Source organism: Pantoea pleuroti (genome assembly GCF_014156615.1).
Lineage (GTDB): Bacteria > Pseudomonadota > Gammaproteobacteria > Enterobacterales > Enterobacteriaceae > Pantoea > Pantoea agglomerans.
Genome location: NZ_SBFD01000002.1, coordinates 4403 through 119745, shown reverse-complemented (window position 1 = coordinate 119745; position 115343 = coordinate 4403). Strand labels below are relative to the sequence as shown.

The window sequence follows — 115343 nt, the reverse complement described above, 5'->3', positions numbered from 1 at the left end:
GTTCAAAAATGCTTTTGCCAACCTTCAAAAGGTCGGTAAATCGCTGATGCTGCCGGTATCGGTTCTGCCGATTGCCGGTATTTTGTTAGGAGTCGGTTCAGCCAATTTCAGCTGGTTACCTGCAGTGGTTTCGCATGTGATGGCAGAAGCGGGTGGATCGGTGTTCGCCAACATGCCGCTGATTTTCGCTATTGGTGTGGCGCTGGGCTTTACCAATAATGACGGCGTTTCGGCGCTGGCAGCGGTTGTTGCCTATGGCATCATGGTGAAAACCATGGCGGTAGTTGCCCCGCTGGTGCTGCATCTGCCTGCGGCAGAGATTGAGGCTAAACACCTCGCCGATACCGGGGTACTGGGCGGTATTATCGCCGGTTCCATCGCCGCATACATGTTTAATCGCTTCTACCGCATCAAGCTGCCAGAATATCTGGGCTTCTTTGCCGGTAAGCGTTTTGTGCCGATTATTTCCGGTCTGGCAGCTATCATTCTCGGCGTGCTGCTCTCCTTTATCTGGCCACCGATAGGTTCCGCGATTCAGGAGTTCTCACAGTGGGCAGCGTATCAAAACCCGGTTGTCGCCTTTGGTATTTATGGCGTAATTGAACGCGCGTTGGTGCCATTTGGTCTGCATCACATCTGGAATGTTCCTTTCCAGATGCAGATCGGTGAATACACCAATGCGGCAGGTCAGGTGTTCCACGGTGATATCCCGCGCTATATGGCGGGTGACCCGACCGCAGGTAAACTCTCTGGCGGTTTCCTGTTCAAAATGTACGGTCTGCCAGCGGCAGCGATTGCTATCTGGCATTCAGCGAAGCCTGAAAATCGCGCCAAAGTGGGCGGTATCATGATCTCCGCCGCGCTGACCGCATTCCTGACCGGTATCACCGAACCGATTGAATTCTCATTCATGTTCGTGGCACCGATCCTGTATGTGATCCATGCGCTGCTGGCGGGTCTGGCATTCCCAATCTGTATCCTGCTTGGGATGCGTGATGGCACCAGCTTCTCACACGGTCTGATCGACTTTATCGTACTGAGCGGTAACAGCAGTAAAATCTGGCTGTTCCCGATTGTTGGTATCATCTATGGTCTGGTTTACTACACCATATTCCGTGTACTGATCGCGAAGCTGGATCTGAAAACGCCAGGCCGTGAAGAGAGCAGCAGCAGCGAGCAATCTACCGCGACCGGTACCGAGATGGCGGGAAAACTGGTGGCAGCGTTTGGTGGTAAAGAGAACATCACCAACCTGGATGCCTGTATCACCCGTTTACGTGTCAGCGTCGCCGATGTGGCGAAAGTGGATCAGACTGAACTGAAAAACCTCGGCGCCCGTGGCGTGGTGGTTGCCGGTTCCGGTGTGCAGGCGATTTTCGGGACTAAATCCGATAACCTGAAAACCGATATGGATGATTACATCCGCAGCATGTAATGATATATAGCGATGAAAAAGCCCCGCTTAGCGGGGCTTTTTTTTGGCCGGGATTCAGAGGTAAACGCGCAGATACTCTGTCAGGCAGAGCAGGGCCATCGCCTGGCCGTAGGGCATAGAGGTCAGGGGAACCGTGCGGTAGTAATCCAGATCCTTGCCCATTGCGGTTCCAAAGGAGACCTGTTTTAACTCGCCATCATCATCAATATTGGCAATCACGCCGCGCAATGCTTTTTCTGCCACCTCACGATACTCCACGGGCAGATAACGCTTACGAACCCCTTTCAGAATGCCATAGGCAAACCCGGCGGTGGCAGAGGCTTCCGGGTAGCTGTGCGGATCATCAAGCAGGGTGTGCCACAATCCGCTGCTGTGCTGACACTCCCTGAGCGCTTTAACCTGGGTCTCCAGCACCTGCTGCAGGAAACGGCGGGTAGCGTGATGCTCAGGCCAGTTCATCATCTCCAGGAAGTCGGGAATGACAATCGTCACCCAGCTGTTACCACGCGCCCAGCGTGCATCAGCAAAGTTATGGCGGCCGTCAAAGTTCCAGCCGTGGAACCATAAGCCGGTTTTGCGATCCATCAGATACTGGGTGTGCAGCAGGAACTGATAACTCGCTTCTTCAATCCACTCATCGCGCTTCAGCAACTGGCCAATTTTAGCCAGCGCCATCACGCTCATCATCAGCGTATCGTCCCAGAGCTGCTGTGGGTTTTCATTGTTATAGACAATGTGCTGCAGGCCGCCCTGTTCGGTACGCGGCATCTCATACATGACCCATTCTGCCCAGCGCTCCAGCACCGGCACCCAGGCCGGGTTCCCGGTCTCTTCGTAACGGTAGGCCAGCGTCAGAAAAGGACAAACGGTATTCACATTTTTGGTCGGCGTGCCTTCCGCCAGACGCTGCGTAAACCACTCATCAATGATCGCCAGCGTCTGCTGGTCACCGGTCTGCTGATAGTAGTGCAGCATGCCATACAGACCGATGCCGTGTGTCCATTCCCAACCCGCCCAGCCTTTGGTATCAATCACCCGGCCATCGTCCAGCCGTAATAAAAATTCGCCTGTCTCATCGGTGATGTTAACCAGATTCTGTGTCAGCTTTTGAATCAGCTGTACCAGTTCGCTGCGTGGCAACAGATGCTCGGGCTGGCACAATAATTTGCTGTGTTTAACGGGAAATACAGTCATGGTTTATTCCTGTCGTTTTAAGGTCGGGTTTAAAGAAGGGTTTAAAGTGGGATGTGCGGACAATTTTTCCGGCGCTGGCTTATTACGATTAAGGAAGCCAATGTTGTTGTTGCCCCAGAGGTTTTCGTAAGGCATGCCAGCCAGCGTTTCTACAATTGCGCGTGCTTCCGGCGTGATGCTTTCCGGCACGATGCGGCCCGCGTCGCGCATCTTCAGCGTCTCCTGACGCAGCACAGTGTGGGTCTGGAGATTAAGTTTAAAGCGCAGTGACACGATAAAGCCGCAGGCCAGAACGGCCACGGTACCGATGCTGAGAATCGCCAGGATAGTGTGGCTGACGCCGGGTACCTGGGTTGCCTGGCCAGAGACAAAGCCGGAGAGCTGCAGCACGATACCGACCAGCATGACTGCGCCAGCCTGCGACGCTTTACGCGTCAGGGTCATGATGCCGGCAAAAATCCCTTCACGGCGCTGTCCGGTGATCACCTCATCCACATCGGCAATATAGGTATAGGTGTTCCACGGCACATAGTTAATACCGCCACGTCCCAGGCCTGCCAGGGCGGAGATCACCAACAGCAGTGACATGTTGTCGTTCATTCCGGCATACCACAATCCAGCGTAGGAGAGCGCCGCAAGGCCAAACAGCACAGCCACCAGGCGGTAGGCGGGCGCGGGTCCCATACGGATGCAGAGCGGAATCATCGCCATCACGGCAATAAACTGCAGCACCGCCATGGTGCCCATCAGGCTGGAGGCGACCTGAGCGCTCTGCATCAGCACAAATACCACATACCAGGTAAAGACGGCGTTAAACACATCCTGGGCGATATAGCCGCCGAGGTACATGCCAAGGTGCTGGCGGAAGATGCGGATGCGTAAGGTTGAAGCCAGTTCGACATAGAGCCGTTTGAGATTCTGCATCAGCGTCAGCTGCTGCTTTTCCTGCTCTGCACGGCGTGACTCGGCGGAAAAGTCATCGGGGTGACGCTCCCAGGTAAAGCACCACACCAGCGTCAGTACCAGTGCACAGATTACCGAGAACACCAGGCTGGCGTAGAAGAAGGAGAGAGGATTATCTTTGCCCAGCATACCCAGTAAAATACCGGGTAAAAAGGCGGCCAGAATGGCCGACAGCTGTGCCAGGCCGATGCGGGCACCGGAGAAGCGGGTTTTCTGTTTGAAATCGTCGGTCATTTCCGGCACCAGCGTTTCATAGGGCACCAGGATCATGGTGTAGACGATATCAAACAGCAGATACGTGCAGAGATACCACCAGAAACTCATGTCGCTGACCCACATCAGGCTATAACTGAATACACAGGGTATGCCGAGCAGGATAAAGAATTTGCGGCGGCCAAAGCGTTTGCCCAGCCAGGTCGAACCGAAGTTATCGGTCAGAAAGCCCATCAGCGGACTGACTATCGCATCCAGCACGCGGGCAGCGGCAAAGATCAGCGTGGCCTGAATCGGGGTTAACCCACAAAAGGTGGTGTAAAAATAGAGCAACCAGGCGGCGGTCAGCGCCGTGGTGCCTGCTCCAAGAAAATCTCCGGAACCGTAGGCCAGATAGTGGCCAAGACCAATTTTACGTGAGCGCATGTCTGAATGCTCCTTGATGTTTATGGCGGTTTATCCCTGGTGACGCCGGTCATCTCACCCGGACTGGTTAGCAAAGTAGAACTGACGGGGCGGCTAAACCTTCGCAATTTGGCAAGTGCTGGCGCTGAAGTGGCAGTCATACAAAGAAAAGGGTGGCGAAATTCTAATTTATAAAACAGCGTTTCATTTTCTGGTGTAGCAGGGGCATTGCCAGCATTCTGAACAGGGTGCGGTTCACGGAGAGAGGGTGCTGCTGCAAAGGCAGGCGAACAATGCAAGAAAAGTGGTCCTGAGGTTGAAAGAAAACAAATTTCTCCCGCATACTGATTGATTAAGACTCAGGCTAAAGGAATTGCACCATGGCAGAAGAAACCATTTTTAGTAAAATTATCCGCCGCGAAATCCCCGCTGATGTGGTTTATCAGGATGAGCTGGTCACTGCCTTCCGCGACATTTCGCCCAAAGCGCCGACCCATATTTTAATCGTGCCGAATGTGCTGATCCCAACGGTCAACGAGGCGGAAGCGGCGCATGAGCACGCGCTGGGACGTATGTTTACTACCGCGGCGAAAATCGCCCGTCAGGAAGGTATCGATCAAAATGGTTATCGTCTGATTGTGAACTGCAATCAACATGGTGGTCAGGAGGTTTATCACATTCATATGCATCTGCTGGGCGGTGAACCGCTGGGACCGATGCTCTCTAACTGACCTGATAACGGAAGCGTGCTATGCGATCCTGGCTGACTGGCCTGCCGATCCTGCTCTGCCTGACGGCCTGCAGCAGTGATAAACCGATGATTAATACGTCACAGTCGCTGGTGATGGAGTCCTCTGTGCTGTCGGCAGGGATCATTACCGATGAACCGACGCTGGATGAGAACGATGGACTGAAGCGTGCCACCAGCGTGCTCTATAATCAGCGCGAAACACCGGTTGTTGTGCACTATCGTTACTACTGGTATGACGACAAAGGGCTGGAAATCACCCCGCAGGAACCGGCGCAGACCGTTACCGTTCCGGCGCAGGGCAGCATTATCGCCACTTCGCAACTGGGTAACCTGACGGCCAGCAAGGTTCGTCTTTATCTCTATCTTTAAGGATTTTCTACGTGATACGCAGTGTTAATCGTACCGGAGCGCTCCTGATGGCGCTCATTCTGACCGGCTGTGTGGTGAAACAGCAGCAGCCTGCACCGGTTGAACCGACTCAGCCTGTGGAGCCGGTGCAGCCCGTTCCACAACCTGAACCGGTGCCGCAACCGCAGCCTGTGCCGCAGCCACCGAAACTGGTCACTATCAACTGGGATGCCAGCGTTCAGCCGCTGGTGGCGCAGATGTTACAGGCTGCCAGCGCCGAGCCGGGCAGCGTGTTGCTGGTGGATCGCGTTAAAAACAGCACCAACGGTGCGCTGCAAAGCGAGAAAGCGACGGCAGCTATCCAGAATGCGCTGAATAACAACGGCAAATTCACCCTGGTTTCTGCTGACCAACTGGCGCAGGCCAAGCAGACGCTGGGATTATCGCCGGATGACAGCCTGAACTCGCGCAGTAAAGCGATTGGCCTGGCGCGTAACGTTAACGCTCAGTATGTGCTTTACAGCAACGCGCGTGGCGATGTCAAAGCGCCGACGCTGCAAATGCAACTAATGCTGGTCCAGACAGGCGAGATCATCTGGTCCGGCAACGGCATTGCACAGAATTAATCCCGCTTTCCAGCGGATGATTCAGCAGGTCACCGGCGAACCAGAAAAGATATCCTTTACCTCGCTTGCCGGTCTGACCGGACACAGCCAGAAGATTGTCAGCCCGCGCGGAACCTTTATCGCGCGGGCGGCACCACAACCGGCTATTCCGTTTGTGGATCGGCAGCGCGAATTCCGTCTGTTACGCAAATTGCAAGCCAGCGGAGTGGCGCCGCAGCCCGTGGCGGGCCATCGTCAGGGGATTATCCTGACCTGGTGCGCAGGCGATGCGCTGGATGAACACCGCTTCAGCCAGCAGCGTCCACAGATCGTGGCTCTGCTACAGCAGCTGCATCAGCAGCCGCTGACCGGCTATCGTCTGCAGTTGTTGCCGCTGTTATGGCGCTACTGGCAGCTTACTCCACAGCGGCATCACCGCTGGTTGCGGGCGCTCAGGCGTCTGACGCAGCAGGGTGAACCCCAGCCGCTGAGGCTGGCTCCGCTGCACATGGATCTGCATGCCGGAAATGTCATACAAGGTCCCGAAGGTCTGCGTCTGATCGACTGGGAGTATGCCGCCGATGGCGACGTGGCGCTGGAGCTGGCGGCTCTCTGTGCCAGCGATCCGCAGCACCAGGCCGAGTGGCTGGCTGAGTATGCCGCGGCGATGCAGCTGCCGCTTACCGCGCTGGTGCATCAGGTCAGACGCTGGCAGCCCTGGCTGCAGTTGCTGATGGCCAGCTGGTATCAGCTCCGTGCTGGTCAGCGTGACGACGACACATTACAACAGCTGGCTCGACAGAGCTGGGAACAGATTTAATCGCGTTACGCAGGTGCGTTTCGCTACAGGATTCATGATATGAGATCAGATTTACCCGGCCCCCTGATGCTTGACGTCGAGGGTTATGAACTGGATGGCGAAGAGCGCGACATCCTGCAGCATCCGCTGGTGGGCGGTTTAATTTTATTTGCCCGAAATTATCATGATCCCGCACAGCTGGCAGAGCTGGTGCGGCAGATCCGCGCCGCCTCTCACACGCGGCTGGTGGTGGCGGTGGATCAGGAGGGTGGTCGCGTGCAGCGTTTCCGTGACGGCTTCACCCAACTGCCTGCCATGCAATCTTTTGCTGCGCTGAATGACCTGGATACCGCCGGTGAACTGGCACAACAGGCGGGATGGCAAATGGCGGCCGAGATGATCGCCATGGATATCGATATCAGCTTTGCGCCGGTACTCGATATTGGTCATATCAGCGCCGCGATTGGCGACCGTTCTTTCCATGCCGATCCGGCCATCGCCCTTGACGTCGCCCGCCGCTTTATTGCGGGGATGCACGAGGCCGGCATGAAGACCACCGGCAAACATTTTCCGGGTCACGGTGCGGTGAGTGCGGATTCGCATAAAGAGACTCCACGCGATCCGCGGGATGAAAAGACGCTGCGTGAACATGACATGGCAATCTTCAGCAAGCTGATTACCGAACAGGCACTGGACGCCATCATGCCGGCACACGTCATCTACTCCGAAGTTGATCCGCTGCCCGCCAGTGGTTCGCCATACTGGCTTAAAACCGTGCTGCGTGAGCAACTGGGCTTTGACGGTATTATTTTCTCCGACGATCTGTCGATGGAGGGCGCAGCGGTGATGGGCAGCTATCCTGAGCGGGCGCAGCAGTCCCTTTCCGCGGGCTGTGACATGATTCTGGTCTGCAATCAGCGTCAGGGTGCCATCAGTGTACTGGATAACCTGATCCCGGTCGGGTCAGAGCGGGTTACACAGCTGTATCATCAGGGCAGGTTTACCCGCGATGAACTGCGGGGAACGCATCGCTGGAAAAATAATGCTCAGCAACTGAGTGCGCTTCAGGAACGCTGGCTGGCTCATAAGGCGTCGTGGTAAGCAGTGACTGCCCGGCGCTATCACTACCTAGAGGATTATCATGATCATCTATCTGCACGGTTTTGATTCCAACAGTCCGGGCAATCACGAAAAAGTGCTGCAACTGCAATTTATCGATCCTGATGTCAGGTTGATCAGTTACAGCACCCGCCATCCCAAACATGACATGCAGTTTCTGCTAAAAGAGACCGATAAGATGCTGACGCTTTCTGACGACGACCGGCCGCTGATTTGCGGCGTCGGACTGGGCGGCTTCTGGTCAGAGCGCATTGGATTTCTGTGCGGCATCCGGCAGGTGATTTTTAATCCCAACCTCTCGCCGCAGGCAAATATGGAAGGGAAGATCGACCGGCCGGAGGAGTATCAGGATATCGCAACAAAGTGCGTCAGCGATTTTCGCGAGCGTAATCGTGACCGCTGTCTGGCCATTCTCTCCCGTCACGATGAGGCGCTCGACAGCCAGCACATTGCTGACCAGCTGCATCCGTTTTATGAAATTGTCTGGGATGAGACGGAAGGGCACAAATTCAAAAATATATCCCCACATCTTAAGCGGATAAAAGCTTTTAAAACATTAGGTTAAGCAGCAAAGGCACCGCAAGGTACCTGTTTTTATTACATAATTATCTGAGTTTTATTTTCCCGCTTTGATGTATATCAATATTCTTATGTTCTCCTCTTCCCGCCATGCTATTCTCCCAGCAGATTGCGATTTTAACTTCGCCAACCCTATGTTTCTTAAGGTTTAATTTAACCTTTGGTTAACTTTTGGTTCACAATTTGAGGGGGTCTTTGTTGACTACGTCTGTTAAGAAAATTGTTATTGTCGGAGGGGGAGCGGGCGGTCTGGAAATGGCCACGCAGCTGGGCCATAAACTGGGTCGTAAAAAGAAGGCCGAGATTATCCTGGTTGATCGTAACCACAGTCATTTGTGGAAGCCGCTGCTGCACGAAGTGGCGACCGGTTCAATGGACGAAGGCATTGATGCATTGAGCTATCTGGCTCATGCCCGCAATCACGGTTTTGAGTTCCAGCTGGGCTCGCTCACCGATATCGATCGCACCCGAAAAGTGATCCGCCTGGCGGAAGTGCTGAATGCGCAGGGCGAAGTGCTGGTGCCACAACGTGAAGTGGCCTACGACCAGCTGGTGATGGCGCTGGGCAGCACCTCGAATGATTTCGGTACGCCGGGCGTCAAAGATCACTGCATCTTCCTGGATAATCCGCATCAGGCGCGTCGTTTCCATAACGAAATGCTCAACCTGTTCCTGAAATTCTCCGCCAGCGAAGGCAGGGTTGAGAAAGTTAACATCGCCATCGTGGGCGGCGGGGCAACAGGCGTTGAGCTGTCAGCTGAATTGCACAACGCGGTGAAACAGCTGCACAGCTACGGCTTCAAAGGCCTGGGACGCGAAGCGCTGAATGTGACGCTGGTGGAAGCGGGTGAGCGTATTCTGCCTGCACTGCCACCACGCATTTCTGCTGCGGCACATCAGGAGCTGACCAAGCTGGGCGTTCGCGTGCTGACGCAGACCATGGTCACCAGTGCCGAGCGTAATGGCCTGAATACCAAAGGCGGTGAGTTTATCGAAGCCGATCTGATGGTCTGGGCGGCTGGGATTAAAGCGCCTGACTTCCTGAAAGAGATTGGCGGACTGGAAACCAACCGCATCAATCAGCTGGTGGTCAAAGAGACACTGCAAACCACGCTGGACGATGACATCTACGCGATTGGCGACTGCGCCTCCTGCGCCTTGCCGGGCGGCGGTTTTGTACCACCGCGCGCCCAGTCAGCGCATCAGATGGCCTCACGCGCCATGGACAACATTCTGGCGCAGCGTCACGGTAAACCGCTAAAAGCCTATGTCTATAAAGATCATGGCTCGCTGGTATCGCTCTCCCGCTTCAGTACGGTCGGCAGCCTGATGGGCAACCTGATGCGCGGCTCAATGATGGTGGAAGGGCGCATCGCGCGCTTTGTCTACATCTCGCTCTATCGTATGCACCAGATTGCGCTGCACGGCTACTTCAAAACCGGTCTGATGATGCTGGTCGGCAGTATTAACCGGGTTATCCGTCCCCGGCTGAAGCTGCACTAAGCAACAGCAATAACGCTGGCTAAATAATGTTAAGCCTCCTCGATTCTGAGGGGGCTTTTTTATGTCCTGGAGAAGCCCCTGAAACAGACGCTGGCGCAGGAGAGTGTGGTATCGACTAAAGCAAAATGCATTCATAACTTTGACTAAAGTAAAATTTTATGAGCATGGCAGGGTAGTATGTTGGTGATGCCTGAAATGCGTGCCATTCATAACAAGAGAGTAACCGTAAGGATATTTGCTATAGCCATAAAAATTTTCAGGTAACGAGTTCGGCTACTTCAGCTCTGTCGTTAGCCCGGCTACTGATCTGGTCTCTGACGCGCTAAACGAATGGCTAATTCCTTGTTATTCATTGGCTAAAAATATCCGTCTCTGCGCCTTAAGCTAATCCCGGCGATTCGCCGGACTCAACAATACCTGAGTTACGGGTAATTACTGGTACTTTTTTAAATGGCCTGCCCCACTAACTTTTGTAAGCTTAGTGTAAGTTTTTCTGTAATTTTTCTTGTGGTTTTTGATTCCAGCGCCATAATGTGCGCAGGAAAACAGTCATATACATTTTGTTACACCTTAACCACATGGATCGGTTATGCAGCCCCAAAAAAATGGAGTTTTAACAACGCTGGCACCTCTGCTTTGCGCTTTGCTGATTACCACCCTGCCAGTTTGCACTGTGCAGGCGGCACCGGGTGATGAGCAATTACAGCATCAGCAGGAGCAACAAAAAGCGCGTCAGCAGCGGCTGATGCCACAGGTGCCTGATGTGCGTCTCTCAGAAACGGTTCCGGCACCTTCCCACCTGACGTTCCCGCAGGAAACACCCTGTTTTGTTATTCAGCAGGTCAGTCTGTCCGGGCAGGAGGCGCTGCCGCACTGGGTGCCTCTGCAGCGTCTGGCCAGTCAGGCCAATGGTCATTGTCTCGGCGTAAAAGGCATCAGCCAGTTAATGAGCACACTGCAAAACCGGCTGATCAATCATGGCTGGGTCACTACGCGCGTGCTGGCTCCGCAGCAGGATCTGCGCCAGGGCGTGCTGCAACTTCTGATCGTGCCTGGCAAAATCCGCAGTGTGGAACTGTCACCCTCATCATCCCGCTATGTCAGCCTGTGGCCGACATTACCCGCCCATGCAGGCAATCTGCTGGATTTACGGGATATTGAACAGGGACTGGAAAACCTGCAGCGTCTGCCGACGGTGGAAGCGCATATGGCGCTCCGTCCTGGCCTCAATCCGGGTGAAAGTGACATCGTGATTGAACGCACGCAGCGCCGTTTCTGGCGACTCGGCGCATGGCTGGATGATTCCGGCACCGAAAGTACCGGGCGCTATCAGAGCGGGATTATGCTGGCGCTGGATAACCCGACCTCCCTCAGCGATCTCTTCTACCTGACCGCCAGTCGCGACCTGGGATTTGCTGGCAGAAAAAGCAGCAAAAGCCTGTCGGGACATTACTCGGTGCCTGTCGGCTACTGGCTGTTTGGCCTTACCGCCAGCGACTACGACTATCATCAGACAGTCGCCGGTTACAGCCGCGATTTTCTCTATGCCGGAAAGAGTCGCTCGCTGGATGTGCAGGCCAGCCGGGTGATCTACCGCAATGCCGCCGCCAAAACTACCGTCAGCGCCGATGTGCTGGTTAAAGAGTCGCGCAACTTCATCAACGACACCGAAATCAGCAGCCAGCAGCGCCGTACCAGCGCATGGCGACTCGGCCTGTCGCACCGGCACTACATCGGTCCGGCGACACTGGACGCCGGTGTCAGCTATCAGCGTGGTACGCGCTGGTTCGGTGCGCTGCCCGCCTGGGAGGAGTCATATCAGGACTCTACTTATGCCACCGCGCTCTCTAAAATCCTGACCTGGCAGGCGGGACTCACCACGCCGTTCGCGCTGGGTAATCAGCATTTAAGTTACAACATCCAATATCGTCGCCAGATGAGCAACACCCCGCTGACACCGCAGGATGAGTTCGCGATTGGCAACCGCTGGACGGTGCGCGGTTTTGATGGTGAACGCACCCTCAGTGCCAGTCGCGGCTGGACCGTTCAGAACACGCTGGCCTGGCAGACGCCGCTGCCCACTCAGGAGCTTTACCTGGGTGCCGACTATGGCGAGGTGGGCGGCAACAGCGCCTCCCAGGGTGGACCTCTGGGACGACATCTGGCGGGCGGCGTCATAGGATTGCGAGGCGCGATCACGCCCGCCAGCCTGAGCTACGACTTTTTTGCCGGGATTCCTCTGTCGAAACCGGACGGCTTCAAAACCGATCCTGTCACCTATGGTTTCAGCGTGAACTGGAACTACTAAACCTTTTATCGATATTGCTGACAATGGACTGTGCGCATTATGAATAAACTCTGCTATCGCCTTATCTTCAACCGGGTTCGCGGCATGTTAATGGTGGTGTCTGACATCACCCGTAGCGGCTATTCACGTGTTGCCCGAAGCCCGAAGCGCACCTCATATGCAGAGGCGAGGGTGCGGATCTCACCGCTCAGCTTTGCACTCTGGCTGGCAGCGGGTGTGGTCAGTCTGCCGGTGCAGGCCAACATTGTGGCAGACAGCAACGCGCCAGGCAGCCAGCAGCCTACCGTCATGGCCACCGCAAATGGTCTGCCGCAAATCAACATTCAGACGCCCAATAGCCAGGGTGTTTCCCGCAACCAGTACAGCCAGCTCGACGTTGACGCGCGCGGCGCAATCCTGAACAACAGCCATCAGAACACGGCTACTCAACTGGGTGGCATGGTGGCGGCTAACCCCTGGCTGTCAAAGCAGGAAGCGACGGTCATCCTCAACGAAGTCAACAGCCGTAATCCCAGCCAGCTTAACGGGTTTATCGAAGTAGCCGGTAAGCGGGCTGCGGTAGTCATTGCTAACCCGTCAGGCATTACCTGTAACGGTTGCGGATTTATCAACGCCAGCCGCAATACGCTGACCACCGGACAGGCGCTGATTGAAAACGGCCAGCTCAAAGGCTTTGATGTTAATGGCGGCCGAATCAATATCGAAGGTCAGGGCCTGAATGACAGCGATGCAGACTACACCCAGATCATTGCGCAGTCGGTAGCGGTTAACGCAAAAGTTCATGCCCGCGAACTCAATGTGGTCACGGGCAGGAACCAGGTTGCGACCGAAGGTACCGTCACTACGGTGAAAGCGGATAATGGGACGACACGGCCTGAGTTTGCGCTCGACGTCGCGGCAATTGGCGGCATGTATGCCCATAAAATCACCCTGACCGGCACTGAAAAGGGCGTTGGCGTGCGTAATGCCGGTGAACTGGGTGCCAGCGCCGGTGAACTGCACCTGACCGTGGATGGCAGACTGGAGAACAGCGGCACGCTGCAAAGTCAGGCCGCGCTGCAGATAGCCAGCACTGGCGATCAGGAGAACCGCGGCAACATCGTGTCACAGCAGGATGTCTCGCTGGCCTCCAGCGGCACGCTGCGCAACAGCGGGCTGGTGAGCGCAGGCCGTAACGCGACACTCTCCGGCAGCACCATTGAGAGCACCGCTGAAAGTACGCTGGCGGCAGGCGTTGGCGGCAATGAGACGCTGAGCCAGCCCGGTAATTTGTTGCTGACCAGCCAGGGTGAGCTTAAGGCGCGGGGTAAAAACCTGGCGCACGACCAGATTCAGGCGCGGGGCAGCCGGGTCGATCTTGCCGGGAGCCAGACCTCAGCAGATGCTATCGCGCTGACCTCTACGCAGGCGGATATCAGCACCCAGGGCGCCACGGTGGTGGGTCGTACACTCGGGATTCAGGCTGCGACAGCACTTAACAATGATGACGGCAAACTGGCGGCCGGCAGCCTCGCTGTCGCAGCACAAAACGTCAGTAACAATCGCGGCCTGCTGCGCCAGCAAAACCGCGAAACCCTGACGATCTCCACGGGGTCGTTGCTCAACAATCAGGGCACGCTGAGCAATGAAGGTGATACCCGGCTGCAGGCGCAGCATATTGAAAACCGCAGCGGGCTCATCGCAGGTAACGGTGACTCACTGCAGCTGGATACGCCATGGCTGGATAATCAGGGCGGCACCGTGCAACTGGCGGGCAATAATGGCGCGCTGAACCTTAATGCGACCCGGCTGGAGGGCAATCAGGGCAATCTGCTGTCAGCGGGTGCGTTAACGCTCAGCGGCGACAGGCTCGATCTCTCACAGGCACACACCCAGGCAGAGTCGCTGACGCTGACGGCGGGCACGCTGGATCACCGTCAGGGTCTGCTGTCGCAGCGTGGCGCTGGCGAGATGGCGATCGCGGTTTCGGGTGACACAGACAACCGCGGTGGACGGATTGAGAGCGGCGGTAATCTGCATTTTGCATCAGGCAGCCTGGATAACAGCGGTGGCACGCTGCTGGCTGCGGGCAGCGGCGATCTGCAACTGGATGTTCAGGAGACCCTGACGAACGCGCAGGGTGCGCTGCAGGCCAGTCGCAATCTGCAACTCACCAGCGCAAGCCTGAATAATCAGCAGGGCCTGATTGCTTCAACTGGCGGTGACGCTACGCTGAAGACCCGTGAGGCTATTGATAACACCCAGGGTCGCATCGAAGCGGGCCAGCAGGTCACTTTGCGCAGTCAGGCGCTGGATAATCAGCGTGGAACCCTGCTCGGCCGCGGCGTGACCATCGACACGCAGCAGGGTGAACTGAACAATACTGGCGGCAACCTGGTCGCCCGTACCGATCTCAGCATTTCCAGCGGGACAACGGACAATCACAGCGGTCTGATCCAGTCAGGCGGCGATTTGACACTTGATACCCACGGACAGGCGCTGATTAACCGTGACAGCGATAAAGCAGGGATAATCAGCGGTGGCGCACTTGCCCTTAACAGTGGCGACCTGGATAACCAGAACGGCGTTATCGCCGCTGCCTCGGCGGCCAACATCAGCAGCGGCCTGCTGACCAACATTGACGGCACACTGATGTCTGATGGGGCGCTGACGCTGAAGACCGGCGCGCTCGACAATCAGCGAGGCTTATTACAATCGGGTCAGGCGCTCTCACTGGATACTCACGGCGCGCAGCTGAACAACAACGCCAGCGGCGATCGCGGCGGCATTGTGGCGCGCGGCGATCTGCAACTCTTAACCGGAAAGTTAGCCGGTGATCACGGCATCATTCAGGGACAAAACCTGGTGATCGATACGCAGGGCCAGGCCGCTGATTTCAGGTCTGCTCTGCTCAGCGCCAGGGGCGAACTATTGCTGAGCAGTGGCGCGCTGGATAACAGCGGCGGGCGACTGCAGTCCGGCGGTGATATGCAGCTTAATACGCACGGAGAGGTGCTGAATAACACGGCATCAGGCGGCGTTATTGCTGGGGCTAATCTGCATATCAGCAGTGGTGATCTTGATAACAGCACGGGCTCGCTGGTCTCGGCGGGCGCTATGCGGCTCACCAGCGGTGGACTGAACAACGTCGATGGGATTATTAATGCCGATCATGGATTAACGCTGGAAAGCAGCAGCGTGGATAACCAGCGCGGCCTGCTTCAGTCGGGTGAGGCGCTGTCCGTCAACACCCAGGGCGGCGAACTGAATAACCGCGACAGCGGCGAACGCGGTGGCATTGTTGCAGGCGGCGATCTGCTGCTCTCCAGCGGCCAGGTTGATGGCCGTAGCGGGGTGATGCTGGGACAGAATATTCGCATCGATACTCATCAGCAGACCTTCGACCATCAGCAGGGTCAACTGGGCGCTAAAGGCACCCTGCAACTGGATAGCGGACTCCTCAACAACCGGGCAGGCAGGATTGAGTCGGGTGGCGATCTGCAACTGGACACCCACGGCAACAGCCTGATCAACCGTGAGAGCGGAGCCGCAGGCGGCCTGTTCAGTGCGGGCATGCTGAAGCTCTACAGCGGCGCATTGGATAATCTGCGCGGCTTCATCACCGGTCATAGCGGCGCGCAGGTTGTGACGGGCGATATCAACAACCAGTCCGGCACGCTGACGGGCGGCAAAGGGCGGCTCGATCTCACCAGCGGGGAGTTGCAAAACCAGGGTGGCCTGTTACAGGCTGGCAGCGACATGACGCTGGACACTCAGGGTCACGCCCTGATCAATCGCGACAGTGGTGACCAGCGCGGTATCGTTGCCCTCAACAGTCTGGATCTGCGCAGCGGGGCAATTGATAACCAGACGGGTTTCATTGCCGCCGGACAGCAGGCATCACTCAGCGCCAGTGAACTGAACAACAGCCAGGGACAGGTTGCAGGCAATGGAGGGCTGACTTTCAACGGTCAGGCGCTGAACAACAGTGACGGTAAACTGCAGTCGGCGGGGGATATCACCCTCACCACGGCAGGTCAGACGCTGACTAACCAGCGCGGACTTATTGCCGGTGCCGGTAACCTCAATATTGAAAGTGGCGCGCTGGATAACCAGCAGGGACAGATCCAGGGTGGGTCGGATCTGACGCTCAATGCGGGACAAAATGCGCTGCTTAATCAGGCGGGCAAACTCCTTTCGGCAGGCACGTTGTCGCTGACGGCGGGTCAGTTGAACAACAGTGACGGGGTAGTGCAAAGCGTCGGCAACGGCACCCTGTCACTGAGCCAGCAGATGGATAACCGTAGCGGGATGATTCAGGGCGGCCAGCAGATGACGATCACTACGCCATCGCTGATCAACCGCGATACACGACAGAGCGGCAAAGGCATTGAAGCGGGCAGTTTAACTATCGAAACTGGCACGCTGGAAAACAGCCAGGGCGCTCTGCGCGCAAAACAGAGGCTGGCGCTTACAGTGCAACAGGCACTGGATAACGTCAGCGGGCTGATCTCGTCAGCGGATACGCTGACTATTAAGGACTCAGCCCAGGGGCAGGCGCTCGCCATCAGCAATCAGCAGGGCACGCTGATTGCTGATAAAGAGGCGCAGATCAACGCAGCTTCCCTGAGTGGCGACGGACAGGTGTTGTCGCAGGGGAATCTCGGCATCACGCTGGCAGGTGATTTCCATAACCTCTCAGAGGTCAAAGCCAACGGTACGCTGCGGCTGACGGCGGGCGGAAACGTGACCAACGACGGCACCCTTGCTGCTCAGCAGGCGCTATTCCTTACCGCGCAAAATATCAGTAATCAGGCAAATGGCGAGATAAGCGGCGGGCAGACCGAAATTACGGCAGCCGACACCCTGAACAATCGCGGCTTGATTGACGGCGGACTGACACACCTGGTGGCGGGCGTCCTGAATAACAGCGGCACCGGCCGTATCTATGGCGATCACATTGCCATTGCGGCTACGCTGCTCAACAACCTCAGCGAAGCGGGCAAAGCGGCGGTGATTGCGGCGCGGCAGCGACTGGATATTGCGGCTGGCACGCTGAACAACCGCGACCATGCGCTGATCTACAGTGATGGCGATCTGCACATTGGTGGCCAGCTGGATGCGAATAATCAGGCCACCGGACAGGGGCAGCAGCTCAACAATGACGGGGCAACAATTGAGGCCGGGCAGGATGCCACGATCAGCATGGCGGAAATCAACAATACCAACCGCCACCTGACCACGCAGGTCGTTACGACCGAAGATAGCCAGCATCACGACGCGGTGCTAAAAGGCCACACCGATCGTTTTGACTGGGCCGACGTGGATACCAGCAAAAAAAACAAATATGGCGTGCACACGGCAAAAATGCCGGATGGCACCAGCGGCAGCGAGTTTTATGAGTATGACTACCGGCGGATAGTGAAAGAAACCCAGATCAAAGAGAGCGATCCGGGCAAGATTCTGTCGGGCGGTAACATGACCTTTAGCGCCGGCCGTCTTAACAACCACGACAGCCAGATTGTCGCGGGTGCTGTGCTCGGCGGTCAGATAGGCGAGCTGAATAATCAGGCGACAAAAGGAACGCGCGTTACCACGGACGACGGGAAATCGGTTCGCTGGTATGCGAAGAAGAAGAAAAAGAAACTGGGTGGAACCAAAACGTCGCAGGGCAAAGATAAGAAAAACTACCGCCCGGCGCCCGTGACGGAAACCATCGATCTGCAGACGCTGAGCTGGCAGGCGAATGCCGCGCCGCAGGGAAATGGCTATCAGACCGGCAACCGCCAGCAGCAGGGCGTCACCGCGCAGGCTGACCGCATCGACACACCTGCTCTCCAGCAGACGGTTGCGGCAGTGGCACTGAGTGCCACGGATAGCGGCAGTGCGTTACTGCCAGCCGGATTACGCTATGACAGTGCGCTGACACTGGACAAGCTCGGCAGCCTTAAAGACCGGCCGCTGCTGTTACCTGCCGGGCAACAATTCTCGCTGACACTGCCAGCAACGGTCGTCGACGGACAGACGATTACGCCTGTGATCCGCGCCGTCTCACCGGATATCCGGCTGCCGGACAACAGCCTGTACCAGCTGCAACCTGGCAGTGACAGCCATTACCTGGTCGAGACCGATCCGCGCTTTGTGAATCAGAAGCAGTGGCTCAGCAGCGACTATATGCAGAACGCTCTGACCACCGACAGCAGCCGGATCCTGAAGCGGCTGGGCGATGGTTATTACGAGCAGCGACTGGTGCGCGATCAGATTATTCAGCTGACCGGCAACCGCTATATCAGCGGGTATGGCAGTGATGAAGATCAGTATCGCGGACTGATGAATAATGGGGTAGCCTTCGGCAAAGCCTACGAACTGGAACTCGGTGTGGCGCTGACCCCGGCGCAGATGGCGCTGCTCACCAGCGATATCGTCTGGCTGGTGAATCAGACCGTGACGCTGCCGGATGGCACACAGCAGACCGTGCTGGTACCGCAGGTTTATGCGAAAGTGAAGCAGGGTGACTTAACCGGCGACGGCGCGTTGATCGGGGGCGGTAGCGTGGCGCTGAATGCCCGCAACGACATCACTAATAGCGGGACCATTAAGGGTCGCGACGTGACGCAGCTGACGGCGCAGTCGCTGACCAACAGCGGCTACATCAGCGGCAACACGGTCAGTCTCACCGCCCGTCAGGATATCACTAACCTGGGCGGCGTCATCGGCGGTGATAAGCAGGTGTCGCTGCTGGCCGGACGGGATATTACCAGCCAGTCAACGCTGCGCGGCGACGGCACCGACCGCTGGATAGATCGTCCGGCCGGTATCTACGTGCAGGACACCGACGGTGCGCTGACGCTGAGCGCGCTGAACAACATCACCCTGGCCGCCAGCGATATCGGCAACGCCGGAGAGAAGAGCACCACGAAGATTCAGGCGGGCAATGACCTGACGCTCGGCACCCTCAGCACGCAGCACACTGAAAATGACAGCTGGAACAGCAGCAACTACCGTCGCCTGTCACAGCAGAGCGATGCCGGGTCACGCATCACCGCCGGCGGCGCGCTGCAGCTGAGTGCCGGACAGGATATCCGCGCTACGGCAGCGGACGTCACGGCGGGCGGGACACTGACCGCCAGCGCCGGACGCGACATCGTGCTCAGCGCGGGCAACAGCCGTACCGATCTCACCGAACACAGCAGGCAGTCGAGCAAAGGCCTGCTGTCGGGCAGCAGTCTGGAAACCCACGACGAACTGCACAGCAGCGAGGCGCTCAGTACCACGCTTAGCGGCGACAGCGTCCGGCTTCAGGCGGGCCGCGACATTGCAGTAACAGGCAGCAACGTCGCCGGTACGCAGGATGTTGCGCTGACCGCTGGCCGCGATCTCAGCATCACGACCGCCACAGAAACGCGTGATGAAGTGCATCAGCGCGAGGAGAAAAAATCTGGCCTGATGGGCACTGGCGGCATCGGTTTCACCGTGGGTCAGGCGATGCAGAAGAGCAGCACCGATGCCAGCGGCGCACTCAGCCGCGGCAGCACGGTGGGGAGCAGCGACGGAAGCGTCACCCTCAGCGCCGGTAACCAGCTTAACGTGCACGGCAGCGACGTAATCGCCGGTAAAGATCTCTCCCTGAGCGGCAGCGACGTGACCCTCAGTGCGGCCGAAAACAGCCACACCGCACTGACGAAAACCGAGCAGAAGCAGAGCGGGCTGACGCTGGCGCTGTCCGGCACCGTGGGCGCGGCGCTGAACACGGCAGTGCAGACCGCCCGTACCGCCGATGAGAGCGGCGATGACCGGCTGAAGGCGTTGCAGGGCACCAAAGCGGCGCTGACGGCGGCCCAGGCCGCGCAGGCTTACCAGATGGACGGCGCGCAGACCGACGCGGCGAACGCCAGAAACACCGCCGCAGGCCTGAAGCCGGGCGACAAAGGTTATGAAGAAGGCTCCACCAACTCGATCGGCATCAGTCTTTCTTACGGCAGCCAGACGTCGAAAAGCGAGACCCGCACCGAAAGCCGTGAAGCGCAGGGCAGTACGCTGGGCGCGGGCGGTAACCTGGCCATCACCGCCACCGGCGCACAGCCGGGCAGCGCGGGCGACATCCTCGTGCAGGGCAGCCAGCTTCAGGCGGGCGGCGACCTCGGGCTGACGGCGAAAAACGACATCAGCCTGCTTTCAGCGCAGAACAGCGAGCGCACCGACAGCACTAACAGCAGCAAGGGCGGCAGCCTGGGTATCGGCCTGACCGCCGGGTCGGGCGGCTACGGCATCAGCGTTTCAGCCAGCGTCAACGCGGGCAAAGGCCGGGAGAACGGCAACGGGCTGACCCATACCGAGACTACGCTCACGGCGGGCAACGGGCTGAGCCTGAACGCCGGGCGCGACACCACGCTGACCGGCGCACAGGTGCGCGGGGACAGCGTGAAGGTGGATACCGGCCGCAACCTGACGCTGACCTCAGAACAGGACAGCGACCGCTACGATAGTAAGCAGCAGAACGCCAGCGCGGGCGGCAGCTTCACCTTCGGCTCGATGACCGGCTCCGCGAGCGTCAACCTCAGCCAGGATAAGATGCACAGCAACTGGCAGAGCGTGGCCGAGCAGACCGGCATCTTTGCCGGGAAGGGCGGCTTTGACGTTACGGCGGGTGAGCACACCCAGCTGAACGGCGCGGTCATCAGTTCCACCGCCACCGCCGATAAGAACCGTCTCGACACCGGCACGCTGGGCTTCAGCAACATAGAGAACCACGCGGACTATAAAACCGAGCATCAGAGCGTGGGCATGAGCACCGGCGGCAGCATCGGCAGCCAGTTCGAAGGCAACATGGCGAACGGTCTGCTGGCGGGGCTGAACGGCAGCGGCAGCGCCTCGTCGGTGACGAAGGCGGCGGTGAGCGACGGCACTATCGTCATCCGCGACACATCGAAGCAGACGCAGGACGTGTCGGCGCTGAGCCGCGACGCGGCGGGTGCGAATCCGGGGCTGGATAAAATCTTCGATAAGGAGAAAGAGCAGCGGCGGATGGAGACGGTGCAGCTGCTGGCGGAAATCGGCAGCCAGGCGGGCGACATCGCGCGGACGCAGGGCGAGATTGCGGCGACCAGAGCGGCCACGGAAAAGATGGAGAACATCTCGCCGGACCAGAAGAGGGACGCCGAAGCGCAGTGGCGCAAAGCGAACCCGGGTCAGGAGCCGACCGCGGCCGACATCACCGGACAGGTCTATCAGACGCTGTACAACCGGGAGATGCTGGCCGGCGGCCTGGGAACCGGCGGCTCGGTGCAGCAGGGCATCAGCGCGGCGACGGCGGCGATTCAGGGGCTGGCGGGGGGCGATTTGAAAGCCGGTCTGGCTGGCGGTTCGGCCCCTTACCTTGCAGAACTGATTAAGCAGAAAGCGCCGGATGAGGCCAGTCGTATAATGGCACATGCTGCGGTGGCCGGAGTTATAGCTGCCGCACAGGGTAATTCAGCGGCAGCAGGTGCGGCGGGCGCGGCTACCACCGCCGCGATGGGTGAAGCCATCAAAAATGTTCTGTACGGTGACGTGCCGGTCAGTCAGCTTAGCGAACAGCAGAAGCAGACGCTGGTTGCGCTGGGAACGGTTGCGGCGGGTCTTGCAGGTGGTCTGGCTGGAGAGACTACGGCGGACACGGTAGCCGGAGCGCAGGCGGGCCAGAACGAAATCAGCAATAACATGGTCAGCATGGGCATGTTGCAGATGATGCAGGCTAAATCGTTGCTGGATGCGGCGGCAGTGGCCGAAGCGGGCCAGGGCGGCGCAAATGAACAGGCGGCACTGGCGCTGACCAAAAAGGTAAAAGCAGGGCTGGACGCGACCTGCCTGGCGAATACCAGCTGTGTGATAATGGCTGTGGTTACGGCACAGCAGCACACGAACGGAGCAGGCAGCAAAACCGAAACCGTACCGGTTAATGATGATTTGACGGGTGGTAAGCTGGTCAATCCGGCGCAGGATGAGAATAAGGGAACTCCGCTGATCACGCCGGATCAGTCTGGTGAGCAGGGATCCAGCAATACCGGAAATACGGATGGTATGCCGGATACGGGAGGCAATACCACGGTTACGCCGATCCCTGAGCAGAATAAGGATGATCTGGCTTATCTGGCTAAGGATTTTGAGCCAAATAAAAATTCTGTAGGTAATATGGGTGAATTTCTAAAACAACCTGGGTTTGGTAATATAGTTAAGGATAATACTCAAAAAACTAATCAGCAGTATCAGGGGCAAAGCATCTATAAGGCTACGGACAAAATTGGTGATTATATTAAAAAAGGCGATCAATTCTATCTGGATGGTTTACACAAGGATCATATCGAAGTTTTTGATAAACGAGGAAACTTCAGGGCTGTTCTGAATTTGGATGGTTCTGTAAATGAAAGAAAAACTCAACAAGCTGAAGCTGAAGGTCGAAAAATAAAATGATGTCATCTTTGAATAAACTCAAATACAGCCTGCTCAATGTCGTAGTTGATCAAAAAATAGAATCCAACATCAATATTGAATCAGAGGTTGTTGAAAACTATGAAGACTATGTTGCCGATTTTCTTAATGCAACGGAATTGCTTGAAAAAACAATAAAAGCTAAAGATAAAATAGCTATTAGATGCGCATTGACGCGAGTGAGAATGGCATCGTTAAACATGTCAAATCTTTATCAAGATATTGTAGATGACGTGATAATGATAAATCAGCAGGACACTTGGCCTGAAATACCTGAAGGATACAAACTCCCAGAACATTACAATAAACCTCAATGAATTAAGTAAAAAAACTAGCCCTCCGACCGGGGTTTTTACTTTATAACTAGTCAGTTACCTGATAATCGCAGCAATTCGATTAACCTTATCATCACCGCCACCCCACCGGCGCGGAGCCGGGCAGCGTGGACGACATCCTCGTGCAGGGCAGCCAGCTACAGGCGGGGAGGGGGGGCACGGCCTCGACCTGACGGCGAAAAACGACATCAGCCAGCTTTCAGCGCAGAACAGCGAGCGCACCGACACCACCAACAGCAGCAGGGGCCGCGCCGTACCTGGCGGAGCAGATACACACGCTGACGACCACAAAAGGCCCGGATGGCAAAGAGGTGGTGAATGTTCAGGCAAACCTGATTGCGCACGCGGTAGTGGGCGCGGTGACGTCATACGCGTCGGGTAATCCTGCACTTGCGGGTGCTTCTGGCGCGGCGATGGGCGAATATATTGCGCAGCAGATGTATCCGGGAGTTAAGCGCGAAGACCTCAGTGAGGAGCAGCGGCAGACCATCAGCGCGCTGGGGACGCTGGCGGCGGGCCTTGCGGGCGGCGTGGCCGGAGACAGCACGGGCGGTGCGGTGGCGGGCGCGCAGGCGGGTAAAAATGCGGTTGAGAATAACTGGCTGCACGTTAACGAAAAGACAGAGCTTGAGATAGCGAAGCAAAAACTCAAGAGCAACGACCCGGCAGAGCGTGAGCAGGCACAGCAGAAGATAAACGACCTGCGTGAGAAAAACATCAGCCGTGACAAGAAAGTGACGGATGCCTGTGGTAATGGCCGGGCTGCCACCCCCGCATGTGCTTCGGCAAGGTTAGAAGCTTATTCGGTCAAAGGTGAGTATGAGACCGGAAACTACAATAATAAAGTCAGCGACATGTACCCGGATGCCTACGGGCAGATAGTGAACCTGCTGAATATCACCAGTGTTGATGCGCAGAATCAGCAGCAGGTTAAGGATGCGATGGTTAACTATGCCATGTCGCACTTTGAGGTTGATAAAGCGACAGCTGAGCAGTATGTGTCAACATATGAAGGGATGCAGATAGTTGCTGCTTCCATGACGCCTGTAATTGGGTCAGCAGCAGCGGGTAAAATAGAAGCACTGGCAGGTAAACAACGCCTGAACAGTAGTTTTGAAATACAGTCCTTGCCGGATGCTAACGGAAAAAATCATGTTACAGCAGTGAAAGGGGATGCGAAAATACCAGTCGATAAGATTGAGCTCTACATGCGTGGAAAAGCTTCTGGCGACCTGGAGTCTTTACAGGGAGAATACAATTCTTTAAAAGATGCAAAAATTAGCAGTCAAAAAGAGTTTGCAAAAGATCCAAGTAATGCGAAAAGAATGGAAGTGTTAGAAAAACAAATCCATTATATTGAACGTTCTCAAGATATGTCTCGGGTATTAGATGAGGCAGGCATAGGAAATACTGATAGCAATAACAGCATGATAATGGATAAGTTATTGGATTCAGCACAGGTTGCTACGCTAGAAAATAGAAAAACATCTGCTGTTGTATCAGGGCCTAACGGTAGAGTAAGAGTTTATGCTACATGGACAATGCTTCCTGATGGCACGAAAAGACTTTCAACTGTTAATACGGGGGCCTTCAAATGATGAAAGTGAGTAGAATAGAAAAAAATATTGAAGGTTTAAAAAGTTACTTGACTAATGGCTATGTAGATTCGGAGTCATACAATTATCCTGAGGATGATGCGTTAGAATGCCTTAGTGATTTATTAGTTAAAGATCAAGATCAGTGCATGTTATTTTGTAAAAAAATACTCAACTCAAACAATGTCGATGGTATTTTTATTAAAGGTTCAGCACTAAGCTTTTTATTTTTGTCAGAGCAATGGTCTTATGCGTTCGAATATTTAAATAATAATTCTGAGAATATATCCATAGCGGAGCTTGAAAAAGCATTATTTTATTTTTACTGTGCAAAGAATGAGGCAGTTCCTTATCCTGCACCTGAGGGATTATTCAAAAAGCTAATGAAAAGATATGAAGAATTGAAAGATGATCCCGATGCAAAATTTTACCATCTTCATGAAACGTATAATGATTTTGTAAAAGCTTACTCATTAAGTCACTGAAGAAATCCCGGCCGCACAGCGCCGGGAATTTTTATCTGCCGATCACTCCCCAGCCAGCCGGATGATCAACTGCCCCGGCCCGGTGATCACCTCGATCTTCTGCCCGGTAGTAAAACCCAGAGCTTCCAGCCAGCGGCCTTTGATGGTGAGCTGCGGCAGCGGGTTCGGCTGGCCCCTATTAGGGCGGTATCCCACTCTGTAATAATGCGCAGCGGTTGTGGCCGTGCGGGTTCCTGGCTTATGATGCGTGTCAGCCATAATCAACTCCTTATCAGTTGGTGGTGGTCAGCGGGCTGTTGGTGTTCCACCACCTTCAGTCCGCGCTAAAAAAATCTCTCGTTATGTGCTTCCTGTTCTGTTTTTACCTGTTTAAATATACACCACCTGCCAGGTAAACTCGCTAAAAGCTAAGTAATAAATTGCGAGTTGTCTCTGAAAACCAGATAGTTTTTCTCCGGTCTGGCTTTCATTCACTTCTTCTTCCTGTAGCCTTCTGTATTAACTGTTACGGGTTGGCTTTCATGCTGTGAATCCGCGTTAACCAGCTTTTATTCTGTCTTCCGGGTTACGTCCATATATCCACCAAAACCGGTAATAAGGGTTGCGACATGGCACCGTTTTGATATGACAGCAGGTGAGCACACCAGGTAGAAGGGTGCGGTGATAGACTCCACCGCCACCGCCGATAAAGACCATTTCGACATCAATACACTGGGCTTCAGCAACATTGAGAACCACGCGTACTATAAAACCGAGCACCAGAGCTTAGGCATGAGCACCGGCGGCAGCATTGGCAGTCAGCTTGAGGGTGACGCTTTTTGGGAAAATACAGGTGTTATCTTTCCGAATATTTTCATTGTATTCAGGAGGGGTTAAATAAAACTGTAACTTAGTCTTTTAAAGGGTTGGGAACATTTCAGGCAAGTTAGTAATCTGCGTTAATGGATTGTATAACGCAGTATGGTTTTCTGGATCTATGTGCAGTAATGGTTTTCAGGGGTTTTTGCTTTTTTATGGCAACTCGGCCTTGATACCTCTAATTCTTTTTGGTCTAATAATGCCATTAAGAATTGATTGATAACTAACCGTCAGGATGAATCCTGTGGTTAAATTCTTTACTTAACCTAAATTAAGTGGCCGAAGTGCCATTTAATAAGGCTGGCGTTTAAGTTTCACATTGACTCAGGCCAGCCTGTTTTAAAAAATCCGGGTATGAATAGATGCTCTCCGACCGATCTGAACATCAGGCGCGGAGCGCTACATGAAATTCCTGTCCGATAAAGACGGATTGATAAAAACTCTATCCTGTCCGTCGGGTATTGGTGATTCAGGGAATGAAGTCCTGCGTTAAGCGCAGGAAAATAATGTTAAATTATGAAAAGGAATTAATTACATGACCTCTAAAATGACGATGCTGGCATTACTGTGTGGCGGTCTTCTCGTGGGCAGCAATGCGCTGGCTGATAATCACACCGTCTCGGTTGGATATGCACAAAGCAAAGTTGAAGACTTTAAAAACATCCGTGGCGTCAACGTTCAGTATCGCTATGAATGGGAGTCTCCTCTCAGTGTGATTGGCTCATTCAGCTACATGAAAGGCGATGAAAGTTTTTCTGAGCGAGAAGATTTTTATGGCGATGTCAGCGGATATGATGGAAAAACCAAAGTGAAATATTACTCACTGATGGCAGGTCCGGCATATCGCATCAATGAATACATCAGCTTCTATGGATTAATTGGTGTTGCCCATACCAAAGTGGATGAGAACGTGACTTATCCCGGAGTCTTTTCCGAAGAATATAGCGAAAATAAAACCTCTTTCGCCTATGGCGCTGGCGTTGTCGTGAATCCTGTCAGCAACCTCTCTGTAAGTGTTGGCTATGAAGGTACTCGCGTAAAATATAACGAAGATGTTGCCATCAATGGTTTTAACATCGCTGTAGGTTATCGGTTTTAAGCCGTTGAGATGATCAAGCATTCCGGTTAACTGACCGGAATGCTTAGCCTGCCAATCCCGACATCAAAAAATCACGAACTCCCCGTACTCCCCCGCTTAAAGTAACAACCGCATACGTGGCGCATGCTCCCCGATGCCGTAAATGTGGTAAGCAAACGGGGCAGCCCCGATCATAACCCTGGCGCACCTCAGTTGCTAAAATGCATTGTAGCGGCAACTATCTGACTGTTTTTTAAGTTGTTATCTTCTTTGTGGCCGGGTTATCGCTGCTGCTTTTCCAGCCTCAGAACTCTCCTAAAAACTGGTCCTGATAGCAAAGTGACCAATTTCCTCCATTTATCTGATGTTGCATTTTCGGTCCATCTGTAAAACTTCATCTCAACAAACACGGCGCGTCGCGCACGCCGGTTATACCTCAGTTAACGAGGATGCTTTAGCAGCAGGATTGCGCGGTAACACTTTTCAGGAGGAACTTCCTGTGAATAAATCAATGTTAGCGGGTATCGGTATTGGTGTGGCAGCAGCTCTGGGTGTTGCAGCCGTAGCAGGCATGAACGTGTTTGATCGCGGTCCTCAATATGCTCAGGTACTGTCTGCAACGCCAATCAAAGAGAGCATTAAACAGCCTCGTCAGGAGTGCCGTAATGTCACTCTGACTCACCGTCGGGCCGTGCAGGATGAAAACCGTCTTGCCGGGTCTGTATTAGGTGCAGTGGCAGGTGGAGTGCTGGGTCACCAGTTTGGTGGCGGTCGCGGCAGAGATGTGGCGACAGTAGCAGGTGCGGTAGCGGGGGGTTATGCCGGTAATCAGGTCCAGGGCGGACTGCAGGATCGGGATACCTACACCACAACCGAACAGCGCTGCAAAACCGTTTACGACAAACAAGAGAAAAAACTGGGATATGACGTGACCTATAAAATAGGCGATCAGCAGGGTAAAATCCGTATGGAAAATGACCCCGGCACGCGTATTCCACTGGATCGCAATGGTCAGCTGGTTCTCAACGGCGATCAGGCGTAATTGGGCAAAGCTTTGCCGCTCACGCGGCCACACAGCACAACGTAATACAGCAGTAATGAAAAAGGCGCATCTCAGGATGCGCCTTTTTTTGCGGCAAACTAACCGGCGCTTTACCGGTTAGCTCAGCAACGCACGGGCAGGGTGTTACGCCTGCCGTTGAGCCAGTTGCGAAACGAATCCCTGCACCCACTCAAGCCGCACTTTTCTTTCCGATAGCTCACGGGTAAACCGCAGTCGCGTCGGCCCATCCAGCTTCCACTGCTGAGGCTCTTTCTGCAGCAGGCCTATCAGCCATGCCGGATCCACGTTGTTCTTCGGCGCAAAATCGAAATAACCGCCTTTGTCGCTGGCTTCGATCTTACGCAGACCGACAGCGCGGGCTTTCAGCCGGATAATCGCCACATCCAGCAGGTTACGCGCCGGATCGGGCAGCAGGCCAAAGCGGTCGATCATCTCAACCTTCAGCTCCTGCAGCTCCTCTTCAGCCTCCGCGCTGGCGATGCGTTTATAGAGTGAAAGACGGGTACTGACATCCGGGATAAAGGTCTCGGGCAGCAGGGCGGGCATCCGCAGCTCCACCTCGGTCTGGTTGCTGGTGAGATCTTCCAGTGACGGCTCGCGACCCGCTTTCAGCGCCTCGACCGCATTCTCCAGCAGCTCCATATAAAGCGTGAAGCCCAGCGTCTCCATCTGTCCGCTCTGCTCATCACCCAGCAGTTCGCCAGCACCGCGAATCTCCAGGTCATGCGTTGCCAGGGCAAAACCGGCTCCCAGATCTTCCAGCGAAGCGATCGCCTCCAGCCGCTTATGCGCATCGGCGGTCATCGACTTCGGATGCGGTGTTAACAGCCAGGCATAAGCCTGATGATGCGAGCGCCCGACGCGACCACGCAGCTGATGCAACTGCGCCAGGCCAAAGTGATCGGCCCGCTCGATGATGATGGTATTGGCGGTCGGAATGTCGATACCGGTTTCGATAATGGTGGTACAGACCAGCACGTTGAAACGCTGATGGTGGAAATCGTTCATCACCCGTTCCAGATCACGCTCACGCATCTGACCATGACCAATAGCGACACGCGCTTCCGGCACCAGTTCGCTGAGACGCTGCGCCGCTTTCTCGATATTTTCTACGTCGTTGTAGAGGTAGTAGACCTGTCCGCCACGCAGAACCTCACGCAGGATCGCTTCCCGGATCACCAGATCGTCAAATTCACGGACAAAGGTTTTCACCGCTAAACGGCGGGCAGGTGGCGTGGCGATGATCGAGAGATCGCGCATGCCGCTCATGGCCATATTCAGGGTGCGAGGGATTGGTGTTGCGGTCAGCGTCAGAATGTCCACATCGGCGCGCATCGCCTTGATGCGCTCTTTGTGACGCACGCCGAAACGGTGCTCTTCATCGACAATCAGCAGACCGAGATCGTGCCATTTGAGATCGCTCATCAGCAGCTTATGGGTGCCGATTAAGATGTCGATCTTGCCATCGCTGGCCTGTTCCAGCACCTGCGCCTGCTCTTTGGCAGTACGGAAACGGGAAAGCATCTCAATGCGAACCGGCCAGTTGGCGAAGCGATCGCGGAAGTTATCGTAATGCTGCTGTGCCAGCAGGGTGGTCGGCACCAGCACGGCCACCTGTTTATGGTTCTCAATCGCCAGAAACGCCGCGCGCATGGCCACTTCGGTTTTACCGAAACCAACGTCGCCGCACACCAGACGATCCATCGCCAGCGGCTCGCACATATCACTCAGCACCGCGTTGATCGCCTGCGCCTGGTCCGGGGTGGTTTCAAACGGGAAGCTTTCGCAGAACAGCTGATACTGCTCGCGATTATGCTTAAAGGCAAAGCCGGTTTTGGCGGCGCGCTGAGCATAGATATCCAGCAGTTCAGCCGCCACATCACGCACTTTCTCAGCCGCTTTCTGCCGTGCGCGCGACCAGGCATCGCTGCCCAGTTTGTGCAGTGGTGCATTATCGTCAGCACCGCCCGCGTAGCGGCTGATCAGGTGCAGCGATGAAACCGGCACATAAAGTTTGGCGTCATTGGCGTAGGAGAGCATCAGATATTCCGCCTCAATGCCGCCGGCTTCCAGTGTGGTGAGGCCGATATAACGACCCACACCGTGTTCCAGATGCACCACCGGCTGGCCAGGATGCAGCTCCGCCAGGTTACGGATCAGAATGTCCGGATTGATAGTGCGACGGGTATCCTGACGGCGACGGCTGACGCGTTCGCCCAGCAAATCGCTTTCGCAAATCAGCGCCCGGTTGCCCTGGGTATCGATAAAACCGCGCTCGCTGGCGCCGATCATCAGTCGGAAACGCTCTTCGCAGGTTTCATCGAAGCGGTGCACAGGCTGAGGACGCAGTTTAATCCGTGCCAGCAGATCCTGCAGGCTCTCACGGCGGCCTTCACTTTCCACCGAGAAGACCACGGTGCCGCTGAAGGTCTCAATAAACTGACGCAGATGATCCAGCGGCGCTTTCGCCTGCGCCTGAACGGTCAGATCAGGCAGTGGGGTATAGCCGAGGTTGGTATTCGCGGCTTTGGCGGGCAGCACCTCATTGGTCATCTGGATGCGCGGCCAGGCTTTCAGCTCTCCCATTAATGCATCCGGACGCAGCCACAGGGTGACCGGCTCCAGCAGTGGACGCATCGGATCAACGCGGCGATTTTCATAACGCGCCTCGGCATCCTGCCAGAAGCGGCTGGCGCTGCCTTCAAGATCGCCGCAGTTCACAATCAGGGTATTGTCGGGCAGATAGCTGAACAGGCTGGGTAACGGCTGCTCAAAAAACAGCGGCTGCCAGTATTCGATGCCCGCTGGCAGCGTGCCTTTGCTGACCTGCTGATAGACATGCTCCGACTCACGGCGCACATCAAACGTTTCACGCCAGCGGCTGCGGAACAGCTCAATGGCGGCTTTGTCGCTGGGAAACTCATGCGCAGGCAACAGGTTAATTTCGGGGACCGCTTCCAGCGTGCGCTGACTGTCGACGTCGAACAGGCGCAGGCTGTCGATCTCATCATCGAAAAAGTCGATGCGGTAGGGCTGATCGCTGCCCATCGGGAACAGATCGAGCAGGGCGCCGCGCGTGGCGTATTCACCGTGCTCCATCACCTGATCGACATGGCGATAACCGGCCTGCTCAAGCTGGTCGCGCAGCCGGTCGCGAGACAGTTTTTGTCCCTGCTTCATCACCAGCGCATGGCCGTGCAGGAAACTGTGCGGGCAGACGCGCTGCATCAGGGTGTTGACCGGCATGATCAGCATACCGCGCTGCATCACCGGCAGCTGGTAGAGGGTCGACAGGCGGGCGGAGATAATATCCTGATGCGGCGAAAAGCTGTCGTAGGGCAGCGTTTCCCAGTCGGCAAGGTGCGCCACCGGCAGATCGGTAAACTGGCGGATTTCATCCAGCAGACGCAGAGCGGTTTGGGTATCGGGTGTAATCATTAACACCGGACCAGCATGTCGTTCGGTAATGCTGGCACACTCCACCGCGTGCGCCGCGCCTATGAGCTGGCCGAGCTGACGGTGATCGCCGGATTTAACGGGCAGGGTATAACGAGTCTGTTCGGGCATGGGATCTCGGGGTTGCTCCATTTTTCCAGGACGTAATCATTCCATATTATGTCAGGGGGATCACCTCTGCGGCACAATTTTCCTGCCGCGCCGCGCTGAACCAGGGGAGCGGTCAGCCATTACCGGGCGTCAGCGGTAATCGTGCGGATAAAGAGAGGATAGACGGAGTCTGGCAAGGGATCAGAAAAAACCGCCGTCGCCATGCAGCGACGGGGTTAAGCGGGCATTTTATTTTATGGATTGCTGTGTGTAATGCATGCGTGGGCGGTCGATATTCGCCCAGGATAACTCCTGCTCAGGATGATAGCTGAGGTTACCGTCGTCCCACTTTACGTAGTAGCCGGCTGGTGCGTTTCCCTGCTCAAAGACGTTGATGATTTCGCCTCTGATCTCCCCGGATTTATGTTTAACGATGCTGCCTTTGGGAAATTTCAACATGGTCGCTACCTCATACTGCCCGGCGATAAATCACCCGTGATCGTGGTACTGATTGTAGTCTACCCCCCTGGGCGCTGAATAATCAGCCAATAAGCGGCGGCTTTATCGGCTATTCCGCTGCTTTGGCGCGGAATGTGACGCATCCGGATGCAACTTTGCTGCCGACTCAGAGGGTTAGAGGTTTCATAAAGCCAGCCGCTCCTTTATCATCCCACTACCTATTTTCAGGCAACGGCTTACTGGATTCCATGTATCAACCTGTCGCGCTATTTATCGGTCTGCGTTATATGCGTGGACGAGCATCGGATCGCTTCGGTCGCTTTGTCTCCTGGCTCTCAACGATTGGCATTACGCTCGGCGTGCTGGCGATGGTCACCGTGTTATCGGTGATGAACGGTTTTGAGCGTGAACTCGAAGGCAATATTCTTGGCCTGATGCCTCAGGCGCTGATCACCAGCGACAAAGGCAGTCTCAATCCACAACAGCAACCCGCCACTTCGCTGAATCTGCAGGGTGTCAGCCGTATCGCGCCGCTGACCACCGCCAATGTGGTGCTGCAAAGCCCGCACAGCGTCTCCGTTGGCGTGATGCTGGGCATTGAGCCGGCTGAAAAAGATCCGCTTACCCCTTTCCTGGTCAATACCCGGCAGAGCGTGCTGCAGGCCGGGCAGTATAATGTCATCCTCGGCGAACAGCTGGCATCCCAGCTTGGCGTAAAACGTGGCGATCAGCTGCGTCTGATGGTGCCGTCGGTCAGCCAGTTCACCCCGATGGGACGCGTGCCAAGTCAGCGTCTGTTTACCGTAGCGGGCACCTATGCCGCTAACAGCGAAGTCGATGGTTATCAGATTCTGGTCAATCTTCAGGATGCGTCGCGCGTGATGCGCTATCCGGCCGGTAATATTACCGGCTGGCGACTGTGGCTGGATAAACCGCTGTCGGTCGACAGTCTGAGTCAGCAGACACTGCCTGCGGGCCTGGTCTGGAAAGACTGGCGTGAGCGTAAAGGCGATCTCTTCCAGGCAGTGCGTATGGAAAAGAACATGATGGGCCTGCTGCTGAGCCTGATCATCGCGGTGGCTGCCTTTAACATCATCACCTCGTTAGGCCTGCTGATCATGGAGAAGCAGGGCGAAGTGGCGATCCTGCAAACCCAGGGCCTGACGCGCCGGCAAATAGTGGCGGTGTTTATGGTGCAGGGTGCCAGCGCCGGGATTATCGGCACGCTGCTCGGCACGCTGCTCGGTGTCTTGCTGGCCAGCCAGCTCAACAACTTAATGCCGGTGATTGGCCTGTTCCTTGATGGTGCCGCATTGCCGGTTGATATTAATGTGTGGCAGGTGGTCACCATCGCCCTCAGCGCCATGATTGTGGCGCTGTTGTCTACGCTCTATCCTTCGTGGCGCGCTGCCGCCGTTCAACCTGCTGAGGCTTTACGTTATGAGTAACACTCCTTTGTTGCAGTGCCGCGACCTGTGCAAACGCTATCAGGAAGGCAGCGTGCAGACCGATGTGCTGCGCAATGTGGCTTTCAGCCTCCAGCCCGGTGAACTGACAGCGATTGTCGGCAGCTCCGGTTCCGGTAAAAGTACGCTGCTGCATCTGCTCGGCGGCCTGGATGCACCGACATCGGGCGACGTGGTGTTTGATGGCCAGTCACTGAATGCCATGTCCTCGTCGGCCAAAGCGGAACTGCGTAATCGCGAGCTGGGCTTTATCTATCAATTCCACCATCTGCTGCCGGACTTCAGCGCGCTGGAGAACGTGGCGATGCCGCTGCTGATTGGCAAAACGGCTAAAACGGAAGCGCAGGATCGCGCCCGCGAGATGCTGGCCGCGGTCGGGCTGGACCATCGCGCTGCGCACCGGCCTTCTGAACTATCAGGCGGCGAACGCCAGCGCGTGGCGATTGCCCGGGCGCTGGTTAACCGCCCACGGCTGGTGATGGCGGATGAGCCAACCGGTAACCTCGATGCGCGCAACGCCGACGCCATTTTTGAATTACTGGGCGAACTGAACGTGCGTCAGGGCACCGCGTTTCTGGTGGTAACCCACGATCTGATGCTGGCAAAACGCATGACGCGTCAGATGGAGATGCGTGATGGTCAGTTAAGCGAGCAGCTCACCATGGCAGGAGCGGTGTAATGGGTTCGTCGTTATCCCTGTTGCTGGGCCTGCGCTTTAGCCGTGGCCGCCGTCGTGGCGGCATGGTGTCGCTGATTTCGGTGATCTCCACCATCGGTATTGCGCTGGGCGTGGCGGTGCTCATTATCGGTCTGAGCGCCATGAATGGTTTTGAGCGTGAGCTGAACAACCGCATTCTGGCGGTGGTGCCGCATGGCGAGATCGAGGCGGTCAATCAGCCATTCCAGCACTGGCAGTCGATGATTGCCCCGATTGAAAAGGTGCCCGGCATTGCGGCGGCGGCGCCTTATGTTAACTTCACCGGCCTGATTGAGAGCGGCGCCCGGCTGGAAGCGCTGCAGGTAAAGGGCGTTGATCCGGCACAGGAGCCGCGCCTCAGTGCCCTGCCACAGTTTGTGGCAGATAACGGCTGGTCCTCTTTTGCCGCCGGTAAGCAGCAGATCATTCTGGGCGGCGGCATTGCTAAATCGCTTAATGTGAAGCAGGGCGACTGGATCACCATCATGATCCCCAATAACGATGGTGATAACAAACTGCTTCAGCCTAAACGTATCCGGCTTCAGGTCAGCGGTATTCTGCAACTGAGCGGCATGCTCGATCACAGCCTGGCGCTGGTGCCACTCGCCGATGCGCAGCACTATCTGGAGATGGGTGACAGCGTGTCTGGCATCGCCCTGAAGATGACCGACCCGTTCCAGGCGGTCAAACTGGTGCGGGATGCCGGTGAAGCGACCCGTTCCTACGTCTACATCAAGAGCTGGATTGGCACCTACGGCTATATGTACCGCGATATTCAGATGATCCGCGCCATCATGTATCTGGCGATGGTGCTGGTGATTGGCGTCGCCTGCTTTAACATCGTCTCAACGCTGGTGATGGCGGTGAAGGATAAGAGCAGTGACATTGCGGTGCTCCGTACCCTCGGTGCTAAAGACCGGCTTATCCGCGCCATCTTCATCTGGTACGGTTTGCTGGCAGGCTTGCTGGGCAGCGTCAGCGGCGTGGTCGCGGGCGTGCTGGTGGCGCTGAATCTGACCTCACTGGTGCGCGGGCTGGAGTCGGTTACCGGCCATCATCTGCTGGCGGGTGATATCTACTTCATTGATTTCCTGCCGTCGGAACTGCACTGGATTGATGTGTTCTCAGTATTGATTACCGCGATTCTGCTGAGCCTGCTGGCGAGCTGGTATCCCGCCAGACGCGCCAGCCGCATTGACCCGGCTCGGGTATTAAGCGGTCAGTGAAAAAATGCGGCGCGAATCCTTTCGCGCCGCATCTGTTTAAGACCTTTGCTGTTGGGCGCGACCCTCAGCAACCGTTACTATCGGGTGATGTTAACCCGGAATCTGTTTAGAGCGGCTCGCCGCAGCTGCTACGCCAGGAGATTTTATGCGTACACCACGTCGCCGCATACGACTTGCCCGCCTGAAGAAAACCCGGAGAAAAGTGCATCAGCGCTTTCGCCAGCGCATATTTGAGCGCGATCGTCAGGCCGAACTGGCCGCCCATCCTCAGCCGCATATTGTCGTGCTGACCGGCGCAGGCATCTCAGCGGAGTCCGGCATCCGGACCTTCCGCGCGGCTGACGGCCTGTGGGAAGAGCACCACGTTGAAGATGTTGCGACGCCCGAAGGATTTCAGCGCGATCCTGCGCTGGTGCAGCGCTTTTACAATGCGCGCCGTCAGCAATTGCAGGAGGCAGAGATTCAGCCTAACGCGGCCCATCTGGCGCTGGCGGAGCTGGAACAGGTATTAGGCGATAACTTTTTGCTGGTCACGCAAAACATCGACAATCTGCATGAGCGTGCCGGAAACAGCCGGGTGCTGCATATGCATGGTGAGCTTTTAAAAGTGCGCTGTGTCACCAGCGGTCAGGTCATTGAGTGGACCGGTGATATCAACCCGGACGATCGCTGCACCTGCTGCCAGTTTCCCTCGGCGCTGCGGCCGCACGTAGTGTGGTTTGGTGAGATGCCGCTGGGCATGGAGCAGATTTATCAGGCGCTGGAACAGGCCGATTACTTTATCGCTATCGGCACCTCAGGCCATGTCTATCCGGCGGCGGGTTTTGTCCATGAAGCCAAACTGCAGGGCGCGCATACTGTTGAGCTGAACCTGGAGCCAAGCCAGGTGGGCAATGAATTTGCCGAGCGACATTACGGCCTGGCGAGCGAAGTGGTGCCGGAGTTTGTGCATAAGCTGCTGCGCGCGCTTTATAAGTAAGCAGGGGCGGCTATGGCCGCCTCGCCGTTTTTTTGCCCATCATGCTGATTCCAGCCGCCCGGTGCTTATCAACATTGCGAGGCTTGCCGCAACAATCTCGTAATCAGCCGTTTTTTTCGGGCTTATTGCTTTCCCAAAGGTCATCGACAGCGCTAACCTGTCTGCGAATGATTTTACGCAACGTTGTAACCGGCTGGTCTGTTAATAATACCGGATGGCACTTTTAAAGGATGGGATATGGAACAGTTACTTGAGCGCTTTTTAAGTTATGTGGCCGTTGAGACACAGGCTAAGCCGCAGGCGCGCCAGGTGCCCAGCAGTGAAGGGCAGTGGACTCTGGCGCGTCAGCTGCAGGAGGAGTTGCTGGCACTGGGTTTTGTCGATGTCTCCTTAAGCGATCACTGTTGCGTCATGGGCACGCTGCCCGCCAATGTTGACTGGCCGACGCCAGTCATCGGTTTCATCTCTCACATGGATACCTCGCCAGACTTTACGGCGAAACATGTTAATCCGCAGATTATTGAAAATTATCGCGGCGGAGACATTGCGCTGGGTAACGGCAACGAAATTCTCTCGCCGGTGATGTTCCCGGTGCTGCACAAGCTGATTGGGCATACGCTGATTACCACCGATGGCAAAACCCTGCTGGGCGCGGATGATAAAGCAGGTATTGCCGAGATTATGACGGCAATGGCGCAACTGGCTGCGAGCGATACGCCGCACGGTGCGATCCGTGTTGCCTTTACGCCCGATGAAGAGATTGGCCGCGGCACTTCTCACTTTGATGTGGAAGGCTTTGCTGCTGACTGGGCCTACACCATTGATGGCAGTGATTTAGGGGAGTTCGAATATGAGAACTTCAATGCTGCTTCGGCCACCGTCAAAATCGTCGGTAACAACGTGCACCCTGGCTCCGCCAAAGGGGTGATGGTCAATGCGCTGGATCTGGCAAACCAGTTTCATGCCGCCGTCCCGTCCAGCGAAAAACCGCAATATACTGACGGCTACCAGGGCTTCTATCACCTGCATCAGATCAAAGGCAGCGTTGAACACGCCGAGATGCTCTATATCATTCGTGACTTCGAAACGGAGAGTTTTGAACAGCGTAAACAGACGCTGCTGCAGATTGCCGCAGAGATCAACAAAACCCTGCACCCGGACTGTTCAGTCATCGTCGAAATCACCAACAGCTATCGCAACATGCGTGAAAAAGTGGAGCCGTTCCCGCACATCATCGAACTGGCTTTACAGGCGATGCGTGACTGCGGCATTGAGCCGGTAGTGAAACCGATTCGCGGCGGTACGGATGGATCGGCGCTGTCGTGGAAAGGGTTACCTTGCCCGAACATCTTTACCGGTGGCTATAACTATCACGGTAAGCATGAGTTTGCTTCGCTGAATATCATGGCGAAATCGGTGGAAGTGATTGTGCGGCTGTCAGAGCTGGCGGCGCAGAAGAAGAATTAAACCCGCAGACACAAAAAAGGCTCTCTGCCACGGCGGCAAGAGAGCCTGTTTCAGTATCAGCTCAGATTATTCGTCGCCGAAGTACCAGTATCCGGCATTGACCAGATCAGCAATCTGCGCCAGTACCGACGGGTCATCCAGCGCATCCCCCAGATCGTCCAGTGTGATGCGATAGTGGCGCGCCAGGACCGCCATCACATCGGGATGTGAACACTCAACCCGCTCACCGTTGACATAGACCGCATCACCAATCGTCAGGACACGCAGGCCACCTAACCGGCTCAGGGTATCGCCCTGTTGCAGCGCATCATAAATTTCATCGGGCTGATAAGGCGGTTCCGGCGGCGCGACATCGAGTTCGTGACGTGACTGGGAAATGAATTCGCCGAACCATTGAGCGAAATGCTCCGGCTGATTGACCACATCCAGCATCAACTGACGTACGCCTTCGATCTCCTGCGGCAGAATCTGCGACGGGCAATCACGTGCAGGCACATCCGGATCGCTGAAGCGCAGGCTGCCCAGCTCATTGGCCAGCGCGTAATCCGCAAAGCCGCTGATTAACTCGCGTCCGCTGGGGGCACGGAAACCCACGGAGTAGTTCAGGGCGTTTTCCAGCGAGTAGCCTTCATGCGGGAACCCTGGCGGAATATAGAGAATATCACCCGGCTCCATCTCTTCATCGATGATGGCGTCGAATGGCTCAACCTGCAGCAGATCCGGGTGCGGGCAGTGCTGCTTCAGCGGCACCTTTTCACCGACGCGCCAGCGACGGCGACCGGCACCCTGAATAATAAAGACATCATACTGATCAAAATGGGGACCGACGCCGCCGCCAGGCACGGCAAACGACACCATCAGGTCATCAACACGCCAGTCAGGCAGGAAACGGAAAGGGCGCATCAGTGCGGCAGAGGGTTCATGCCAGTGATTGACCGCCTGTACCAGCAGCGACCAGTTGTTCTCACCCAGATGATCATAGCTCTCGAACGGGCCGTGGCTGACCTGCCATTTGCCATCCTGATGACTGACCAGGCGGCTATCCACCTCGTTTTCCATCGCCAGACCGGCCAGTTCATCCGGTGAAAGAGGATCGACAAAGTTTTTAAAACCACGCTTCAGCACTACCGGGCGTTTCTGCCAGTAACGCTGAATAAAATCGGGCCAGTTAATATCGAGCTGATAGTCCATAAAAGGGTTCCGCTTAGGGCTGTAAATGCCAGCAAGTATAACAGCCCTGAGGGTTTTCTACTCGCGGCGATGTTCGACTTCCTGGCGCTGAAAGACCACTTCCATGCGTGTTCCGCCGAGTGCGCTGCTGGAGGCGATGACGTTGCCCTCATATTGCTCAAGAATATCGCGCACCACCGCCAGACCCAGTCCCTGACCGGGACGCAGGGTATCGGCACGCTGACCCCGGACAAACACTAAATCGCGCTTGCTCTCGGGAATGCCCGGACCATCATCGTCAATATAGAGATGGAGTGCATTTTCGCTCTGAAAAGCGCTGATTTCGATAAATTCCAGGCAATATTTGCAGGCGTTATCGAGCACGTTGCCGAGCACTTCCATAAAGTCATTCTGGTCGCCAACAAAGGTCAGCTCCGGTGAGATATCCAGCGAAATCGCCACGCCTTTACGCTGATAGACTTTATTCAGGGCCGAGCAGAGCTTGTCGAGCAGACCGGAAACGGAATGCAGATCGCGCTGCAGCGGATTGTGATCGGCCTGCATACTGGCGCGATGCAGATAATAACCGACCTGCTGCGAGATACGACTAATCTGCTCCAGCATCACCGGCTCAGCCTGTTCCACCGTCAGTTCCTTGCCGTTGCGCAGCGAGCGCAGGGTGCTCTGCAAAACGGCCAGCGGCGTTTTCAGGCTGTGGGTCAGGTCTGAAAGCGTGGTGCGATAGCGGGTATAGCGTTGCCGCTCATTGGTCAGCAACAGATTGAGGTTACGCACCAGACTGCGCAGTTCCTGCGGCGGATTATCCGCCAGATTTTCGCGCTGACTGGTCTCCAGTTCGCGCACCTGCTGCGTCAGCGCGCCAATCGGCCGCAGACTCCAGTGCGCCGCCAGCCACAGCAACGGAATGATCAGTATCAGGTTGGCTGCCAGCACATAGCTGAACCACGACCAGACCACATCAGAATGCTGCAACTCCTGCGGGATAGAGTCGACCACCACAATAGTGAGCGCGGGCAGATTCGTTGTGGCATCGTAACGGTTAACGGCGACCGAATGGGTAAAGGTATCGTTGCTGTCATTGTCCCAGTCGTTGAGTCGTTGCTGAGCATTCAGGTTATTGCCCATCGCCACCATGCTGGTACGGTTACTGGTATCAATCTCGTAGAAGTCAGGCTTCAGCAGCCATTCACGGCGGATCTTCTTGCGGATCTCCGGCACGTCGCGTTGCTGCCACAACAGCTTGCCGTGCTCATCGTAAATAAATACCAGCGTCGGGAAGTTGAGCGTCATCCGTTCCGGCTGGGCGATGGTGAGTTTGTTGTCATGCCATTGCGCCAGCGTAAAGAACAGGTTGCTCTCGCCGCGCATCACGCGGTAGGTATTTTTATCGAAACTGACCACATAGCCAATCACCGCCACCATGCCGTAGGAGAGTGAGAGGAAGAGGACGATCGCTGCGGAGGCCAGCAGAAAGCGGGCGCGCAGCGAAATAGGGCGATAACGATTAAACCAGGACATGGTCAGAGATCAAAGCGGTAGCCCTGGCCACGCACGGTGGCGATCACGTCAGTAGGATGCAACGCCAGAATTTTTTTGCGCAGACGACCCATAAGAACGTCGATGGTGTGGCTTTCACGCAGTTCAGCGTCAGGATAGAGCTGCAGCATCAGCGAGTCTTTGCTTACCACTTTGCCCGCGTTACGGATCAGCGTCTCGACAATGGTGTACTCAAAGGCCGTGAGCTTCACCGGCTGTTCATTGACCGTCAGTTCACGGCGGGAGAGATCAACCTGAAACGGGGCCATATCGATGATTTGCGAGGCATGACCGCTGTTACGACGCATCAGCGCCTGCAGGCGTGCCGCGACTTCTTCAATATGAAATGGCTTGGTGACGTAGTCATCCGCACCGGCTTCCAGCGCCTCAACTTTGGCCTGCCAGCCTTCACGGGCGGTCAGCACCAGAATCGGCTGGCGCACGGCATCGCTGCGCCAGCGGCGAATCAGAGACATCCCATCTTCATCCGGCAGGCCGAGATCCACCAGCGCGATATCGGGCAGATGTTCCCGAAGAAAATAGTCAGCTTCTTTGGCGTCTTCGGCGGCATCGACCTGGTGGCCCATGTCACGTAACTGGACGGCGAGATGATGGCGCAGCAGGGCATTGTCTTCAACAACCAGAACACGCATAGGAATTCCTTACACTCTGTTTGAGTCAACCTGCAGAAAGTATACGCGAAGTGTATTAAACAAGATGTTAACGCAGACCGGACTGGGCCGGTCTGCGGCGGGCATTATTTCAGATCGTCAACCATCTGGATAGCGCGACCAATATAGTTTGCAGGCGTCATCTGCTTCAGACGGACTTTTTCCTCTTCCGGCAGCGCCAGGCTGTCGATAAAGGCCTGCATGCCGGCGGCATCGACGCGTTTACCGCGCGTCAGCTCCTTCAGCTTCTCATAAGGCTTCTCAATGCCGTAACGGCGCATTACCGTCTGGATCGGTTCTGCCAGCACTTCCCAGTTGTGATCCAGTTCATCCAGCAGACGATCGCGGTTCACTTCCAGTTTCGAGATGCCTTTCAGGGTCGCCTGATAGGCGATCAGCGCATAACCGACGCCCACGCCGAGGTTACGCAGCACGGTGGAGTCGGTCAGATCGCGCTGCCAGCGTGAGACCGGCAGTTTGCTGGCCAGATGCTGCATTACCGCGTTCGCCAGGCCCAGATTGCCTTCGGAGTTTTCGAAGTCAATTGGGTTCACTTTGTGCGGCATGGTCGATGAGCCAATCTCGCCCGCAATGGTCTTCTGTTTGAAATGGTTCAGCGCCACATAACCCCAGATATCGCGATCGAAATCGATCAGGATGGTGTTAAAGCGGGCGATGCAGTCGAACATTTCGGCAATATAGTCGTGCGGCTCAATCTGCGTGGTGTAAGGGTTCCAGGTGATCCCCAGCGAGGTGACGAAGTTCTCGCTCAGCGCATGCCAGTCCACTTCGGGATAGGCGGCAATGTGGGCGTTGTAATTCCCTACAGCGCCGTTGATTTTGCCCAGCACCTCAATCTGTTTCAACTGACGTAACTGACGCTCCAGACGGTAAGCGACGTTCGCCATCTCTTTACCCATCGTCGACGGTGTAGCCGGCTGGCCGTGGGTGCGGGAGAGCAGCGGAATGTCACGATATTCGCTGGCAAGATCCTTCACAGCAGTAATCAGCTGCTGCCAGTAAGGCAGGATCACGTCACGACGGGCTGTTTCCAGCATCAGGGCGTGCGACAGGTTGTTGATATCTTCAGAAGTACAGGCGAAGTGGATAAATTCAGAAACAGCATGCAGGGCAGGGACGTCGGCAACTTTCTCTTTCAGGAAATACTCAACCGCTTTGACGTCGTGGTTGGTGGTGCGCTCAATGGTTTTGATGCGCGCGGCATCTTCTTCGGAAAAACCGGCGACAATCGCATCAAGGAAAGCGTTTGCGTCGGCATCAAATGCAGGAACTTCCTTGATCTCTGCGGTCGCGGCCAGTTTTTGTAACCAGCGAACTTCAACCTCAACGCGGAATTTCAGCAAACCGAATTCGCTGAAAATCGCACGCAGCGGGCTGACTTTATCGCCGTAACGACCATCGACAGGTGAGACGGCGGTCAGAGAGGATAATTCCATCAGTGCAACTCCTGAATCATTTAGCAGTGTTTTGCCGCACCGACTTAGTAAGTCAGTGGCAGCCGGGATAAGAGGGTTTTCGCTTCACGCAGCAAACGCTGACGCGAGAACATCAGTTGCAGTCGGCCACCACCGACCTGCTGCCACAATACGGCAGCACGGATACCGGCTAACAGGGTAGCGCGCACTTTACTCTGTACCTGCGTATTCTGCAGTACCGCAGGCGAACCGGTGACCTGAATACGCGGGCCAAGCGGGCTGATCACATCCACATAGATGGCAGCCATCGCGCTGAGAATGGTGTCTGACTCCAGTTCATAATGCGCCAGCTGGCGATCCAGCTGAGTGATGCGCTGGGCCAGCGTCGCCATGGCCGTTTTACTGGCGCTGAGCTTGCGCTCCAGCACCATCATGCTCAGGGTGTAACGCGTCAGTTCTGCACCTGCACCCTGACGACTGCTGCTGTTCAGCACCGCCATCAGCGTTTCAAGTCCGAGGCGCAGGTTGGCTTCATTGTTGCCAAACACCGCCAGCGTTGAGCCAGGATTGAGGTCCAGTACGCTGCGCAGCGACACGGTCAGCGCCTCCGGCTGGCAGTGACCCTGCTGAGCCAGCTGCTGCACCAGATGGGCCGACTGACAGATGCCCGCCAGCGCCAGCGTAATTTCCTGATAATTTTTCGCCACGGTTACTCCTGTTTACGCGTCATCAATGCGGGCTGAGCCCGCTTACTCCGCCACTAACGGCAGACGCTGTTCGATAATACCGCCACCGAGGCAGACCTCACCAAGGTAAAACACCGCAGACTGGCCCGGCGTCACCGCTGCAACCGGCTCGTCGAAACGCACCTCAATCCGATCGTCGCCGTGTGGGATAATCTCACAGGGAATATCGGTCTGACGATAGCGGGTTTTCACGGTGCAGCGAAGCGGGGCGGTAATCGGCTGGCGATCAACCCAGTGCAGCTGCTGCGCAATCAGGCCGACGGACATCAGACGCGGATGATCGCCGCCCTGGGCAACAATCAGGCGGTTACGCGCCACATCTTTGTCGACCACATACCAGGGATCATCTTTGCTCTCTTTCAGGCCGCCAATACCCAGGCCTTTACGCTGTCCCAGAGTATGGTACATCAGCCCCTGATGTTCACCGACGATCTGGCCTTCGGTGGTTTCTATTTCGCCAGGCTGAGCCGGGAGATAGCGCGCCAGGAAGTCGCGGAATTTGCGCTCACCGATAAAGCAGATGCCGGTCGAGTCTTTCTTCTTCGCGGTGATAAGGTCGAGCTGTTCGGCAATGCGGCGCACTTCCGGTTTTTCCAGCTCGCCAACCGGGAACAGACTTTGGGCGATCTGCTGGTGGCTCAGGGTATAGAGGAAGTAGCTCTGATCTTTGTTGCCATCCAGACCGCGTAGCAGCTGGCTCTGGCCAGCCACGTCCTGACGACGCACGTAGTGACCGGTGGCGATAAAATCTGCGCCGAGATCCTCAGCCGCGAACTCCAGGAACGCTTTGAATTTGATCTCTTTGTTGCAGAGGATATCGGGGTTGGGCGTGCGGCCTGCTTTGTACTCTTCGAGGAAATGCTCAAAGACGTTATCCCAGTATTCAGCGGCAAAGTTAACTTTGTGCAGCTTCATACCCAGCTTGTCGCACACCGCTTGCGCATCCGCCAGATCGTCCGCGGCGGTACAATACTCCTCGCCATCGTCCTCCTCCCAGTTCTTCATGAACAGGCCTTCAACCTGGTAACCCTGCTGTTGCAGTAACCAGGCGGAAACGGAAGAATCGACGCCGCCGGACATACCGACGATCACTTTTTTCTGGCTGTTGTCAGACATGACACGCTCGCATTACGATAAAAAAACAGGCGGCGCATTCTATCATGCAGAAGGCGCGCACGCACCCTCGTGAAACGGCCACCGGAACGGGCTGACCAGATGTAGCGGGTAGCGCGTGCCCTGTTGCCACAGGCGAACGCTTTCCGCGACCAGCGGCGAACGCAGGTTAGAGGCAGTGAGAATCTGCGCTGGCGGCAACCACCAGCAGCAATCGATGTCGCTGTCCTGCGGCTGGGTTGGCATTTTTTCCGCCAGATCCACGCCAAACAGAAAACGCACAAAAGGCGTACTGTCGGGCGCGATCCACTGGTTTATCGCGATGAAATAGTGCATCGGCGTGGCGATGCCGGTCTCTTCATAGAGTTCGCGCTCTGCGGCTTCCAGCAGAGTTTCATCCGCTTCAAGATGCCCGGCGGGCTGGTTCCAGGTGGGGCGACCGTTGATCGTCTCTTCCACCACCAGTAATTCACCTTCTGCCTGAACCAGACAGGCGACAGTAACATGAGGTTTAAACATCACTTCTCCGCAATTGTTAACCTGAGGTTATAAAAAACCGGTTTTCAGAGAGCACTTTCACTGAGTTCGCGCCACGCGCCCGGAGCCAGATCGTCCAGCGAATAACTCCCCATCGCGTACCGAATCAATCGCAATGTGGGAAAGCCAATGTGGGCGGTCATCCGGCGAACCTGTCGATTTCGGCCTTCATACAGCGTGATTTTCAGCCACTGCGTCGGGATGTTTTTACGTTCGCGTATAGGTGGCTGACGTGGCCAGAGCCACTCAGGTTCAGCCACTTTTTCTACCCCAGCGGGCAGCGTCAACCCATCTTTCAGATTAACCCCATCCCGCAAAGGCTGCAGATCCGTCTCCTGTGGCTCGCCTTCCACCTGCACATAATAGATCTTACCTGTGCGTTTGCCGGGCTGAGTCAGCGCAGCCTGCAGCGCGCCGTCGTTGGTCAGCACCATCAATCCTTCGCTGTCGCGGTCGAGGCGACCTGCGGCATAAACCTCAGCGACGCTGACAAAATCCTTCAGTGTTCGGCGGCCCGCTTCATCGGTGAATTGCGGTAACACGTCAAACGGTTTGTTAAACAGAATCACGCGGTGCGGAGCCGCAGGGCGGGCAGGGGAACGCCGCGCATCACGCGTCGGGCGGCTGAATCGTTTATCCTGGTGAATTCGTTGAGAAGTTTTTCGCATGGGCTTTGCAGTCAGAAACATTCGGCGCATTATAACGTGAAATTGCGGTGATTGGCGTGGCGGAAATATTCAAGTAGTATTGACGCGCATCTTACAAATCATTAACAAACGCCCAGGAGAGGTTAATGGAAAGCAAAGTAGTTGTTCCGGCGGAAGGTCAGAAAATCACCCTGAATCAGGGCAAGCTCACAGTGCCAAACAATCCGGTCATTCCTTACATTGAGGGTGACGGTATCGGTGTTGATGTTTCCCCGGTAATGCTGAAAGTCGTCGATGCGGCGGTGAAGAAAGCCTACAACGGCGAGCGTAAGATCTCCTGGATGGAGATTTACACCGGTGAGAAGTCAGTTGAACTCTACGGCCAGGACGTCTGGCTGCCACAGGAAACTCTCGACTTAATCAAAGAATATCGCGTGGCCATTAAAGGCCCACTGACCACCCCGGTCGGCGGCGGTATTCGTTCACTAAACGTGGCCCTGCGTCAGGAGCTTGACCTCTACGTCTGCCTGCGTCCGGTACGTTACTACAAAGGCACGCCAAGCCCGGTTAAACGTCCTGAAGAGACCGACATGGTGATCTTCCGTGAAAACTCCGAAGATATCTATGCGGGTATCGAGTGGAAAGCGGGCTCTGCCGAAGCGGACAAAGTGATCAAGTTCCTGCGCGAAGAGATGGGCGTGAAGAAAATTCGCTTCCCTGAGCAGTGCGGTATCGGCGTTAAGCCGTGTTCAGAAGCGGGCACCAAACGTCTGGTGCGCGCGGCAGTGGAATACACCATCACTAACGATCGTGATTCACTGACCCTGGTTCACAAAGGCAACATCATGAAGTTCACCGAAGGCTCTTTCAAAGACTGGGGATACCAGTTAGTGAAAGAAGAGTTCGGCGGCGAACTGATCGACGGCGGCCCGTGGATGAAGTTCAAAAACCCGAACACCGGCAAAGAGATCATCGTTAAAGATGTGATTGCTGATGCGTTCCTGCAACAGATCCTGCTGCGTCCGGCTGAGTATGACGTTATCGCCTGTATGAACCTGAACGGTGACTACATCTCCGACGCTCTGGCAGCGCAGGTTGGCGGTATTGGTATCGCTCCAGGCGCCAACATCGGTGACGAGTGTGCGCTGTTCGAAGCGACCCACGGCACAGCACCTAAGTATGCAGGTCAGGATAAAGTGAACCCAGGTTCAATTATTCTGTCCGCAGAAATGATGCTGCGTCACATGGAGTGGTTCGAAGCGGCTGACCTGATTGTTAAAGGTGTTGAAGGCGCTATCGCTAACAAGACCGTGACATACGATTTCGAACGCCTGATGGATGGCGCTAAACTTCTGAAATGTTCAGAGTTTGGTGACGCGATCATCGAAAATATGTAATCGGCTTTACGTAACATACAGCCAACACGAATGTAAAAATCGTGTTGGCTTTTTATTTCACGCCTTCTTTCCCCAAAACTCTTCATAAAATCACCTTCACACAGCAACCACAATCCCGTCTTTTCCTCGATCATCGTTATAGCGATTACTCATCTAAGCGCTTATTGCTTTCGCACCGTGCTGTTTAAGACATTTACTCCGTGAGAGTGCTGCTAAATCATTTCCCGCTGACTGGCATTTTACTCTCTCTGCAAATTGAATTGTCTGATGCCACGGTAAAAGAGTGAGTGAACGCATATCTGTCATCCACCCTGTCACGCCTGATTTGTTAAACGACCCTCTGTTAATCTCTTTCAGTACCAGTTAAGCGCCCGGCATTAAATGTGTCGGGCCACGTTATTTGATCCTTACAGCTGATTCATTTTTGTAACCTGTACCACAAAAAAATAGAGTTACGCATGATCCGGTTGCCGCAGACGTGTACGCTTCTGCCGATACAGAGGGAGAGCATTATGGATGATGAAGCGGTAAGTGATGCTATTGCGGCATGTCGCCTGCTATTTGGACAGGCGGTGATGGAAATCGTGGCTGAAAATAAGCCTGTGACTGGTGAAGCCATTTCTGAAAAAATTCATCAAATGTTTACCGGAATCAACCCGGAACCCGTGATGACGCTGGCTATCAGCCTGCTGACAACCCGCGCCGACTGACCGATCCCGGTCATCAAGCCAAAGACCTCAGGCCGCCATGGGCGGCCTTTTCCTTTCTAAACGCTGGCCCGGCAGGGCCGACGCCGTAAAAATAATAATCCGGTTAATAATTCAGGCCTGTCTCTGGTCTGTCGTGCTGGCCTCATATTTTAACAATATCGCAACTATGGAACCAATCTGACACTGCGCTGACTAATTTGCTGACTATACCGTTACGTTACCGTTTTCAGAACGTTAACCGGGCGAGTCTTACTTTTATTCAGCCAGAACGGCGTAGCCTGTGCGCAGAGGATGTCAGACATGCGGGTTTTAATTATTTGTCGGGATAATATTGGCGACACCTTACTGACCACGCCGCTGATCAGTGCGCTGGCGCATTCGGGGCAGCATCAGGTCGACGTGCTGACTAACAATTACGCTGCGCCAGTGTTGCAGCATAATCCCGATATCCGGCAGCTCTTCTATTACACCAAACTGCATCACCGTGAGGCAGGGCAGGGACGACTGGCCTGCCTCTTACAGCGACTGAAGCTGATGCTGACGCTGAAAAAACAGCGTTACGATGTAGTAATTCTGGCAAAAAGCCGCTGGGATCAGCATGGCCTGAAGTGGGTTAAAACAGTGCGTCCCGCCAGAGTGATCGCACTGGGTCATCCCCATCCGCTGATTACCGATCTGTTGCCGCCACCCAGCCAGTCGCCGTGTCATATCAGTGAAACCCTGTTTAGCCTGGGGCGGCCTTTCAATCTCAGCGTCACAGCGCCAGGCAAACTGACGCTGCTGCCGGATGCGGCAATCGCGGCCAGCCTGCGTGACACCTGTGCGATTGATCCAGCTGTTCCGGTCTATGCATTGCAGATCAGCGCCCGCAAGCCGAGCCAGCAATGGGAAGCCGCGCGGTTTGCCGGGCTGGCTGAAAAAATCGCGGCGCGTCATCCCTGCCAGATTATGCTGCTCTGGTCACCTGGCAGCCGTGATAATCCGCGTCATCCGGGAGATGATGAAAAAGCGCGTGAAATTATGGCGCTCTGCCCGCATCTGCCGATCAAGGCGGTGGCTACCACCAGCCTGCCGCAGTTAATTGCAGCAATGTCGTTGTGTCAGGGGCTGGTGAGCAGTGATGGCGGGGCAATGCACATAGGTGCGGCGCTGGGATTGCCGGTTGTCGCGCTGTTTGGCGACAGCGATCCGGCGTGCTGGCACCCGTGGCAGGTTAATTATCAGGTGCTGCAACCGGCGTCACGTGAGGTCAACGCGCTGAGCAGCAGCGAGGTCTATGACGCCTTCGCCCATACCATTACTCAGTAATCCTCTTCAGGCCAGCGTCCCAGTCTGGCCGCTTCACACAGCATGGCGACCGTCAGTGGACGATAAGGCTGTGCTGTGCCCGCAGTAAACCAGCTTGCCACTGCAAAGCGACGTCGGCGCGGCTCCGGAAAATAGCGGGCTTCATCATACTGTTCTGAACAGACGCCGAAAGTGATAAAAAAGTCACTCATCAGAATGGCAAAGTCCACCTCACTCAGCGGTAACTGCTGCAGATGAAATCCCGTCCGATCCACTTTCCGGAACCAGCCCAGTGCGGTTGGCTGATTGTGGTGCTCAATCAGCGCAATGATGGCTTGAGAAAGATCGTTCATTACCCCACCAGCTTCGCCACGGCCTGCCCGACCTCATCCGCCTTGATCGTTGCCATCGGATGCTGTGAGGCGGTTTTATCCGGGCGATGAATAATGATGTGGCGATCGCTGTCCTGGCAGGGACCGGTATAGCGCGGATTGGCGGTGGAGAACAGGCTGACCGTCGGCGTCTGCGCGGCCACGGCGATGTGCAGTGGACCGGTGTCCCCGGTAACCAGCACATCCAGCGTGCGAATCAGGCTAATCAGGCCGCTGAGATTCGTTTTACCCGCCATCGGCGTCACACGCTGACGGCAGTGCAGTGGCAGGCTTTCAATAAATTCCTGCTCAAGAGGCTGCTCAGCGGCGGTGCCGGTAACGATAATTTCCGTGTCAGGCCAGCGTTCAAGCAAGGCTGTCGCCAGCTGGCTGAAGGAGGCCAGCGGCCAGCGGCGAATATCTTTTGATGCCCCTAACTGAAAACCGATACGGCGATGGTCAGCCTTTGCAGTCGGAATGTTGTTCAGTTCTGGAAGGTGCATCCGGGTCTGCTCTGTCTCTGCGCCCAGGACTTCAATCAGTTTCAGCTTACGCTTGATGGTATGGTCATCAAAATAGCCTGAATAGTGATCGAGATATTTATTTAGCAGAGGCGACTCGCGGCCGTAATGATCGCGCACAATCACCTTACTTCCGGTCAGTACCGAGCTCATAATATCGTAGGGGAAATGGGCGTGTAATATTACTGACAGGTCAGGTTTCTGGCGGCGCAGTTTGAAAAACAACGGTAAAAAATTCGCCAGTTTGTTATCCCAGATATAGATCTTATCAAACCAGTTATAACGGCTGACAAGATCCTTATTTTTCTTGCTTGAAACCAGAATAAACTTGCTGGCGGGAAAGCGATTTTTCAGGCTCCAGATAGCCGGCGTATTCATCAGAAAGTCGCCCAGTGCCGTGGTGGAGTAAATCACCACTGTTTGTGGGGCCAGGTCTTGCAAGGCCTGTGGTTTTGTTCTGCTGGAAAATCGAGAATAGAGCGTTAAAATTCGGTCTATCAGATAAATCTTTTTTTTCTTCACGTGTGAATTCTCTTAAACGTATCAATAATATTTAACAAAAGGTGTTGTGAGTTATTAGAGAATATTTCTGCGACTAAAGTTCATTATTAAGGTTTATTTTTCGCGGCCGTAGACGTTTCGTTTAAATTGTTTCCACAGTTTTAATGTTGTTTATTCAGGGTATATATACAGAATTGTGTAAAGGAAGTAAGGGATTATTAAAAAGAGATGGGATGATTCTTATAAAAAGGAAACTATGGAAAATGTTCTAATTCCGGCCATAACTAATAGCAGGTTAATTATTAGCGGAATTATTCTGTGATCTCTATGTATTACAAAACATGCGATAAAACAAACCCCGGCACGTGTGCCGGGGCAGGGTATTACGATTGTGGCTGACCCACCGGGCCTGAACCCAGCGTACCGCCCGGTGACGACTGACCGCTTGGTGCATGAGGGCGGCCATCATCTTTAATCGCGTCGCTCTTCTGCGAGCAGCCCGCCAGAGAGGTTAAGGTTGCTGCAACCAGCAGCAGGGCAGGAATTGTTTTCATAAGATCACCTTGATGTTGTCAGAAAGAGACGAAACCAGACTAAGCATAGATACTTACCGCAATCCGACCTCAAAAGGCTTATCTTTCAGATGTTTCTCAGCCGGAGGAAGGCGTCCAGGCAAAAAAAAACGGAAGCCAGTGGCTCCCGTTCTGTTGACGTTCAGCGCGATTATTTGCGGCCCAGCAGGAAGCCGATGAATACGCCAACGCCTGCAGCAACGGCCAGACCTGCAACAGGATTGGATTGAACCTGATCCTTGATACAGTCAGCAGCATCGCGGGCAGCATAGCTTGCCTGGTTGGTGTAACGGCGTGCTGCGCCTTTAGCCTGATGCTCAGATGAACCGGTTGCTGCACCCCATTGTTCCTGAACTGCGCCAGCGGCTTCTTTTACTTTATCTTCAATTTTTCCTGACATTTATTGCTCCTTGGTTTTGAGTGAGACCCTCAAAGCGTAGCAAAGATAGTGAATTCTGCTCCTCCAGCGGAGGAAAATGGGCTAAAAAATCATTTCTGGCTGTTAATGGCGCTGCGTTTGCGGGTAAGGGATTTACTGTCTAGCCTTTGGAAAGAGAGGCGCACTCAGGCGCTGCCACAGCCATAGTTAAAGCTACACCCGGAGGATAAGCAATGAAACGTGATGCACTGAATGATGACGACTATGACGAAGTCTGCCGGGTCATTGGCGATGCGGTCATTGTGCTGTCGGAGCGCGGCCATGACACTCGCCGTGGCGAAATCTACGACCTGCTTAAACGTATACGTCAGCAGCGGGCCCACAGTGAACGGGATGAGCAGCGGATGCTGGATCATGCTATCCGGCTGATTAAGCCTGAGATATAGCATAGTGCGGAAACGCTGCGCTACTGCAGCAGCACGCCCTGAATCAGACTGGCCTCAACAATCGTAACCTCATTGATTTTCAGCGCCTGCATATAACCTTCAACCAGTAAGAGATTGCTGACATCAGTAACCCGGTAGTCGCCCGGGAGTTCACTGTCGCCTTTCCAGACCTGCTGCTGCGACAGCTGACTTAATGCCGTCAGACTGTAACGATGGGGTTTGCCCGGTAACTGATTGCGGATTGAAAAACCATGGACGCCGCCGATGCCAATGACCTGACGGCTTGCCAGATCCTGTTTAATCTGCGGGCTGACCTCATTAGCGGCATAAAATTGCACAAAGCGCAGCACCGACTGCCGCCATGAGCCAATCGGGTTGGGGATTTGGCCTCCGGGCTGTTCTTCAGCACCGTCAGAATAAAATTTTTCAGCGTTACCGAGGCCAGTTTGCCCTGATAGATATCTGCAACCGGCTGACCCGCCTGCTGTCGCCAGGCAGTCATCTGCATCGATCCTCTACCAATATCCCAGACCAGCAGCTGCTCATCACGGATCGCCGGATCGTTAAGCGCGGCTTTGGCCGAGAGGAAACCGAGTTTCGCTTCCTGCTGCTGCGAGATGATGCTGATTTGCGCACCGGTCTGGCGCTGCAATTGTTCGATGACCGCCTGACCGTTGCTGGCGTTGCGGAACACCGCGGTGGCAACGCCGCTGATCCGCTGTGGATGAAAGCGCTGTGCCTGCGTTAAAAGCTGCTGCAGGGCGGCGGCACCTTCATGAGTCATCGCCGGGCTGAGCTGATTATCTGTTGAGTGGGCTAAAGCCTCGTTCCAGGCCACGGCGCGCTGATCCTGATACAGCATCTTTTCGATGCGCAGCTGGCAGACATTGACACGGGCTACCGCAATTTTGGTGGTGCCGGAACCGATATCCAGACCGGCGCGAATTTGCTGGCAGCGATCGGCCTGGGCAGCAGTGGCAAAAAACAGTGAGCAGAACAGCGTGACAGCAGACAGCGCAGCAGAACGCATAGCGACTCCGGGGGCAATGAAGATCAGAGTGAACGGGCGGCGACGCAGGCCGGATAGACGCTCACCAGGAAGTGACGCAGATGATCAAAACACCATTCGGCGTCATCCGCCTGCGGACAATAGAACTGAATGGTGATCTTTTCATAATCGCGCTGACGCTGGCGCAGCGGCGACCAGCTCCAGTCGAGTACCGAGCGGGCATAATTGACCAGCGTCTCGGCGGGCATCTGGTGTTGCTGCTCCTGCCCGGTCAGGTAGCGATAAAAGTTCGCTTCCAGCTGCAGCGCCTCCTCAAAGCCGTGTTGCGGCAGGTCGGGACGAAAAGCCACATCGATAAAGCCACAGACCGCATCTGCCTGCTGCTGCCAGTCGCAGGCCAGGGTCATAAACAGCCCCTCCTGCAGATTGATCTCCTCGACCAGCCGCCGCAGATTCACTGAATGGTTCAGCACCGCGATCTCCTCAAGGCGACCTGTTTCCAGCGTCAGATCAAAGCCACAGGGATTCACGGAGCCATCCGCATTGCGGGTGGCGGGGAAGGGGAAGTCGATATAACCGTTGTTATCCAGACGCTTTTCCATCGGGGAGACCTGCTGCTTGACGTTTCCTGACAATAAACCATCTGGCAGCAGGATTCATCACTTATGGACAGGTCCAGGTGATTTGGGTGTCCTGGTAAGGGTTGATCAGGCGGAACTGCTTATCTGACAGGCGCTGCGCGTAATAACCCTCAGGCGTGACGGCGGAGGGAACATATTTAAACCGATCCAGCGACTGCAGCGGGCCACTCTTAACGCTGACCTTATCCCGGGTCACGGTGAAGCTATTAACCAGATCAAAAATCACGCCCTGGGTCTGTCCCAAAGACTGACCATAAATTGTCGAGACCTCACCCGGACATTCCACCCCTTTCGGGCCAGATGAACATCCAGTCACCATCGCGATGAGGATAAAAATGCTGAGACGCATCATGATTTTCTACCTGCTTCAATCCCTGGGAGTTTCGTGGCGCAGAGTCTATCCTGCTGCGTCACTGATTACTTAATCATAGCAGTTTACGCTGCGCTTCCTGTTTGAGATTTGTTTAATCGTTAAGCAACAGGAATGTAAAAGGGTGACTTTGCTTATCAATAAACGTTATTCTTGGCTTCTTTGCGCACCACTTAGGCAAATTCAGGGATAAATGATGAACGAAGAAGAAGCAAGTCTAATGATTATTCGCCATGCGATTGACCAGTTAGAAGCCGATAAGAAGCAACAGGTGATCGCTTGTTCAGCGGATATACGTGCAGCAATGCAGGCTTATGATAGCGAGAATGCCGGGCTGGCACTGATGTTAGTGGCCGCCGAGGTAGCAGCCGAATAATCATATCCGGTCAGTGTGGCAGCCTGTTACGCTGGCCGGATTACTTTATTTTTTCTCAACTTTCAGATTTCTTCGCACGCCGATTCTATCTTTCAATGGTCTTGCTGTGGGTTACCCCGCGTCCCTTCTCTGTCCTGTGATGTGTTAAGCTAAAAAACCTCAATAAAATCAGCGGAGACATAGCATGAAGGCAGCATTAATTGCCCTGGGCCTGCTGGCCTGTCACATCGCACCCGCCTGGAGCGAGACGGAATTTCAGCTTAACTGTCCCGGCCGGACAACCATGACCGTTTCGCGTGCCGAATATGGTTTAACCACGTTAATGTGGCCGCCGGGGCATTTCCAGATTGCCGCTGGTCAGCAGCGTACCCGTTTAGAGGCGGGTGATAAGGTGGCGATTACCCGCTTTCGCAATGGCGATCAGCTGATTGTGAACCAGCGCAGCCAGGCGACCTTTTTTGTCTACCGCGACAGCGATAAACTGCTGCCCTGCAGCCGCAGCGAAAAACGCGATGTTGATGCGTTGAGCCTGGAGCGCTACGACGATCGTCAGCACTCCGACACTTAACCCCCGGAGCCACTATGCAACCCGAGATTACCGATAAGGTCACGACGCAGGATCTGGATGAAGTCAGGCTGGGTCTGACTGCGTTCAACAGCAAATATATTAATATTGATGAGATCAGATCGATCGGCGTGTTTATTCGTGATGACCAGGGCAGAAAGCTGGCCGGACTGACCGGATCAACCGCCGGAAACTGGCTGCGGATTGATATGCTGTGGGTGAGTGAGGCGCTGCGCGGGCAGGGAGCGGGCAGCAAGCTGATGCAGGCGGCAGAGCAGGAGGCGCGTGATCGCGGCTGCCGCTTTGCCCAGGTGGATACCGCCAGTTTTCAGGCGCGGCCGTTTTATGAAAAGCTCGGCTATACGCTGCGCTTCAGCCTGGATAACTATCCGCGGCATCATCAGCGCCACTATCTGACGAAAGCCCTGTAATCAGAACAACGGTTGCTGTCGCAAATCCAGCGGATGCTGTTCAGCTTCATCAATGGCGGCCAGCCAGCTCTGCAGCGTGACTTTTTTCCAGGAGAGATGCCCGCGCGTGGTACTCATCAGTACCACGTCGGGACGCAGGGAGCGGTAAAACTCCAGCGTCTGACTCAGTTCAGCCGGATTACTGTCCGGCACCAGCACCGTGATCCAGCGGTCATGCGAACGCGTCACGGTATCGCCAACAAACAGATAGGTAAGCCCCAGCGGCGAGGTGTAGAGATAGCTGCAACTGCCCGGTGTGTGTCCTGGCGTTGGCAGCAGATGGAAATCCCCGAAGTGCGTCTCCTGCTGCGAAAAGGTGTCATCAGGCTCAGCAAAACGGCTTATGGGGCCCAGCGATCGGCTATGGCAGTAAAGTGCGCTGCTGAAGCGCTGCTGGATCAGCGCCGCACCGGGCGCGGATTCATGCCAGTGGGTAAGATAGTGGCGGATCACGCCGCCGGTATCGGCCATGACTTCATGATCGAGCGGATTTTCTACGCGGCCAATCAACAGATTGCCGCGCGGGTGACGCAGCATAAAGCCATGCATCATCAGGTCATTAACGGCATCTTCCACCGGAAATTCCGGGGTTGAGATCCACAAATCGTCATACAACGGCTTCAATGTCGATCTCCTGAAACAAACGCTATTCCCGCAGGACGGGATGCCCGGTCGCCTGCAAACGGGCGTGGCCCTGGCTGACCGCTAATCGTGCGCTGGCACCCAAAGGCAGTGTTACGGTGTCAGCGGCATGACCAAAATCTAATCCACAAATCAGCGGCAGACCGGTGGTGTCACGCAGTCGCTGCCAGACGGTGCTGAAGTCAAACCCGTTGTCATATTCTGTCAGGGCTGTGCTGGTGAAGCTACCGGTAACGATCGCCCGCTGTCGCGCCAGAATGCCGCTCTGCTGCAGCTGAATCAGCATGCGTTCAATGCGGAACGGATGCTCATTCACATCCTCAATCACCAGAATGCCGTTCTCAAACTGCGGCATCCACGGCGTACCAATCAGTGAGCAGATCATCGCCAGATTCCCGCCCCACAGCGTACCCTGCCATTCGCCCTCATCAGGCGTTTCGCTTTGCCATGTCACCTCTACTGTAGGTGAAGTCAGTGCCTGCCAGAAGTGGTGAAGGGTAAATTCAGATAAGGTCGCGGCGCCGAAGTTACCGGCCAGCATCGGTGCGCTGAAGGTAATCAGGCCGACCTGCGCCAGCAGCGCCAGCTGAATCGCGGTGAAGTCGCTGTGGCCGCACAGCGCCAGCGGCTGATTCAGCAGCCGGCGTTGCAGGCCGATGTAGTCGATGGACTCCAGTAACCGGCTGGCACCATAACCGCCACGCACCGCCAGCACCACATCGGGCAGCGTGCTGAGGCTGGCAAGCTGGTTGATATCCGCCAGGCGCTCCGCGTCCGTACCGGCGAAGCGCTGAAAACGGCGGGTGATCACCTGCTCGTTCTCTACCTGATGGCCGGCCGCGCGCAGTCGTGCAATGCCCTGCAGCGCCGCAGGCTGATTGTGACAGTAACCGGAGGGGGAGATAAGACGAACTGAACGTGAAATCATCATACTTTCCTGCTGTTAGCGCCTGACTGACGGCGATGATGGCGAAAAGCGCCGCTGAAGTCACGGTACGCGCCGCATTTTCATGCATTTAGGATAAACGGTAATTTTGCTCTCAGGCTGCCTGGGTATGATAGCATTCGCCACAACAGCTACGAGATGAAAAATTGCTGAAAATCCGACACCTTATACTCTCAGCGTTACTCCTGACCGGCTGTGCCAGCGAGCCACCGCACCATGCCGTTAAGCAGCGCAACACGCCGTTAACTCAGGCACCGCCGTCCAGCGTCAATGGCACCTGGGCGATGTTTACCGAAGATGCCGCCAGTCATTATGGCGTTGATGAGAAGTTGATCAGCGCCATTATCAGTGTCGAGTCGGGTGGAAATCCGGGCGTGGTGAGCCGTTCAAATGCGGTGGGGCTGATGCAGATTAAAGCTTCGACCGCCGGGCGCGAAGTCTATCGCACGCTGGGCCGTCGTGGTCAGCCATCGAATGCCGAGTTGCGCGATCCGGCCAAAAATATTGATATCGGCACCGCCTATATCCGCATTCTGCAGAACTCCGCGCTGTCGGGCATCCGCGATCCGCTGACCCTGCGCTATGCCACCATCGTCTCTTATGCCAACGGCGCAGGGGCGTTACTGCGGACCTTCTCCAGCGATCGCGATCGGGCCATTGCGATGATCAATGCCATGTCACCGGATGAGTTCTATCAGCATGTGCAGAACAAGCATCCGGCGGCGCAGGCCCCGCGCTATCTTTGGAAAGTCACCACGGCTTACCGCACTATCTGACCGGTTGTGATTAATCCTGCGGCGTGAGCAGTAGCCGCGCCGTGGGATAGTCGATGATCAGCACCTTGATATAGCCGCCCAGCAGCGCACCGCGAATCGCCTGCGCTTTCTCTCTTCCGCCTGCCAGCCCGACCACCTGTGGACACTGTTTTACCTGTGCCAGCTCCATACCAATCACCGGATCTTCTTCTGCTTTCAGTACCGGCTGTCCGCAGGCGTCGAAATAGTGCAGACAGATATCGCCTACCGCACCGCGCGCTGCCAGCGTTTGCAGCATCCTGCCATCGTAGTAGTTGCCCGAATTACGTAACAGTGCCGACGGCTCCAGATCGCCAATGCCGACAATCGCCAGATCGACCTGCTCAAATTTACTCAGTACCTCGGCGACCTCCGCGTTGGCAGAGAGCCGCTGGCGATCGCTGACCGAATGCTCAATCGACTGGGACGGCAGCAGCCAGGCGGGGCAGTTCAGCAGCGCCGCCAGATTTTGCGTCAGAATCGTGGCCTGCACATTGCCGTTAGCCCCGACGCCACCCAGCAGCTGGATCACCCCTTTGCAGGCGCTGTTGAGCGGATGCAGCGCATCCACCATCGCCCGGATTGTGCCGCTCCACGACGAAATACCAATCAGCTCATCGTTTCGCAGTCGGGTCTCCAGATAGTGAGCGGCCGCCGATCCAATCGCCTGCTTAATCTGCAGCGGCGACGCCTGATCCGGCACATCCACCACAATCGCCTGCGGCAGGTTATAGGTCTGCTCAATGGCCTTTTCCAGCTCAGGGTAGACGTTGGCTGGTGGCACCACGCTGATCTTGACCACACCTTCTTTCACGCTGCGATTAAGAATGCGTGAGACAAACGACTGCGATAGGGTCAGCGACTGCGCAATCTCTGACTGCTTCAACCCTTCGACATAGTAAAGGGTGGCAATCTTTACCATCAGTCGCTGTTCATCCTGTTTTGCCATCGGTTTTTCCCTCTCTGATTCTGCCCGGTATTGTTAACCAGGATGATCAAAATCACAACGCAGGCTAATTTGTGATCGTTTTCGCTTTTTGACGATCGCGCATTGGACGGCACGTCAGCGCGGGCGCATAGTCATTATGCATATAAAATCGCGTGTGAATATATATTCAAGCGGAGAAAAATAATGACTCGTCCTCTGATCAAACTGACCCTGCTCGCATCGATGCTCGCCTTTTCAGCGACCGCGCTGGCGGCAGAGCAAGGCCTGCTGGCGATTATCACCCCATCCCATGACAACCCGTTCTTTAAAGCCGAGGCGGAAGGGGCCTTAGCGAAAGCCAAAGAGCTGGGTTACGCCACCCTGGTGGCGTCGCACGATGATGACGTAAACAAGCAAAACCAGCTGATTGAGACCGCGATTGCGCGCAAAGCGAAAGCGATCATTCTTGATAACGCCGGGGCCGATGCCACCGTCGGGCCGGTGCAGAAAGCCAAAGATGCCGGGATCCCGACCTTCCTGATTGACCGGGAGATCAACAAAACCGGCATCGCGGTGGCGCAAATCGTCTCTAACAACTATCAGGGGGCGCAGCTGGGCGCGGAGAAATTTGCGAAATTGCTGGGCGGTAAAGGGGACTATGTTGAACTGCTCGGCAAAGAGTCTGACACCAACGCGGGCGTGCGGTCGCAGGGCTATCACGATGTGCTGGATGACTACAGCGACATGAAAATGGTGGCTCAGCAGAGCGCCAACTGGAGCCAGACCGAAGCCTTCAGCCGCATGGAAACCCTGCTGCAGAAACACCCCAACATCGTGGGCGTCATCTCCGGTAACGACACCATGGCGCTGGGTGCCGAAGCCGCGCTGAAAGCCGCCGGGAAAACATCGGTAATCGTGGTGGGCTTTGATGGCAGCGACTACACCCGCGATTCGATCCTCAACAAAGGCAATATTAAAGCGACAGTGCTGCAGCCGGGCTGGGATCAGGCGCAGATGGCGGTCACGCAGGCGGATTACTTTCTGAAGAACGGCAAAGCGCAGAAACAGGAGAAGCAGCTGATGGACTGCGTGCTGATTGACGACAGCAACGCCGCTAAGCTGAAAAACTTCAACCTGGCGAAATAACCATGAAACGGATGCTGGCGGTATTGACCGGTATGGCGCTGCTCAGCGCCTGCACCGTGGTGGATCTGGATGCGGACGGTAAGCCGATCCTGCCGAAGGATCCACACGCGAAACCCAGCTATACCACCCAGACACCGCAGCAGATTGCGGAAGAGACCTGGCAGCCGCGCGTGATGACCACCGCGAACAGCCATGCGCTGAGCTGGGCCGACATGGAGGCGAAAAGTCAGACGGTCAAACCCGGCGGGCGCGAAAGCGTTTTCGTGCGAGCCGGCGGGACAGCCAGCGCCTTTGATGAGAGTAACCCGCGTGAACGCACGCTGACGCTAATGATTAACGGCAAGCCGGTGACGGTCAGTGTCGGGCCGGTGCTGCGCAGTAACGCTATACGGGATGCCGCCGGATTCCGTTTTGAAGAGTTTACCAATCAGGTGCAGTACGCCCAGCTGACCCGGGCGCTGAACCGTCACGCGGTGAAGCAACTGCCACCGCTGGATGCCAGCTGGGTCAACCAGCCGGTGCAGGCGCTACTGGCCGTAACCATCGGGCAGAACAGCGTTGATGATGTGGTAGCGGTTGAGCTGAAGCGGGGGACGCCCTGATGGACGATGAGATCATTCTGCGGACCGAACAGATATCGATGCTGTTTCCCGGCACGCTGGCGCTGGATCGCGTCGACTATCGGGTCTGGCGCGGCAAAGTTAACGTGATCATCGGTGAGAATGGGGCGGGCAAATCGACCCTGATGAAAATTCTGGCCGGGGTACAGCAGCCCACGGCCGGTTCGCTGTTCCTGAATGGCGAGCCGCTGACGCTGAGCAGCACCCGCGACGCCGCCCGGCACGGCATCGGCATGGTGCACCAGGAGCTGAATCTGTTTGAGAACCTGACGGTGGCTGAAAACCTGTTTCTGGGCCGGGAGATCCAGCGCGGCCTGGCCCCGATCAACGAGGCGGAGCAGGCTCGCCGCACCGCCGCGCTGATGGCGCGCCTCGATCAGCCGATTTCACCCCATGAGCGGGTCGGTAATCTCAAAGTGGGTCAGCAGCAGCTGGTCGAGATTGCTAAAGCGCTGGCAGAAGATGCGGACATCCTGATCCTTGACGAGCCGACTTCGGCGCTGAGCAAAACCGAAGTGGAGATCCTGTTCCGGGTGATCCGCGACCTGACGCAGCAGGGCGTTACCGTGATTTATATCTCCCACCGGCTGGAGGAGCTGATGGCGATTGGCGACGTGATCACCATTCTGCGCGACGGGCGCTTCCAGGCAGAAGCGCCGGTCAGCAGCATCGATGTGCCGTGGATCGTGCGTGAGATGCTGGGCAGTGAACCGGTTACCACCTTCCTGCCGGAAGCGCGTGAGTTTGGCGCGCCGGTGCTGGAGGCGCAGCACATCACCTGCGTCAGCCCTAATGGCAATACCCTGGTGGATGACGTCAGCTTTCAGGTGCGGGCCGGGGAAATTGTCGGGATTTACGGGCTGATGGGTGCGGGTCGCACCGAGCTGTTTGAGTGTCTGCTTGGCAGTCAGCGCCACTATCTGGGCAAGCTGTGGCTCGACAGCAAACCGCTGCCGACCCGTCTGCCCACCGCCGACCGTATCCGCATGGGCATGAGTCTGGTGCCGGAAGATCGCAAACGCGCCGGGATTTTCCCGGTGTCATCGGTCGCCAGTAATCTCACCATCGCCAGCCTGTGGCGGCGTCTGTCGCATCGCTTTGCCATTGCCCATCAGGCGGAGCAGCAAGCGGTAAGCCAGACGGTGGGTAACCTGGCGATCAAAATCTCCTCGCCGGACGTGGCCATTAGCGCACTGAGTGGTGGCAATCAGCAGAAAGTGGTGATTGGCCGCGCGCTGCTGACCAATCCGCGTCTGCTGCTGCTGGATGAGCCGAGTCGCGGCATTGATGTCGGCGCAAAAGCAGAGGTGTTTCGCATGATGGTGGCGCTGTCACAGCAGGGCATTGCGGTTCTGTTCTCCACTTCGGACCTGAAAGAGATTATGGCGGTAGCCGATCGCATCCTGGTGATGTCGGGCGGCAAACTTACGGCTGATCTTCCCCGCGACCAGGCGGAAGAGGCAGCGCTGGTGAAAGCAAGTGCGCAGGGGTTCTGAGCATGAAAAGCAATGACAGCGTCGCGCTGACCACACTTCCGGCTAAGGCGTTCAGTTCACGTGAAAGCATTCTGCTGCTGCTTCTGAAGCTGCGCACTTTTATTGCGCTGATTCTGATCGTCGGCTTCTTCGCCATCACCGTGCCGGACTTTCTCGCCACCGGCAGCCTGGTGATCATGGTGAAACACATCGCCATCAACGCCTTTCTGGCGCTGGGCATCACCTTTGTCATTATCACGGCGGGAATTGACCTGTCGATTGGGGCAACGCTGGGACTGTGCGGCATGATCGCCGGCTGGCTGATTACTAAAGGCATTGTGCTGCCGATGTTTGGCATCGCTATTTTTCCCAGCGTCTGGGTGATTGTGCCGGTAGTGCTGCTGATCGGCGCGCTGATTGGCGCGGGCAACGGCTGGATCATTACCCGCTACAACGTGGCACCCTTTATCTGCACCCTCGGTACCATGTACATCCTGCGCGGCGCGGCGATGCTCACCTCCGGCGGCGAGACCTTTCCTGGTCTGCAGGGGAATCCGCTGCTGGGCAACACCGGTTTCGATCGGATCGGTGCCGGAACCTTTCTCGGGCTGCCCTACGCCATCTGGATGATGGTGGTGCTGGCGCTGGTGATCGCCTATATCGCCCGTCGCCTGCCGTTTGGCCGTCAGGTCTATGCCATCGGGGACAATGAACGTGCCGCTGAACTGTCAGGTGTGAAAACCCGGCAGGTAAAAATTCTGGTCTACACCCTGTCGGGATTCTGCGCGGCGATTGCTGGCATCGTGGTCTCATCGCAACTGGTCGCCAGCCATCCGGCTAACGGCACCGCGTTTGAGATGAATGCCATTGCCGCCGTGGTGCTGGGTGGCACGTCGCTGGCGGGCGGACGCGGCACCATCCTCGGTACGCTGATTGGTGCGTTCGTCATTGGCTTTCTGGCGGATGGCCTGATCATGATGGGTGTCAGTGAATTCTGGCAGATGGTGATCAAAGGCATCGTGATTATCATCGCGGTAATTATCGATCAGACCCAGAGCCGGATGCAGCAGAAGGCGGCCGTGGTGGCTCAGAAAGCGTTAATCGAGGAGGGGACACCGGCAAAACCCTGACGGGGAAGTGCGTGGAACCAGACAGGGGGAGCCGCTGTGTGATTCCTGGCAGCGGACGGCCCGGACGGCCTGCCCGGTTTAACGGGCAGAGTAGCGAACAAAGGGCGGTTCAGTTTATTAGCCCCTTTTTTCAGGCACAAAATTTTTTAACCAACGTGAATATATATTCATAATCGATTTAAAATTCAGAGGTAGTGTATGAATCCTTTCAATCTTCCGGTCGATGACCTTGAGCGTCGGGCGCGGGCAATCCGCCGCCGCATCATCCAGCTTAACGCGGGCAGCCCGGCAGGCGGTCATACCGGCGCTGACCTGTCACAGGTAGAGATCCTCACCGCGCTCTACTTCCGCATTCTGAACTGCGCCCCGGATCGCACAGAGGACGATCAGCGTGACATCTATATCCAGTCCAAAGGGCATGCGGTGGGGGGCTATTACTGCGTGCTGGCGGAAGCGGGCTACTTCCCGACCGACTGGCTGGCAACCTATCAGCATGCCGACTCGCATCTGCCCGGCCATCCGGTACGACAGAAAACGCCGGGCGTTGAGCTGAACACCGGCGCGCTGGGTCACGGCCTGCCGGTGGCGGTGGGCATCGCTATCGCGGCGAAAAAAGATAACAGCCCGCGCCGCATCTTTGTGGTGACCGGCGATGGTGAGCTGGCTGAAGGCAGCAACTGGGAGGCGGCGCTGGTGGCGGCGCATTACGGCCTCGACAACCTGGTCATCATCAATGACAAAAACAAGCTGCAACTGGCGGGCGCGACCCGCGACATCATGAACACCGATCCGCTGCCGGAAAAATGGCGCGCCTTCGGGCTGGAGGTCACCGAATGCAACGGCAATGAGATGGCGGCGGTGGTCGACACCATTGAAAATCTGCCGAAGAACGGCAAACCGCAGGTGATTGTGGCGCATACCGAGAAGGGATTTGGCGTCTCCTTTATCCAGAGCAAGGCGGAATGGCATCACCGGGTGCCGAAAGGCGAAGAGATCGCACTGGCACTGGAGGAACTGAAAGATGAGTAATGCACAACATTTAGCAAGCGTCATGGTCACGGCCTTTATCGACGCGGTGAATCGCGGTGTGGATCTGGTGCCGGTGGTAGCCGACTCCACGTCGACGGCCAAAATCGCCCCCTTTATCAAGGCCTTTCCCGACCGGCTGATTAACGTCGGCATCGCTGAGCAGACGCTGGTGGGCACGGCGGCCGGCCTGGCGCTGGGCGGCAAAGTCGCAGTGACCTGTAACGCTGCGCCGTTTCTGGTATCACGCGCAAATGAGCAGGTAAAAGTCGACGTCTGCTACAACAACACCAACGTCAAACTGTTCGGGCTGAATGCCGGGACCAGCTATGGCCCGTTAGCCAGCACCCATCACAGCATTGATGACATCGCGGTGATGCGCGGTTTCGGCAACATCGAGATCTATGCGCCTTCCTGTCCGCTGGAGTGCCGTCAGATCATTGATTACGCCCTTGAGCATGTCGGGCCGGTCTATATCCGTCTGGATGGCAAAGATCTGCCGCAGCTGCACGAAGAAAGCTACCAGTTCAGGCCGGGCGCGATCGACCTGTTGCGTGAAGGCAGCGACATCGCACTGGTGGCGATGGGCTCAACGGTTCACGAGGTGGTTCACGCTGCTGAGCAACTGGCTGAGCAGGGCATTTCAGCCGGTGTGATCGCGGTTCCATCGATTCGACCTTGTGATACCCAACAGCTGCGCAACCTGTTAAATCACTACCCAGCGGTAATTACCGTAGAGGAGCATAACGTTAATGGCGGTGTCGGCAGCCTGGTGGCCGAAGTTCTGGCGGAAGGCGGCTGCGGCATCCCGCTGTTGCGGCTCGGCATTGCAGATGGGGAATATGCGATTGCCGGCGATCGCGCCTCTACCCGCGCCCATCATGGCATTGATGCCAGTAGCGTGGTGAACAGTGCAGCGCGCATCTGCGCAGGAGCATAAATATGGTGGGACCCCTGATTCTGGCAATCGATGAAGGCACTACCAATGCTAAAGCGATTGCGGTTGATCGCGATGGCCGCGTGGTGGCACGCGGCAGCCAGAGCTTAACCCTGCAACACCCGCAACCAGGACTGGCTGAGCAGGACCCTGTGGCGATCTGGCTGGCGGTAAAAGAGGCCATTACCCATTGCCTGGCAGACTGTGGTGGCGCGTCTGTCGCGGCAGTTGCGATCAGTAATCAGCGCGAGTCGGTGCTGATCTGGCAGCGGCGTGACGGCAAGCCGCTGACGCCGCTGGTGAGCTGGCAGGATCGACGATCCGAGTCACTCTGTCGCGACCTGCGTCAGGCGGGCAAAGCGCCTCGCATCACCGGTTTGACCGGACTGGCCGTTGACCCGATGTTTCCGGCCGCCAAGCTGACCGGGATGCTGGCCGCCATTCCCGACGGCGCGGCGCGGGCGGCGGCGGGTGAGCTCTGTATCGGCACGGTCGACAGCTGGCTCAGCTGGCAGCTCAGCGCAGGCGAGGTATTTATTACCGATCATGCTAACGCCTCACGCACTCAACTCTACAGCCTGCATCTTAATGACTGGGACGACGAGCTGCTGACGCTGTTTCAGCTGCCGCGCGCCGCGCTGCCGCGCATCACCGCCTCAGCCAGTGAACAGGGCGTGGTCGCGGTGAGTGATATTCCCGGCTTAGCGCCAGGCACGCCGATTCTGGCGCGCATCGGCGACTCTCATGCTGCGCTGCAGGCGCAGCGGCGCGGCGAGTCTGAAGTGGTGAAAGCCACCTACGGCACCGGGTCTTCACTGATGATGTCCATGGCGACGCCGCTGCTGACGGAAAATGGCCTCAGCACCACCGTGGCCTGGCACGACGGCACGCTGCGTTATGCCTTTGAAGGCAACATCACCCACACCGGTTCCGGTGCCGCCTGGCTGGGCAGAATGCTCGGCGTGCAGGAGCCGCGCGAGCTCACCGCGATGGCGCAGCGCTGCGGCGATAATCAGGGTATCTATTTTGTCCCGGCGCTCTCTGGCCTGGGCGCACCCTGGTGGGATCTGCAGGCGCGCGGCATGGTGTGCGGACTGACGGATGCCGCCACACCCGCTGTGCTGGCGCGGGTGGCGCTGGAATCCATCGTCTGGCAAATCGCCGACGTCTTTTTTGCCATGGAGCAGGCCAGCGGCCAGCAGCTTCCGGCGCTCTGTGTGGATGGCAGCGCCACTGAAAATAGCTGGCTGATGCAGTTACAGGCGGATGTGTTACAGCGGCCGTTGCAGCGGGTGCCTACCGCCGAGGTCTCCGCGCTGGGCGCGGCACTGCTGGCAGGCAAAGTACTGGGATGGTGGCAGCAGGGCAATGATATGCAGGCGCTGCAGGGCGGCAGCATCATCATGCCGCGTGAAGAGAACGCGCAGCATATGCAGGAAAACTATAAAGGCTGGATTGACGCCGTTGCACGCTGTCGTTATCAGCCACATTAATCCTTATCCGGAGCAGAGCCATGTCAACACTTCCTCAGCAGTTAACCTTCGGCGTCATTATTGGCAACCGGGGTTTTTTTCCCAGCTATCTGGTGGGCGAGGCGCGCCAGCAGGCGGTCGCGCTGTTTGAAAAGATGAACATTAATACGGTGATGCTGGATGAGACCCAGACCAATCTGGGCGGCGTCGAGACGCGTCAGGAGGCCAAAACCTGCGCCGCGCTGTTTCGCCAGCATCGCGAAGCGATTCACGGCATTGTGGTGCTGCTGCCTAACTTTGGTGATGAAAAAGCTATCGCGGAAGCGCTGCGTCTCGCCGGGCTGAACGTGCCGGTGCTGGTGCAGGCCGAAGAGGACAATCTGGATAAAATGGGACTGGCGACGCGCCGCGACAGCTTCTGCGGCAAAATTTCACTCTGCAACAACCTGCGGCAATATGGCATCCCGTTTACGCTGACCCGCCAGCACGTCTGCGCCCTGAGCGGCGAGGTGTTTATGCAGGATCTGCAGCGGTTCAGCCAGCTCTGTCGGGTGGTGAATGCTATGCGGCGGGTACGCGTCGGGGCGATTGGTGCCCGGCCCGCCGGATTCAACACCGTGCGCTACAGCGAAAAGCTGCTGGAGAAGATGGGTATCGCGGTGGAGACCCTGGATTTATCGGAGATCTTTACCCGCACCAACCGGCTGCGTGATGACGATATCCGTGTGGCAGAGAAGCGTGAAATCCTGGAGGCCAACGCCGATGCGCGGGGGATTCCGGGTGACAAACTGGTGACCATGGCCAAACTGTTTGTGGTGATCAGCGAGTGGATCAGCGACAACGATATCGATACCACCGCCATTCAGTGCTGGACGTCGTTGCAGGAGAACCTGGGCATTAACGTCTGCTCAATCATGAGCGTGATGTCGGGCCAGCTGATGCCCAGCGCCTGCGAAGTGGATGTGATGGGGGCGCTGTCGATGTACGCGCTCGCCAGCTGTTCGCTCAACCCCGCCTCGCTGGCAGACTGGAACAACAACTTTGGCGACGAGCGGGACAAATGTGTGCTTTTTCACTGCGGTAATTTCGCCAGCGCCAGCCTGGAGTCACCGACCATGGGCACGGCGGATATCATCGGCACCACCGTGGGCAAAGAGAACACCTGTGGCGCAGTGCATGGCCGGATGAAGCAGGGGGATCTGACCTATTTCCGCCTCTCTACCGACGACTTCAGCGGCGAAATCAAAGCCTATGTGGGAGAGGGAATGTCGGTCACCGATCCGCTGGACACGGTAGGTTGCCGTGCGGTGATCCAGGTGCCGCAGCTGGAGACACTGCTGGCGTGGATCTGCCGTAACGGCTTTGAGCATCATGTAGCAATGAACCACTCTGCCACAGCTGGTGTGCTGCAGGAAGCGTTCAGTGAGTATCTCGGCGTGAGCTGCTACCGGCATCATTAAGCGGTAAGGTGGAACTGCTGAATGCAAGGGGTGAAGCAGCCGGTGCGGTCACGATTCCGCCCGCACCGGCCTGTATGCCCGCCACGCCTGAAAAGGAAGGCGGGCTCTGACTTAGCGCGCCATTCTGCGCACCTCGTCATCGTCATTCTGCACCGCAACCAGATCCACCGGCGGCAGATTGCCGCCGCTGAACTCCACCTGACGAATCGGGAAGGCGAAGCGGATATTCCGCTCTTCCAGTGCCGCCATCAGCTGCAGGTTAATCTCCTGCTGAATATCCATGTACTTGTTGTAATCCGCATCCAGCACAAAATAGACCACTTCAAAGGTCAGTTTTGAGTCCTCAAAGGCCAGGAAGTGGGCGCGGTCAAAACGGGTGGTCTCAACGCCCTGGATAATCTCTTTCACCAGCGGGCTGATCTCCCGGACCTGCTCTGACGGCGTGGCATAGCTGATACCAAACTTAAAGACGATGCGGCGCTGCTGCATGCGCTTATAGTTGTGGATCGTCTGCTGCAACAGAATGGTATTGGAGCAGACAATCTGCTCGCCACTCAGGCTGCGCAGTCGGGTGGTTTTCAGACCGATATGCTCGATGGAACCGGCAATGTCACCAAAGACAATAAAATCGCCATGCTCAAACGGTTTATCAAAGCCTATCGCCAGCGACGCAAACACATCACTCAGTACCGTCTGAATCGCCAGCGCAATCGCGATGCCCCCGACCCCGAGACTGGCGACCAGTGCGGTAATGTTGATACCCATGTTCGACAGAATGGCCAGGAACATCATAATCCAGACCACTACCCGCAGCAGAATACCGAGGATCACCGTAGTGACCGGGTTGCGCACGTGCAGCGGGTCACGCAGCAGGCTTTTCAGCCATAGCCGGATGCCACAGTCGAGCCACAGAGCGAGCTGCACAATCAGCGCCAGGAACCAGCCGTGCGCGATGGTTACACTCCACGACGCGGGCAGATCGACAAACTTCAGGGCAATCAGCAGCGAAAAGATCAGCAGCAGGGTCTGGCTGGTACTGCGCAATATCTCCACCAGAATCGCGGTGGCGCGAACATGCCGATGTTCGCTGTAAAGGGCAATCCGGTTGGAGATAAAGCGAATCAGGGTACGTAATATCCAGTAAATCACCAGCGTGGATACCACCACGATGGCGCTGTTTAGCCAGAGTTCCTGATTAAAAAAGAGGGAGTGAAAACGACGTGAAGAGAGCCAGTTTTCCATTGGGGAGGGTCTCCTTGCTGGGTTCCGGTTTAAAAGAAAACAAGCAAGAAGCATAGCCTGGATGCGGCCCACCTGTGCGGCGCATCCGTAAAGTGGTTACTGGAATCGGGTCGATTTATCGCGAGCCAGGCGCTCGAGGGCAAAAATAATCTGCTGAAGCTGCCGCTCCTGCGCCGGGTTCAGCGTGGCAAAACGAAAGCTCAGTCGCGGTGTGATGCGGGTTTCATTTTTGCCGGTTACCACGCTACGCTCGCCAATGCTCAGCAGCTTTACCGGCACGTCAAAATGGCCATACTCGCCCAGCTCGACCCGGAACGGGTTGAAGCTGTCACCATCCTGCAACCCGTCCGGCAGCGCTTCATCGACCAGCACGCCGATACCGCCCAGCGACAGATCCTGCAGACGCAGGCGCGTTTTCCTGCCATCGGGCCACACGGTATGACACCAGAACTGCGGCTCCAGCGGGGCGCAGACCCGGAAAAACTCACGTCGCTGGATCTGCCACAGCAGGTCTGGCAGCGGCGCGCTGAAAGCGGGTAACCCTTCAAACTCCACGATTTCCAGCGCGGCGAGGCTGAACTCCACCTTAGCGCCGTAGGTTTCCGCGGTGATACTGAGATCGTCGCTGGTCAGGGCATAATCGTTATCCAGATTATTACTGCCGAGGTCAAACAGCAGGCGATCTTCATCGGCAGCCAGCATCCGGCTGATAAACTGCCCACGCGGAAAGCGCACCAGTAATGGCGTCTGCAATCGCAGCAGATCTTTCATAACGCCAAGAACCGCCAGCGTGCCACGTTTTAGATATTGTTCCTGGTCGGCTTCTTTCACGTCCTGCTCCACAAGGGGGGTTACTTTATTGATGCTGTTTTTTTTGCCTCGTCTCGGTTATCGGCGCGGCAAAAAAAAGCTTTAGCATGCTATTCATCAATAATAACTGTGAGCAGGCAGGCATTTTTTGAAAAGCTGGTTATACTTATCGCGGTAAACCGCTTGATTAATCAGGCGTTCACGATTTAATCAAAAAAGGAAGGAGCAACAGATGGGTATTATTTCCTGGGTCGTCTTTGGCTTAATCGCGGGTATTCTGGCGAAGTGGATTATGCCGGGTAAAGATGGTGGCGGTTTCATTCTGACTATCGTTCTGGGTATTATCGGTGCAGTAGTGGGTGGCTGGATCAGTACGCTGTTTGGCTTCGGCCGCGTCGATGGGTTTAACTTCGGAAGTTTTGTGGTCGCTGTTATCGGTGCCATCGTGGTGCTGTTTATCTACCGCAAAGTACGCAGTTGACCGTAAAGGTTTAAACGAAAAAGGGGACGAAGCGATTCGTCCCCTTTTTTTATCTCTTATTTTGCTATCAGAAGTCGTAACCGACTGTCGCCATTACGCTGCGCTCTGCGCCCCAGTAGCAGTAGCCGGTGCCATAACAGCCCGCCACATAGGTACGGTCGGTCAGGTTATTGGCGTTGACCTGCACCCATGCACCTTTCAGGCTGCTGTTCCAGACGCCGAGATCGGCCCGCACTGACGCATCAAACAGCGTCACAGACGGCACACGCGTAGTGTTTTCATTGTCCGCCCACTGTTTGCCGATGTAACGCACGCCCGCACCCGCGCTCAGACCGTAATCAAACTGATAGTGACCCCAGAGTGCAGCCATGCTGTTAGGTGTGACATATGGCGTATGTCCGTCGTTGCCATCCACCGACTCTTTAAAGCGCAGATGATTCAGCGTATAGCTCGCCACGGTGCTCAGACGCGGGGTTAACTGATTATGCGCTTCCAGCTCAATGCCCTGTGAATGCACTTTGCCCGATGGCGTATAGGTTCCATCCTTAACATTGCGGTTTGCCACATCTTTCTGCGTCAGGTCATAGACCGCCACGCTATAGAGATCGCGGGTGCCGACCGGCTGATATTTCACCCCGGCTTCATACTGCTCGGCGGTAGTCGGCTTCAGCAGGTTGTCGTTGGGATCGGTGAGCGCGGTCGGGGTAATCGCCTGGCTCCAGCTGACGTAAGGCGAGATACCGTTGTCGAAGGCATAGAGCAGTGCTGCGCGGCCGCTGATGTGATCATCCTGACGGCGGTCGCTGCCGCTGTTACTGGCGACAATGCGGTCATAACGACCGGAGAGATCCAGATGCCAGCGATCCAGCTTCATCTCATCCTGCAGATAGAGGCCGGTCTGATAGTAGCGACGGGTTTTATCGGCCCAGGTGTAATCAGGCATGTCGCCAACCTGTTCACCAGTCCGTGCATTAAGCTGGTTGGCCGAACCGGAAGCCTCACTGATCTCATTTTTATAACGATGATACTCAGCACCCAAGGTGACGCGGTGCTCCAGTTCTCCGGTGCCGAACTCTGCCTGTAAGCGGTTATCGGTGGACCAGGCCGAGAGCGAAGAGCGCTCGCCAGAGTAATATCGGTTCAGCAGATCGGGAGTCACGCTGTCCCAGCCAATCTGATAGACCTGATCGAGATCGACATTCGAGTGGCTGTAGCTGCCGGTCGAGGAGAATGACCAGACGTCGTTAAAGCGATGGGCGAAATCGAAGCTGTAGATCTGCTCGCGACGCTTGAACTGATCGAGATCGCTGTTGCCCTCATAAAAGCCGTTGCTCAGCTTGTAGCCATTGTGTTCGGTGAGGCTGCCGTCACCCGGTACCGAACCGTGATAGCCGCCCGACGGATCCTTCTGCAGATAGGCTTTCAGGATCAGATGCGTATCTTCATCCGGCTGCCACATCAGCTGCGGCATCAGCGCATATTTCTCTTCGCGGGTGTGATCGTACTGGGTATCGCTGTTGCGGGTCACGCCGGTCAGGCGAAACGCCCACTGATCGTTGATGGCATTGGTGTAGTCAAACATCGTGCCGGTGGTGGCGTTGCTGCCCGCCTGCAACTGGATGTGACCCTCTTCGCTGAACTGAGGACGCTTGGTGACCATGTTCACCAGCCCGCCCGGCACCGTCTGACCATAGAGCGCAGAAGAGGGGCCTTTGATCACGTCGATGCGCTCAAGGAAGGCGTTATCCACCTGCAGGCCGTTGAAACTGCCGCCGTCGCTCATCAGCCGCATGCCGTCGAGGAAGGTGTTATCGACATCGCCGCCATGGAAGCCACGCAGCGCAATGGTGTCGTAACGGGTAGCGGCGCCGCCGAAATTGGTGAAGACGCCGGAACTATAGCCCAGCGCCTGATTCAGGGTCAGCGCGCCCTGATCCTGCATCTGCTGGCGGGTAACCACGGAAATCGATTGCGGCGTGGTGATCAGAGGACGATCGCTTTTGGTTGCGCCCTGGCTGGTCGTCGCCAGATAACCCTGGGTCGGCGAGGTCGAATCTTCCTGCGGTTGCGCAGTCACCACCATATCGGCAGCAAAACTCAGAGCAGGCGCGGTCAGCGCCAGGGTGCAGAGGCGAACATAACCTTTCAGCGACAATGACAGTTTCATCAAAATTCCTTTCTTGGCAAAGGTTCAGGCAGGTGAATAAAAGATTTGATAGGCAATCTCATTATCATAATGAGAATTATTACCTTTTGTAAATTGGCTGCAATTTTGCCTGTTGATGAAAGAAGGTCAAGTAAAATTCGCGGAAATGAAGTGGGGATACCCCCGGCAAGGCCAGAGGTATCCAGAAAGGATTAAGGTTGTGAGGCAGACGCCTGCGGAATATCGTGGGCGCTGTTACAGGTTTTATCTTTCGGGCAGTACTTATCCAGCAGTTTCAGCGTGACGCCGTTAGTCCAGCCGAAGCCATCCTGCAGCGGATATTCACCGCCACCACCGCCGCCGAGATTTTTGCCATCAACGACATATTTCTCCACCAGCTTATGCTCACGGTCATAGGTGTTCTGAACGTTTTGCAGGAAGCGTAATCCCACTTCTTTCGCCAGTTTTGGCTGGTTGTAGTGCTCCAGACCTTCCACAGCGACCCACTGCAGCGGTGCCCAGCCATTGGGTGCATCCCACTGCTGACCGTTGTTTACGGTGGTGGTCACCAGACCGCCAGGTTTCAGCAGCTGTTTTTCAACCGCGCTGGCGGTGCTTTCAGCCTGCTTATCGCTGGCGACCTGCAGATAGAGCGGGAACAGCGCGGCAGCAGTCAACTGAGGATGGACCTGCTTTTTCTGCCAGTCATAATCGGCGTACCAGCTCTGCTTGCTGTCCCACAGATAGCGGTTGATCGCCGCCTGGCGTTTCTCCGCGCGATCGGCAAACTGCTTCGCCAGATCGCTCTGCTTGTTCATCTGATAGCCTTTCGACAGGGTCTGCTCCAGATGGAACAGCAGGCTGTTGAGGTCAACCGGGGCCAGCTGCGTGGTACGAATTGTCGACAGGTTATGCGCATCGGTAAACCAGCGCGAACTGAAATCCCAGCCCGAAGCCGCACCGGAACGCAGCTCACGGTAGAGTTCAGCTTTATTGCGCTGCGGCGCTTTCTGCGCGGTGGTAATGTCATCCATCCAGGATTCAGTGCGAGGCACGTCGCGCGCATCCCAGTAGCGGTTGAGCAGGCTACCGTCCGCCAGCTTAATCACGCGCTTGCTGGCTGCGCCCGCCGCGACTTTATCGCTGTCTGCCATCCAGTAGTCATACTCTTTCTGCAGCTGCGGGAGATAACGAGTATAGGCTTTGCCGTTATCGTGCGTGGCCAGCAGATCGACCATCAGGCTGAAGAACGGTGGCTGTGACCGGCTCAGGTAGTAGCTGCGGTTGCCGTTGGGAATATGGCCATAACGGTCGAGCAGGGAGGCGAAGTTATCCACCATATCCTGCACTTTATCCCAGTGCCCGCTCTCGGCCAGCCCCAGCATGGTGAAGTAGCTGTCCCAGTAATAGACTTCGCGGAAGCGCCCGCCGGGCACCACATAGGGTTTGGGCAACGGCAGCAGCGAGTCATACTGACCGGCGCTGCTGGTGGTGCGCGTCAGAACCGGCCACAGGCCATCAATGTGGTCACGCAGGTTTTGTCCGGCTGGCGGCACATATTTGTCACCGGCCGCGGGCAGGGTAAAGTTGGCATCCACAAAACGCTTAAGATCGAAATTGCGCTGTTTCTTCTGCATCTGCCAGTCGGCAAGAATTGAGGCGGGATCGAATTTCGGCACCGCATCAGCAAAGGTCTTTTGATCGGGATAGAACTTCGCCTGTTGCACGGCATTAAACAGCGGTCCTAAACGAACGTCAGGCGGCTGCGGCTGATTATTCAGCATGCGACTGTTGTCGTCGGCCTGGGCAGTGAAGGCAGGTACGCTCAGCAGCAACGTGAGCAGAAAGGGCGCATAACGCTGACGCCGTGGAGCGGCGTTTACCTCAATTTTTGTCATCGGTTTTTCTCCTTGTCCGAAATGCGGCCGCGCGTAACGCATTGACCACAGGACCAACTTTAGACCTTATCTGAACACTTCACCCTGAAGCGAGCCGGAAATGTGAAGCCACGGGAATTATTTTTATGGAAAAAACCGCTTTATTACGCTGGTTTTTTCTTGCTCTCACCTCGCTTTTCCCTGACGCTGAAAGAAAAAAGGAGAGCAGGATGGAGATCATCTGGTATCACCCGTCGCAGTCTGCAGCGGCCTGGATTAACGGTTTACAACAGCGTCTGCCCCAGGCGCGGGTGCGTGCATGGCAGCCAGGCGATAACGGTCCGGCTGATTACGCGCTGGTCCGTTCGCCGCCTGCAGAGATGCTGCAGGGACGCGCCACCCTGCGCGGCGTCTTTGCGCTGGGGGCAGGCGTGGACGAGATTCTGAAACAGCTGCAGCACAACCCTGAGATGCTGCCCGACAGCGTGCCACTGTACCGGCTGGAAGATACCGGCATGGCGCGGCAGATGCAGGAGTATGCGGTTCATAGCGTACTGAGCTGGTTCCGTCGTTTTGACGATTACCGTCTCCAGCAGCAGCAACAGTGCTGGCAGCCGCTCCCCGCTTACACGCGCGAAAACTTTACTATCGGCATCCTGGGGGCGGGCGTGCTGGGGCAGAGCGTGGCGGAAAGTCTTAAACCCTGGGGATTCCCTCTGCGCGTCTGGAGCCGTTCGCCCAAAGAAATTGATGGCGTGACCAGCTTTGCCGGTCGCGATGCATTGCCTGCCTTTCTGCAGGAGACGCGGGTAGTGATCAACCTGCTGCCGAGCACGCAAGAAACCATTAATCTTATCGACCACCACTTTTTACAGCAGCTGCCGCACGGCGCTTTCTTCCTCAACATCGCGCGCGGCGCGCAGGTGGTGGAAGAAGATCTGCTGGCCGCGCTCAATAGCGGACAGCTGAAAGCGGCGGCGCTGGATGTCTTTCAGGTTGAACCGCTGCCCGAAGCGCATCCGCTCTGGTCACATCCGCGCGTCACAATCACGCCCCATAATGCGGCGGTAACCTTGATCGACGAAGCTATCGACTACATCGCCCGCGCCATCACCCAGGACCAGGCAGGCGAGCCGCCGCAGGGCAGGGTGGATCGTCAGCGCGGCTATTAATGAACCGGCCCCGTCAGGGGCAATCAGCAGGAGAAGAGGATGTATCCGGTAGATCTGCATATGCACACCATCGCCAGCACCCATGCTTACAGCACGCTGCACGACTACGTGACTCAGGCGAAGCAAACCGGCATGAAACTGTTTGCCATTACCGATCACGGCCCCGACATGGCCGACGCGCCGCATTACTGGCACTTCATTAATATGCGCGTCTGGCCGCGCGTGATCGATGGCGTGGGTATTCTGCGCGGTATCGAAGCCAATATTAAAAATCAGCAGGGCGAAATCGACTGTTCCGGCCCGATGCTCGATGCGCTGGATTTGATCGTCGCCGGTTTTCACGAGCCGGTTTATGCGCCGCGCGACCGGAAGCATCACACGGATGCGATGATCGCCGCGATGGCGGGCGGGCTGGTCCATATCATCAGTCATCCGGGCAACCCGAAATTCCCGGTCGATATCACGGCTATCGCCGAAGCTGCCGCGCACTATGATGTGGCGCTGGAGCTGAACAACTCCTCCTTTACCCATTCGCGTCCGGGCAGTGAACCGAACTGCCGGGCTATCGCCGCCGCCGTGCGCGATGCTGGTGGACGGCTGGCATTTGGCTCCGATTCTCACACGGCGTTTACGCTCGGAAATTTTGAACATTGCCTGCGCATCGCCCGCGAGGTGGATTTTCCTGAGGATCGGGTGTTAAATGTCACGCCGCGTCGCCTGCTCGACTTTCTGGAGCGGCGCAGCGGCAAACATATTGCTGAACTGGCTGACTTTTAGCGCCAGGCCAGGTAAGCAACACGCTCACCATGATGAAAATCCCCGCTTTTATCTGCGGGGATATAATGACAGAGGCGAGTATTTTACCGTAACCTGTTCTCTTATCAGCCGGGAAAGGGCGTGTGGCAAGACCTGAAGCTTAAAGCCGAGAGAGCAGTTAATAACTGAAAAATGGTCTCAATCGTTCGGGTTAGCAATGTCAACGGGGCGGTTCGTCCGGGCGGGTAATGGCGTAAACTTTAAGTTCTACTCTGCTCTTTATTGATCGCGTTAGATCAAAGCGTAGAATTACCACGCCTGGTAACGCGCTTTATTAATTTAATAGTTAACCATGCTAATAGCAAAGCGGAAATTATTATTGCTATGAATAATGCATTCGCTGTTGAAGGGAAAATTTGAAATGGATTTACGATTTCACCGAGCTTCATGTAAGCATCTTCCGAAAGGGTTCTGAAGATGATTTCCGGGATCACTATAAGATAAAATAGAGTAAATACGGTGTATAAAGCCAGCCACTTGATCCTTTTCATAAGCCATTCTCTTTGCATACCTTTCACTTCAGTATACAATCGTTGCATAAGGAATTCTACACAAAGGGATGAGTATGAGCATGTCTTATCTTAAGATTAAACTTCAGGCAGAGCGAACCATTGCGCTTAACTTTGAGAAGGCACTTGCTGAGTTACATCAAACAATGCTTGATACAGGAAGGGGGATTGTGTCTGGCGCTCAACGTGCAAGCGGCTATGGTTCATGCTTTTTTGATGACTACAAGGATGTTTGTAATCAACTTAAGCAGGAAGATTTGCGATACCTGAAGCAACTCAGAATGCTGTTTACCCGGCAGGACGTGGTTTTAGAGATGGTAGAAATATACTTCAGAAAAAAACTGAGCCGTATTGGTGATACAGGCATCCAGAACATACAGAGACTGTTAGCTGAAAAAGCGTCTGATTATGCTTCTGGTAAATTCTCTAAACTTGCTATAGCACAGTTAATCGCTCTCGTTATTACATAATCCCGGGATTTCAAACAGTCACACATTAATGTAATTAATGCTACAAGTTCGTATGCCGTAACCGCTTTTAAATTTTATGGTAAGTTTGAGGTTGCCACAAAAGCAGCAAGAAAATTACGCTTAGATGATGCGGAGTATTACTTCGACTTATATAATGCTAATTTAGAAATGTTCAATTATTTGATTGAGCCGGAAATGTCTAGAATAATCTATTTGAAAAATTCAGGTTCCACCAGCGAAGAGCAGATTTTAAATCTACTAAACAAGATTTTAATAAAATGAAGGCGATCCTTCGCTGGCTATATGCCTGGGTAAGTCAATCCTTTTTTGGACTTATACCACCAGCGGCCGGTCTGGTCGGGGCCATTTTTTTTGTAAGCGTCTTTCCTACATATGGTCTGCTGTTCGCTTTTCTATGGATCCTTTTAATTATTTATTTTTGTGGAAAGTATTTTCGCTATTACTAGTGGAGGTAAGCCCCCGTATGAAAAGTGCTTTTTATTTTATTCTATTTTTTTTATGAAAATTTACGAGTTTGATTAGCCTGTTATTGCATATCTTCATTCCGCCTGGCTAATAGTTCATCAGAATCAGAAGTTGCTGGATGATGTATTCTGAAGTTTTCTATGCAAAATTAACCAGTTGCTTTAAGATTTTTTCTGAAGTATGAACTCACTTTCTGGCTGAGATAGCCAGGTGTAAGGGTCGATTACTCAGAGTCCCGGTCATCGCCGTTGTTAAGACCGCCGATGCCGGTGGACGGCTGGCATTTGGCTCCGATTCTCACACGGCGTTTACGCTGGGTCACTTCGATCACTGCTTGCGCATCGTCCGCGAGGTGGATTTTCCTGAGGATCGGGTGTTAAATGTCACGCCGCGTCGCCTGCTCGACTTTCTGGAGCTGCGCAGCGGCAAACATATTGCTGAACTGGCTGACTTTTAATTTACTTGCCTCAAGGAAATCTGACTCATGAATGAGTTTTCCATTCTGTGCCGCGTGATCGGCTCACTGTTTAATCGTCAGCCGCAGGATCCGCTGCTGGTGCCGCTTTTTACGCTGCTGCGTGAAGGCAAACTGCAGTCGCAGTGGCCGCTGGAGCAGGATGAGCTGCTGACCCGTCTGCAACAGAACAGCGATCCCCAGGCACTGGCCGCCGATTACAACGCGCTGTTTGTTGGCAGCGATTGCAACGTGCCGCCGTACGCCTCACAGTGGCCGGAAGGCAAAACGGAGCCAGAAGTGCGTGCGTTTCTGACCTCACGCGGAATGCCGCTGAGCGATGCGCCTGCTGATCATTTTGGTGTGCTGATGCTGGCGGCGTCATGGCTGGAAGATCAGTCAGCGGAAGATGAGAGCGCAGCGCAGATGGCGCTGTTTGAAGAGTATCTGCTGCCGTGGTGCGGTGCTTTCCTGGGGAAAGTGGAAGCGCACGCGACCACGGCCTTTTATCGTACTCTTGCCATGCTGAGCCGCGAAGCGATCCAGGCGATGTACAACGAACTGCTGGATAGCAGCGAAGAGACGCCTGACGCCTGATTCACCACGTCGCCGGGTGTGTACCCGGCGCACAGTGCTGAATCATCTTTCTCAATGGGTTCTGAGGGGATTCTCTGGATCCGGCGTGCTTTTTTTCGGGCACCTGAACCCTCTTAACCTGCTTACAGGATTAACTGCCCGGGCCGGCAGCCATACAGTTTTGCGAGACGTTCACGCGTCTTTTTCTGCGGCTTACTTTCAATACGCTCCAGTTGAGAGATCGCACTTTGCGTGGTTCCCAACTGCTGAGCCACATCATGCTGGCTCAGCCCCCGCCAGATGCGCCATGCCGCCTGAAGACTCACTTCCTGCTCAATCATGATCCCTGCAACGTCGTGCGGGATCGTCTCATCGTCGTGCTCGTCAGCCTCCACAGGAATCGTCTCCCATTCGCCATCGCTGGCCGAGAGCAGCCTTTCATATTCCGCCACCGGCAAGACCACAAACTGGGGTTTGCCTGCTTCATCATAGATGTACTGTTTTGACATAGTTTATCCGGGTAATTGTGTGTCGCAGCAGAGGTCGTGAGTGCGTAAGGCTATGCAGGTATCCCAAAAGCTTTAGTAAGTGACGGATGTTCTTCTTGCTACCTCTGTAATTTCCAGTATCACCGGTTCGCCCCGGGTTAACGTAAAAAGGACCCGGTAGTTGCCAACCCGCGGCCGGTAGTGGTTATCGCTGCCCTGCATTTTTTTAATGTCCAGTGTGACGACCGGGAAACTGACTAACTCACCCACCTTCTGGTAAATGATTTTCTGGTAACGTTTGTCGATCTTCATAAGGTGCTTCAATGCCCGCCTGGACCAGTCTACCCTGACCATTCTGCACCCCGTTTCAATGAACTTCGTCCCTGAGTCAGGTGTAAATAATAAGATGGAAATCTAATGTCATCAACATTATTTTTCTAATTATCTAATGTTTCGCTTAACCACGTCGCCGGGTGGGTACCCGGCGCGCACCCTGGCGTCGCACAGAGCTGTGGGGTGCCGGGCAGCCAGGCGGCCGCTCGCAGCCTCACTCCAAATCCCCACGGCGTTAATTCGTAACAAGGCAGGTTATCCTTAACCTGCGGCGCAATGCCGGAGCCTGTGTGCTGATCGGTGGGATGCTGCTGCAATAGCCACGCGGTGCGCGCCAGCGACAGCCGGACCTGGCTGCCGTGACCCTCAGAGATGCGTCGCCGTAATCCCTCCAGCACCGCCGCCGCCAGCAGATAGCCGCTGGCATGATCCAGCGCCTGCACCGGCAGCGGGACCGGTTTGTCGCTGTGCTGCCACTGCATGCCTCTTTCAGCAATGCCGCACCCCATCTGCACCAGACTGTCAAAACCCCGGCGATTGCGCCACGGACCCTGCCAGCCCCAGGCATTCAGGCCGGCATCGACCAGACCGGGTGAGAGTGACTGAAGGGTCTCCGCGTCAAACCCGAGCCGTTCCAGCGCATCCGCCCGATAGCCATGCACCAGCACATCCGCTTCACGCAGCAGGTGGATAAACTGCTCGCGATCGGCGGGCTGAGTCAGATCCAGCACCGCTCGTCGCTTGCCGCAGCTCATCTCCTCATCCAGCGTCGGCTCCTGCCAGCCGGGCGGATCGATGCGCAGCACGCTGGCTCCCAGGCTGGCAAGAAAACGGGTAGCAACCGGCCCGGCAATAATCCGCGTCAGATCCAGGACTTTGATGCCCAGTAAAGGACGGGCTTCGGCCAGCGGCCACGCCGGCGCAGCTGCCTGTTGAGTGGACTGCCAGCTAAACAGCGGTTCGCGCTGTACGGCCTGGCCCTGCGGATGCTGCTGCCAGGCGGCGGCGCTGCGCATTTCTGCGGCACAGCCACCCGCATCAATAACGGCCTGCTCCAGTTCGCTGGCCTGCCACTGTTGCACCTGCTGCGCCAGTGCTGCGCGATCGGCGTGCGCGCCCAGCACCCGTTCCATCGCCAGCCGGTGATGCACGGCGTTGGTGTGCAGACGGATCCAGCCATCCCGGCTGCGATAGTCACCGGCAAACGCATCCCACATCGCGGGCGCCGCGCGATTCAGCGGATGAAAGCTCTGCTGAAACCAGCGTGACGCCAGCCGGACGTTAACGGTGACGGGCGGAGAGGCGAATTCAGGGCGGGATGTGGCCATAAGCGCAGCAGCAGCCTGCGTTGCCAGACCGATGCTGGTGGCCGCCAGCTCACTGACGGCAAAGGCAGAAGAGAAGGTGGCGAGATCGACGAAGGCGGGGAGAGGCCAGGCGGCGTCGCGACCTCGCAATCCCTGCTGCATCTGCTGCCAGAGAGAGGCGGCAAGCGGTGAGTCCATGTTGTGCTTCCTGAGAGAGGTGATTTCTCAAGCATAGCACGCGGGATTAACGCCGCCGCAGGCGCGGGAAGCGGGCATGCATCCGCAGGCTACGCAGGTTGATTACGGCAATAGCGGTACCAAGGATTACCAGCGACGCACCGATAATCTTGAAGCTGTTAAGGCTGTCGCCCAGCACCACAATGCCCATCAGCACGGATAATACCGGCGTCAGCAGTGAGTAGGGCATGATCAGGTTGACGTTATATTTCTTCAGCAGCATATACCACAGTGTATAGGCGACAATCGACGAGGCGATAGCGCTGTAAATAATGGCAAACCAGCCGTGCCAGCCCGCATTTTGCAGGGCGTAGAGCTGATGTGATTCCATCAACAGACTGGATGCACCGACGACAGGAATGGCCAGAAACGCAATCCAGCCGGTCATGGTCAGCGGTTTAATCGGCGGTGACTTTTTCACAATCAGGTTGCTGACAGCCCAGCCGGTGGCGCTGCACAACAACAGACAAAGCACCCACCACGATGGAATCGTCGGGCTGCCGGAGAGCACGACGACGCCGCTCAGCGAGATCATAATGCCCATCAGCTGCACCAGCTTCAGCTTCTCTTTCAGTACCACCATCGCCAGCAGCATGGCAATGGGTGTACCGAGCTGAACCACAATCGCGCCGGTGCCGGCATCGGTATAGCGCAGGCCGACAAACAGCAGCGAGAAGTGCATAAAACCGAACGTGAAAGCCAGCAGCAACAGCCAGGGTAGCTGCTGACGGTTAATCCGGCAAAACGGTACCAGTACGATGGCGACGACCACAAAGCGCATAAACGTCAGGAAAAGTGGCGGAAGCTCCAGCAGGCCCCATTTCACCGCAACGTTGTTGAAGGCCCAGATTGAAACCACCATCAGAATCAGAAAAAAATGCCGCACAGCCACGATAATATCCTTTCGATGTTTTTTTGCTTAGCCCGCTAATGATGGCACGAACTGCGGCATTGCAGCCAATCGCAGGGAGAAATTTTCTGCGATTGCGGCGCAGCCTGATGAGACTTTCGGGCGCGTTGCTGGCAGACTGATTTGAAACGACTTCTTAAAGGAACTGATTCGGTATGACCTACACGTCCGCCTTACCCCTTGCGTTAATTCAGCTTGAAGTCCCACCTGCTAACGTCGTCTCAGAGATTGGTGAACAGCCGCGCTGGTTCATCGACGCGTTAAACCTGCAACCCGATGAATACCTGATTGTACGGCCCCATCTGGGCGAGACGCTACCCGCTTTCGACCAGATTTCCGGGGCGATCCTCAGCGGTTCCTGGGCGATGGTCACCGATCATGCTGACTGGAGCGAACGCAGCGCCGTATGGATTCGGGCAGCGATGGATAACGGCTTGCCGCTGCTTGGGGTCTGCTACGGTCACCAGCTGATGGCCTATGCGCTGGGCGGCGAGGTGGCGGACAACCCCAATGGCTGGGAACGCGGGCTGTTACCAATCAACTGCATGCCGGAGGCGCAGCGCGATCCGCTACTAAAGAAATTGCCACAGGACTTCAGCGTCTGGCTGTCACATCGCCAGTCGGTGATCAGCGCGCCACAACAGGCGCAGGTGCTGGCCGCCTCTGCGCGCGATGGCTGTCAGATTGTCCGCTATTCGCCGCAGGCGCTGTCGGTGCAGTTTCATCCTGAATTTTCACGGCACATCATGAACGTTTGTATGCCCAGGGGCTGTACAGAAGATGGGGCAAACGAGATGGAGGGGAAAGACTGGGCGCGTGAGTTGCTGGTAGCGTTCTGGCAACAAACGCGCCCTGCAATGGCGCAAGCTCAGGGCGCGTAGTGACGCGTGCAGCGATAGACCCAGGCGGGTGGCACGTTTTTCAGCACCCGCTGGCGCTCCCAGGTGAAGTAGCGCGACAGGTCTGGCTGGGTCAGCGAGGTATACTGGAACTGCACAAAGACGCCGCTGGGCCCGAGGGCGCTATATACCGCGCGCAGAATCGCCTCACGCAATTCAGTAGGTAAGGAGAGCAGCGGCAGGCCGGAGAAGATCACGTCATATTCTCCGCTCAGGTACTCCGCTGAACAGGTGCGCACCGTCATGCGCGGATCGTCCAGCGCATTAAGTTTATCGGCCAGCGTGCTGCTGATCTCAAAGGCATCCAGCGTGGCATCGGGTGACATCTGCGCCAGTATCTGCCGAGTCAGCACACCGTCGCCCGCGCCGAGTTCGGCGATACGTAACTTTTCAGGCCATTCCACCGACGTAATCATGGTGCGGCACAGCGCCTCTGACGAGGGCGTAATGCTGCCCATCTTGCGCGGGTTGCGGATAAACTGATGCACGAAATTGGCTTTAGCGCGCATCAGGGTAAAAGCTGAAGCCAGCATGCTCATCTCCAGAATGAATTCATCCTCACGTTGACCCCTTTGTGCCGCACAAGTTTCTCTCTGACCAGCCTTTTGGGTAAAAGTCGGAATTATCTAAAGACGAAGCGTAAACACCCCATTCCTTCGGGGCGGTCACAGTTTCCGGTTAACAGAACTGACAGGCTCTTGATGATGCTTCATGTTAATAATAAGTTTCATCATTGTTACATCAGTCACCTGTCAGGAGAATGATCATGCGTTATGCCGCCCCCGGAGAACAGGGTTCTCTGATTACCCTACAAAAGAATTATGGCAACTTCATTAATGGTGAATTCGTCGCGCCGGTGAACGGCAACTACTTCACGAATACCTCCCCGGTGAACGGCTCTGCGGCCGGTGAGTTTCCGCGCTCAGACGTTGCCGATGTTGATAACGCTGTGGCTGCTGCTGCGGCGGCGGCGGAAGCCTGGGGCAAGACCTCGCCGCAGCAACGCTCGCTGCTGTTACTGAAAATCGCCGATCGGCTGGAACAGCACCTGGAGACGATGGCGGTCTATGAAACCTGGGATAACGGTAAACCGGTACGCGAAACCCTGGCGGCCGATATGCCGCTGGCCGTCGATCACTTCCGCTATTTTGCCGGTTGTGTCCGGGCGCAGGAGGGCAGTGCCGCCGAGATTGATGAGTTCACCGCCGCCTATCATTTCCATGAGCCGCTGGGCGTGGTTGCGCAGATCATTCCATGGAACTTTCCGCTATTAATGGCGGCGTGGAAACTGGCCCCGGCACTGGGCGCGGGTAACTGTGTGGTGCTGAAACCGGCTGAGCAGACCCCGCTGTCGATCACCGTTTTTGTCGATCTGATTAAAGATCTGCTGCCGCCGGGCGTGCTGAATGTGGTGCATGGGTTCGGCAAAGAGGCGGGTGAAGCCCTCGCCTCCCATTCCGGCATCGCCAAGGTAGCCTTCACCGGCTCTACCGCAACCGGCGGTCATATTCTGGAGCTGGCAGCAAAAAGCCTGATCCCCTCGACCGTTGAACTGGGCGGTAAATCACCTAACATCTTCTTTGAAGACATCATGCAGGCGGAGGAGAGCTTTATAGAGAAAGCGGCCGAAGGCGTGGTGCTGGGCTTCCTGAATCAGGGCGAAGTCTGTACCTGTCCGTCGCGTGCGCTGGTGCAGGAATCGATCTACGAACCCTTTATGGCGGCCGTGATGAAGCGGGTAAAAACCATCAAACGTGGCGATCCGCTGGATACCGAAACCATGGTGGGCGCGCAGGCGTCGCAGCAGCAGTTTGATAAAATTCTCTCTTATCTTGAGGTTGCCCGACAGGAGGGCGCTGAAGTGCTGGTGGGCGGTGGCGTAGAGAAGCTGGATGAGTCACTTAACAGCGGCTACTACATTCAGCCGACACTGCTGAAAGGCAACAACAGCATGCGCGTTTTCCAGGAGGAGATCTTTGGCCCGGTCATTGGCATCACCACCTTTAAAGATGAGGCAGAAGCAATCAGTATCGCCAACGACTCCATCTATGGGTTAGGTGCTGGCGTCTGGACCCGCGATATCAACCGTGCTTACCGTGTGGGCAGGGCGATTAAAGCCGGGCGCGTCTGGACCAACTGTTATCACCTCTATCCGGCGCACGCCGCCTTTGGTGGCTATAAGAAGTCGGGTATCGGGCGTGAGACCCACAAAATGATGCTGGATCACTATCAGCAGACTAAAAACCTGCTGGTCAGCTACAGTATCGAGCCGCTGGGCTTCTTCTAGTTCTGGCCCGCAACCTGCCAGGATAACCCTGCACTCTTATCTCAGAACCACGCTACGGCGTGGTTTTTTTTGCTCCACGTAGCCGGGCATGCTGAGAAGCATCAGAAGCGTGGCGATGGCTGCAATGCCGATAAAGAACAATTAATCAGTCCTTTCTTAAAGCGATGCCGGGCCGTTTTGCGCTTCGCTTACCTCGCTTCAAGACCATCTCCTCCTCAGCCCTTTCTGAAGCGTCTCATAATAGATCAACTTACTGATGTGTAAGCATTATCCCACTGTTTTTTTGCTAAAAACTGCCACGTATTACGGTCACCCCGCCGTTAACCTTTATTCCGGCCTGGTGAATCAGAGCCATTTTTTACATGAGTTTTTTTAATGCTGACTACAGAGGAATCTGGTTTCTGTGTAAGAATACTTCATTGTTACTCATATTGTTAAGAATAATCCTAAGAGAGTGATTAAAAGTAACACATATTTGCACTAAGTAAATTACTTAAACTTTACTTAAGTAAAATCTTCTGAAAGTGGCCCGTTGAAATTTTGTCAATCTTCTGTAAACTCGCAGCTTATGTTTACAAAGGAATTGTGATTTCATACCCACGGGCAGGATATACCTGGCTCGTGCGGTAGCTATGAACTTATACACATCTTGTAACTTACTGAATGTGATCGTGAAATCAGGAAAATCAGCCTGTGCGCTGAGGTTTTTCCTTTTGTCAGCGAATAGCGTCACAACTGTAAATCTGAGTCAATATGTCAGTTTTTCGGCCAGGGATGGCATAAGTAAAGCTTGGGTTTTGCCTTCCTCATCCAATCTGACGGAAAAAAATAGATCATGTTTCTGATCATTTATTGCCAGCTCAGATTTCTCCCTGCGCCCGTCCCGGTCGCCAGAGTTGCTTTTTAATAGTTAAAGTTAGTTGATCTGTTAAAGTGCCACGCCATGGCACTTTAACGCTATTTGCTTAAGATTTTTCTTTTAGGCTGGCACTAAGTGGCGCTCTTTCAGCACCACATCCCCGATTTTCATTACTGACAACCGGCCTCTGGCCACTCTCCAGGATATGAATGGAACACAACATGAAAAAAATGGTGAAGCTCCGTATTGCGTTAGGCCTGATGTTTGTTTTTTCTGTCGCGGGTTGTAAAACGCCGCCAAAAATGACGGATGACACGCTGGTCACCAGCACCGTGGATGGCGTGGTGATCAGTCACCGTTATGCGGTTAAACCGCCTGCGCAGTTCAGCCCGGTCAATGAAACCTACCGTGCGCTCTATCCCGCTTCGGTGATGAGCCATCCGAGTTTTGGCGGCAAGGTGGTGGAGACGCTGAAAACCGGCGAAAGCTACACCGTAATTGGTCAGGTAGAGAACAACTGGCTGGCGCTGGGTGAACCCGCTCAGGCGTCAGCAGAACCTGAACCGGGTAAAGCCAGCAGTGCCGTTAAAGAGACAGCACCCTCCGCAGCGCCGCAGGCAACCGTTCAGCTGACCGGCTATGTGCCGTTTCGCGCCGTGGTGAAAAGCGAGCTTTACGATCAGACGATTAAGGCTGACCAGCCGAAGCGCCGGGTGCGCAGCAGCAAGAAGAAAACCTGTGTTGCGGTAAACGGTGACAGCACCGCCTGCCAGAACAGCACTAACGGAACCTGGATTATTAACTAATCGCACTAAGCAGGGAGGGCGGGATGATGACAACAACGCAATGGCGTGGGGCGCTGATAGTGCTGCTGACGTGGCTGATGACAGCGTGCAGCAGCACTCCACAGCCCGTTGCCTGGTACAACCTGGACGTTCAGGCGCAAAACCAGGTTAACGGCGGTGCGCCGCTGAAAGTCCGGGTGGTATTACTGACCTCCGATGCGGAGTTTATGTCGGCTGACTTCTACTCCCTGCAAAACCCGTCCGCTAATGCGCTGGGTAATGCGCAACTCAATACGCAACAGTTCTTCCTGACTTCCACTCAGCCCCACAAAACGCTGCGGATTAAGAGTCTGCCCGAGGCGCGCTTCATCGGCATCATGGCGGAATATCAGGCGCTGGATGGCAAGGTCTGGCGACTGTCGCTGCCGGTTCCCGAAGGCGAATCACCCTCATTCTGGGCGTTCTGGAAGCGTGACGATGGTGAGCTGAATGCGCGCATCGTGGCGGGGATTAACGGCCTTCGCGTGGAAAAACAGTGATGTCTATGAACAGAGCCGAAAAGGTGGTCTGGACCGAGGGGATGTTTCTGCGTCCTCACCATTTCCAGCAGTCAGAAAATTATCTTCTCAGCACCCTGCGTGAGTGGGGCCAGTCGCAGCGCGCCTATACCTGGGGTTTTTACGATATTGAGTTCGATGAAGCGCTGCTGCGCCAGGGGAAACTGGCGCTGAGCGCCGCCAGCGGCTGTCTGCCTGACGGCACGTTTTTTGCCTTCAGCCAGCCACAGCACGGTCCGGCCCCGCTTGATCTGCCTGCCTCCGTTGACCGCAGCAAAGTGGTGCTGGCCATTCCGGCACGCCGCAATGGCCGAGAAGCGGTGGCCTTTCAGGAGTCGCAGGATTCTCTGGCGCGCTACCTGGCCTGGGAAGCGGAAGTGGAAGATGACAATGCCCAGGCCGTGGGTGGCGCCACGGTGCAGTTCGGCAAACTGCGTCTGCGGCTGATGCTGGAACAGGATCTGACCGCCGAGTGGACCGCCATGGGCGTGGCTCAGGTGATTGAAAAACGCAGCGATAACCATATCCGGCTCGACAGCGACTACATCCCGCCGATGCTGACGCTTAACAGCAGCCGTCCGCTGCAAAACATGTTTAACGATCTGCACGGGCTGATCCAGCAACGCAGCCAGCAGTTGAGTCAGCGTGCGCCGGGCACCGGTCGTTTCAACAGCGCGGATATGGTCGATTTTATGCTGCTGGCGCTGCTCAATCGTCAGCTTGGCCTGCACACTCATCTGCAACATCTGCCGCTGCTGCATCCTGAAACGCTCTACAGCCACTTGCTGCAACTGGCGGCGGAGCTCAGTACCTGGACGCCATCCCGCGCGCCCGATGGTCTGCCGCTCTACGATCATGACGATCTGCACAGCTGTTTTACCCGTCTGTCACTGCTGCTGCGTCAGGGGCTGTCCCAGGTGATGGAAGAGAGCGCGATTCAGCTGCCGCTGATTCAGCGCTCGCACGGTCTTAACGTCGCGACCGTGCCGGAGAGCAGTATGGTGCATGAGTTTGGCTTTGTGCTGGCGGTGAAAGCCAGCGTGCCAGCCGACACCCTCAAAACCCACTTCCCGGCGCAGATGAAAGTCGCCCCGGTCAGCAAAATTCGCGATCTGGTGCAGTTGCAGTTGCCCGGTCTGGCACTTCGGGCCATGCCCGGCGCGCCGCCGCAGATCCCGTGGCATGCCGGATACAGCTATTTCGAACTGGATAAGAACAGCGAGCTATGGAAAGAGATGGAGCGCTCGGGCGCTTTTGCGCTGCATCTTGCCGGTGAGTTTCCAGGTCTGAACATGGAGTTCTGGGCCATTCGTAGTCAGTCAGAATCATAAACTGAGCACGCAGCATGATGCAGGAACAACAAAAATCACACAGCGATCTTGCGCCGGAGGCCAGCCATCAGAATGTGCTGGTCGCGGCGGCCAATCCCCTGATTAACGCCATTCCTCAGATCCGTCACTCGGTATCACATGAAGATCCGGCACAGTTGCGTCACCAGCTGATCGATCAGATTCGGCGCTTCGAGCTGAGCTGCCAGCAGTCAGGCCTGGGCTATGAAGTGATCATCGGCGCGCGATACTGTCTCTGTACCGCGCTGGATGAGGCGGCGGCGCTGACGCCGTGGGGCAGCCGCGGCGTCTGGACCAGCAATGGTCTGCTGGTCACCTTTCACAATGAAACCTGGGGCGGCGAAAAGTTTTTTCAGCTGCTGGCTAAGCTGTCGCAGAACCCCAGACGCCACATTCTGATGCTGGAGTTGATCTACTTCTGCCTGCTGCTGGGGTTCGAAGGACGCTACCGGGTGCTGGACAACGGTCGCTCGCAGCTGGAGACCATCAAACAGCGCCTGCTGCAGATGATCAAAAGCGTGCGTGGCAATTATGCAGCAGCGCTGTCTCCGCATCCCACCGATCAGCCGGTCCTGCGCAAATTGTGGCGACCAATGATCCCGCTGTGGGCCTGTGCGGCGGTGGCGGGGCTGGCGGCCTGTCTGTTCTACATCGTGCTCAACTGGCGTCTCGGCGATTACACCTCGCCGGTACTGGCCCGTATCTATCAGACGGCGCTGCCGGAAGTGAAGATTGGCAACCCTGCGCCACCACCGCCCGCCACGCTGAACCTGCGCGCTTTCCTGAAACCGGAAATTGATGCCGGGCTGGTAGCGGTGCGTGACGAAGCGGACCGCAGCGTGGTGACGCTGAAAGGGGACGGACTGTTTGCCTCGGCGGCCACCGAAGTACGTGGACGTTACACCGACGTAATCCAGCGCATCGCTGCCGCCATGAACAATGTCAGCGGCCAGATTCAGGTGATTGGCTACAGCGATAACGTGCCGATCCGCAGTGCCCGCTTCGCCTCCAACTTTGAGCTTTCGCTGGCGCGTGCCCGGTCAGTACAGACCCTGTTGCAACAGCAACTGGCGCAGCCGTCACGGGTGAAAGCGGAAGGACGCGGTGAAAGCAATCCGCTGGTGCCTAATAACAGCGCAGAAAATCGCGCACGTAACCGTCGTGTTGAAATTACCCTGCTGGTGGCGCCGGATGCGACGCATGCCGAACTCAACGGCCTGGCGAGAGGGAACTGATCCATGCTGAATATTCTGTTTGCGGTGCTGACCAGCCGCCTCGCGTGGGGCTTTGTCGGCATTACCGCGCTCTCTTTTATCATCTGGGTGATTGGCCCGGTGTTCTCAATCGTCGATTCGCGCCCGCTTGAGCCGGAGCAGAACCGCATTATCAGTATCGCGCTGCTCTATCTGGTGTGGGGCCTGGGCCAGGCGATTCCGCGGCTCTACAACATCTGGCTCAATCGCAAGCTGATGTCGAGCCTTGAAACCGGCAAAAGCGATACGCCGGAAGCCGATCGTCAGCGTCTGACCAGTGAAGAGCAGGTGCTGGCAGGGCGTTTCTCCGAAGCCACTGACATGCTGAAAAAGGCGCACTTCCAGCGCCACAGCAGCAAGGGCACGCCGTTCTGGGCACAGCGCTTTGGCCGTCAGTATCTCTATCAGCTGCCGTGGTACATGATCATCGGCGCGCCCGGTGCCGGTAAAACCACCGCGCTGGTCAACTCGGGCCTGCAGTTTCCGCTGGCAGATAAGTTCGGCAAGTCGGCGCTGCGCGGCATTGGCGGCACCCGCAACTGCGACTGGTGGTTCACCAATGAAGCGGTGCTGCTCGATACCGCCGGGCGCTACAGCACCCAGGAGAGTCAGCAGGAGCGTGATGCCAGCGAATGGCATCATTTTCTCGACCTGCTGCGTAAATATCGCGGACGTCAGCCGATCAACGGCGTCATCGTCACGCTGAGCGTTTCCGATCTGCTGTCGCAGTCGCCCGAGGCGCTGCGTAATCAGGCGCTGGCACTGCGTCAGCGGCTGATGGAGTTGCACGATCGCCTTGGCATCCGTTTCCCGGTCTATGTGCTGGTCACCAAAGCGGACTTGCTCAAAGGCTTCCGCAGCTACTTTGCCTCGCTGGATAAAGCGCAGCGTGAACAAATCTGGGGATTCACTTTTCCCTGGGCGAAAGCGTCAGCCGCCGATTTTGAGCTTAACAACCAGTTCCAGCAGGAATATTCCCTGCTGCAACAGCGTCTGGATGCCGGACTGGCCGATCGGCTGCTGACGGAAAGCGATGCGCAGGCGCGGGCTGAGAGCTACCTCTTCCCGCAGGAGTTTGCGGCGCTGCGGCCGTTGCTGGCAGACGCGCTCGACACACTGTTTGCCCGCTCCGATTTTGAAACCCAGTTCGCGCCGCGCGGTATCTACTTTGCCAGCGGCACCCAGGAGGGACTGCCGTTTGACCGGGTGATGGGCGAGCTGAACCGCGCACTGAATCTGCCGGGGCAACAGGCTGGCGAGTCAGGAAGCTGGGATAAGGTCGATAAAGAGTCGCCCATCCCGCAGAACAAAGGGCAGAGCTTCTTCCTGAAAGGGGTACTGGAAAATGTGATTTTCCAGGAGTCCGGTCTGGCGGGCAGCAACCGCTGGTGGGAGCTGCGCAACCGCGCCGGACTCTGGTCGGGCTATCTGGCGCTGCTGCTGATATTGCTGGTGGCCGGGGCGCTGTGGCTCACCAGCTACAGTAAAAACAAAGCCTATCTGCAGGAGATGGCCGCTAAAGCGCCTCAGGTTGAACAACTGGGCGATCAGCTTCAGCAGCAGGTCAATGGCGATCTCTTTGCGCTGGTGCCTTATCTCAACACTCTGTTGCACCTGCCGGAGAGCGCCGACTTCTCTCTGGAAGCACCGCCGCTGACGCGCCGCATGGGGCTTTATCGCGGCACCGAGGTCAGCGATGCCACCCGTGCGCTCTACGACAAGGCACTGAAACAGCTGCTGTTGCCACAGGTGGCGCAGAACATCACCCGCTGGTTACGCAATGACAACGGCAGTGATGCTGACTACAGCTACGAAGCGCTGAAGGCGTATCAGATGCTCTATCAGCCAAAGCACTACGATGGCAAATTCCTGCAGACATGGCTGATGCTCAACCTGTCACGCGAACTGCCGCAGAACGTCACTCAGCAGCAGGTGAAACAGCTGGCGTGGCACCTGCAACAGTTGCTGGAGACGCAGATTCACTCGTCGCCGTATGCGAAGGATGAAGCGCTGGTAAAGCGCGAGCAGGCGCTGATTAATCAAATGCCGCTGTCACAGCGCGTCTATGGACGGCTGAAGCGCCTGCTGCAACGTGATGACAGCCTGCAGCCAGTGACGCTGGCGGCGCTGGGTGGCCCCCAGAGCGAGCTGGTGTTTTCCCGCAAAAGCGGTAAATCGGTCAATGATGGTGTGGCGGGTCTCTATACGCCGGATGGCTACTGGCAGCACGTGGATAGGCAGATTGCCCCGGTGACCCAGGCGTTATATCAGGATGATCTCTGGGTGCTGGGCGGCGCGGCGCCGCAGCAGAAAAGTGAGCAGACGGATCTTGCGGTGCGCCAGCTCTACGTGCAGGACTATATCCGGCAGTGGGAGCAGTTCCTCAGCGACATTCAGCTCAACAGCAGCGCCGATCTGTCGCAACGCATCAACACTGCCCGTTTGCTGTCGGGCAACCATTCGCCGCTGCGCCAGCTGGTGATCAACCTCGGTGGTCTGCTGACGCTGAACCGGGCGCAGCCGGATGAGAAAACCGCGCAGGCAGCAAAGCCGTCGGATAACAGCGCTACCCGCACCCTTGAAGCGCTGTTTACCTCTCCCGAGGCCAGTGCCGCGCGCGGACAGGCTGCCACCCAGGCATCACCGGAGCAGGCCGTCGCGCTGCACTTTGCGCCGGTTCTGGAGCTGGCCCAGCCGCTGCAGCAGGGCAGCAAGGTGCTGGCGGTGGATGACTTCCTGCATCAGATTGATGATCTCTATCGCTACCTTACCGCCGTGCAGGATGCGGCGAACAGCGGGATGCCGCCACCGGCCAGCGATGCCATCAGTCGTCTGCAGGCCAGTGCCGGCCGTCTGCCGGGTTCATTGCAGAACATGGTTTCCAGCATGGCGGTGGGTGCCAGCAGCGACGCACAGCGCCGCGATATGGATAACGTCCGCAAACGCATCACCATGGAAGTGGGCAGTTTCTGCCGCCAGGCGATCGCCGGTCGCTATCCGCTGGTTCGCTCTGCGCGCAGTGAGGTCACACCAGACGATCTGGCGCGGATGTTTGCACCCGGCAGCGGCATGATGGACAGCTTCTTCCGCGACAACCTGGCCAGCAAAGTCGACACCACCAACGCGGCGTGGCGCTTTACGCCGGGCATTGACGGTAAAACCCTGCCGGGAGGCGAAGCCCTGCTGCGGCCTTTCCAGCAGGCGCAGTCAATCCGCGATGCCTTCTTTGCAAACGGTGCGACCACGCCCGGCTTCCGCGTCACGCTGCGCACGGTAAAAATGGATAACGACATCCTTAACCTGACGCTGGATGTGGATGGGCAGATTTTACGCTACAGCCACGGACCGCAGGCGGTGCAGATGGTCAGCTGGCCCGGCCCCGGCGGCACCAGCCAGGTGCGGATGCAGTTGGGTCTGACCAACGGCACCACCTCCACGCTGGTCACCAGCGGTCCCTGGGCGCTCAATCGCTTCTTTGACCGCGCCCGGCTGACTGCGGCAGGCGGTCTGACCCGCGAAGCGAGTTTCAGCGTGGACGGTCATCAGGTCACGCTGTCGTTCACCCCTGGCAGCATTCGTAACCCGTTCCAGCTTCCCGGCTTTAGCTGCCCCTGAAACAGGACCCGACAATGACTCATTACGCTGCACCCTGCTGGTACGGCAAAGTGCCCAGCGCGGGCGACTTTGTGAAGCGCCGCTTCCCGGACGTGCTCTATCGCCAATGGTCCAGCTGGTTTCAGGTGGGCCTGCATCACTGGCAGAGCAGTCAGGAGAGTGATAACGCCCCGTCGCGCCCGTTCCTCAACGCGCCGGTCTGGAATTTTGTGGTGCCGCCGATGCTGGGCAGTCAGCTGATTCAGATGGGCTGCCTGATTGCCGCGCGTGACAGCGTGGGCCGTAACTACCCGCTCTGCGCGCTGCGCCACTTCACGCCCGCCGAGTGGTCGCCAGCCCTGCTGGCGCGCTCCGGCGAGTGGTATCAGCAGGTCGGCAATACGCTGCTGCGGGTGGTGCAGGGCGGCGGGTCACCGGAGCAGCTGGATCAGGCGCTGATCAGCATTCCTCAGCCGCAGCCGCCGCAGGAGTCGGACGAGACGTCAGACATTCTCAACGTCATCGGGCATGGCGATACCCCTTCGACGCTGAACTGGACACTGCCGGGCGAGAACTTCGACCCGCAGTTCTACACCAGTTTCTGGTGGACCAATCAAAGCGACGGTTTCCCGCTTTATACCCAGGTCCACAGCGGTAATTTTACCGCCCAGCTCTTTTCGTTGCTGTTTGATCCGGCCGGTGGGGCAAAGCCGGGACGAAACGGACTTTATCCCCCGATGTTTGAATCCTGAGGCGACACGCATGACGATGAATACAGAGGCTCTGCTGGCTCCGGTGAGCGAGGACAATCCCGGCGGCGATAACCTGGAGTATCACGCCGATTTTCAGGCGATGGAGCAGGCCAGCGCCGGTAAAGCGGAGCAGCAGTTCGGCAATACCATCATTCCGGCAGAACCGGCCGACTGGAACAGAGTTGAGAAGCTGGCGATAGCGCTGCTGGCGCGCAGCAAAGATTTACGGGTAATGCTGGCGCTGACCCACGCCTGGACCGAACTGAAAGGGCTGCCGGGCTATGCCCAGGGCCTGAAGCTGATTGAACAGGCGTTGTTGCTCTACTGGGAGCCGCTGTGGCCCCGGCTGGAGGAGTTTGGCGAGCAGGATCCTTTTTACCGCATTAATGCGCTGGCGTTGCTGGGTGACAAAACCGATCTGAGCGTCGCGGTGCGTCAGTGCTGGCTGCTGCGCTATCCCTCTGACGGCATCACGCTGCGCGATGCGGCCGCCCTGTGCGACGGCAGTAAAACCGAAGTCGCGGACTATCCTGGCGGCCTGCCGCGTCTGATCGACGAACTGGCGCGCGGCGATCAGCCCGGTATTGAGGCGGTGCTGCAGATTCATGAGCGGCTGCAGACCATCTGCGAAACCGTGACCGAACGGCTGGGGGAAGCCGCGGTACCGGAACTCACACAGCTGCGCAGACAGATTGCGCTGATCGCTGAACGTTGCCAGGCCACCGATCTCAATGCGCTGATCCCCACAGCCGCCGTGGAACAGCCCGCAGAAACCGCGGCATCGCCTGCACCGGCCAGCCCGCGCGCTGCCGCTGACTGGCGCACGGTGCAGATCAGTTCCCGCGCCGACGCGCAGCTGATGCTGGAGAAAGTGAAGCTCTACTTCACCCAGCATGAGCCGAGTCATCCGGCCCCGCTGATGATCGACCGTGTACAGCGCTTAATCGAGCGCGACTTTCTGGAGATAATCCGCGAACTGGCACCCGACGGCGTACATCAGCTGGAAACCATTTTCGGACGTCGCGATTAAGCAGGCGTGACGCACACACACTCAGCGGGACCTGCGCGCCTGCTGTGACACTTTATCCGCGCATCATGTATGGAGAAAACCATGGCAACAAGCAAATCCAGTGGGCAGAAGTTCATTGCCCGCAATCGCGCGCCTCGCGTTCAGATTGAGTATGACGTGGAAATTTATGGCGCGGAACGCAAAATCCAGCTCCCGTTTGTAATGGGCGTGCTGGCGGATCTGGTGGGTAAACCGCTGGAGCCACAGCCAGGCATTGATGACCGTAAATTCATGGAAATCGACATTGACAACTTCGATGAGCGCATGAAAGCACTGAAGCCGCGTGCCGCGTTCCAGGTAGACAATACCCTGAATGGCGAAGGCAAGCTGAACATCGATCTGACCTTTGACAGCATGGATGACTTTTCGCCGGACGCGGTGGCCCGCAACGTGGAGCCGCTGAGCAAGCTGCTGGAAGCGCGTACCCAGCTGGCTAACCTGCTGACCTATATGGATGGCAAAAATGGCGCAGAAGAGCTGATTGGTAAGGTGCTGCAGGATCCTACGCTGCTGCAGGCCCTGACCCATCTGCCAAAGCAGGATGAGGCCACTGAAGGTAAGGAGCCGCAGGCATGACGCAGACTTCACAACAACCGCAGTCGCAGGGCGCAGCCAGTTTCAGTCAGGATGAGTTCAGCGCGCTGCTGAATAAAGAGTTCCGGCCAAAAAGCGATCAGGCGCGTGCCGCGGTCGAAAGCGCGGTGAAAACCCTGGCGCAGCAGGCGCTGGAGAACACTGTTACTGTCTCCAGCGATGCCTATCGCACCATTCAGGCGCTGATCGCGGAGATCGACGAAAAGCTGTCGCAGCAGGTGAACCAGATTATTCACCATCCGGAGTTTCAGTCGCTGGAAAGCGCCTGGCGTGGCCTAAGCTATCTGGTGAACAACACTGAAACTGACGAGATGCTCAAAATCCGCTTTATGAGCATCTCCAAGCAGGAGCTGGGTCGCACCCTGAAGCGTTACAAGGGTGCCGGCTGGGATCAAAGCCCGCTGTTCAAGAAAATTTATGAGCAGGAGTATGGTCAGTTCGGTGGCGAGCCGTTTGGCTGCCTGGTGGGCGACTACTACTTCGACCACAGCCCGCAGGATGTTGAGCTGCTGGGTGAGATGGCGCGTATCGGCTCAGCCGCGCACTGTCCGTTTATCACCGGCACTGCGCCCGAAGTGATGCAGATGGAGTCCTGGCAGGAGCTGGCGAATCCACGCGATCTGACCAAAATCTTCCAGAACACCGAATATGCTGCCTGGCGCAGCCTGCGTGAGTCGGAAGATGCACGCTATCTGGGCCTGGTAATGCCGCGCTTCCTGGCGCGTCTGCCTTACGGCATCCGTACTAATCCGGTTGACAGCTTTGACTTTGAAGAGCAGACCGATGGTTCCGATCATGGCAACTATACGTGGAGCAATGCGGCTTACGCGATGGCCGCCAACATCAACCGCTCCTTCAAAGAGTATGGCTGGTGCACCGCAATCCGCGGCGTGGAGTCGGGCGGGGCAGTGGAAAATCTGCCGTGCCACACCTTCCCGAGCGATGACGGCGGCGTGGATATGAAGTGCCCGACCGAAATCGCCATCAGCGATCGTCGTGAAGCCGAACTGGCGAAAAATGGCTTTATGCCGCTGGTACATCGCAAAAACTCTGACTTCGCTGCCTTTATTGGTGCGCAGTCACTGCAGAAGCCGATGGAGTATCACGACGCCGATGCCACCGCCAATGCCCGTCTGGCCGCGCGTCTTCCTTACCTGTTCGCCTGCTGCCGTTTTGCGCACTACCTGAAGTGCATCGTGCGCGACAAGATCGGCTCCTTCCGTGAGCGTGATGAAATGGAACGCTGGCTGAACGACTGGGTGATGAACTATGTCGATGGCGATCCGGCTAACTCCTCGCAGGAGACCAAGTCACGCAAGCCGCTGGCGGCTGCCGAGGTGAATGTGGAAGAGCAGGAGGATAATCCTGGCTATTACTCCGCGAAATTCTTCCTGCGTCCGCACTACCAGCTGGAAGGGCTGACGGTTTCTCTGCGTCTGGTCTCTAAGCTGCCGTCGCTGAAAAATGACAATGCGTAAGGGCTGAAAGGGAGTCGTGATGCCGGGGATGACCTGGCATCATTCATCCTCTGAATTACAGGTTTATCAGGCGCGAAAGGTTTTTGCGCCTGATGGCTGACAGAAAGGTTGCTGAGATAAATGTCAGGGAGGAACAGGATGTTTAAAATCAGCTTTGCACCTGCTGCATTATCTGCTGGTTTTTATTTCTTCTCTTATTTTAATCACCTGTGCAGGTTATTAGCTTTTCTCACTGGAGTATTGTAGTGCGAGGAAAGATTGTTAACGCAGTTCTGGTTAATGTTTCTATGGATGGCGTCAATATCGCTTTATGCCGTAGCAGGAAAGTTGAAGCAAATTAATTAACCGGCTTTCTGCGCGCTATTTTAATTAAAATAAAAACAAAGGCCAGGCAGACAGCGGTAAAGAGAATTTTACCGGCAATGAGACCGGAAGAAGAGAGAGTAAATTCTTCATAGCGAGCAACCAGATATATCGAACCAATAATATCAGCGATGGCGTAAAGAGAGAGCAGCGACAACACGACTATCAGGAAAAGTGAGATGATCTTTTTCATGTTCATTCCTTCTGTGAACTTTTTAAGCGCCTGCCTACTATAAACTATCGGTCAGGATTATGTCTATGAAATGACCACCTGAAAGCGCGGGATGCAGCAGGGTATCAGGTTATCGATGTTGGCCTCGCCATGAAAAACGCATACTGATTTTTGCCTGGTTAAATAACTGGCAATACGACGTCTGAAATATGGTTTATGACGATATTTCAGAAGCAAGGCAAAGGTAAAATATGGACTGTTTTATTCAGCCCCATGCTTTTCTTTTTGCCATATCCTTGCTTTTTTTGAAAGCAATAATCTCAACCAATAAAGAGTGAAAGATAATGGCTATTGATATGTTTATGAAGGTTGACGGAGTCACCGGCGAGTCTAAAGACTCAAACCACTCTGGCTGGACTGATATCACCTCTTTCTCATGGGGTGCTTCTCAGCCAGGCAACATGTCTGTTGGCGGCGGCGGCGGTGCCGGTAAGGTTAACTTCAACGACCTGCACGTCAATGCACTGATCGACAAATCCACCACGGCGTTGCTGAAGAACTGCGCAAGCGGTAAACACCTCGCTAAAGTTGAACTCTCAATCTGTAAAGCGGGTGGCTCTCAGGTTGAGTATGCACGCATTACCCTGGAAGACGTTCTGGTGACCGCTGTGAATTACAATGGCTCTGACAACGGCGATACCCTGGGAATGACTTACTCCTTCCAGGCTTCTAAAGTGAAGCAGCAGTACTGGGAGCAGAGTTCTTCCGGCGGCAAAGGCGCAGAGAGCAGCGCCGGCTGGGACATCAAAGGCAACAAAGAAGCGTAATAAAATACGCCTCCGAACAGGGGGCGTATTTTCATGAACATCGAACAATATGGATGCAGTAGTTATACGTTTCAATGATTTAATTGTAAAAGGAGGTTGTTATGGCTGAAAGAAATCCAATTGAGCCTGGGTTTTGCGTTGTCCAGCGTCCGGGAAGACTGACTGAGCAGGCAATGTGGCTCTATGGCACGCGCAATATGTCTGCCGCAGACTACTTTTTGCAATTAAATGCCGATGTTGCATGGGCTAAACCAGGTCAGATTTTGATAGTTGCCGATCCGAATGGTAACAATCATCCTGCAGCCATGCGCACTCTGGAAGAGGCTAAATCCAGAACCAATAATAGTGTCACTCATTTGACCGTTGATGAGGCTGATTTCTTCAACCGCCATTATGCTTCCATTGCTGCCATTACCAATTTTATGGATAAAGCCTCAGGTCTTATAGGCGATGCGGGAGAAAAATATTTTAACGAAATTGGCAAGAAACTCGTTGCTATTGAAACCGCCTACCGTAACCAATACCTGACATCAGGAACATTGTTTGGGCAACAGTTTTTTATCGAGCGGAAACGCCTGTTTGATGAACTTGAAGTGTTACTGAATCGCCTATCCCGATTTATGTTGAATTTGCGCCCCTATGAGAAGATTAAGCATGCATTAAACCTTTCCAGCTCCTCTATTATTCATGACTGGCAAACTGCTGGGACTGGAGTAATACGCGGTTATTCAACCTATGTAGATGGTGCAGCCAAGGCAGCGAAATTTATGAAAATGGGTGGGCTGGTATCCATCGGGTTCGGTGCTGCAAATACTTCTAATGACGTTTATCAAGCTTGTACTGTAGACCGGCAGAATGAATGTGTTAAAGTTGCCGTAACTAAGTATGCTCAATTTGCCAGTAGCACCGCTGCAAGTATCTATGGTGGTACGTTAGGATCTGCTTTGGGGCCGGGAATTTGTCTTGCTGTAGGGGTAGGAACTGGTCCCGTAGGCTATCTGACCTGCAGTCTGGTCGGGGCAGCTGTAGGGGGATATATTTCTGGTGAAATTGCCAGCTGGTTTACGGGATTAACAATGGATAAAATTTTATGACTTGGCCAAGCATTTTGATCTCTGTTTCGGTGATTTCATTCCTGATTTCAATTGTTTTGCAATTCATTGGCTACATAATATTCAGAAAAAACGCTCAAAATTTTGAATCATTAATTAGCGAGTTCCGTAAAAGAAGATTGGATCTTGATTTCAGCACTCAGGTTAGTTCCTTTTTAAGCCCATCGTTCCATCCTGTAAAAATTTCCTGGTTTGCACGCTTATATAAAGGTGTAAAACTTCAGCGTAGAGGTAACGAAAGCGTTAGTCAGGAAACTTATGATTTTATTCAATCGTTACCTGAAAAAGAAATTGGCTGGCTAATACGCCTTCATACTTTAAATATGGTGACTGCGGTAATGATGATTGGCGGAGGCTTAGGTTTTATTATCTGGCGTCATTTTTATAAGTAATATATGCTTAACTATGATCATGGAAATAGCTGCAGCAATGCCCGTGGGCACGTGACACTCTGGAACGGCAATATCTGCTCTGATACCTGTCACTTCCTGGGTGGCGCAGAAAATGGTAGTTTTGTTCCTGATGTTGCCTCCTTGTGGATACTGAAATGAAAAAATTCCTGATGTTATTTGCTCTGACTTTATCTCCTGCGGCGCTGGCGATAACGCCACCGGTGCCAGACTCCTTTAAGCAACCACAAATTTTCAGCAACTGGCTTCTGAACCGTTGTGCAGGAAAAGCTTCGACTGACAAGGCTTTCACCGATGATGCATTTAAAAGCGCGTCAGCCTGGTTAGAGGTAAGTCATCTCCCTGTTGAAGCATTCAGTGATGGTGATAAGTTAATTAATGCGTATCTGAAGATGAACCTGAATGGCTCGGTCACAGGAAACTTCAATATGATGAAATGCACGTTGCTTTCGCAAAGTCAGGATGCCGAGGCGCTCTACAATAAGTATAAGAAATAGCGTTTATTTTTAGGAGAATTAAAAGTCGATGCAGCGCTAAACATCAGCAGCGAATTTTCAAAAGAGAATATGTTTAGTTAAATGAAGCCGATAATTAAACCTGAAGTTGAGCAGTGTAATGTAAATTACTCTTATACGGAACTTGCCACATGATGAAGAAAGTAAGTCATTTGATTATGATAGTGCTTATAGTTTCACCTTCATTTGCTTTGGCGAAGTCAGTTTCACACTTTGAAGGAAAAATATTCAAAGCGGATATTGAATATGGTTGTGATGAAGGAAACGTCACCTGTGATGACGTTTCGCTTAAGTCAACCAGAGTAAAAGACAATTCATCGATATTTCTTAAAGGTGAAACGATAAATTCAAATTGTCCTGACGTCTGCGACTTCCGGGGTTATCGCTTTACTAACGGCCAGTATGATTATTCGTTTTATCCAAGCCAGAAGGGCAACGGTCTCTGGGATTATATCGTAACCTTTAAAAGTAAAGTTATTGCTCAGGATCTTGGGGTGATTAAATAACATCGTTTATAAAAATCCTGGCATATTAAGTCTGCACTTGTTCTCAGGCATAGGTGTGTTATTACAGGTGAAGTTTTTAATGAGAACCTATTTTTCTTTGTTGCTGTGTGCCACAGTTTTTTATGTTTCCCCCGTCTACGCAACCAGTGATTGTTCAAGCGGCAATAATGACCAGGAAGTTTATACCTGCACCCAGAAAAACAGGAACGAAACTGAGCTTGATTTAAATAAAGAATATAAGCTAGCTAAGACCAGAGTTGAAACGCTTTTTAAAGGTGACAGTAAAGAGTTAAGCCAGTATATGGATGCGTTGACTGAAGCTCAACGAGCCTGGCTGAAGTATAGAGAGAATGATTGTAAACTGGCTTCTTATGCTGCAGATAAGGGAAGTGATTTAAGTAACGCTAATATTAATATGTGTACTTCTGAACTTAGCGAGAAAAGAATTAAAAAACTTAAGTTAATTCCTTATCATTGATGGTACAGACTGCTGAGAAAAATATGAAGAGACTACATAAGTTGGCTTTAATCGCTGTGTCTCTTGGCATCAGCGCTTCAGCGCTCGCTAAGGAACCTTGTGCAAAACAGCCTTCAGACGGTGCGCTATTTCAGTGTACTGTTCAGCAGAAGAAGCTGGCGGAAGATGACCTCAACAAAGAGTACCAGACGGCTAAAAAACGCATTGTTCAGATGTACGGCACGCAGAAAAAACTGGCTGATGACTATGTCGCCACGCTGGTGGATACTCAGCGCAGCTGGCTCAGGTATCGTGACGGTCAGTGCAAACTGGAAGCCTTTGCCGCTGAAGATGGCAGCAATGCGAATGCGGTTGCCACCAACCTCTGTGTGATCCGCATCGACAAAGAACGCACTGCTATTCTGAAGCAACTGCCTTACTGATTATGTCGTCGTGCTCAGGGTTTACAGGCTGGGCACGACATTCTTTATGAATATCACTCTCTGCATTACGCTTTGATCCCGTTTTATCAATGCCGGTAAGTAATTCTGTATAAATGATATTTCAGCAGAGTAGGCTCTGGTGATTGTAATGCAATCATCTTTGCAACTATTTTAATGTTTACCCTGCATGTTAATTAAAAATAAGCCGTTAACGCAGCTTCATCTTCTTAAATAAATATAATTTCTCTCTATTTAAATAATTGAATTGATCCAGTGGCAGAGTATTTAAAAAACAACTCTCAAAATTAAAACCTCCCGCTCTCTATACCCCGCGCCTTTCCCCGAGAGGTGCGCGGTATAGATGCCGAACCGCTAACCGCAGGAATCCGTTATGCGCTTTACGATAATAACGACTAAACCCGGCCAACAGCCGCCGCAAACTCATTGTGATTTCTTTCCGCCTGGCGGCACCATTGGTCGTGGTGTGGATAATAATCTGGTGCTGCCGGATGACGATCGCACACTCTCCCGCCTGCAGGCGATTGTGCACATCACGGCAAATGGCGAATGTCGCCTGACCAACCGTGGCAATGTGACGCGCGTGTTACTCAACGATATTCCGCTGGAACGCGGACGTCAGGTTGAGCTGCAGGATGGAGACATACTGGGCATTGATGATTACCAATTGCTGGTCAGCGATCTCAACAGTGCGCAGCAGCCGCAGAGTGAAAGAGCCGTTCCGCGTCCTGAGCCGGTGCAGCCCGTAGCACCCGTCCGCGAACCGTCAGCGGAAAAAGCCAGCACCACCGCCGCCATTCCCAGCGAAATCTGGGACAGCCTGGCGAAGGAGTTTTCGATTTCGGACGATCTCTCTAAACGCAAAGCTGCGCCAGAGATGCCCGAGGCCCATCCGCTGACCGCGCCCGCTCGTCCTGACCGAAATCCGGAAGATCCGCTGGCTCAGCTGATTAACGACGCGCCGCTGGATTATGGGCAGCAGCCAAAAAACAGCAGCCTGTTTGATGAAGGCGATGCGCTGTTCGGACAGCAGAGTATTTTTGACGACCGGACGCCAAGCACGCTGTCTGCTCAGCAGAACACGGCACCACAGCAGGCTGAAACGCCTGCCGCTGAACTTGATCCGCTGAGCCTGTTTGACGGCGAGAGCAGCACGGATGCACGCAACCATGATGATCCGCTGGGTCTGATGATGGGCAACGCGGTGCCGCTGGCCCAGCCGGAGCTGACGACGCCGAAACCGGCCACGTTGCATGTGCCACCTCAACCGGTGGCAAAAACTGAGCCGATGGCCGCACGTTCATCGGAGCAGGATCCCGCCAGCCTGACCGACATGGATCACTCACCGCTGTTCAGATTCGACGAATCACAGCATGAGACTCACAGCCAGCCTCACCCTGAGGCACAGCAGCAGTCGCCGCTGATTGACGAGGCGCTGCCCGGCCAGTCTGACGCGATAAATCCACAGATCGACTACGGCGGAATTACGCTGCCCACGCCGCAGGCGGTACAGCGTACGCCATCCCCGACGCCGAAAGGGCGGTTGCGCATCGATCCCGTTGCTTCCGGTCGCCACCATGCCGCCGCTGCGCACCCGACGACACCCAGCGAAAGCAGCGGTGATGCCCTTAAAGGCGAACTGCTGGATGCGTTGCTGGAGGGAATGGGTCTGCGCGACCTGCAGCCGACGCCGCAATTTGACCGTGAGCAGATGCTGCAATTCGGGCAGATGCTGAGCATGTTTTCGCAGGGTACGGTGGCGCTACTCTCTTCGCGTTCGATCCTCAAGCGCGGGGTGAAGGCAGACATGACGGTAATCCTCGACGACGCCAACAACCCGTTCAAGCTACTGCCTTCGGGCAAAACCGTCTTAATGCAGATGTTTGGCAGCCGGATGCCGGGCTTTATGCCGCCGCGTCAGGCTGTGCGTGATGCGCTGATCGATCTGCAGGCGCACCAGCTGGGCATGATCGCCGGTATCCGCGCCATCATCGCCTCAATGCTGCAATCCTTTAACCCGGAGCAGTTGGAGGAGGAGGCGCGTCAGGCGGGATCGGTATCACGTATCGGCCTGCCGGGCAGCCGTAAAGCGGCGCTCTGGGAGCATTTTGTTGAGCGCTACGGCGAGACGGCGGGCGAGATTGAAGATGATTTCCACACCCTGTTTGGCGAAGCGTTCCTGCACGCCTATGACCTGGAAGTTAATCAGTACAAAGACTCACAAACCCACACGGATGACGCATGAATATCACTATTGCCTCGACGTCGAATCAGGGCGATCGCGCCAGTAACCAGGATCAGATCGGTGATGTCATCGGTAAGCGCTCGGCCTGCTTTGTGGTCTGCGACGGTGTAGCCGGATTTCCCGGCGGGGACATCGCGGCATCGATAGCCCGTAGCAGCCTGCTGCAGTCGTTTGATGGCGATGCGCATCTCAATGCGCAGTCGATTCGTAACTACGTCAATCAGGCGAATCACGCCATCCGCCAGCAGCAGAAAGCCAGCAGCGAACACAGCCGGATGGGCACCACGCTGGTCAGCCTGTTCATCGACCGCGACTACCATCTGGCCTGCTGGGCCCATGCAGGCGACAGCCGCCTCTATCTGTTCCGTCGCGGCTATCTCTATCTGGTCACCACCGACCACAGCCTGGTGCAGCAGATGAAAGATGCCGGACATCGCACCGAAGGCATCAACAGCAATCTGCTCTATTTTGCGCTGGGAATGGGCGATGAGCAGCGCGACGCCAGCTACAGCGAGGTGGTCGGGATTGAAGATGGCGACGCCTTTTTACTCTGCACCGATGGTTTCTGGCACGGCGTGACGCTGGAACAGATGCAGCAGTCGCTGCACATGGTGAATACGCCGGAAGAGTGGCTGACGCTGATGCAGCAAATCATCAGGAACGATCAGCCGGATCAGGGGCAGCAGGATAATTTCAGCGCGCTGGCCGTCTGGATTGGATCACCTCAGGACACCACCTTGCTGCACTCGCTCTCTGAAGCGGCGCAGTTCTTCCCTCTGCGAGATTGAGAACGCCAACATGAAATATGGATTACTGGGTCTGGCTGCGCTGCTGCTCAGCACGCACGCTTATGCTGAAAACTATCGCATCGTACAGTCCCCGGCACAGAAACTGGATGTCTGGATTGATGACGTAAAAAACAATCAGCTGTCGAGCTGGTGTAACAGCACCATTAACCTGCGCATCGTCACTCTGGGCGAAAAAAACGCCGCGGTGCTGAAAGATTTTCTGCCCCGCGTTGCCGGACTGATGGCGTCGCAGTGTAAACCGCTGCAACAGTTGCACTGGCAACTGACCGATGCGCAGGGGAGTGAAATTGCTACTGGCAGCGCCGCCCGTGCGCAGCAGTGGAAAACCGTGGTGACGCCGCCCGCGACTCAGCCGGTCCAGCCGACGGCTACGGCGGTCCCCGCAGACGCATTGCGCAACGCCGCTCAGGCCGACACGTCGCCGTGGCTGCAATTCAGTCTGCTGGACGGCTGCCATTTCCGTACCTGGTGGCAGCACCCGGCACAGGGCAGCGCGCTGTTTGTTCCGGCAAATCAGGGGCTGATCTGTGGTTCGGATGGCTGGCTAAGCGGACACAGCCGCCTGACGCAACAGGGTAACGGCGCTCCTGCGGCAGTCGGCGTGACTTTCCTGCAGGGTTTTCCGGTGATGGGGCTGAGCAATCAGTCGCCCACTGCCGAACTGCATATCACCACGGTCAACAGTGAACGCATGGTGCTGAGCAATGAAAAATCCCCGGATAGCTGGCTGATTCTGCCATTCAGCAACCGCTTTAACGGCTGGCAGGCAACGCGTCAGGTGGTGGTGCAGATGCCCGTCAGCGAAGCCGCCGATCAGAGTGCGCTGCAGGCGCGTCTGCAGGAAGTCCGTAAAGTCTGGTCGCCGTGGATCAGCGGCGATGCCGCACTGAGCGTGCAGCTGGTGGAAAAACTCCATCCTGAACTGAAAGATCCCGCCGCTGCGGTCTACCGCACCCTTAACTGACGCAAAAGGAGTTTGCATGGAATCCTTACAACACCGTCTGGCCAGCGCCACCCTCAGCGAGACGCTCGCTGACGTGACCCGCCAGATTCAGGCGAATCCGGCGAATGCTGACCTGCGGGCCGCCTTTGTGCAACTGCTCTGTCTTTCCGGCAACTGGGCGCGCGCGCAGACGCAGCTGCAATCCTGGCTGGCGTTAAGCCCGCAGGCGCAACCGACAGTTAATCTGCTGCAACAGGCGATCGCCGGTGAATTACAGCGTGACGCGGTGCTGCGTGGCGAGGCCGGGCCGGTGCTGCCGGGCAGCGCCTGGCACTGGTGCGACACACTGCTGGCCGCCTTGCAGGCCGAGGTAGCGGGTGATGTCGCGCGCGGCAGCACGCTGCGGGCTGAAGCGCTTGAGCTCGCGGCTGCCAATCCTGGCACCGCGACGCAGCAGGATCAGCCCACCGCATTCAGCTGGCTGATGGATGGCGACAGCCGTTTCGGGCCGGTGTGTGAAGTCATCAGTCAGGGCCGTTATTACTGGATCCCGTTTGCCGCTATTCGTGAGATGCAGTTTCAGGCACCCGCCAGCGTCACCGATCTGGTGTGGCGTCACACGCGTGTGCAGCTGGTTGATGGCAGCGAGCAGGTGTGCCAGATTCCGGCGCGCTATCCGCTGCTGGCGGCATCTGACGAACGTTTTCTGCGCGCCAGCGTCACCGAATGGCAGCCGCTGGGCGACGATCCGGACCAGTTCATCGGCCAGGGGCAAAAAATGTGGCTCAGTGACAGCGCGGAATTTTCGCTGCTGAGCCTGCAGCAGGTCGCGTTTGACAGCGTTGAGTCCGCCGATGAGCCATGATTCAGGCGCGCAAAACGACGGCTATGCCCAGCTGCATGGAGGCTTTCGCGCGCGTAAAAAACGTGATGCGTTAACCGCCCGCGACAAGCTGCAATCCTCGCTGCTGGATCGCCTGACCGACAACGCGCCGGATAAACAGCAGGAAGCGGACAACAGCATGCTGATCACTCACAGCACCCTGCGCCGCCACGTACTGCGCGATCTGCAGTGGCTGTTCAACACCATCAACAACGAAGCGCAGCAGGATCTCAGCGGCTTTGATCACGTGCAGCGCTCGGTCTGGAACTTCGGTGTGTCACCGCTGGCCGGGCAGAACGTCTCCGATATCGAATGGCAGGATATGCAGCGCAAAATGACCAACGCCATTCTGCACTTCGAGCCGCGCATCCTGCCGCAGGGTTTACAGGTGCGCTGCGTCAGCGATCTCGGCTCGCTCAGCCTGCACAACGTGCTGTCGATTGAGATCAAAGGGCGGCTCTGGTGCGTGCCTTATCCGCTGGCGTTTCTGTTCCGCACTCAGGTTGATCTGGAGAGCGGTCATTTCGAACTACAGGATGCAGGGTAATCATGGACAGCAATCTGCTCGACTATTACAACCGTGAACTCGCCTACCTGCGTGAGATGGGGGCCGAGTTCGCTGCGCGCTACCCTAAAGTGGCAGGACGTCTTGGCATGCGCGGCATTGACGTGGCGGACCCCTATGTCGAGCGGCTGATGGAAGGTTTTGCCTTCCTGACGTCGCGCGTGCAGCTGAAGATGGATGCGGAGTTTCCGCGTTTCTCGCAACGTCTGCTGGAGATGATTGCGCCATCCTATCTCTCGCCAACGCCGTCAATGGCGATCGCTCAGCTGACGCCGGACAGCCGCAAAGGCGACATCACCCAGGGCTTTCGCGTACCGCGCGGCACCATGATGGAGAGCCAGAACCTGAAAAAAACCGGGGTGACCTGCAGCTACACCACCGCACACGATGTGGTGCTGCATCCGCTGCGCATCAGCGAAGCCAGTCTCGGCGGCGTGCCCGGCGATCTGCCCTCTGGCGAGCTGAAACTCGGCGGTCTGGGCGCGGTCAGTGCGCTGCGTATCCGCATCAGCTGCGAAGGGATCTCCTCGCTCAGTCAGCTCAGCGTGGACGATTTGATGCTGTTTCTCAGCGGCCCGGATATCCAGGCGCTGAAACTGCTGGAATTGCTGATGCAGCACCGGGTGGGCATCGTGCTGCAGTCGGTTGAGAAGCGGCCACAGCGTCAGGTGCTGACGGACGACGCCCTGCAGCAGCAGGGCTTTGCGCCGGAGCAGGCGCTGCTGCCGGACGATCTGCGCAACTTTGACGGCTATCGTCTGTTGCAGGAGTATTTCGCCTTTCCGGCACGCTTCCAGTTTATCAGCCTGAGCCAGCTGGCCCCGTTTCTGCGCCGCTGCGACAACGCCATGGCGTTCGATATCATCATTCTGCTCGACAAAGCGGACAGCGCGCTGGAAAGCGTGGTCGATCACAGCCATCTGGCGCTGCACTGCACGCCCGTCATCAATCTGTTTCCGAAAACTGCCGAGCGCCTGAAGGTCAGCGACAGCCAGCATGAATATCATCTGGTGGTCGATAACATCCGGCCGCTGGATTATGAGGTGCACTCGGTACAGCGGCTGTTCGCTACTGTAGAGGGCAAGCGGGAAGAGCAGGTCTTCCGTCCGTTCTGGAGCACCTTCAGCGGTGACCAGGGCGATTACGGCGCCTATTTTTCACTGCGCCGCGAACAGCGCACGCTGTCCGAGCAGGCGCAGCGCTACGGCACGCGCACGGGCTATATCGGTTCAGAAGTCTTTCTGTCGCTGGTGGATGAGCATCACGCGCCGTGGCACGACGAGGTGCGCTATCTCTCCGCCGACGTGATGTGCACCAGTCGCGATCTGCCGCTGATGCTGCAGCAGGATCAGGGCAACTTTGTGATGCCGGACTCCATTCCGGTATCGGAGCTGAAGCTGTGCAAAGGGCCGACGCCTCCGCGTCCGGCGCTGGCCGAGGGACTTTCCGCGTGGCGGCTGATCAGCCATCTGCAGATGAACTACCTCAGCCTGATGGACAGCAGCGACGGAGAAGGCGCGGCGGCGCTGCGCCAGCTGCTGAGCCTATACGCCAACCTGGCGGAAGCGCCGGTCGCACGTCAGATTGACGGCATCCGACACTGTACGCTCAGCGCGGTCAACCGCCGCGTGCCGGAGCCGGGTCCGGTGGTGTTTGCGCGCGGCGTCAGCATCACGCTGGAAGTGGATGAGCAGGCGTTTTCGGGTGCCAGCCCGTGGCTGTTTGGCAGCGTGCTGGAGCGGGTCTGTGGCCGCCTTGTGGCGCTCAACAGCTTCACGGAGTTCACCCTGAACAGCCAGCAGCGCGGAGAAGTGGGCTACTGGCCGCCGCGCATGGGCCGGAAAGCGCTGATATGAGTGGCGAAAAGGTGATTTCGCTGCCCCGGCTCACCCGTCTGCCGGATGATTTCTGGCAGCGGGTGATGGCCGCGCCGTGGCGTTACGATCTGTTCCAGCTGCTGCGGCGGCTGGATGCGCAGGGCGGTCAGCGCTATCCGCTGGGCCGTGCGCCGCTGCCGAAGTTCGAATCGGTGCGCATCGGTCAGACACCGTCACTGGCGTTTGCACCCGCCACCGTCGCCAGCGCCACGCCGCGTGACGAAGCGGGACGTCATGAGCTCTCCATCTACAGCTTCGGCCTGTTTGGCCCCAACGGCCCGCTGCCGACCCATCTGACCGAATATGTGCATGAACGTATCGTGCATCATCAGGATCACAGCCTGTCGGCGTTTGCTGACCTGTTTCACCATCGCGCTACGCTGCTTTTTTATCGTGCCTGGGCCGATGCGCAACCGACCGTGTCGCTGGATCGCCCCGACGACAGTCGCTTCCTGAACTATCTCGCCTGCCTGGCCGGCATCGGCTTACCGGCCCAGCAGCAGGCCAGCTCGCTCAGCCTCCATGCCCGACTGATGCTGGTGGGCCACCTCAGCCGTCACGGCCACGACGCCGAAGGGCTGGTGCGCATTCTGCGCCACTACTTTGGCGTGCCGGTCAGGCTGACGCAGAACCTGCCGCACTGGCTGACGCTGGACAGTCGCGATCAGGCCCGACTGGGCGCGGGACGCCATATGCCCCGGCTGGGCGCCTCTGCATTTCTCGGCGTGGCGGTGCGAGATGTGCAGCACCGTTTTCGCCTGCACCTGGGACCGCTCAGCGCCGCGCAGTATGCCCGTTTTCTGCCGGATGCCCCCGGCGCGCGTGAAGTACGCGACTGGGTGCGTCACTACCTCGGCATCGAAATGCAGTGGGATCTCAGCCTGATCCTGGCCGCTGACGAGGTGCAGGGTGTGGCGCTGGGTGGAGATGCCCGACTCGGCTATACCAGCTGGCTGGGGCATGCGCCGCAGCCGCAAGATCGTGAAGATTTTATGTTTGAGGTTGAGGCTGCTTCGCGCTAGCCCAGCCGCTTTCCCTGTTACACAGCCTGCGTCTTTCATTGAAGAGAGCCCCCTATGTCAGAAATCAGCCGTGCCGTGCTATTCGGCAAACTGGATACGCTGTTATTTACCTCGCTGGAAAGCGCCACCGCCTTTTGCAAACTGCGCGGCAATCCCTATGTCGAACTGGTGCACTGGCTGCATCAGCTGATGCAGCAGCAGGATGGTGACTTACAGCAGGTCATCACACATTTTTCACTGGATGAAAAGGCCCTGACTCAGGACATCGTTGCCGCGCTGGATCGTCTGCCGCGCGGTGCCAGTGCGGTCTCCGACCTCTCCGAGCATATCGACAGCGCCGTTGAACGGGCGTGGGTTTATGCCTCGCTGAAATATGGCGCGACCCGCATTCGCGGCGGGCATCTGCTGATCGGCATGCTGAAAACCTTCAACCTGGCCAGCGTGCTGAAAGGCATCTCCGGTCAGTTCAGCCGCGTCAACGCCGATGCGCTGCTGGCGGCGTTCGACACGCTGCTCGGCAACAGCAAAGAAGCGCAGCAGGCGCTGAGCGCACCGGCAGATGCTGGCGGCGCACCGCCCGCCGCCAGTGGCAGTACGCTGGCACAATATGCGCAGGACCTGACGGCGCGCGCCCGTGAAGGCCGTATCGATCCGGTGACCGGACGTGACGACGAAATCCGCCAGATGGTCGATATCCTGATGCGTCGCCGCCAGAACAACCCGTTGCTGACCGGCGAAGCGGGCGTCGGGAAAACCGCGGTGGTCGAAGGCCTTGCGCTGCGTATCGCGGCGGGCGATGTGCCTGCGCCGCTGCGCGATGTGCAGCTCTGGCTGCTGGACATCGGCATGCTGCAGGCGGGTGCCGGCATGAAAGGGGAGTTTGAAGCACGACTGCAGGCGCTGATCAATGAGGTGCAGTCCAGCCCGACGCCGATTGTGCTGTTTGTTGATGAGATCCACACCCTGGTCGGGGCAGGCGGTCAGCAGGGAACCGGTGATGCCGCCAACCTGCTGAAACCGGCGCTGGCGCGTGGACAGTTGCGCACCATCGGCGCGACCACCTGGGCCGAATACAAAAAGTACATTGAGAAAGATCCGGCGCTGACCCGTCGCTTCCAGACCGTGCAGGTGCAGGAGCCGGATGAAGCCAAAGCGATTCTGATGCTGCGCAGCACCGTCAGCGCGCTGGAGAAACATCATCGGGTGCTGCTGCTGGATGATGCGGTCAGTGCGGCGGTAAAACTGTCGCATCGCTACATTCCGGCGCGCCAGCTGCCCGATAAAGCGGTGGCGCTGCTGGATACCGCCTGCGCCCGTGTAGCGGTCAGTCAGGGTGCGCAGCCCGCGGCGCTGGAAGATTGTCTGCACCGTCTGGCGGCGCTGGAGATTGAAGCAGAGATCATCGAACGCGAAATCCGGGTGGGCCTGGGCGACGCCACCCGCCAGCAGGCGATTACCGCGCAGCGCATTGCGCTGGAAGCCGAGCGGGATGCGCTGCAACAGCGCTGGCTGCAGGAGCGCGAACTGGTCGAGACGCTGATTGCGTTGCGCGCCCGCTGTGTGACAGAAGAGGATGCGGCGCTGCGTGAACAGCGCGATGCGACGCAGCAGCAGCTTACTGCGCTGCAGGGCGACACGCCGCTGCTGTTTGCCGCCGTCGATGCAGGCGTGGTGGCTGCCGTGGTGTCGGACTGGACCGGCATTCCGCTGGGCAGAATGGTGAAGAATGAGATCGACGCGGTGCTGAATCTGGCCGACACCCTGAACCAGCGGGTCATCGGCCAGCGTCACGGTCTGGATCTGATCGCCAGACGGGTACGCACCTCGCGCGCGCGCCTTGATAATCCCAACAAGCCGGTCGGTGTGTTTATGCTGTGCGGCCCTTCCGGTGTGGGTAAAACCGAGACCGCGCTGGCGCTGGCCGAGTCGCTGTACGGCGGCGAGCAGAACATCATCACCATCAACATGAGTGAGTTTCAGGAGGCGCACACCGTCTCGACGCTGAAAGGCGCACCGCCGGGCTACGTCGGCTACGGCGAAGGCGGCGTGCTGACCGAAGCCGTTCGCCGTCGCCCCTACAGTGTGGTGCTGCTGGATGAGATTGAGAAAGCCCATCCGGATGTGCATGAACTCTTCTTCCAGGTGTTTGATAAAGGCTGGATGGAGGATGGCGAAGGCCGCCATATCGATTTCCGCAACACCATCATCATTCTGACCTCGAACGTCGGCACGCAGTTGATCAGCGCGATGTGCGCCGATCCTGAACTGATGCCCGATCCCGACGCCCTGAGCACCGCGCTGCGTAAGCCGTTGCTGGAGGTTTTCCCGCCTGCGCTGCTCGGCCGCCTGCTGGTGGTGCCGTATTACCCGCTCAGCGACGCGATGCTGGCGGAGATTGTGCGGTTGCAGCTGGCGCGCATTGTGCGTCGTCTGGCCGAGAACCACGGCATTGAGGCACAGATCGACGAGTCAGTGGTGAGCCAGATTGTGCAGCGCTGCACCGAAGTCGAGTCGGGCGGTCGCATGGTGGATGCCATTCTCACCAACACGCTGTTGCCACAGATGAGCCAGATCCTGCTGAGCGCCCACGCCCGCGATGAACGCTATCGCCGCGTCGATGTGCGTTGTGAGCAGGGTGAATTTGTCTGCCAGTTCGCGGTTTAAAGCCTGGCTATCAGAGAGTAATTGAATATGTCGGAACATGATCAACCCCTGAATGTCCCCAACGCCTTGCCGCTGGGTTACCGCTTCAATGAGTTTGAAATCAAAGAGGTCATCGGCGGTGGCGGCTTTGGCATCGTCTATCGCGCCTGGGATCACCAGCTGGAACGTGATATCGCCATCAAAGAGTTTATGCCCGCCTCGCTGGCAGTGCGCAGCGATGACCTGAATCTGGTGCTGCGCAGCGAGCGGTTCAGCAAAACCTTTCACGCCGGACTGAACAGCTTTATTCAGGAGGCGCGGCTGCTGGCGCGCTTTAATCATCCCAACCTGCTGCACGTGCTGCGTTTCTGGGTGCAGAACGACACCGCCTATATGGGCACGGTGTTCTACAGCGGCACCACGCTCTCGAACTTCAGCGAACGCAATCCGCAGTCGGTGAATGAGGCCTGGATCCGTCGCATGTTGCCACCGCTGCTGGGCGCGATCAAAACCATCCATGAAGCGGGTTATCTGCATCGCGATATTTCCCTGGATAACGTCCAGATCCAGAGCAGCGGCGAGCCGATCCTGCTGGACTTTGGGTCGGCGCGTAAAACCATCGGCAATCTGTCGGATGAGAGCGAGACGATGCTGCGTCCCGGCTATGCGCCGATTGAGCAGTACAGCGACAACGACGAGAGCGAGCAGGGCGCGTGGACCGATATCTACGCACTGGGCGCGGTGCTGCATACCCTGATTACCGGTACGCCGCCGCCGGTCAGCGTGGTGCGCAGCATCGAAGATAACTATCAGCCGCTGGTGCAGCGTCGTCTGGCAGGCTACTCGACTGCGCTGCTGAGCGCCGTCGATCGCGCGCTGGCGCTGAAACCGGAAGATCGTCCGCAGAGCATTGATGATTTTGCTGCGCTGATGGCGCTGCCGGAACGTGAACCGGAACCGCTGCTTAGCGCAAAAATCAGCGGACCGGGCACCATGCTGGTGCCGATTGAAGAAGAAGAGGAGGTGATCAAACCCGCCTCGAAACTGAAAACGCTGCTGGGGCACCGTTTTGCACTGCCGGGCCTGGTTGCCGCTGGCGTGCTGGTCGGCCTGGGCGCCGGTCTGCTGATGTCACGCGGTAACGAACAGACACCGCCGGCTGAGACCGCGCAAAACGACGCGCCTGCCGTCACCGTCGCGCCGGTTAACCAGCCGGTTGCCGCGCCACCAACCCAGGCTGACGCCTCACCGGATACGGTTGCCAGCACTCCGGCTCAGACGTCTGAGCCCGCGCAGACCGCCGCGCGTGAACCCGATCCACAACCGGCACCACCGCCCGCTCCGGTCGCCCAGGTCTATATCCGTCTGCAGCAGGGTGAACGCGTTCAGGTGAACGGTCAGCCGCAGGCGCTGGTGCCGGCGGTGAATGGCTTCGCCACGCTGCAACTGGCACCGGGCAACTACACCTTTGCCATCAGCGGCCAGAGTGGCACCCGCGAACAAACGCTGAACATCAGTGAAGAAGGTGTCTGGTTGCTCGATCCACACAGTTAATAGTCAGGGATTACTTATGTTCTCACGCATTACTGCACAGCTGCCGGCGGACGGCCTGCTGTTCCATACGCTTAAGGGCACCGAGACGCTGTCCCGCCCTTTTGTGCTCACCGCTGAACTGCTGGCCACCGACGCGCGCATCGACCGCCACGCCCTGCTGGGGAAGCCGGTGACGTTTACGCTGCCGACCGATGGCCTT

Annotated in this window: 100 protein-coding genes and 5 pseudogenes (1 of these 105 cut by a window edge); 72 read left to right on the top strand and 33 right to left on the bottom strand. The window is 56.2% G+C overall.

Annotation, left to right across the window (positions count from 1 at the left end; all coding sequences use genetic code 11):
* A protein-coding gene (ptsG, locus tag EPG66_RS04505; RefSeq protein ID WP_010669858.1) for a PTS glucose transporter subunit IIBC crosses the window boundary here: on the top strand, positions 1-1435 show its 3' portion. The gene continues 2 nt to the left of window position 1, outside the view; only the last 1435 of its 1437 coding nucleotides appear in the window; its start codon straddles the left edge of the window (only 1 of its three bases is visible, at position 1); it ends in the stop codon at positions 1433-1435.
* 54 nt (positions 1436-1489) lie between these two features.
* Here the strand turns inward: ptsG and bglB are convergent, their stop codons facing one another.
* Both bglB and EPG66_RS04495 read right to left on the bottom strand, forming a co-directional pair.
* On the bottom strand, positions 1490-2629 hold the full coding sequence (gene bglB / locus EPG66_RS04500; protein ID WP_086905587.1) for a beta-galactosidase BglB: 1140 nt from the start codon (positions 2627-2629) through the stop codon (positions 1490-1492).
* A 3-nt stretch (positions 2630-2632) separates the two neighbouring features.
* Positions 2633-4231 (bottom strand): MFS transporter, encoded by a 1599-nt coding sequence (locus EPG66_RS04495; protein ID WP_109653273.1) that lies wholly within the window; start codon positions 4229-4231, stop codon positions 2633-2635.
* 359 nt (positions 4232-4590) lie between these two features.
* On the opposite strand from EPG66_RS04495, the gene hinT reads away from it, so the two are divergent.
* From hinT to EPG66_RS04435, 12 genes and pseudogenes are all read left to right on the top strand, one after another.
* Positions 4591-4941 carry a purine nucleoside phosphoramidase gene (hinT, locus tag EPG66_RS04490; RefSeq protein ID WP_009090851.1) on the top strand — a complete coding sequence of 117 codons (351 nt, stop codon included), beginning with the start codon at positions 4591-4593 and terminating at the stop codon, positions 4939-4941.
* Between the two features lie 20 nt (positions 4942-4961).
* The gene (locus EPG66_RS04485; protein ID WP_010669861.1) at positions 4962-5330 is read left to right on the top strand and encodes a YcfL family putative periplasmic lipoprotein; all 369 of its coding nucleotides are present in this window, start codon (positions 4962-4964) and stop codon (positions 5328-5330) included.
* Between the two features lie 11 nt (positions 5331-5341).
* Positions 5342-5935, top strand: coding sequence for a penicillin-binding protein activator LpoB (gene lpoB / locus EPG66_RS04480; protein ID WP_022625861.1), 594 nt, complete (start codon positions 5342-5344; stop codon positions 5933-5935).
* Between the two features lie 16 nt (positions 5936-5951).
* Positions 5952-6734 carry a thiamine kinase gene (gene thiK / locus EPG66_RS04475; protein ID WP_182686422.1) on the top strand — a complete coding sequence of 261 codons (783 nt, stop codon included), beginning with the start codon at positions 5952-5954 and terminating at the stop codon, positions 6732-6734.
* Positions 6735-6773: 39 nt separating this feature from the next.
* Positions 6774-7814 carry a beta-N-acetylhexosaminidase gene (gene nagZ / locus EPG66_RS04470; RefSeq protein ID WP_182686091.1) on the top strand — a complete coding sequence of 347 codons (1041 nt, stop codon included), beginning with the start codon at positions 6774-6776 and terminating at the stop codon, positions 7812-7814.
* 40 nt (positions 7815-7854) lie between these two features.
* Positions 7855-8397, top strand: coding sequence for an alpha/beta hydrolase YcfP (ycfP, locus tag EPG66_RS04465; RefSeq protein ID WP_010246299.1), 543 nt, complete (start codon positions 7855-7857; stop codon positions 8395-8397).
* 212 nt (positions 8398-8609) lie between these two features.
* Positions 8610-9914, top strand: coding sequence for an NAD(P)/FAD-dependent oxidoreductase (locus EPG66_RS04460; RefSeq protein WP_074399296.1), 1305 nt, complete (start codon positions 8610-8612; stop codon positions 9912-9914).
* A gap of 589 nt (positions 9915-10503) precedes the next feature.
* On the top strand, positions 10504-12222 hold the full coding sequence (locus tag EPG66_RS04455) for a ShlB/FhaC/HecB family hemolysin secretion/activation protein (protein ID WP_182686089.1): 1719 nt from the start codon (positions 10504-10506) through the stop codon (positions 12220-12222).
* A gap of 39 nt (positions 12223-12261) precedes the next feature.
* Positions 12262-22650, top strand: a complete 10389-nt coding sequence (locus EPG66_RS04450; RefSeq protein ID WP_182686087.1) for a hemagglutinin repeat-containing protein — start codon at positions 12262-12264, stop codon at positions 22648-22650.
* Positions 22650-22985 carry a hypothetical protein gene (locus tag EPG66_RS04445; protein ID WP_242456614.1) on the top strand — a complete coding sequence of 112 codons (336 nt, stop codon included), beginning with the start codon at positions 22650-22652 and terminating at the stop codon, positions 22983-22985. The genes EPG66_RS04450 and EPG66_RS04445 overlap by 1 nt, the downstream gene beginning before the upstream one ends.
* Positions 22986-23239: 254 nt before the next feature.
* Positions 23240-24601: pseudogene (locus tag EPG66_RS04440) on the top strand (VENN motif pre-toxin domain-containing protein); the annotation flags it as partial.
* The gene (locus tag EPG66_RS04435) at positions 24598-25083 is read left to right on the top strand and encodes a hypothetical protein (RefSeq protein ID WP_182686085.1); all 486 of its coding nucleotides are present in this window, start codon (positions 24598-24600) and stop codon (positions 25081-25083) included. The pseudogene EPG66_RS04440 and the gene EPG66_RS04435, both read left to right, overlap by 4 nt.
* A 42-nt stretch (positions 25084-25125) precedes the next feature.
* Here EPG66_RS04435 and EPG66_RS04430 read toward each other — a convergent pair whose 3' ends face one another.
* A complete protein-coding gene (locus EPG66_RS04430) occupies positions 25126-25341 on the bottom strand; it encodes a SymE family type I addiction module toxin (protein WP_182686083.1) in 216 nt (71 codons plus the stop codon).
* A 360-nt stretch (positions 25342-25701) separates the two neighbouring features.
* On the opposite strand from EPG66_RS04430, the pseudogene EPG66_RS04425 reads away from it, so the two are divergent.
* The 3 genes and pseudogenes from EPG66_RS04425 to EPG66_RS04415 all read left to right on the top strand — a co-directional run.
* Positions 25702-25896 (top strand): annotated as a pseudogene (locus tag EPG66_RS04425) (hemolysin); the annotation flags it as partial.
* Positions 25897-26476: 580 nt separating this feature from the next.
* On the top strand, positions 26477-27040 hold the full coding sequence (locus tag EPG66_RS04420) for an Ail/Lom family outer membrane beta-barrel protein (RefSeq protein WP_182686079.1): 564 nt from the start codon (positions 26477-26479) through the stop codon (positions 27038-27040).
* A gap of 478 nt (positions 27041-27518) precedes the next feature.
* Complete coding sequence (locus tag EPG66_RS04415; RefSeq protein ID WP_003849847.1) at positions 27519-28061, top strand: glycine zipper 2TM domain-containing protein; 543 nt, start codon at positions 27519-27521, stop codon at positions 28059-28061.
* A gap of 144 nt (positions 28062-28205) precedes the next feature.
* Here the strand turns inward: EPG66_RS04415 and mfd are convergent, their stop codons facing one another.
* Positions 28206-31649 carry a transcription-repair coupling factor gene (gene mfd / locus EPG66_RS04410; protein WP_182686077.1) on the bottom strand — a complete coding sequence of 1148 codons (3444 nt, stop codon included), beginning with the start codon at positions 31647-31649 and terminating at the stop codon, positions 28206-28208.
* Positions 31650-31877: 228 nt separating this feature from the next.
* Positions 31878-32087: a hypothetical protein gene (locus EPG66_RS04405; RefSeq protein WP_003849845.1), complete on the bottom strand. Its 210-nt coding sequence runs from the start codon at positions 32085-32087 to the stop codon at positions 31878-31880.
* Between the two features lie 248 nt (positions 32088-32335).
* On the opposite strand from EPG66_RS04405, the gene lolC reads away from it, so the two are divergent.
* The 5 genes from lolC (at position 32336) to pepT (ending at position 37922) form a co-directional block, all read left to right on the top strand.
* Positions 32336-33535, top strand: a complete 1200-nt coding sequence (gene lolC, locus EPG66_RS04400) for a lipoprotein-releasing ABC transporter permease subunit LolC (RefSeq protein ID WP_010246284.1) — start codon at positions 32336-32338, stop codon at positions 33533-33535.
* Positions 33528-34232, top strand: a complete 705-nt coding sequence (gene lolD / locus EPG66_RS04395; RefSeq protein ID WP_064704508.1) for a lipoprotein-releasing ABC transporter ATP-binding protein LolD — start codon at positions 33528-33530, stop codon at positions 34230-34232. Before lolC ends, lolD begins: the two co-directional genes overlap by 8 nt.
* Entirely contained in the window at positions 34232-35476 is a 1245-nt protein-coding gene (gene lolE, locus EPG66_RS04390) for a lipoprotein-releasing ABC transporter permease subunit LolE (RefSeq protein ID WP_010669866.1), read from the top strand. Before lolD ends, lolE begins: the two co-directional genes overlap by 1 nt.
* 145 nt (positions 35477-35621) lie before the next feature.
* Positions 35622-36455, top strand: coding sequence for a Sir2 family NAD+-dependent deacetylase (gene cobB / locus EPG66_RS04385; protein ID WP_182686075.1), 834 nt, complete (start codon positions 35622-35624; stop codon positions 36453-36455).
* 237 nt (positions 36456-36692) lie between these two features.
* A complete protein-coding gene (pepT, locus tag EPG66_RS04380) occupies positions 36693-37922 on the top strand; it encodes a peptidase T (protein ID WP_083068363.1) in 1230 nt (409 codons plus the stop codon).
* A 66-nt stretch (positions 37923-37988) separates the two neighbouring features.
* Here the strand turns inward: pepT and EPG66_RS04375 are convergent, their stop codons facing one another.
* The 8 genes from EPG66_RS04375 to rluE all read right to left on the bottom strand — a co-directional run bounded on the left by EPG66_RS04375 (position 37989) and on the right by rluE (position 45841).
* Positions 37989-39113: a ribosomal protein uL16 3-hydroxylase gene (locus EPG66_RS04375; protein ID WP_031593448.1), complete on the bottom strand. Its 1125-nt coding sequence runs from the start codon at positions 39111-39113 to the stop codon at positions 37989-37991.
* Between the two features lie 57 nt (positions 39114-39170).
* Positions 39171-40631, bottom strand: coding sequence for a two-component system sensor histidine kinase PhoQ (gene phoQ, locus EPG66_RS04370; RefSeq protein WP_010669868.1), 1461 nt, complete (start codon positions 40629-40631; stop codon positions 39171-39173).
* A gap of 2 nt (positions 40632-40633) precedes the next feature.
* Positions 40634-41302, bottom strand: coding sequence for a two-component system response regulator PhoP (gene phoP / locus EPG66_RS04365; RefSeq protein ID WP_010246270.1), 669 nt, complete (start codon positions 41300-41302; stop codon positions 40634-40636).
* A gap of 104 nt (positions 41303-41406) precedes the next feature.
* The gene (gene purB, locus EPG66_RS04360; protein WP_010246268.1) at positions 41407-42777 is read right to left on the bottom strand and encodes an adenylosuccinate lyase; all 1371 of its coding nucleotides are present in this window, start codon (positions 42775-42777) and stop codon (positions 41407-41409) included.
* Positions 42778-42821: 44 nt separating this feature from the next.
* The gene (gene hflD, locus EPG66_RS04355; RefSeq protein ID WP_010246266.1) at positions 42822-43463 is read right to left on the bottom strand and encodes a high frequency lysogenization protein HflD; all 642 of its coding nucleotides are present in this window, start codon (positions 43461-43463) and stop codon (positions 42822-42824) included.
* 42 nt (positions 43464-43505) lie between these two features.
* Positions 43506-44618 (bottom strand): tRNA 2-thiouridine(34) synthase MnmA, encoded by a 1113-nt coding sequence (gene mnmA, locus EPG66_RS04350; protein WP_010669869.1) that lies wholly within the window; start codon positions 44616-44618, stop codon positions 43506-43508.
* Positions 44619-44660: 42 nt separating this feature from the next.
* Complete coding sequence (locus EPG66_RS04345; protein ID WP_158131828.1) at positions 44661-45134, bottom strand: NUDIX domain-containing protein; 474 nt, start codon at positions 45132-45134, stop codon at positions 44661-44663.
* A 44-nt stretch (positions 45135-45178) separates the two neighbouring features.
* Positions 45179-45841: a 23S rRNA pseudouridine(2457) synthase RluE gene (rluE, locus tag EPG66_RS04340; RefSeq protein ID WP_083068360.1), complete on the bottom strand. Its 663-nt coding sequence runs from the start codon at positions 45839-45841 to the stop codon at positions 45179-45181.
* Between the two features lie 104 nt (positions 45842-45945).
* Between rluE and icd the strand changes: the two genes are divergently transcribed.
* From icd to EPG66_RS04325, 3 genes are all read left to right on the top strand, one after another.
* Positions 45946-47196 carry an NADP-dependent isocitrate dehydrogenase gene (gene icd, locus EPG66_RS04335; RefSeq protein WP_010246256.1) on the top strand — a complete coding sequence of 417 codons (1251 nt, stop codon included), beginning with the start codon at positions 45946-45948 and terminating at the stop codon, positions 47194-47196.
* Between the two features lie 512 nt (positions 47197-47708).
* The gene (locus EPG66_RS04330) at positions 47709-47906 is read left to right on the top strand and encodes a hypothetical protein (RefSeq protein ID WP_010246253.1); all 198 of its coding nucleotides are present in this window, start codon (positions 47709-47711) and stop codon (positions 47904-47906) included.
* A gap of 300 nt (positions 47907-48206) precedes the next feature.
* Positions 48207-49214, top strand: coding sequence for a glycosyltransferase family 9 protein (locus EPG66_RS04325; protein WP_031593453.1), 1008 nt, complete (start codon positions 48207-48209; stop codon positions 49212-49214).
* On the opposite strand, the gene EPG66_RS04320 is transcribed toward EPG66_RS04325, so the two are convergent.
* The 4 genes from EPG66_RS04320 to EPG66_RS04305 form a co-directional block, all read right to left on the bottom strand.
* Complete coding sequence (locus EPG66_RS04320; RefSeq protein ID WP_069026085.1) at positions 49208-49546, bottom strand: DUF1493 family protein; 339 nt, start codon at positions 49544-49546, stop codon at positions 49208-49210. The two genes, EPG66_RS04325 and EPG66_RS04320, sit on opposite strands and share 7 nt — an antisense overlap.
* A complete protein-coding gene (locus EPG66_RS04315; RefSeq protein ID WP_182686073.1) occupies positions 49546-50607 on the bottom strand; it encodes a glycosyltransferase family 9 protein in 1062 nt (353 codons plus the stop codon). The genes EPG66_RS04320 and EPG66_RS04315 overlap by 1 nt, the downstream gene beginning before the upstream one ends.
* Positions 50608-50969: 362 nt before the next feature.
* Positions 50970-51140 (bottom strand): hypothetical protein, encoded by a 171-nt coding sequence (locus EPG66_RS04310; RefSeq protein WP_010246238.1) that lies wholly within the window; start codon positions 51138-51140, stop codon positions 50970-50972.
* Between the two features lie 169 nt (positions 51141-51309).
* The gene (locus EPG66_RS04305; protein WP_010246235.1) at positions 51310-51558 is read right to left on the bottom strand and encodes an ElaB/YgaM/YqjD family protein; all 249 of its coding nucleotides are present in this window, start codon (positions 51556-51558) and stop codon (positions 51310-51312) included.
* A gap of 212 nt (positions 51559-51770) precedes the next feature.
* On the opposite strand from EPG66_RS04305, the gene EPG66_RS04300 reads away from it, so the two are divergent.
* Positions 51771-51983, top strand: coding sequence for a DUF2767 family protein (locus tag EPG66_RS04300; RefSeq protein WP_069026087.1), 213 nt, complete (start codon positions 51771-51773; stop codon positions 51981-51983).
* Between the two features lie 20 nt (positions 51984-52003).
* Here EPG66_RS04300 and EPG66_RS04295 read toward each other — a convergent pair.
* The 3 genes and pseudogenes from EPG66_RS04295 to EPG66_RS04285 form a co-directional block, all read right to left on the bottom strand.
* Positions 52004-53013 (bottom strand): annotated as a pseudogene (locus tag EPG66_RS04295) (Ppx/GppA phosphatase family protein).
* A gap of 23 nt (positions 53014-53036) precedes the next feature.
* Complete coding sequence (locus EPG66_RS04290) at positions 53037-53594, bottom strand: hypothetical protein (protein ID WP_022625839.1); 558 nt, start codon at positions 53592-53594, stop codon at positions 53037-53039.
* Between the two features lie 61 nt (positions 53595-53655).
* Positions 53656-53985, bottom strand: coding sequence for a hypothetical protein (locus tag EPG66_RS04285; protein ID WP_031593460.1), 330 nt, complete (start codon positions 53983-53985; stop codon positions 53656-53658).
* A gap of 214 nt (positions 53986-54199) precedes the next feature.
* Here EPG66_RS04285 and EPG66_RS04280 point away from each other — a divergent pair, with 214 nt between their 5' ends.
* The 3 genes from EPG66_RS04280 to EPG66_RS04270 all read left to right on the top strand — a co-directional run bounded on the left by EPG66_RS04280 (position 54200) and on the right by EPG66_RS04270 (position 55375).
* A complete protein-coding gene (locus EPG66_RS04280) occupies positions 54200-54379 on the top strand; it encodes a hypothetical protein (RefSeq protein WP_010246220.1) in 180 nt (59 codons plus the stop codon).
* 184 nt (positions 54380-54563) lie between these two features.
* Positions 54564-54947, top strand: a complete 384-nt coding sequence (locus EPG66_RS04275) for a hypothetical protein (protein ID WP_010246217.1) — start codon at positions 54564-54566, stop codon at positions 54945-54947.
* A gap of 14 nt (positions 54948-54961) precedes the next feature.
* Positions 54962-55375, top strand: coding sequence for a GNAT family N-acetyltransferase (locus EPG66_RS04270; protein WP_010669877.1), 414 nt, complete (start codon positions 54962-54964; stop codon positions 55373-55375).
* Here EPG66_RS04270 and EPG66_RS04265 read toward each other — a convergent pair whose 3' ends face one another.
* Positions 55376-56038: an MBL fold metallo-hydrolase gene (locus tag EPG66_RS04265; protein ID WP_010246210.1), complete on the bottom strand. Its 663-nt coding sequence runs from the start codon at positions 56036-56038 to the stop codon at positions 55376-55378. It lies immediately after the preceding gene.
* Between the two features lie 22 nt (positions 56039-56060).
* A complete protein-coding gene (gene ldcA, locus EPG66_RS04260) occupies positions 56061-56984 on the bottom strand; it encodes a muramoyltetrapeptide carboxypeptidase (RefSeq protein ID WP_010669878.1) in 924 nt (307 codons plus the stop codon).
* Positions 56985-57148: 164 nt separating this feature from the next.
* On the opposite strand from ldcA, the gene emtA reads away from it, so the two are divergent.
* The gene (emtA, locus tag EPG66_RS04255; RefSeq protein ID WP_010246204.1) at positions 57149-57778 is read left to right on the top strand and encodes a membrane-bound lytic murein transglycosylase EmtA; all 630 of its coding nucleotides are present in this window, start codon (positions 57149-57151) and stop codon (positions 57776-57778) included.
* 10 nt (positions 57779-57788) lie between these two features.
* Here emtA and EPG66_RS04250 read toward each other — a convergent pair whose 3' ends face one another.
* Positions 57789-58745 carry a sugar-binding transcriptional regulator gene (locus tag EPG66_RS04250; RefSeq protein WP_031594568.1) on the bottom strand — a complete coding sequence of 319 codons (957 nt, stop codon included), beginning with the start codon at positions 58743-58745 and terminating at the stop codon, positions 57789-57791.
* A 183-nt stretch (positions 58746-58928) separates the two neighbouring features.
* Between EPG66_RS04250 and EPG66_RS04245 the strand changes: the two genes are divergently transcribed.
* The 8 genes from EPG66_RS04245 to EPG66_RS04210 all read left to right on the top strand — a co-directional run bounded on the left by EPG66_RS04245 (position 58929) and on the right by EPG66_RS04210 (position 67990).
* The gene (locus EPG66_RS04245; protein WP_083068346.1) at positions 58929-59870 is read left to right on the top strand and encodes a D-ribose ABC transporter substrate-binding protein; all 942 of its coding nucleotides are present in this window, start codon (positions 58929-58931) and stop codon (positions 59868-59870) included.
* Between the two features lie 2 nt (positions 59871-59872).
* Positions 59873-60472: a DUF2291 family protein gene (locus tag EPG66_RS04240; protein ID WP_031594566.1), complete on the top strand. Its 600-nt coding sequence runs from the start codon at positions 59873-59875 to the stop codon at positions 60470-60472.
* A complete protein-coding gene (locus tag EPG66_RS04235; RefSeq protein WP_069026090.1) occupies positions 60472-61986 on the top strand; it encodes a sugar ABC transporter ATP-binding protein in 1515 nt (504 codons plus the stop codon). Before EPG66_RS04240 ends, EPG66_RS04235 begins: the two co-directional genes overlap by 1 nt.
* Positions 61987-61988: 2 nt before the next feature.
* Positions 61989-63095, top strand: a complete 1107-nt coding sequence (locus EPG66_RS04230; protein ID WP_010246189.1) for an ABC transporter permease — start codon at positions 61989-61991, stop codon at positions 63093-63095.
* A gap of 198 nt (positions 63096-63293) precedes the next feature.
* Positions 63294-64124 carry a transketolase gene (locus tag EPG66_RS04225; RefSeq protein ID WP_182686071.1) on the top strand — a complete coding sequence of 277 codons (831 nt, stop codon included), beginning with the start codon at positions 63294-63296 and terminating at the stop codon, positions 64122-64124.
* Positions 64117-65061 (top strand): transketolase family protein, encoded by a 945-nt coding sequence (locus EPG66_RS04220; protein WP_010669881.1) that lies wholly within the window; start codon positions 64117-64119, stop codon positions 65059-65061. Before EPG66_RS04225 ends, EPG66_RS04220 begins: the two co-directional genes overlap by 8 nt.
* A gap of 2 nt (positions 65062-65063) precedes the next feature.
* Positions 65064-66551: an FGGY family carbohydrate kinase gene (locus EPG66_RS04215; RefSeq protein WP_115759021.1), complete on the top strand. Its 1488-nt coding sequence runs from the start codon at positions 65064-65066 to the stop codon at positions 66549-66551.
* Positions 66552-66571: 20 nt separating this feature from the next.
* A complete protein-coding gene (locus EPG66_RS04210; protein WP_115759022.1) occupies positions 66572-67990 on the top strand; it encodes an L-fucose/L-arabinose isomerase family protein in 1419 nt (472 codons plus the stop codon).
* Between the two features lie 111 nt (positions 67991-68101).
* Here the strand turns inward: EPG66_RS04210 and EPG66_RS04205 are convergent, their stop codons facing one another.
* Both EPG66_RS04205 and EPG66_RS04200 read right to left on the bottom strand, forming a co-directional pair.
* On the bottom strand, positions 68102-69232 hold the full coding sequence (locus EPG66_RS04205; protein WP_031592912.1) for a mechanosensitive ion channel family protein: 1131 nt from the start codon (positions 69230-69232) through the stop codon (positions 68102-68104).
* 96 nt (positions 69233-69328) lie between these two features.
* On the bottom strand, positions 69329-70063 hold the full coding sequence (locus EPG66_RS04200; RefSeq protein ID WP_031592913.1) for a flagellar brake protein: 735 nt from the start codon (positions 70061-70063) through the stop codon (positions 69329-69331).
* A gap of 211 nt (positions 70064-70274) precedes the next feature.
* On the opposite strand from EPG66_RS04200, the gene EPG66_RS04195 reads away from it, so the two are divergent.
* Positions 70275-70523 (top strand): GlsB/YeaQ/YmgE family stress response membrane protein, encoded by a 249-nt coding sequence (locus EPG66_RS04195; protein ID WP_010246168.1) that lies wholly within the window; start codon positions 70275-70277, stop codon positions 70521-70523.
* Between the two features lie 67 nt (positions 70524-70590).
* Here the strand turns inward: EPG66_RS04195 and EPG66_RS04190 are convergent, their stop codons facing one another.
* Together EPG66_RS04190 and treA are read right to left on the bottom strand one after the other, a co-directional pair.
* Positions 70591-72690, bottom strand: coding sequence for a TonB-dependent siderophore receptor (locus tag EPG66_RS04190; protein WP_182686069.1), 2100 nt, complete (start codon positions 72688-72690; stop codon positions 70591-70593).
* A gap of 191 nt (positions 72691-72881) precedes the next feature.
* The gene (gene treA / locus EPG66_RS04185) at positions 72882-74567 is read right to left on the bottom strand and encodes an alpha,alpha-trehalase TreA (RefSeq protein ID WP_031592916.1); all 1686 of its coding nucleotides are present in this window, start codon (positions 74565-74567) and stop codon (positions 72882-72884) included.
* Positions 74568-74776: 209 nt separating this feature from the next.
* Between treA and ghrA the strand changes: the two genes are divergently transcribed.
* The 5 genes and pseudogenes from ghrA (at position 74777) to EPG66_RS04160 (ending at position 79050) form a co-directional block, all read left to right on the top strand.
* Entirely contained in the window at positions 74777-75718 is a 942-nt protein-coding gene (gene ghrA / locus EPG66_RS04180) for a glyoxylate/hydroxypyruvate reductase GhrA (RefSeq protein WP_039391668.1), read from the top strand.
* Positions 75719-75757: 39 nt separating this feature from the next.
* On the top strand, positions 75758-76495 hold the full coding sequence (locus EPG66_RS04175) for a phosphatase (RefSeq protein ID WP_039391669.1): 738 nt from the start codon (positions 75758-75760) through the stop codon (positions 76493-76495).
* 604 nt (positions 76496-77099) lie between these two features.
* A complete protein-coding gene (locus tag EPG66_RS22965; protein ID WP_223265942.1) occupies positions 77100-77513 on the top strand; it encodes a hypothetical protein in 414 nt (137 codons plus the stop codon).
* Between the two features lie 751 nt (positions 77514-78264).
* Positions 78265-78456, top strand: a pseudogene (locus EPG66_RS04165) (phosphatase); the annotation flags it as partial.
* A 27-nt stretch (positions 78457-78483) separates the two neighbouring features.
* Positions 78484-79050, top strand: coding sequence for a TorD/DmsD family molecular chaperone (locus EPG66_RS04160; RefSeq protein ID WP_010246159.1), 567 nt, complete (start codon positions 78484-78486; stop codon positions 79048-79050).
* A gap of 122 nt (positions 79051-79172) precedes the next feature.
* Here EPG66_RS04160 and EPG66_RS04155 read toward each other — a convergent pair whose 3' ends face one another.
* From EPG66_RS04155 to EPG66_RS04140, 4 genes are all read right to left on the bottom strand, one after another.
* A complete protein-coding gene (locus tag EPG66_RS04155) occupies positions 79173-79538 on the bottom strand; it encodes a helix-turn-helix domain-containing protein (RefSeq protein ID WP_010246157.1) in 366 nt (121 codons plus the stop codon).
* Between the two features lie 72 nt (positions 79539-79610).
* Positions 79611-79871, bottom strand: a complete 261-nt coding sequence (locus tag EPG66_RS04150) for a type II toxin-antitoxin system RelE family toxin (protein ID WP_182686067.1) — start codon at positions 79869-79871, stop codon at positions 79611-79613.
* Positions 79872-79954: 83 nt separating this feature from the next.
* Positions 79955-81355 carry a CoA transferase gene (locus tag EPG66_RS04145; RefSeq protein WP_182686065.1) on the bottom strand — a complete coding sequence of 467 codons (1401 nt, stop codon included), beginning with the start codon at positions 81353-81355 and terminating at the stop codon, positions 79955-79957.
* A 46-nt stretch (positions 81356-81401) separates the two neighbouring features.
* Positions 81402-82286, bottom strand: a complete 885-nt coding sequence (locus tag EPG66_RS04140; RefSeq protein WP_182686063.1) for an EamA family transporter — start codon at positions 82284-82286, stop codon at positions 81402-81404.
* A gap of 173 nt (positions 82287-82459) precedes the next feature.
* Between EPG66_RS04140 and EPG66_RS04135 the strand changes: the two genes are divergently transcribed.
* Positions 82460-83185: a glutamine amidotransferase gene (locus tag EPG66_RS04135; RefSeq protein WP_109653208.1), complete on the top strand. Its 726-nt coding sequence runs from the start codon at positions 82460-82462 to the stop codon at positions 83183-83185.
* Here the strand turns inward: EPG66_RS04135 and EPG66_RS04130 are convergent.
* The gene (locus EPG66_RS04130; protein ID WP_143790579.1) at positions 83173-83736 is read right to left on the bottom strand and encodes a class I SAM-dependent methyltransferase; all 564 of its coding nucleotides are present in this window, start codon (positions 83734-83736) and stop codon (positions 83173-83175) included. The two genes, EPG66_RS04135 and EPG66_RS04130, sit on opposite strands and share 13 nt — an antisense overlap.
* A 233-nt stretch (positions 83737-83969) precedes the next feature.
* On the opposite strand from EPG66_RS04130, the gene exaC reads away from it, so the two are divergent.
* The 10 genes from exaC to tssC all read left to right on the top strand — a co-directional run bounded on the left by exaC (position 83970) and on the right by tssC (position 97780).
* Positions 83970-85490 (top strand): acetaldehyde dehydrogenase ExaC, encoded by a 1521-nt coding sequence (exaC, locus tag EPG66_RS04125; RefSeq protein WP_031592949.1) that lies wholly within the window; start codon positions 83970-83972, stop codon positions 85488-85490.
* Between the two features lie 1068 nt (positions 85491-86558).
* Entirely contained in the window at positions 86559-87155 is a 597-nt protein-coding gene (locus EPG66_RS04120; protein WP_069026096.1) for a hypothetical protein, read from the top strand.
* Positions 87156-87178: 23 nt separating this feature from the next.
* A complete protein-coding gene (gene tssJ / locus EPG66_RS04115; protein ID WP_031592951.1) occupies positions 87179-87673 on the top strand; it encodes a type VI secretion system lipoprotein TssJ in 495 nt (164 codons plus the stop codon).
* A gap of 5 nt (positions 87674-87678) precedes the next feature.
* Positions 87679-89022, top strand: coding sequence for a type VI secretion system baseplate subunit TssK (gene tssK, locus EPG66_RS04110; protein WP_182686418.1), 1344 nt, complete (start codon positions 87679-87681; stop codon positions 89020-89022).
* A gap of 14 nt (positions 89023-89036) precedes the next feature.
* On the top strand, positions 89037-90275 hold the full coding sequence (locus EPG66_RS04105; protein ID WP_182686061.1) for a DotU family type VI secretion system protein: 1239 nt from the start codon (positions 89037-89039) through the stop codon (positions 90273-90275).
* A gap of 3 nt (positions 90276-90278) precedes the next feature.
* Positions 90279-93908, top strand: a complete 3630-nt coding sequence (tssM, locus tag EPG66_RS04100) for a type VI secretion system membrane subunit TssM (protein ID WP_182686059.1) — start codon at positions 90279-90281, stop codon at positions 93906-93908.
* Between the two features lie 14 nt (positions 93909-93922).
* On the top strand, positions 93923-94639 hold the full coding sequence (tagF, locus tag EPG66_RS04095) for a type VI secretion system-associated protein TagF (protein WP_010246121.1): 717 nt from the start codon (positions 93923-93925) through the stop codon (positions 94637-94639).
* A 16-nt stretch (positions 94640-94655) separates the two neighbouring features.
* Complete coding sequence (gene tssA / locus EPG66_RS04090; protein ID WP_182686409.1) at positions 94656-95669, top strand: type VI secretion system protein TssA; 1014 nt, start codon at positions 94656-94658, stop codon at positions 95667-95669.
* 81 nt (positions 95670-95750) lie between these two features.
* Positions 95751-96284, top strand: a complete 534-nt coding sequence (gene tssB / locus EPG66_RS04085; RefSeq protein ID WP_010246114.1) for a type VI secretion system contractile sheath small subunit — start codon at positions 95751-95753, stop codon at positions 96282-96284.
* On the top strand, positions 96281-97780 hold the full coding sequence (gene tssC, locus EPG66_RS04080; RefSeq protein ID WP_010246111.1) for a type VI secretion system contractile sheath large subunit: 1500 nt from the start codon (positions 96281-96283) through the stop codon (positions 97778-97780). The genes tssB and tssC overlap by 4 nt, the downstream gene beginning before the upstream one ends.
* A gap of 337 nt (positions 97781-98117) precedes the next feature.
* Here tssC and EPG66_RS04075 read toward each other — a convergent pair whose 3' ends face one another.
* Entirely contained in the window at positions 98118-98336 is a 219-nt protein-coding gene (locus EPG66_RS04075) for a hypothetical protein (RefSeq protein WP_031592955.1), read from the bottom strand.
* Between the two features lie 323 nt (positions 98337-98659).
* Between EPG66_RS04075 and EPG66_RS04070 the strand changes: the two genes are divergently transcribed.
* From EPG66_RS04070 to EPG66_RS22850, 18 genes and pseudogenes are all read left to right on the top strand, one after another.
* Positions 98660-99142 carry an Hcp family type VI secretion system effector gene (locus EPG66_RS04070; protein ID WP_031592956.1) on the top strand — a complete coding sequence of 161 codons (483 nt, stop codon included), beginning with the start codon at positions 98660-98662 and terminating at the stop codon, positions 99140-99142.
* A 101-nt stretch (positions 99143-99243) separates the two neighbouring features.
* The gene (locus EPG66_RS04065; RefSeq protein ID WP_064704484.1) at positions 99244-100236 is read left to right on the top strand and encodes a hypothetical protein; all 993 of its coding nucleotides are present in this window, start codon (positions 99244-99246) and stop codon (positions 100234-100236) included.
* Positions 100233-100646 (top strand): hypothetical protein, encoded by a 414-nt coding sequence (locus EPG66_RS04060; protein WP_182686056.1) that lies wholly within the window; start codon positions 100233-100235, stop codon positions 100644-100646. Before EPG66_RS04065 ends, EPG66_RS04060 begins: the two co-directional genes overlap by 4 nt.
* Positions 100647-100667: 21 nt before the next feature.
* Positions 100668-100805 (top strand): annotated as a pseudogene (locus EPG66_RS22960) (hypothetical protein); the annotation flags it as partial.
* On the top strand, positions 100802-101161 hold the full coding sequence (locus EPG66_RS04055; protein WP_182686054.1) for a T6SS amidase immunity protein Tai4 family protein: 360 nt from the start codon (positions 100802-100804) through the stop codon (positions 101159-101161). The pseudogene EPG66_RS22960 and the gene EPG66_RS04055, both read left to right, overlap by 4 nt.
* Before the next feature lie 149 nt (positions 101162-101310).
* Positions 101311-101685, top strand: a complete 375-nt coding sequence (locus tag EPG66_RS04050) for a hypothetical protein (protein ID WP_137228652.1) — start codon at positions 101311-101313, stop codon at positions 101683-101685.
* Between the two features lie 79 nt (positions 101686-101764).
* Positions 101765-102163, top strand: a complete 399-nt coding sequence (locus EPG66_RS04045) for a lysozyme inhibitor LprI family protein (RefSeq protein ID WP_182686052.1) — start codon at positions 101765-101767, stop codon at positions 102161-102163.
* Positions 102164-102204: 41 nt separating this feature from the next.
* Positions 102205-102585 (top strand): lysozyme inhibitor LprI family protein, encoded by a 381-nt coding sequence (locus EPG66_RS04040; protein WP_246379167.1) that lies wholly within the window; start codon positions 102205-102207, stop codon positions 102583-102585.
* A gap of 391 nt (positions 102586-102976) precedes the next feature.
* Positions 102977-104848, top strand: coding sequence for a type VI secretion system-associated FHA domain protein TagH (gene tagH / locus EPG66_RS04035; RefSeq protein WP_083068322.1), 1872 nt, complete (start codon positions 102977-102979; stop codon positions 104846-104848).
* Positions 104845-105636, top strand: a complete 792-nt coding sequence (locus EPG66_RS04030; RefSeq protein ID WP_010246078.1) for a PP2C family protein-serine/threonine phosphatase — start codon at positions 104845-104847, stop codon at positions 105634-105636. The genes tagH and EPG66_RS04030 overlap by 4 nt, the downstream gene beginning before the upstream one ends.
* A 10-nt stretch (positions 105637-105646) precedes the next feature.
* Complete coding sequence (locus EPG66_RS04025; protein ID WP_064704479.1) at positions 105647-106621, top strand: hypothetical protein; 975 nt, start codon at positions 105647-105649, stop codon at positions 106619-106621.
* 16 nt (positions 106622-106637) lie between these two features.
* Positions 106638-107465 (top strand): type VI secretion system accessory protein TagJ, encoded by an 828-nt coding sequence (locus tag EPG66_RS04020; RefSeq protein WP_163637200.1) that lies wholly within the window; start codon positions 106638-106640, stop codon positions 107463-107465.
* Positions 107455-108030, top strand: a complete 576-nt coding sequence (gene tssE, locus EPG66_RS04015) for a type VI secretion system baseplate subunit TssE (RefSeq protein ID WP_086905646.1) — start codon at positions 107455-107457, stop codon at positions 108028-108030. Before EPG66_RS04020 ends, tssE begins: the two co-directional genes overlap by 11 nt.
* A gap of 2 nt (positions 108031-108032) precedes the next feature.
* Positions 108033-109904, top strand: a complete 1872-nt coding sequence (gene tssF / locus EPG66_RS04010; protein WP_010669908.1) for a type VI secretion system baseplate subunit TssF — start codon at positions 108033-108035, stop codon at positions 109902-109904.
* A complete protein-coding gene (gene tssG / locus EPG66_RS04005; RefSeq protein ID WP_137228663.1) occupies positions 109901-110947 on the top strand; it encodes a type VI secretion system baseplate subunit TssG in 1047 nt (348 codons plus the stop codon). The genes tssF and tssG overlap by 4 nt, the downstream gene beginning before the upstream one ends.
* A 54-nt stretch (positions 110948-111001) precedes the next feature.
* The gene (gene tssH, locus EPG66_RS04000; RefSeq protein ID WP_182686048.1) at positions 111002-113611 is read left to right on the top strand and encodes a type VI secretion system ATPase TssH; all 2610 of its coding nucleotides are present in this window, start codon (positions 111002-111004) and stop codon (positions 113609-113611) included.
* Positions 113612-113638: 27 nt separating this feature from the next.
* Complete coding sequence (locus EPG66_RS03995) at positions 113639-115144, top strand: serine/threonine protein kinase (RefSeq protein ID WP_083068311.1); 1506 nt, start codon at positions 113639-113641, stop codon at positions 115142-115144.
* A gap of 16 nt (positions 115145-115160) precedes the next feature.
* A partial coding sequence (locus EPG66_RS22850; RefSeq protein ID WP_156311576.1) for a hypothetical protein occupies positions 115161-115343 on the top strand: 183 nt, incomplete at its 3' end.

Excerpts from the sequence above, each read along its gene's own strand:
- mnmA (WP_010669869.1), bottom strand. The coding sequence starts at position 44,618 with ATGTCTGACAACAGCCAGAAAAAAGTGATCGTCGGTATGTCCGGCGGC.
- EPG66_RS04135 (WP_109653208.1), top strand. The coding sequence starts at position 82,460 with ATGACCTACACGTCCGCCTTACCCCTTGCGTTAATTCAGCTTGAAGTC.
- EPG66_RS04230 (WP_010246189.1), top strand. The coding sequence starts at position 61,989 with ATGAAAAGCAATGACAGCGTCGCGCTGACCACACTTCCGGCTAAGGCG.
- bglB (WP_086905587.1), bottom strand. The coding sequence starts at position 2,629 with ATGACTGTATTTCCCGTTAAACACAGCAAATTATTGTGCCAGCCCGAG.
- phoQ (WP_010669868.1), bottom strand. The coding sequence starts at position 40,631 with ATGTCCTGGTTTAATCGTTATCGCCCTATTTCGCTGCGCGCCCGCTTT.
- lolD (WP_064704508.1), top strand. The coding sequence starts at position 33,528 with ATGAGTAACACTCCTTTGTTGCAGTGCCGCGACCTGTGCAAACGCTAT.
- EPG66_RS04220 (WP_010669881.1), top strand. The coding sequence starts at position 64,117 with ATGAGTAATGCACAACATTTAGCAAGCGTCATGGTCACGGCCTTTATC.
- EPG66_RS04045 (WP_182686052.1), top strand. The coding sequence starts at position 101,765 with ATGAGAACCTATTTTTCTTTGTTGCTGTGTGCCACAGTTTTTTATGTT.
- tssK (WP_182686418.1), top strand. The coding sequence starts at position 87,679 with ATGAACAGAGCCGAAAAGGTGGTCTGGACCGAGGGGATGTTTCTGCGT.
- treA (WP_031592916.1), bottom strand. The coding sequence starts at position 74,567 with ATGACAAAAATTGAGGTAAACGCCGCTCCACGGCGTCAGCGTTATGCG.
- EPG66_RS04130 (WP_143790579.1), bottom strand. The coding sequence starts at position 83,736 with ATGCTGGCTTCAGCTTTTACCCTGATGCGCGCTAAAGCCAATTTCGTG.
- EPG66_RS04155 (WP_010246157.1), bottom strand. The coding sequence starts at position 79,538 with ATGTCAAAACAGTACATCTATGATGAAGCAGGCAAACCCCAGTTTGTG.
- EPG66_RS04300 (WP_069026087.1), top strand. The coding sequence starts at position 51,771 with ATGAAACGTGATGCACTGAATGATGACGACTATGACGAAGTCTGCCGG.
- EPG66_RS04120 (WP_069026096.1), top strand. The coding sequence starts at position 86,559 with ATGGAACACAACATGAAAAAAATGGTGAAGCTCCGTATTGCGTTAGGC.
- EPG66_RS04190 (WP_182686069.1), bottom strand. The coding sequence starts at position 72,690 with ATGAAACTGTCATTGTCGCTGAAAGGTTATGTTCGCCTCTGCACCCTG.
- EPG66_RS04175 (WP_039391669.1), top strand. The coding sequence starts at position 75,758 with ATGTATCCGGTAGATCTGCATATGCACACCATCGCCAGCACCCATGCT.
- cobB (WP_182686075.1), top strand. The coding sequence starts at position 35,622 with ATGCGTACACCACGTCGCCGCATACGACTTGCCCGCCTGAAGAAAACC.
- tssB (WP_010246114.1), top strand. The coding sequence starts at position 95,751 with ATGGCAACAAGCAAATCCAGTGGGCAGAAGTTCATTGCCCGCAATCGC.
- icd (WP_010246256.1), top strand. The coding sequence starts at position 45,946 with ATGGAAAGCAAAGTAGTTGTTCCGGCGGAAGGTCAGAAAATCACCCTG.
- EPG66_RS04030 (WP_010246078.1), top strand. The coding sequence starts at position 104,845 with ATGAATATCACTATTGCCTCGACGTCGAATCAGGGCGATCGCGCCAGT.
- ldcA (WP_010669878.1), bottom strand. The coding sequence starts at position 56,984 with ATGATTTCACGTTCAGTTCGTCTTATCTCCCCCTCCGGTTACTGTCAC.
- EPG66_RS04270 (WP_010669877.1), top strand. The coding sequence starts at position 54,962 with ATGCAACCCGAGATTACCGATAAGGTCACGACGCAGGATCTGGATGAA.
- phoP (WP_010246270.1), bottom strand. The coding sequence starts at position 41,302 with ATGCGTGTTCTGGTTGTTGAAGACAATGCCCTGCTGCGCCATCATCTC.
- EPG66_RS04195 (WP_010246168.1), top strand. The coding sequence starts at position 70,275 with ATGGGTATTATTTCCTGGGTCGTCTTTGGCTTAATCGCGGGTATTCTG.
- nagZ (WP_182686091.1), top strand. The coding sequence starts at position 6,774 with ATGAGATCAGATTTACCCGGCCCCCTGATGCTTGACGTCGAGGGTTAT.
- EPG66_RS04485 (WP_010669861.1), top strand. The coding sequence starts at position 4,962 with ATGCGATCCTGGCTGACTGGCCTGCCGATCCTGCTCTGCCTGACGGCC.
- EPG66_RS04055 (WP_182686054.1), top strand. The coding sequence starts at position 100,802 with ATGAAAAAATTCCTGATGTTATTTGCTCTGACTTTATCTCCTGCGGCG.
- EPG66_RS04405 (WP_003849845.1), bottom strand. The coding sequence starts at position 32,087 with ATGTTGAAATTTCCCAAAGGCAGCATCGTTAAACATAAATCCGGGGAG.
- thiK (WP_182686422.1), top strand. The coding sequence starts at position 5,952 with ATGATTCAGCAGGTCACCGGCGAACCAGAAAAGATATCCTTTACCTCG.
- tssA (WP_182686409.1), top strand. The coding sequence starts at position 94,656 with ATGAATACAGAGGCTCTGCTGGCTCCGGTGAGCGAGGACAATCCCGGC.
- EPG66_RS04325 (WP_031593453.1), top strand. The coding sequence starts at position 48,207 with ATGCGGGTTTTAATTATTTGTCGGGATAATATTGGCGACACCTTACTG.
- rluE (WP_083068360.1), bottom strand. The coding sequence starts at position 45,841 with ATGTTTCTGACTGCAAAGCCCATGCGAAAAACTTCTCAACGAATTCAC.
- pepT (WP_083068363.1), top strand. The coding sequence starts at position 36,693 with ATGGAACAGTTACTTGAGCGCTTTTTAAGTTATGTGGCCGTTGAGACA.
- EPG66_RS04280 (WP_010246220.1), top strand. The coding sequence starts at position 54,200 with ATGAACGAAGAAGAAGCAAGTCTAATGATTATTCGCCATGCGATTGAC.
- EPG66_RS04025 (WP_064704479.1), top strand. The coding sequence starts at position 105,647 with ATGAAATATGGATTACTGGGTCTGGCTGCGCTGCTGCTCAGCACGCAC.
- purB (WP_010246268.1), bottom strand. The coding sequence starts at position 42,777 with ATGGAATTATCCTCTCTGACCGCCGTCTCACCTGTCGATGGTCGTTAC.
- ghrA (WP_039391668.1), top strand. The coding sequence starts at position 74,777 with ATGGAGATCATCTGGTATCACCCGTCGCAGTCTGCAGCGGCCTGGATT.
- EPG66_RS04290 (WP_022625839.1), bottom strand. The coding sequence starts at position 53,594 with ATGGAAAAGCGTCTGGATAACAACGGTTATATCGACTTCCCCTTCCCC.
- EPG66_RS04225 (WP_182686071.1), top strand. The coding sequence starts at position 63,294 with ATGAATCCTTTCAATCTTCCGGTCGATGACCTTGAGCGTCGGGCGCGG.
- tssJ (WP_031592951.1), top strand. The coding sequence starts at position 87,179 with ATGATGACAACAACGCAATGGCGTGGGGCGCTGATAGTGCTGCTGACG.
- tagH (WP_083068322.1), top strand. The coding sequence starts at position 102,977 with ATGCGCTTTACGATAATAACGACTAAACCCGGCCAACAGCCGCCGCAA.
- hinT (WP_009090851.1), top strand. The coding sequence starts at position 4,591 with ATGGCAGAAGAAACCATTTTTAGTAAAATTATCCGCCGCGAAATCCCC.
- EPG66_RS04250 (WP_031594568.1), bottom strand. The coding sequence starts at position 58,745 with ATGGCAAAACAGGATGAACAGCGACTGATGGTAAAGATTGCCACCCTT.
- EPG66_RS04330 (WP_010246253.1), top strand. The coding sequence starts at position 47,709 with ATGGATGATGAAGCGGTAAGTGATGCTATTGCGGCATGTCGCCTGCTA.
- EPG66_RS04050 (WP_137228652.1), top strand. The coding sequence starts at position 101,311 with ATGATGAAGAAAGTAAGTCATTTGATTATGATAGTGCTTATAGTTTCA.
- EPG66_RS04455 (WP_182686089.1), top strand. The coding sequence starts at position 10,504 with ATGCAGCCCCAAAAAAATGGAGTTTTAACAACGCTGGCACCTCTGCTT.
- EPG66_RS04420 (WP_182686079.1), top strand. The coding sequence starts at position 26,477 with ATGACCTCTAAAATGACGATGCTGGCATTACTGTGTGGCGGTCTTCTC.
- EPG66_RS04320 (WP_069026085.1), bottom strand. The coding sequence starts at position 49,546 with ATGAACGATCTTTCTCAAGCCATCATTGCGCTGATTGAGCACCACAAT.
- EPG66_RS04060 (WP_182686056.1), top strand. The coding sequence starts at position 100,233 with ATGACTTGGCCAAGCATTTTGATCTCTGTTTCGGTGATTTCATTCCTG.
- EPG66_RS04275 (WP_010246217.1), top strand. The coding sequence starts at position 54,564 with ATGAAGGCAGCATTAATTGCCCTGGGCCTGCTGGCCTGTCACATCGCA.
- lolC (WP_010246284.1), top strand. The coding sequence starts at position 32,336 with ATGTATCAACCTGTCGCGCTATTTATCGGTCTGCGTTATATGCGTGGA.
- exaC (WP_031592949.1), top strand. The coding sequence starts at position 83,970 with ATGCGTTATGCCGCCCCCGGAGAACAGGGTTCTCTGATTACCCTACAA.
- EPG66_RS04145 (WP_182686065.1), bottom strand. The coding sequence starts at position 81,355 with ATGGACTCACCGCTTGCCGCCTCTCTCTGGCAGCAGATGCAGCAGGGA.
- EPG66_RS04150 (WP_182686067.1), bottom strand. The coding sequence starts at position 79,871 with ATGGTCAGGGTAGACTGGTCCAGGCGGGCATTGAAGCACCTTATGAAG.
- tssG (WP_137228663.1), top strand. The coding sequence starts at position 109,901 with ATGAGTGGCGAAAAGGTGATTTCGCTGCCCCGGCTCACCCGTCTGCCG.
- tagF (WP_010246121.1), top strand. The coding sequence starts at position 93,923 with ATGACTCATTACGCTGCACCCTGCTGGTACGGCAAAGTGCCCAGCGCG.
- tssF (WP_010669908.1), top strand. The coding sequence starts at position 108,033 with ATGGACAGCAATCTGCTCGACTATTACAACCGTGAACTCGCCTACCTG.
- EPG66_RS04375 (WP_031593448.1), bottom strand. The coding sequence starts at position 39,113 with ATGGACTATCAGCTCGATATTAACTGGCCCGATTTTATTCAGCGTTAC.
- EPG66_RS04240 (WP_031594566.1), top strand. The coding sequence starts at position 59,873 with ATGAAACGGATGCTGGCGGTATTGACCGGTATGGCGCTGCTCAGCGCC.
- EPG66_RS04450 (WP_182686087.1), top strand. The coding sequence starts at position 12,262 with ATGAATAAACTCTGCTATCGCCTTATCTTCAACCGGGTTCGCGGCATG.
- EPG66_RS04075 (WP_031592955.1), bottom strand. The coding sequence starts at position 98,336 with ATGAAAAAGATCATCTCACTTTTCCTGATAGTCGTGTTGTCGCTGCTC.
- tssC (WP_010246111.1), top strand. The coding sequence starts at position 96,281 with ATGACGCAGACTTCACAACAACCGCAGTCGCAGGGCGCAGCCAGTTTC.
- tssM (WP_182686059.1), top strand. The coding sequence starts at position 90,279 with ATGCTGAATATTCTGTTTGCGGTGCTGACCAGCCGCCTCGCGTGGGGC.
- EPG66_RS03995 (WP_083068311.1), top strand. The coding sequence starts at position 113,639 with ATGTCGGAACATGATCAACCCCTGAATGTCCCCAACGCCTTGCCGCTG.
- EPG66_RS04285 (WP_031593460.1), bottom strand. The coding sequence starts at position 53,985 with ATGATGCGTCTCAGCATTTTTATCCTCATCGCGATGGTGACTGGATGT.
- EPG66_RS04215 (WP_115759021.1), top strand. The coding sequence starts at position 65,064 with ATGGTGGGACCCCTGATTCTGGCAATCGATGAAGGCACTACCAATGCT.
- mfd (WP_182686077.1), bottom strand. The coding sequence starts at position 31,649 with ATGCCCGAACAGACTCGTTATACCCTGCCCGTTAAATCCGGCGATCAC.
- EPG66_RS04345 (WP_158131828.1), bottom strand. The coding sequence starts at position 45,134 with ATGTTTAAACCTCATGTTACTGTCGCCTGTCTGGTTCAGGCAGAAGGT.
- EPG66_RS04435 (WP_182686085.1), top strand. The coding sequence starts at position 24,598 with ATGATGAAAGTGAGTAGAATAGAAAAAAATATTGAAGGTTTAAAAAGT.
- EPG66_RS04205 (WP_031592912.1), bottom strand. The coding sequence starts at position 69,232 with ATGGAAAACTGGCTCTCTTCACGTCGTTTTCACTCCCTCTTTTTTAAT.
- EPG66_RS04305 (WP_010246235.1), bottom strand. The coding sequence starts at position 51,558 with ATGTCAGGAAAAATTGAAGATAAAGTAAAAGAAGCCGCTGGCGCAGTT.
- EPG66_RS04430 (WP_182686083.1), bottom strand. The coding sequence starts at position 25,341 with ATGGCTGACACGCATCATAAGCCAGGAACCCGCACGGCCACAACCGCT.
- EPG66_RS04235 (WP_069026090.1), top strand. The coding sequence starts at position 60,472 with ATGGACGATGAGATCATTCTGCGGACCGAACAGATATCGATGCTGTTT.
- EPG66_RS04020 (WP_163637200.1), top strand. The coding sequence starts at position 106,638 with ATGGAATCCTTACAACACCGTCTGGCCAGCGCCACCCTCAGCGAGACG.
- EPG66_RS04210 (WP_115759022.1), top strand. The coding sequence starts at position 66,572 with ATGTCAACACTTCCTCAGCAGTTAACCTTCGGCGTCATTATTGGCAAC.
- EPG66_RS04310 (WP_010246238.1), bottom strand. The coding sequence starts at position 51,140 with ATGAAAACAATTCCTGCCCTGCTGCTGGTTGCAGCAACCTTAACCTCT.
- EPG66_RS04160 (WP_010246159.1), top strand. The coding sequence starts at position 78,484 with ATGAATGAGTTTTCCATTCTGTGCCGCGTGATCGGCTCACTGTTTAAT.
- tssH (WP_182686048.1), top strand. The coding sequence starts at position 111,002 with ATGTCAGAAATCAGCCGTGCCGTGCTATTCGGCAAACTGGATACGCTG.
- EPG66_RS04105 (WP_182686061.1), top strand. The coding sequence starts at position 89,037 with ATGATGCAGGAACAACAAAAATCACACAGCGATCTTGCGCCGGAGGCC.
- EPG66_RS04070 (WP_031592956.1), top strand. The coding sequence starts at position 98,660 with ATGGCTATTGATATGTTTATGAAGGTTGACGGAGTCACCGGCGAGTCT.
- EPG66_RS22965 (WP_223265942.1), top strand. The coding sequence starts at position 77,100 with ATGAGCATGTCTTATCTTAAGATTAAACTTCAGGCAGAGCGAACCATT.
- ycfP (WP_010246299.1), top strand. The coding sequence starts at position 7,855 with ATGATCATCTATCTGCACGGTTTTGATTCCAACAGTCCGGGCAATCAC.
- EPG66_RS04245 (WP_083068346.1), top strand. The coding sequence starts at position 58,929 with ATGACTCGTCCTCTGATCAAACTGACCCTGCTCGCATCGATGCTCGCC.
- EPG66_RS04445 (WP_242456614.1), top strand. The coding sequence starts at position 22,650 with ATGTCATCTTTGAATAAACTCAAATACAGCCTGCTCAATGTCGTAGTT.
- lolE (WP_010669866.1), top strand. The coding sequence starts at position 34,232 with ATGGGTTCGTCGTTATCCCTGTTGCTGGGCCTGCGCTTTAGCCGTGGC.
- EPG66_RS04495 (WP_109653273.1), bottom strand. The coding sequence starts at position 4,231 with ATGCGCTCACGTAAAATTGGTCTTGGCCACTATCTGGCCTACGGTTCC.
- EPG66_RS04065 (WP_064704484.1), top strand. The coding sequence starts at position 99,244 with ATGGCTGAAAGAAATCCAATTGAGCCTGGGTTTTGCGTTGTCCAGCGT.
- tssE (WP_086905646.1), top strand. The coding sequence starts at position 107,455 with ATGAGCCATGATTCAGGCGCGCAAAACGACGGCTATGCCCAGCTGCAT.